The organism is Enterococcus sp. C63 (assembly GCF_040887215.1).
In the GTDB taxonomy this organism is placed as follows: domain Bacteria; phylum Bacillota; class Bacilli; order Lactobacillales; family Enterococcaceae; genus Enterococcus_B; species Enterococcus_B hirae.
Genome location: NZ_JBFOFI010000007.1, coordinates 57,672 through 173,014 on the forward strand (window position 1 = coordinate 57,672; position 115,343 = coordinate 173,014).

General features: G+C 37.1%; 104 protein-coding genes, 4 pseudogenes and 1 CRISPR repeat array (2 of these 109 cut by a window edge). Of the genes and pseudogenes, 20 read left to right on the plus strand and 88 right to left on the minus strand.

Features of this window, described 5'->3' with window-relative positions; all coding sequences use genetic code 11:
• Nucleotides 1–57, minus strand: the 5' end (the start) of a protein-coding gene (locus AB3H90_RS10845; RefSeq protein WP_071854805.1) for a replication initiation factor domain-containing protein. 777 nt of this gene lie to the left of the window's left edge; the window shows 57 of its 834 coding nt (coding positions 1–57); its start codon is at nt 55–57; its stop codon lies beyond the left edge, outside the window.
• 137 nt (nt 58–194) lie between these two features.
• Here AB3H90_RS10845 and AB3H90_RS10850 point away from each other — a divergent pair, with 137 nt between their 5' ends.
• Nucleotides 195–1,394, plus strand: a complete 1,200-nt coding sequence (locus AB3H90_RS10850) for a hypothetical protein (protein ID WP_025479669.1) — start codon at nt 195–197, stop codon at nt 1,392–1,394.
• Nucleotides 1,395–1,728: 334 nt separating this feature from the next.
• Here AB3H90_RS10850 and AB3H90_RS10855 read toward each other — a convergent pair whose 3' ends face one another.
• From AB3H90_RS10855 to AB3H90_RS10880, 6 genes are all read right to left on the minus strand, one after another.
• Nucleotides 1,729–2,727: a DUF4767 domain-containing protein gene (locus tag AB3H90_RS10855; protein ID WP_128427699.1), complete on the minus strand. Its 999-nt coding sequence runs from the start codon at nt 2,725–2,727 to the stop codon at nt 1,729–1,731.
• 74 nt (nt 2,728–2,801) lie between these two features.
• Complete coding sequence (locus AB3H90_RS10860) at nt 2,802–3,098, minus strand: hypothetical protein (protein WP_125179289.1); 297 nt, start codon at nt 3,096–3,098, stop codon at nt 2,802–2,804.
• The gene (locus AB3H90_RS10865; RefSeq protein ID WP_002296258.1) at nt 3,091–3,384 is read right to left on the minus strand and encodes a Mor transcription activator family protein; all 294 of its coding nucleotides are present in this window, start codon (nt 3,382–3,384) and stop codon (nt 3,091–3,093) included. The genes AB3H90_RS10860 and AB3H90_RS10865 overlap by 8 nt, the downstream gene beginning before the upstream one ends.
• A gap of 145 nt (nt 3,385–3,529) precedes the next feature.
• Nucleotides 3,530–4,081, minus strand: coding sequence for a DUF1643 domain-containing protein (locus tag AB3H90_RS10870; RefSeq protein WP_002312616.1), 552 nt, complete (start codon nt 4,079–4,081; stop codon nt 3,530–3,532).
• 173 nt (nt 4,082–4,254) lie between these two features.
• Nucleotides 4,255–4,554 (minus strand): 4'-phosphopantetheinyl transferase, encoded by a 300-nt coding sequence (locus tag AB3H90_RS10875; protein WP_002389983.1) that lies wholly within the window; start codon nt 4,552–4,554, stop codon nt 4,255–4,257.
• A 26-nt stretch (nt 4,555–4,580) separates the two neighbouring features.
• Entirely contained in the window at nt 4,581–4,889 is a 309-nt protein-coding gene (locus AB3H90_RS10880; protein ID WP_128427701.1) for a DUF960 domain-containing protein, read from the minus strand.
• A 231-nt stretch (nt 4,890–5,120) separates the two neighbouring features.
• On the opposite strand from AB3H90_RS10880, the pseudogene AB3H90_RS10885 reads away from it, so the two are divergent.
• Nucleotides 5,121–6,282: pseudogene (locus tag AB3H90_RS10885) on the plus strand (IS3 family transposase).
• Here the strand turns inward: AB3H90_RS10885 and AB3H90_RS10890 are convergent.
• The gene (locus AB3H90_RS10890) at nt 6,266–6,859 is read right to left on the minus strand and encodes a ParB/RepB/Spo0J family partition protein (RefSeq protein WP_002287856.1); all 594 of its coding nucleotides are present in this window, start codon (nt 6,857–6,859) and stop codon (nt 6,266–6,268) included. The pseudogene AB3H90_RS10885 and the gene AB3H90_RS10890 overlap by 17 nt on opposite strands.
• A 392-nt stretch (nt 6,860–7,251) precedes the next feature.
• On the opposite strand from AB3H90_RS10890, the gene AB3H90_RS10895 reads away from it, so the two are divergent.
• Entirely contained in the window at nt 7,252–8,688 is a 1,437-nt protein-coding gene (locus tag AB3H90_RS10895; protein ID WP_081125809.1) for a DNA-binding protein, read from the plus strand.
• Between the two features lie 164 nt (nt 8,689–8,852).
• On the opposite strand, the gene AB3H90_RS10900 is transcribed toward AB3H90_RS10895, so the two are convergent.
• Both AB3H90_RS10900 and gadC read right to left on the minus strand, forming a co-directional pair.
• Nucleotides 8,853–10,253, minus strand: coding sequence for a glutamate decarboxylase (locus tag AB3H90_RS10900; protein WP_002287852.1), 1,401 nt, complete (start codon nt 10,251–10,253; stop codon nt 8,853–8,855).
• Nucleotides 10,254–10,265: 12 nt separating this feature from the next.
• Nucleotides 10,266–11,777: a glutamate:gamma-aminobutyrate antiporter gene (gadC, locus tag AB3H90_RS10905; RefSeq protein ID WP_002287851.1), complete on the minus strand. Its 1,512-nt coding sequence runs from the start codon at nt 11,775–11,777 to the stop codon at nt 10,266–10,268.
• A 456-nt stretch (nt 11,778–12,233) separates the two neighbouring features.
• Here gadC and AB3H90_RS10910 point away from each other — a divergent pair.
• Together AB3H90_RS10910 and AB3H90_RS10915 are read left to right on the plus strand one after the other, a co-directional pair.
• Nucleotides 12,234–12,760, plus strand: a pseudogene (locus AB3H90_RS10910) (transposase); the annotation flags it as partial.
• A 154-nt stretch (nt 12,761–12,914) separates the two neighbouring features.
• Complete coding sequence (locus AB3H90_RS10915; protein ID WP_002287847.1) at nt 12,915–13,490, plus strand: thymidine kinase; 576 nt, start codon at nt 12,915–12,917, stop codon at nt 13,488–13,490.
• Nucleotides 13,491–13,532: 42 nt separating this feature from the next.
• On the opposite strand, the gene AB3H90_RS10920 is transcribed toward AB3H90_RS10915, so the two are convergent.
• Nucleotides 13,533–13,700, minus strand: a complete 168-nt coding sequence (locus AB3H90_RS10920) for a hypothetical protein (RefSeq protein WP_154067201.1) — start codon at nt 13,698–13,700, stop codon at nt 13,533–13,535.
• On the opposite strand from AB3H90_RS10920, the pseudogene AB3H90_RS10925 reads away from it, so the two are divergent.
• Nucleotides 13,696–13,899 (plus strand): annotated as a pseudogene (locus tag AB3H90_RS10925) (IS256 family transposase); the annotation flags it as partial. The gene AB3H90_RS10920 and the pseudogene AB3H90_RS10925 sit on opposite strands and share 5 nt — an antisense overlap.
• A gap of 172 nt (nt 13,900–14,071) precedes the next feature.
• Here the strand turns inward: AB3H90_RS10925 and AB3H90_RS10930 are convergent.
• The 5 genes from AB3H90_RS10930 to rlmH form a co-directional block, all read right to left on the minus strand.
• Nucleotides 14,072–14,464: a hypothetical protein gene (locus AB3H90_RS10930; protein WP_002287845.1), complete on the minus strand. Its 393-nt coding sequence runs from the start codon at nt 14,462–14,464 to the stop codon at nt 14,072–14,074.
• 427 nt (nt 14,465–14,891) lie between these two features.
• The gene (locus tag AB3H90_RS10935; protein ID WP_002287844.1) at nt 14,892–15,584 is read right to left on the minus strand and encodes a hypothetical protein; all 693 of its coding nucleotides are present in this window, start codon (nt 15,582–15,584) and stop codon (nt 14,892–14,894) included.
• A 299-nt stretch (nt 15,585–15,883) separates the two neighbouring features.
• On the minus strand, nt 15,884–17,053 hold the full coding sequence (locus AB3H90_RS10940) for an IS256-like element ISEfa13 family transposase (RefSeq protein ID WP_081202196.1): 1,170 nt from the start codon (nt 17,051–17,053) through the stop codon (nt 15,884–15,886).
• Nucleotides 17,054–17,123: 70 nt separating this feature from the next.
• The gene (locus AB3H90_RS10945) at nt 17,124–17,675 is read right to left on the minus strand and encodes a PD-(D/E)XK nuclease family protein (RefSeq protein ID WP_010723382.1); all 552 of its coding nucleotides are present in this window, start codon (nt 17,673–17,675) and stop codon (nt 17,124–17,126) included.
• A gap of 202 nt (nt 17,676–17,877) precedes the next feature.
• Nucleotides 17,878–18,357, minus strand: coding sequence for a 23S rRNA (pseudouridine(1915)-N(3))-methyltransferase RlmH (gene rlmH, locus AB3H90_RS10950; RefSeq protein ID WP_002317110.1), 480 nt, complete (start codon nt 18,355–18,357; stop codon nt 17,878–17,880).
• Nucleotides 18,358–18,809: 452 nt separating this feature from the next.
• Here rlmH and AB3H90_RS10955 point away from each other — a divergent pair, with 452 nt between their 5' ends.
• A complete protein-coding gene (locus AB3H90_RS10955) occupies nt 18,810–20,096 on the plus strand; it encodes a S1C family serine protease (protein ID WP_010737045.1) in 1,287 nt (428 codons plus the stop codon).
• Between the two features lie 57 nt (nt 20,097–20,153).
• On the opposite strand, the gene ytpR is transcribed toward AB3H90_RS10955, so the two are convergent.
• The 11 genes from ytpR to pepA form a co-directional block, all read right to left on the minus strand.
• On the minus strand, nt 20,154–20,759 hold the full coding sequence (gene ytpR, locus AB3H90_RS10960; RefSeq protein WP_010737044.1) for a YtpR family tRNA-binding protein: 606 nt from the start codon (nt 20,757–20,759) through the stop codon (nt 20,154–20,156).
• A 474-nt stretch (nt 20,760–21,233) separates the two neighbouring features.
• Nucleotides 21,234–22,013, minus strand: a complete 780-nt coding sequence (locus tag AB3H90_RS10965) for a glucose-6-phosphate isomerase family protein (protein WP_368016711.1) — start codon at nt 22,011–22,013, stop codon at nt 21,234–21,236.
• A gap of 10 nt (nt 22,014–22,023) precedes the next feature.
• Nucleotides 22,024–23,757: a class I mannose-6-phosphate isomerase gene (locus tag AB3H90_RS10970; protein WP_063627580.1), complete on the minus strand. Its 1,734-nt coding sequence runs from the start codon at nt 23,755–23,757 to the stop codon at nt 22,024–22,026.
• Nucleotides 23,758–23,795: 38 nt separating this feature from the next.
• Nucleotides 23,796–24,215, minus strand: coding sequence for a PTS sugar transporter subunit IIA (locus AB3H90_RS10975; protein ID WP_368016712.1), 420 nt, complete (start codon nt 24,213–24,215; stop codon nt 23,796–23,798).
• Between the two features lie 22 nt (nt 24,216–24,237).
• Nucleotides 24,238–25,065 (minus strand): PTS system mannose/fructose/sorbose family transporter subunit IID, encoded by an 828-nt coding sequence (locus tag AB3H90_RS10980; RefSeq protein ID WP_053766230.1) that lies wholly within the window; start codon nt 25,063–25,065, stop codon nt 24,238–24,240.
• The gene (locus tag AB3H90_RS10985; protein WP_053766229.1) at nt 25,066–25,869 is read right to left on the minus strand and encodes a PTS sugar transporter subunit IIC; all 804 of its coding nucleotides are present in this window, start codon (nt 25,867–25,869) and stop codon (nt 25,066–25,068) included.
• Between the two features lie 135 nt (nt 25,870–26,004).
• Entirely contained in the window at nt 26,005–26,394 is a 390-nt protein-coding gene (locus AB3H90_RS10990) for a PTS system mannose/fructose/N-acetylgalactosamine-transporter subunit IIB (protein ID WP_368016713.1), read from the minus strand.
• Nucleotides 26,395–26,557: 163 nt separating this feature from the next.
• Complete coding sequence (locus AB3H90_RS10995; protein ID WP_053766227.1) at nt 26,558–27,298, minus strand: GntR family transcriptional regulator; 741 nt, start codon at nt 27,296–27,298, stop codon at nt 26,558–26,560.
• A 532-nt stretch (nt 27,299–27,830) separates the two neighbouring features.
• A complete protein-coding gene (locus AB3H90_RS11000) occupies nt 27,831–28,298 on the minus strand; it encodes a universal stress protein (RefSeq protein WP_053766226.1) in 468 nt (155 codons plus the stop codon).
• Between the two features lie 29 nt (nt 28,299–28,327).
• On the minus strand, nt 28,328–28,648 hold the full coding sequence (locus tag AB3H90_RS11005) for a thioredoxin family protein (RefSeq protein WP_002317106.1): 321 nt from the start codon (nt 28,646–28,648) through the stop codon (nt 28,328–28,330).
• Nucleotides 28,649–28,940: 292 nt separating this feature from the next.
• The gene (gene pepA, locus AB3H90_RS11010) at nt 28,941–30,020 is read right to left on the minus strand and encodes a glutamyl aminopeptidase (RefSeq protein ID WP_368016714.1); all 1,080 of its coding nucleotides are present in this window, start codon (nt 30,018–30,020) and stop codon (nt 28,941–28,943) included.
• A 198-nt stretch (nt 30,021–30,218) separates the two neighbouring features.
• Between pepA and AB3H90_RS11015 the strand changes: the two genes are divergently transcribed.
• Nucleotides 30,219–30,572, plus strand: coding sequence for a PepSY domain-containing protein (locus tag AB3H90_RS11015; protein WP_002317104.1), 354 nt, complete (start codon nt 30,219–30,221; stop codon nt 30,570–30,572).
• Between the two features lie 171 nt (nt 30,573–30,743).
• The gene (locus tag AB3H90_RS11020; RefSeq protein ID WP_368016715.1) at nt 30,744–31,700 is read left to right on the plus strand and encodes a glycosyltransferase family 2 protein; all 957 of its coding nucleotides are present in this window, start codon (nt 30,744–30,746) and stop codon (nt 31,698–31,700) included.
• Between the two features lie 75 nt (nt 31,701–31,775).
• Here the strand turns inward: AB3H90_RS11020 and AB3H90_RS11025 are convergent, their stop codons facing one another.
• Complete coding sequence (locus tag AB3H90_RS11025) at nt 31,776–33,233, minus strand: NAD-dependent succinate-semialdehyde dehydrogenase (protein WP_368016716.1); 1,458 nt, start codon at nt 33,231–33,233, stop codon at nt 31,776–31,778.
• Between the two features lie 283 nt (nt 33,234–33,516).
• On the opposite strand from AB3H90_RS11025, the gene AB3H90_RS11030 reads away from it, so the two are divergent.
• Nucleotides 33,517–34,395 (plus strand): cation diffusion facilitator family transporter, encoded by an 879-nt coding sequence (locus tag AB3H90_RS11030; protein WP_368016717.1) that lies wholly within the window; start codon nt 33,517–33,519, stop codon nt 34,393–34,395.
• A 234-nt stretch (nt 34,396–34,629) separates the two neighbouring features.
• Here AB3H90_RS11030 and AB3H90_RS11035 read toward each other — a convergent pair whose 3' ends face one another.
• The 6 genes and pseudogenes from AB3H90_RS11035 to AB3H90_RS11060 form a co-directional block, all read right to left on the minus strand.
• Complete coding sequence (locus AB3H90_RS11035; protein WP_034700444.1) at nt 34,630–36,501, minus strand: glycosyltransferase; 1,872 nt, start codon at nt 36,499–36,501, stop codon at nt 34,630–34,632.
• A 193-nt stretch (nt 36,502–36,694) separates the two neighbouring features.
• Nucleotides 36,695–37,999: pseudogene (locus tag AB3H90_RS11040) on the minus strand (glycosyltransferase).
• A complete protein-coding gene (locus AB3H90_RS11045; RefSeq protein WP_368016718.1) occupies nt 37,999–38,508 on the minus strand; it encodes a hypothetical protein in 510 nt (169 codons plus the stop codon). Before AB3H90_RS11045 ends, AB3H90_RS11040 begins: the two are co-directional and overlap by 1 nt.
• 293 nt (nt 38,509–38,801) lie before the next feature.
• Nucleotides 38,802–40,937 (minus strand): UvrD-helicase domain-containing protein, encoded by a 2,136-nt coding sequence (locus AB3H90_RS11050; RefSeq protein ID WP_368016719.1) that lies wholly within the window; start codon nt 40,935–40,937, stop codon nt 38,802–38,804.
• Nucleotides 40,938–41,012: 75 nt separating this feature from the next.
• Nucleotides 41,013–42,668, minus strand: a complete 1,656-nt coding sequence (locus AB3H90_RS11055) for an FAD-dependent oxidoreductase (protein ID WP_368016720.1) — start codon at nt 42,666–42,668, stop codon at nt 41,013–41,015.
• A complete protein-coding gene (locus tag AB3H90_RS11060) occupies nt 42,669–42,980 on the minus strand; it encodes a rhodanese-like domain-containing protein (RefSeq protein ID WP_010720955.1) in 312 nt (103 codons plus the stop codon).
• Nucleotides 42,981–43,151: 171 nt separating this feature from the next.
• On the opposite strand from AB3H90_RS11060, the gene AB3H90_RS11065 reads away from it, so the two are divergent.
• Entirely contained in the window at nt 43,152–43,412 is a 261-nt protein-coding gene (locus AB3H90_RS11065; protein WP_010737033.1) for a metal-sensitive transcriptional regulator, read from the plus strand.
• Between the two features lie 12 nt (nt 43,413–43,424).
• Nucleotides 43,425–43,736, plus strand: a complete 312-nt coding sequence (locus AB3H90_RS11070; RefSeq protein ID WP_010720957.1) for a DsrE family protein — start codon at nt 43,425–43,427, stop codon at nt 43,734–43,736.
• A 141-nt stretch (nt 43,737–43,877) separates the two neighbouring features.
• Here the strand turns inward: AB3H90_RS11070 and AB3H90_RS11075 are convergent, their stop codons facing one another.
• The 23 genes from AB3H90_RS11075 to AB3H90_RS11185 form a co-directional block, all read right to left on the minus strand.
• On the minus strand, nt 43,878–44,426 hold the full coding sequence (locus AB3H90_RS11075; RefSeq protein ID WP_368016721.1) for a CDP-alcohol phosphatidyltransferase family protein: 549 nt from the start codon (nt 44,424–44,426) through the stop codon (nt 43,878–43,880).
• 203 nt (nt 44,427–44,629) lie between these two features.
• Complete coding sequence (locus AB3H90_RS11080) at nt 44,630–46,528, minus strand: endonuclease MutS2 (RefSeq protein WP_368016722.1); 1,899 nt, start codon at nt 46,526–46,528, stop codon at nt 44,630–44,632.
• Nucleotides 46,529–47,039: 511 nt separating this feature from the next.
• Complete coding sequence (locus AB3H90_RS11085) at nt 47,040–47,756, minus strand: MIP/aquaporin family protein (protein ID WP_010720960.1); 717 nt, start codon at nt 47,754–47,756, stop codon at nt 47,040–47,042.
• Nucleotides 47,757–49,580 carry a type 1 glycerol-3-phosphate oxidase gene (glpO, locus tag AB3H90_RS11090; RefSeq protein ID WP_368016723.1) on the minus strand — a complete coding sequence of 608 codons (1,824 nt, stop codon included), beginning with the start codon at nt 49,578–49,580 and terminating at the stop codon, nt 47,757–47,759.
• A gap of 14 nt (nt 49,581–49,594) precedes the next feature.
• A complete protein-coding gene (gene glpK, locus AB3H90_RS11095) occupies nt 49,595–51,091 on the minus strand; it encodes a glycerol kinase GlpK (protein ID WP_368016724.1) in 1,497 nt (498 codons plus the stop codon).
• A 112-nt stretch (nt 51,092–51,203) separates the two neighbouring features.
• Complete coding sequence (locus AB3H90_RS11100; protein WP_053766217.1) at nt 51,204–52,664, minus strand: helix-turn-helix domain-containing protein; 1,461 nt, start codon at nt 52,662–52,664, stop codon at nt 51,204–51,206.
• Nucleotides 52,654–53,949 (minus strand): FAD-dependent oxidoreductase, encoded by a 1,296-nt coding sequence (locus AB3H90_RS11105; protein WP_368016725.1) that lies wholly within the window; start codon nt 53,947–53,949, stop codon nt 52,654–52,656. Before AB3H90_RS11105 ends, AB3H90_RS11100 begins: the two co-directional genes overlap by 11 nt.
• A 223-nt stretch (nt 53,950–54,172) precedes the next feature.
• Entirely contained in the window at nt 54,173–54,742 is a 570-nt protein-coding gene (locus AB3H90_RS11110) for a hypothetical protein (protein WP_368016726.1), read from the minus strand.
• A 345-nt stretch (nt 54,743–55,087) separates the two neighbouring features.
• The gene (locus AB3H90_RS11115; protein ID WP_368016727.1) at nt 55,088–55,909 is read right to left on the minus strand and encodes a hypothetical protein; all 822 of its coding nucleotides are present in this window, start codon (nt 55,907–55,909) and stop codon (nt 55,088–55,090) included.
• Between the two features lie 345 nt (nt 55,910–56,254).
• On the minus strand, nt 56,255–56,932 hold the full coding sequence (locus AB3H90_RS11120; RefSeq protein WP_368016728.1) for a type 1 glutamine amidotransferase domain-containing protein: 678 nt from the start codon (nt 56,930–56,932) through the stop codon (nt 56,255–56,257).
• A 35-nt stretch (nt 56,933–56,967) separates the two neighbouring features.
• The gene (locus AB3H90_RS11125) at nt 56,968–58,074 is read right to left on the minus strand and encodes an NADH-dependent flavin oxidoreductase (RefSeq protein ID WP_010737022.1); all 1,107 of its coding nucleotides are present in this window, start codon (nt 58,072–58,074) and stop codon (nt 56,968–56,970) included.
• Nucleotides 58,075–58,153: 79 nt separating this feature from the next.
• Entirely contained in the window at nt 58,154–58,588 is a 435-nt protein-coding gene (locus AB3H90_RS11130; RefSeq protein ID WP_010720971.1) for a MarR family winged helix-turn-helix transcriptional regulator, read from the minus strand.
• Nucleotides 58,589–58,991: 403 nt separating this feature from the next.
• The gene (locus AB3H90_RS11135) at nt 58,992–59,429 is read right to left on the minus strand and encodes a hypothetical protein (protein WP_034700460.1); all 438 of its coding nucleotides are present in this window, start codon (nt 59,427–59,429) and stop codon (nt 58,992–58,994) included.
• A gap of 3 nt (nt 59,430–59,432) precedes the next feature.
• Nucleotides 59,433–59,849, minus strand: coding sequence for a DUF3021 family protein (locus tag AB3H90_RS11140; protein ID WP_368016729.1), 417 nt, complete (start codon nt 59,847–59,849; stop codon nt 59,433–59,435).
• A 98-nt stretch (nt 59,850–59,947) separates the two neighbouring features.
• Complete coding sequence (locus AB3H90_RS11145) at nt 59,948–60,409, minus strand: LytTR family DNA-binding domain-containing protein (protein WP_010737019.1); 462 nt, start codon at nt 60,407–60,409, stop codon at nt 59,948–59,950.
• Nucleotides 60,410–60,475: 66 nt separating this feature from the next.
• Nucleotides 60,476–62,101, minus strand: coding sequence for an alpha-glucosidase (locus AB3H90_RS11150; RefSeq protein WP_368016730.1), 1,626 nt, complete (start codon nt 62,099–62,101; stop codon nt 60,476–60,478).
• Nucleotides 62,102–62,367: 266 nt separating this feature from the next.
• Entirely contained in the window at nt 62,368–63,681 is a 1,314-nt protein-coding gene (locus AB3H90_RS11155; RefSeq protein WP_010737017.1) for an NCS2 family permease, read from the minus strand.
• A 229-nt stretch (nt 63,682–63,910) separates the two neighbouring features.
• Nucleotides 63,911–64,171 carry a hypothetical protein gene (locus tag AB3H90_RS11160; RefSeq protein WP_010737016.1) on the minus strand — a complete coding sequence of 87 codons (261 nt, stop codon included), beginning with the start codon at nt 64,169–64,171 and terminating at the stop codon, nt 63,911–63,913.
• Between the two features lie 102 nt (nt 64,172–64,273).
• Nucleotides 64,274–64,630 (minus strand): VOC family protein, encoded by a 357-nt coding sequence (locus AB3H90_RS11165; RefSeq protein ID WP_034700463.1) that lies wholly within the window; start codon nt 64,628–64,630, stop codon nt 64,274–64,276.
• A gap of 288 nt (nt 64,631–64,918) precedes the next feature.
• Nucleotides 64,919–65,629 (minus strand): B3/4 domain-containing protein, encoded by a 711-nt coding sequence (locus AB3H90_RS11170; RefSeq protein WP_368016731.1) that lies wholly within the window; start codon nt 65,627–65,629, stop codon nt 64,919–64,921.
• Nucleotides 65,630–65,642: 13 nt separating this feature from the next.
• Entirely contained in the window at nt 65,643–66,167 is a 525-nt protein-coding gene (locus AB3H90_RS11175; protein ID WP_010737014.1) for a GNAT family N-acetyltransferase, read from the minus strand.
• A gap of 13 nt (nt 66,168–66,180) precedes the next feature.
• A complete protein-coding gene (locus AB3H90_RS11180; RefSeq protein WP_010720981.1) occupies nt 66,181–66,633 on the minus strand; it encodes a MarR family winged helix-turn-helix transcriptional regulator in 453 nt (150 codons plus the stop codon).
• Nucleotides 66,634–66,728: 95 nt separating this feature from the next.
• On the minus strand, nt 66,729–67,328 hold the full coding sequence (locus AB3H90_RS11185; RefSeq protein ID WP_010720982.1) for an NUDIX hydrolase N-terminal domain-containing protein: 600 nt from the start codon (nt 67,326–67,328) through the stop codon (nt 66,729–66,731).
• A gap of 256 nt (nt 67,329–67,584) precedes the next feature.
• On the opposite strand from AB3H90_RS11185, the gene AB3H90_RS11190 reads away from it, so the two are divergent.
• Nucleotides 67,585–69,039, plus strand: a complete 1,455-nt coding sequence (locus tag AB3H90_RS11190) for a helix-turn-helix domain-containing protein (RefSeq protein WP_010720983.1) — start codon at nt 67,585–67,587, stop codon at nt 69,037–69,039.
• 137 nt (nt 69,040–69,176) lie between these two features.
• Here AB3H90_RS11190 and AB3H90_RS11195 read toward each other — a convergent pair whose 3' ends face one another.
• From AB3H90_RS11195 to tdc, 4 genes are all read right to left on the minus strand, one after another.
• A complete protein-coding gene (locus AB3H90_RS11195) occupies nt 69,177–71,720 on the minus strand; it encodes an HAD-IC family P-type ATPase (RefSeq protein WP_368016732.1) in 2,544 nt (847 codons plus the stop codon).
• A 109-nt stretch (nt 71,721–71,829) separates the two neighbouring features.
• Nucleotides 71,830–73,149, minus strand: coding sequence for an amino acid permease (locus AB3H90_RS11200; RefSeq protein WP_368016733.1), 1,320 nt, complete (start codon nt 73,147–73,149; stop codon nt 71,830–71,832).
• A gap of 16 nt (nt 73,150–73,165) precedes the next feature.
• The gene (locus AB3H90_RS11205; RefSeq protein ID WP_010720986.1) at nt 73,166–74,596 is read right to left on the minus strand and encodes an amino acid permease; all 1,431 of its coding nucleotides are present in this window, start codon (nt 74,594–74,596) and stop codon (nt 73,166–73,168) included.
• A gap of 315 nt (nt 74,597–74,911) precedes the next feature.
• Nucleotides 74,912–76,744, minus strand: a complete 1,833-nt coding sequence (gene tdc, locus AB3H90_RS11210; RefSeq protein ID WP_368016734.1) for a tyrosine decarboxylase — start codon at nt 76,742–76,744, stop codon at nt 74,912–74,914.
• Between the two features lie 495 nt (nt 76,745–77,239).
• Between tdc and AB3H90_RS11215 the strand changes: the two genes are divergently transcribed.
• Nucleotides 77,240–78,670: a helix-turn-helix domain-containing protein gene (locus AB3H90_RS11215; protein WP_368016735.1), complete on the plus strand. Its 1,431-nt coding sequence runs from the start codon at nt 77,240–77,242 to the stop codon at nt 78,668–78,670.
• Between the two features lie 234 nt (nt 78,671–78,904).
• Here the strand turns inward: AB3H90_RS11215 and AB3H90_RS11220 are convergent, their stop codons facing one another.
• The 6 genes from AB3H90_RS11220 to cas9 all read right to left on the minus strand — a co-directional run bounded on the left by AB3H90_RS11220 (nt 78,905) and on the right by cas9 (nt 86,294).
• Nucleotides 78,905–79,264 (minus strand): DUF1622 domain-containing protein, encoded by a 360-nt coding sequence (locus tag AB3H90_RS11220; RefSeq protein ID WP_010720989.1) that lies wholly within the window; start codon nt 79,262–79,264, stop codon nt 78,905–78,907.
• Nucleotides 79,254–79,625 (minus strand): DUF1622 domain-containing protein, encoded by a 372-nt coding sequence (locus tag AB3H90_RS11225; protein ID WP_010720990.1) that lies wholly within the window; start codon nt 79,623–79,625, stop codon nt 79,254–79,256. The genes AB3H90_RS11220 and AB3H90_RS11225 overlap by 11 nt, the downstream gene beginning before the upstream one ends.
• A 401-nt stretch (nt 79,626–80,026) precedes the next feature.
• Nucleotides 80,027–80,326: direct repeats of the CRISPR family, unit length 36 nt; unit sequence GTTTTGGAAGCATTCAAAACAACATAGCTCTAAAAC.
• Between the two features lie 119 nt (nt 80,327–80,445).
• Nucleotides 80,446–81,105 (minus strand): type II-A CRISPR-associated protein Csn2, encoded by a 660-nt coding sequence (csn2, locus tag AB3H90_RS11230; RefSeq protein WP_126342973.1) that lies wholly within the window; start codon nt 81,103–81,105, stop codon nt 80,446–80,448.
• Entirely contained in the window at nt 81,095–81,439 is a 345-nt protein-coding gene (gene cas2 / locus AB3H90_RS11235) for a CRISPR-associated endonuclease Cas2 (RefSeq protein ID WP_010720992.1), read from the minus strand. The genes csn2 and cas2 overlap by 11 nt, the downstream gene beginning before the upstream one ends.
• The gene (cas1, locus tag AB3H90_RS11240; protein ID WP_368016736.1) at nt 81,436–82,302 is read right to left on the minus strand and encodes a type II CRISPR-associated endonuclease Cas1; all 867 of its coding nucleotides are present in this window, start codon (nt 82,300–82,302) and stop codon (nt 81,436–81,438) included. The genes cas2 and cas1 overlap by 4 nt, the downstream gene beginning before the upstream one ends.
• Nucleotides 82,284–86,294 carry a type II CRISPR RNA-guided endonuclease Cas9 gene (gene cas9, locus AB3H90_RS11245; RefSeq protein ID WP_368016737.1) on the minus strand — a complete coding sequence of 1,337 codons (4,011 nt, stop codon included), beginning with the start codon at nt 86,292–86,294 and terminating at the stop codon, nt 82,284–82,286. Before cas9 ends, cas1 begins: the two co-directional genes overlap by 19 nt.
• Before the next feature lie 674 nt (nt 86,295–86,968).
• On the opposite strand from cas9, the gene AB3H90_RS11250 reads away from it, so the two are divergent.
• Both AB3H90_RS11250 and AB3H90_RS11255 read left to right on the plus strand, forming a co-directional pair.
• Nucleotides 86,969–87,097, plus strand: a complete 129-nt coding sequence (locus tag AB3H90_RS11250; protein WP_010720995.1) for a hypothetical protein — start codon at nt 86,969–86,971, stop codon at nt 87,095–87,097.
• Nucleotides 87,098–87,150: 53 nt separating this feature from the next.
• A complete protein-coding gene (locus AB3H90_RS11255; protein WP_010720996.1) occupies nt 87,151–88,845 on the plus strand; it encodes an oleate hydratase in 1,695 nt (564 codons plus the stop codon).
• A 127-nt stretch (nt 88,846–88,972) separates the two neighbouring features.
• Here the strand turns inward: AB3H90_RS11255 and AB3H90_RS11260 are convergent, their stop codons facing one another.
• On the minus strand, nt 88,973–89,857 hold the full coding sequence (locus AB3H90_RS11260; protein WP_368016738.1) for a hypothetical protein: 885 nt from the start codon (nt 89,855–89,857) through the stop codon (nt 88,973–88,975).
• Between the two features lie 250 nt (nt 89,858–90,107).
• On the opposite strand from AB3H90_RS11260, the gene AB3H90_RS11265 reads away from it, so the two are divergent.
• Both AB3H90_RS11265 and AB3H90_RS11270 read left to right on the plus strand, forming a co-directional pair.
• Nucleotides 90,108–91,241: an alcohol dehydrogenase catalytic domain-containing protein gene (locus AB3H90_RS11265; RefSeq protein ID WP_010737002.1), complete on the plus strand. Its 1,134-nt coding sequence runs from the start codon at nt 90,108–90,110 to the stop codon at nt 91,239–91,241.
• A 27-nt stretch (nt 91,242–91,268) separates the two neighbouring features.
• Nucleotides 91,269–91,586 (plus strand): YrhK family protein, encoded by a 318-nt coding sequence (locus AB3H90_RS11270; protein ID WP_010720999.1) that lies wholly within the window; start codon nt 91,269–91,271, stop codon nt 91,584–91,586.
• Nucleotides 91,587–91,879: 293 nt separating this feature from the next.
• Here the strand turns inward: AB3H90_RS11270 and AB3H90_RS11275 are convergent, their stop codons facing one another.
• The 18 genes from AB3H90_RS11275 to AB3H90_RS11360 form a co-directional block, all read right to left on the minus strand.
• Complete coding sequence (locus AB3H90_RS11275) at nt 91,880–92,347, minus strand: GNAT family N-acetyltransferase (RefSeq protein ID WP_010721000.1); 468 nt, start codon at nt 92,345–92,347, stop codon at nt 91,880–91,882.
• Nucleotides 92,348–92,618: 271 nt separating this feature from the next.
• Entirely contained in the window at nt 92,619–93,872 is a 1,254-nt protein-coding gene (locus tag AB3H90_RS11280; RefSeq protein WP_010721001.1) for a PTS sugar transporter subunit IIC, read from the minus strand.
• Nucleotides 93,873–93,906: 34 nt separating this feature from the next.
• Nucleotides 93,907–94,224, minus strand: coding sequence for a PTS lactose/cellobiose transporter subunit IIA (locus AB3H90_RS11285; RefSeq protein ID WP_010721002.1), 318 nt, complete (start codon nt 94,222–94,224; stop codon nt 93,907–93,909).
• 15 nt (nt 94,225–94,239) lie between these two features.
• Nucleotides 94,240–94,560 carry a PTS sugar transporter subunit IIB gene (locus AB3H90_RS11290; protein ID WP_010721003.1) on the minus strand — a complete coding sequence of 107 codons (321 nt, stop codon included), beginning with the start codon at nt 94,558–94,560 and terminating at the stop codon, nt 94,240–94,242.
• Nucleotides 94,561–94,840: 280 nt separating this feature from the next.
• Nucleotides 94,841–95,515 (minus strand): DUF1003 domain-containing protein, encoded by a 675-nt coding sequence (locus AB3H90_RS11295; protein WP_081128849.1) that lies wholly within the window; start codon nt 95,513–95,515, stop codon nt 94,841–94,843.
• A 53-nt stretch (nt 95,516–95,568) separates the two neighbouring features.
• Nucleotides 95,569–96,561 carry an aldo/keto reductase gene (locus AB3H90_RS11300; protein WP_010721005.1) on the minus strand — a complete coding sequence of 331 codons (993 nt, stop codon included), beginning with the start codon at nt 96,559–96,561 and terminating at the stop codon, nt 95,569–95,571.
• A 176-nt stretch (nt 96,562–96,737) separates the two neighbouring features.
• Nucleotides 96,738–97,577: a GH25 family lysozyme gene (locus AB3H90_RS11305; RefSeq protein ID WP_368016739.1), complete on the minus strand. Its 840-nt coding sequence runs from the start codon at nt 97,575–97,577 to the stop codon at nt 96,738–96,740.
• A 168-nt stretch (nt 97,578–97,745) separates the two neighbouring features.
• Entirely contained in the window at nt 97,746–98,555 is an 810-nt protein-coding gene (msrA, locus tag AB3H90_RS11310; RefSeq protein ID WP_368016740.1) for a peptide-methionine (S)-S-oxide reductase MsrA, read from the minus strand.
• 195 nt (nt 98,556–98,750) lie between these two features.
• On the minus strand, nt 98,751–99,491 hold the full coding sequence (truA, locus tag AB3H90_RS11315) for a tRNA pseudouridine(38-40) synthase TruA (protein WP_368016754.1): 741 nt from the start codon (nt 99,489–99,491) through the stop codon (nt 98,751–98,753).
• Nucleotides 99,492–99,623: 132 nt separating this feature from the next.
• Nucleotides 99,624–100,259, minus strand: coding sequence for a DUF998 domain-containing protein (locus tag AB3H90_RS11320; RefSeq protein WP_081128857.1), 636 nt, complete (start codon nt 100,257–100,259; stop codon nt 99,624–99,626).
• Between the two features lie 186 nt (nt 100,260–100,445).
• Complete coding sequence (locus AB3H90_RS11325) at nt 100,446–101,894, minus strand: response regulator transcription factor (protein WP_063627613.1); 1,449 nt, start codon at nt 101,892–101,894, stop codon at nt 100,446–100,448.
• 4 nt (nt 101,895–101,898) lie between these two features.
• Nucleotides 101,899–103,626: a sensor histidine kinase gene (locus AB3H90_RS11330; RefSeq protein WP_034700488.1), complete on the minus strand. Its 1,728-nt coding sequence runs from the start codon at nt 103,624–103,626 to the stop codon at nt 101,899–101,901.
• A complete protein-coding gene (locus AB3H90_RS11335) occupies nt 103,619–104,233 on the minus strand; it encodes a YesL family protein (protein ID WP_010721012.1) in 615 nt (204 codons plus the stop codon). The genes AB3H90_RS11330 and AB3H90_RS11335 overlap by 8 nt, the downstream gene beginning before the upstream one ends.
• A 223-nt stretch (nt 104,234–104,456) precedes the next feature.
• Nucleotides 104,457–105,911: an ABC transporter substrate-binding protein gene (locus AB3H90_RS11340; RefSeq protein WP_010721013.1), complete on the minus strand. Its 1,455-nt coding sequence runs from the start codon at nt 105,909–105,911 to the stop codon at nt 104,457–104,459.
• A gap of 37 nt (nt 105,912–105,948) precedes the next feature.
• Nucleotides 105,949–106,869 (minus strand): carbohydrate ABC transporter permease, encoded by a 921-nt coding sequence (locus AB3H90_RS11345; RefSeq protein ID WP_010721014.1) that lies wholly within the window; start codon nt 106,867–106,869, stop codon nt 105,949–105,951.
• 13 nt (nt 106,870–106,882) lie between these two features.
• A complete protein-coding gene (locus AB3H90_RS11350) occupies nt 106,883–107,830 on the minus strand; it encodes a sugar ABC transporter permease (RefSeq protein WP_010721015.1) in 948 nt (315 codons plus the stop codon).
• A 625-nt stretch (nt 107,831–108,455) separates the two neighbouring features.
• Nucleotides 108,456–109,181 (minus strand): pseudouridine synthase, encoded by a 726-nt coding sequence (locus AB3H90_RS11355; protein ID WP_010721016.1) that lies wholly within the window; start codon nt 109,179–109,181, stop codon nt 108,456–108,458.
• 83 nt (nt 109,182–109,264) lie between these two features.
• A complete protein-coding gene (locus tag AB3H90_RS11360) occupies nt 109,265–110,911 on the minus strand; it encodes a polysaccharide biosynthesis protein (RefSeq protein ID WP_010721017.1) in 1,647 nt (548 codons plus the stop codon).
• A 241-nt stretch (nt 110,912–111,152) separates the two neighbouring features.
• Here AB3H90_RS11360 and AB3H90_RS11365 point away from each other — a divergent pair, with 241 nt between their 5' ends.
• Both AB3H90_RS11365 and AB3H90_RS11370 read left to right on the plus strand, forming a co-directional pair.
• Entirely contained in the window at nt 111,153–111,746 is a 594-nt protein-coding gene (locus tag AB3H90_RS11365; protein ID WP_368016741.1) for a YitT family protein, read from the plus strand.
• A 278-nt stretch (nt 111,747–112,024) separates the two neighbouring features.
• On the plus strand, nt 112,025–113,527 hold the full coding sequence (locus AB3H90_RS11370; protein ID WP_088774979.1) for a UDP-N-acetylmuramoyl-L-alanyl-D-glutamate--L-lysine ligase: 1,503 nt from the start codon (nt 112,025–112,027) through the stop codon (nt 113,525–113,527).
• Nucleotides 113,528–113,824: 297 nt separating this feature from the next.
• Here the strand turns inward: AB3H90_RS11370 and celB are convergent, their stop codons facing one another.
• The gene (gene celB / locus AB3H90_RS11375; protein WP_010721020.1) at nt 113,825–115,168 is read right to left on the minus strand and encodes a PTS cellobiose transporter subunit IIC; all 1,344 of its coding nucleotides are present in this window, start codon (nt 115,166–115,168) and stop codon (nt 113,825–113,827) included.
• Nucleotides 115,168–115,343, minus strand: partial view of a hypothetical protein gene (locus AB3H90_RS11380; protein ID WP_368016742.1) — the 3' end only. It continues 343 nt past the right edge of the window; 176 of the gene's 519 nt are visible here — the last part of the coding sequence; the start codon falls outside the window, past its right edge — the gene reads right to left on this strand; the stop codon is at nt 115,168–115,170. Before AB3H90_RS11380 ends, celB begins: the two co-directional genes overlap by 1 nt.

The following is a 115,343-nucleotide window of genomic DNA, read 5'->3' on the forward strand; positions in this document are numbered from 1 at the left end:
CATTACATAATCAATCACAAGCGTTGGATATTTTGTACTCCTAGCTTGTTCTTTCATAAAATAAATCTCCTTTCTTTACCGAGTATTCAAATATGAAAAAGTATCTGTTAAAATAACAATATACCTTATATTTTGAACAATTTAATTTAATCACAGTCATCGTATTGAATCATCAGGCAGATGGTGGGCAATTGGTGGGCAATATATATTTTGAAAGGATGTTTATTATGTTTCATGTACTTTATGAATTTCAATTCGTTGAAATCGTTAAAGAATTTTTTGAATTACCTTATAAAAGTGACAATAGCTTAAGTTTTGATTCGGCTTTTCAAAACTGCGCGAAACCAGAATGGAATAAAATAAAAAATAGAAAACGAAATTTTACTAGCGTGGCGAAGCAAGAATTTGATTTCTTCAGGATTACAAATTCTCCAGAGTATGTACCAGCAAACAATAAAATTTTTTCCGAGGTAGGTTATATTGAACTTCTTAATAAATTTATGAAATACGCCATAACCTTTGATGACGTCACTATCAAGAAATTTTTTCAATATGAAGAATTCTCTAAGGACTTAATTTCAGAGTTAGTTAATTTCATGATGACACAATCTAAGCCTTATAAATTAACTAACGATGCACAATTTGTATTAGAGAAAATAGAATCGATTACTGATGATAATGGGATCTTTAAGCTTGGACAAATTGGTTGGTCACCACAGAAGTATTTAATTCCTCTTCTAAAAAAAGAGACAGAAACTCTCTCACTAATGAATATTTCCTCTATTTTAGCCGAATTATGGAGTACTAAAAAAATTGTTCCTTGTCCACTAGATCCCACTAAAATAAAAGAGAAAGAGAAGGAAAAAGAGAAAGTGGAAAAACAAGAAGAGGAAAACAATCATTCCAATCTGTATATAGAAGTAAATTTAGATTATCCGGAAGATGTTCCTTTTCCTAATGGAAATTATTACACACTCTATATAAAAAATAAGCGTAACTCTCTATATTATGGTGAATGGGATGGGCTAAAACATGTTGCTAAGGAAAAAAAAGGGATATTTAAAAAAGTAACAGGGGATTTATATCAAGAAATAGAAAAGATTAGAAAGAGTCAAGAAATTTCCGAAAAAAGTAAAACGTATATCATTGTTAATAAGAAAAATATGAGCATCATTCATTCGAATATCGAATTCTGGAGCTCCTTTAAAAATAAAATTCATACTGTTAAATCAAAATTATCAATGACCTTATCTCCAAATGAAATCATTCACTACCGTGTCTCAAAAACAAAAAATCTCAATACTTTAATTTTGCCTTCAAATTTGTGGGAATGGCAGCTCTTATCGCCAGAAATAGACTTAGATAGGCATCTATTTGAAACCGAAACTGAGTAATAATTAATTGACTATCTTAGCTGATACTTTACTGATATACCTAGTATTACATTAAGGTATCAGGGTACTTATAATGCATTTGCTTAGCTACTTTAATGTTACAAATAAACTTAATAGAGCCCCTACTAAGTTTTATTTAGCAGGGGCTCTTAATTATCACTCTTAATTACTTTTTCTAAGGATAAATGTGATTATACCCATGCATACCAATACATTGATACACGCTTCAATCCCTGTAAGTACGAAATTATTTTCTATACTAGTAACTTCATCAGAAATGTTTCTAATATTTCAGTACATATTTCTTTAAAACTACTATTCTCAGTCTATAATATTATTTAATCATTTGAAAATTGTTAGTCATTCCAACACGTTGAGAAATTCTTCCATCTGTATAAACACGGAATTGTTTTCCTCCATTCATTACCGTATTTCCAATATCATCAGTAGAAATATCAACTGGATAAAATTCTCCATTTTCATCTTGCATTAAATCTTTTCTATATTGGGTGGATTCAATAATATTAGTATTTGCTTCATTTTTATCTGGAGACTCATAAATCCATAACGCTTTATTATTTAGTACAGTTTCTTTAGCAGCTTCCCAACTTGAAATTCCTGAACTACTTGTAGCTTGTGTCGTTGTAGTTGTTGCTTGTTGAGTAGACTCTTCTACTACTGGAGTTTGGGGAGTTTGTCCATTAACGATATCTGTAAATCCTTGTTTTAGCTGTTGATTTTGAGTTTCGTTAAAGTACAAATAATTATTTTCATTACCTTGATTTTGTTGAGTGAGATAAACTTTAGGTTGTCCATTTTCAAAACCAAAGAAATATACGTGTTGTCCTAGGTATTCCCCAGTTTCTACATCAGAATAAACTGCTACTAAATTGAAATCTGCATGACCAGTTCCATCTTCTGACCATTGTACGGTAACTGGTGCTTCATTGATTGCCATTTTCCAATCGCCATTAATCACGGCTTGTGGTAAAGGAGTGCCATACAGACTTACATTATTCTGAAGATTGTAGCTTTTATATTCTTGACCTAATGTCTTTCCCCATTGTGTGACAAAAGTTTCTAATTTGGAAGCTTTATTCGTATCCCACAAAGTATTCTTAACCTCTTCAGAAGAAGATTCAGTGATTGAACTTGCACTTGTTTCCACAGATTGCTTCATTTCTGTTGTAGTTTGTTCAGTTGATTGCGTTTTACTTTTTTTTGTCTCAATTGTTGTATCAGTTTCTATAGTCGCTTTAGTCCTCGTATTCTCAGATGTACAACCAGTGAATAAAATTCCCATTCCTATTAGTAATAACAGCCATTTTTTCATTATATTTCCCCCTTTCAATTTCTCCCTCACGTACTTATTCTATCAGACAATTAATTGATCTAAATGGTAATCTTTTAATCGATTCTTTCCCAATAATGTCGATAGCCCGTATGGCAGCGGTCTCTTCCTTGAGGACTCTCAGATGGATTAAAACTAGTAGAAATTTCCCTTCCACATCCTCTACAGCGATAAGTTCTCATTATTTTTGGGCTATTAGTATTATTTTTCTTAGTTAGAGCTATGAGTCCAACTATGATTACCCCAACTGTCTTAATTACTTTTCCTTTATCTATATTCGGATGTGCAAGAATATACTTATATAACCAATATCCACCGTAAATTAAACCACCTAATACAATCAGCTTAGCCATGTACTCGTCTCCTTTCTTTTTGTTTAATTACTTTTTGAATCCATCTTGCAGAGAAACCATAAACTTCTGTCAATTGACGGATATCTACAGTTTTTTCCTGTTCTATCATGTTTTCGATTCTTTTTCTAACTAACTCACGATCGTACATTTTCATTGGAAAAGAAATCTGTTGCCCTCGAAAAGCAAGATAAAATTGATAGAGCAATTCTGAATCCAGTTCCATTTCCTCAAAAAAGTCATTCATACTTTTATAAGAGTTACTCAAACAAGTTTCATCAATCTCCATCTACACACCCCCTGTTATTTTTTACATAATGAAAATAGCATATTACTGGGTACATTGATAATTCATATAACATGTATCATCACATGTATTTTTAAAGTCAAAAAGCATGTAAAACTACTTATAAGTAACATGAGAAAATAAAATGTTATTTTTCTTGAAATAATAATTGACTATCTGCCAATTGCCATTCATTACGAACATGAATACTTAGTGGGTGGGATAACTTACCTTCTGCATTTATCAATACTTTGGTCATCTTCTTTTGTTTCGCACTCAATTGATCGTAAATAGTCTTTGCTTGTTCATAAGCCACTTGACTCGTCGCTGTAATCGAACCACAAGCAAAAATAATGGTATTGATTTTCTTTTCTGTAAAAACAGTTGTTAATATTTCCAAAGATTGTTCATCATTTCCACGAGGAAATACCCGAGGACTTTTCGCTTTTGTATACGAAAAAAGATTCACAGCAATAAAACCAGTAAATCCTAATTGTCGGATATTCTTTTCGATTAATAACATACTCAAATCATTCGTAAATGGTTCTGTATCTGTTGGACGAATAGTAATGACTACTGCTAATTTATCTTCCGCTTCTTTTCCTTTGATCGCCCATTGTCGTTTGAAAACATAGCGATGGGTATGATGAGGATCTCGCCAAACTTCTGTTTGTGTGGTCACTAATTCTTTTTCAATCATCTCTTTTTCTCCTATGCTAATTTTTGTTCAAGCACTTCAATTACCATTGCTGTTATAAGTGTCAATACTAGTTGAAAATATTTCATATTCTTTCTCCTTTTTTCTTCAGAATTTGATGAATCGCTGTAAGGATATCTTCTAAACATTTCGCAATCATTCTCAAATAATCGATCTTATTCATTGGTTCCTCCAATCTGACTCCAAACCAAACGTCCTTCTACCAGTAACCCGCGAACAAATTCTCGCTGGCTGGTAATATCTGTAATGAAATAAACTACATAGTCTTTTCCATCTTCTGGTGCGCAATAAATATAAAGATGTGTCATTACTAAACGTGGTAGAGTAACATCTTCAGGAAGCATACCCATTTCAATTTCCTCTTTTTCCATCGTAACGGATTCATAGCCCCACTCTTCAGGAGTAGTGACTAGCTGTGCACACTTTTCCAGTACTTCGATAGACGTTTCTAACAAGTCATTTCTCTCCTTTCTTTTAGATATTAGTATTCTTCTGGTAATAACATCGTTTGATACTCACCCGAATCAATGACCCATATTTTTTGAGACACTGATTTCAAACGAAGCTTAGGTGAAATCAGATACTCTTTTCTTTCTTCCGGTTCTTCTTGACGATGAACCAACTTTTGATTTCCTTTTTCCGTAGAAAATTCAAAAATTTGAAGATAGTCTAAAGGAAATTGCTTTTGAACGTTTTGATCGATTAGATTCCAACATAAAGCTTGTAATTCCACCGGCAAACTGTCCATTACTCCCTTTGTGATATAACGTTGTCCTTTATTTTGAAACATTTCTTTTCCCTCCTTTGCCATAAAAATAGCCCAATCTTCTATTAAAGAAGATTGGGCTTCATGGATATAATATATATTTGAATTTATCTCTATTTCATTGCTATATTATTTGTTTCAATTAACTGAATAGACATCACAACTAAACATAAGAAATGCTGGATAGGCTACAATTAACTAGACATAAAAATTAAGGTGTGTAGACTAGAAGAAAACATACCAGGAGGAATTTTTATGTCTAAGAGAACACGAAGAACTTTTTCACAAGAATTCAAGCAACAAATCGTCAATCTTTACTTAGCTGGAAAGCCACGTGTAGAAATCATTTGAGAATATGAACTAACGGCTTCAGCATTTGACAAATGGGTAAAGCAATCTAAAACGAGTGGTTCATTCAAAGAAAAAGATAATCTTACGCCTGAACAAAAAGAATTGTTAGAACTACGTAAAAGAAACCAGCAATTAGAAATGGAAAATGATATTTTAAAGCAAGCAGCGCTGATATTCGGACGAAGAGACAAGTAATCGATGCGAATAAGCATCTTTACCCTATATCAGCGATGTGCAGAATATTAGGTCTATCACGTCAGTCCTATTATTATCAATCAAAACCAAAGAAAGACGAATCAGAACTTGAAGAAGTAGTCGCTGAAGAATTTATCCGCAGCCGAAAGGCCTACGGCTCAAGAAAAATAAAAAAAGCCTTATCAAAACGAGGCATTCAGATCAGCCGACGAAAAATTAGTAGAATCATGAAAAATAGAGGATTAAAATCGAGCTATACTGTTGCTTATTTTAAAGTACATCATTCTACTTGCAATGAAGCCAAAACGACAAACGTATTGAATCGTAAATTCTTAAGAGACAACCCATTAGAAGCGATCGTAACAGACTTGACTTATGTACGAGTCAGGAAAAAATGGAATTATGTCTGTTTCATTTTGGATCTGTTCAATCGAGAAATTCTCGGCTATTCTTGTGGAGAACATAAAGATGCCGTTCTAGTAAAAAAGCATTTAGCCGTATCAAACAACCTCTGACAGAGGTTGAGATTTTTCATACTGATCGTGGAAAAGAGTTTGATAACCAAGCTATTGATGAATTATTAACAACTTTTGACATCAATCGATCATTGAGTCATAAAGGCTGTCCTTTTGATAATGCCGTAGCTGAATCAACTTATAAGTCGTTGAAAGTAGAATTTGTCTATCAATACACATTTGAAACCTTACAACAATTGGATTTGGAGTTATTTGACTATGTCAATTGGTGGAACCACCTTCGGTTGCACGGTACACTTGGCTACGAGACACCGGTTGGTTACCGTAACCAGAGATTGGCGCAGCGAATCCTTGATAATGAGCTCGGATGTGCTAACGCTAGCGAGGCAGTCTAACTTTAACTGTTAGCTCCTGCCGAAGATCGTCACATCCGAGGAGGCTCATTGTCAAGGACAATCGGAATAGCATACGGAAAGAAGTTCTGCACCTTATAAAATTTGTCAAAAAAACTGTTGCCATTCCACCAGACACTTGCTTAAAGCGAAAAATTTCTTCAATGTCCATGCCTAATTCTTTGGATATTCTCTTGTCTGACCATCCATTTTTTACTAATCTTTGGATGACAATTTCCATTCCTCTTATTTCATGGGTCCCTCTTGCACGATTGTGTCGAATTGTTGAAGCCATACGTTCTTCTATGGGTTTATCAATAACTGTTACCGGTACAACTTTTAAGTTGAGTCTTTCCTTAGCAACACGATACCTATGAAGCACATCAACCAAGATATACTTCTCTTCTTTTTCCTTGTAATAACAAACTAATGGTTGAGTAAAGCCATCTTCAATGATAGAAAGCTCCAATAAGTTCATTTCCGGAGACGCTACTCGATTGGGATTATAATCGTTCGCCTGTATTTTGGTAATTGGAACAAGCCGAACGTCCATCACAGGGAAAGTTATGTCTTTATTCATACGCTTGTATACCCTACTTTCTTAAAAAGTAGGGTATACTCAAGAATCCGATTAATTATCTTCTCAATTTGGATAATATATCTCATCAGTCTTCTTGTCACTTTATCAACATGATTTTGCTGCAAAATGGGATACCGACAGTACTGGACTGGTAATCAGGATAAAAGCAAAAATAATTAATTTGTATCCTAAAAAATCCATAAAAATTCTCTCACATTTTCGGGTATTAATTCGAGAATCACACCTATAAATTTATTACTATATAAGGGATACTTAAACCAAATACCCCATCTAATTATTTTATAATTTATATTTTTGATTCAATATATTACAGGACTATTCCGATTGGTAGAGTTATAATAGTTATGTATAAAATGACTAGGAGGAGTACTATGTTGGAAACCTATCTGGAGAAAAGTATTTTTCGTCAAGTTTACATTTGTGAGCAATTACACGAAAAAGGGACCATTCAGATTCGCGAAATAGCAGATCAATTGAACGTTTGCCCACTCACTGTCACTAACGACTTGGAATGCATTACCGACATACTCCATCAGCAAATTATTTCAGTGGAGAAATCTAGAAGTAGCTTTACAGTCGCATTCGACTCTTCGTTTTCGAGGTTGGCACTCACTCAACTCATCTATCAGCGCTCTGACTTTTTCAATGTACTAGGACATTATTTATCAGGGGAACACAATTGGAGTAATATAGCTGATACTACCTTCATTTCGTTAAGCAAAGTTTACAACTTACGAAATGAGTTGATTAATTTTTTTAAACAAATGCAGTACTTAAATGCTGATGGCCATTTTGAAATTCCTGAAAAGGATTATCGAAGTTTGTTACTAACGATAATCTATGAGACAAATCGGACAGAGTTGATCCAGCTAAATAAATCAATTATTCAAAGCGGTCAACAATTGATTGATTATGTAGAAAAACATTTTTTTTCAAGAAGTTACCCTACAGTTGAAAAACAATTTATTTTATTAGGTATCGCTATCGGTTTGCAGAGATCTAAGACTAACCCAATATATTTTAGTCAGGAAGAAAAAAGAGTTGCCCGACATACTCCCTTGTTTCAGCTAATACAGAAAGGATTAGAGCAACTTTCTTTCTCTTTATGTCATGACGAAGATGAATGCCTTTATATCTACTTTCTATTCAACTCTAGAAATTATCTATGCGATAACTTTGAATTGTTACAAAAAGACTTGAACGTTGTTTATCAAAACCATGTAGCAGATAACCCTTTGGTGATTGAGCTCAGTCAAAAACTTATCTTATCTCTGAATATATCTGAAGAAAATCAGATACTTTTTGATAAAGCACTTCTCCCGTTTATCCGCTCACTTTGGGCTGATATTCAGATATTTCAACCTGATAAGACTTACTTGTTAAATGAAGAGCAACGCGCTTTGTACTTAGAAGTTCATGAAATTCTTGAACAATGGCGAAAACAAAACAATTTATTTCTGCGTTGGAATGAGAATTCTATTCGTAAACTAACCATTAGTTTAAGTCTTTTAAATGAGCATAAACGGAAATCTCCAATTGAAGTGTTCATAGTAGCTCCGTCAGACTTTAGGTATTTATACTATCGACAACAGTTAGAAGACATTTTGGGAAAACACTTTTCTATTAGTAATATCATTTGTAAACAACTTAGAGAAATAGTAGACGACACTTTCTTTTGTACTCAGCGGATTATACTTTGCGATAGTTCTTTATACCAAGAAGGCTTAGGTAGTGAGAAAACAATTATATATCCGATTACTTTTCAAACAATTCATACTGTTATCGATCAATTGAACAAGCAAATTTGACTGAACTACTTACAATAAGAGTAATGATGAATAGAACAACAGCTAAGATTGAGAGTGTAACAAATGAATATCATATATTTATTCAAATAGATTTAAGGAGCTGTGTGGTAATCACAACTCCTTTTATTAGTTAATTAACTTCTTTTATATTTCTCTGAAGAATTTTAGTGAGTAAAGCCGTACGTTTTCACATCCTGTTTTTTATGATAAACAATATGAGCTTTATTCAACTCTTCAATTGCTTGGTTCATATCTTGTACATAATCACCAGCCATGTTCATTCCAAAGTCTGCTCGAACAACTAAGCGTTGAATAATTAATTGATCCAAGTCTTTAGGTAATGGGTAGGCTGGGACTTGCCATCCCTTCATTAACAGACGATCAGATAAATCATATAGTGTCCATTCGCGATTGGGATCTTCTTTCAGCTTATAGCACACAACTGGCAATTCTGATCCATCATTAATGATTTCAAAAATACCAGTTTTTTCGATCTCTTTGGCTAAATAAACAGCAACATCATGAGTTCTTTGGTGAATATCACGATAACCATCAAAGCCATAGCGTACAAAGTTGTAGTATTGCCCAATTAGTTGTGCTGCACTATGAGAGAAGTTGATAGCCATAGTTGGCATTTCTCCACCTAAGTAACTAACTTTAAATACTAATTCTTCTGGTAAGTATTGTTGGTCACGCCATAAGACCCAACCCACACCTGGATATACCAAACCATATTTGTGACCTGAAGAATTAATTGAGATAACATTTTTCAATTGAAAATCCCAAACTAGATCAGGTTCAGTAAATGGTGCATAAAAGCCACCCGATGCAGCGTCAACATGAATGTATACTTTATAGTCAGTTTGTTTATTGTGAGCTTCAACTAAATCATTCAGACCCTTGATATCATCATAACGACCAGTGTAAGTAATACCCATAATACCTACAATACCAATTGTGTACTCATCCACATAATCCATGACAGTATCTAGATTAATTGACATATGTTTTTCATCCATTGGGACTTCTCTCAGTTCCACATCCCAATATACACAGAATTTTTCCCAACAAACTTGGTAACCAGAAGAGATCACCAGGTTAGGTTTTTTTGCTTGAATATCAAGACCTAATTTTTCAGCACGTTTACGCCAAGCAAATTTCATGGCCATACCACCCAGCATGCAGGCTTCTGAAGAGCCGATCGTTGAAGTTCCCATGAATTTTTCATTATTTGGAGCATGCCATAAATCAGCAATCATATTTACACAGCGGTTTTCAATTTCCGTTGTTCGTGGGTATTCTGATTTATCAATTGCATTTTTTTCTAACGTTTGGGTCATCAATTTCACTGCTTCAGGTTCCATATACGTTTGACAAAAAGTAGCTAAGTTTAATCGCGCATTTCCTTCATCCAACATCTCGTCTTGTACTAATTGATAAGCAATTCGTGGTTCAATGGATTCTTTGTTTAACTTATATTTAGGCAAGTCAACATCCTCACTTGCAGAGCCAAAAATTGGTTCCAAATAGTTTTTTTCTTCTTGATTATCTTTTCCGTATAACATAATGAATTCCTCCTAATGTTTTAAAATATGTTCATCATTTTTTGTAACGTGGTGCTCTCCTCTAGCAGCTGGATAAACAGCGGGATTAACGTCTTCAGCTTTCACGTGAGTAGGTTCCTCAATAGTTGTGTGAGCACTTTTATCATGTACTTCATAAATGATAAAAGGTAAAAGAACAGTCACTACAAAGCTAATAAGTAGTATGATTTGGTATGTTCGGTGCTCACTAGCTGCAATTGAAGCTGGTGGTACAAAAGAGATAAGCAATGCGAACACTGATAAAATAAAACCAATTCCACCGATAATCGTTTTGCCAACAGTTTTTCCTGGTACATTGTAAGTTCGTTTTAAGTCTTTTTTCTTAAAAACTAATACAAAGTAACCTAGGAAAAATAGTAAATATCCTACGAGATAAATGACAACAGTTAAGGAGATTGCTACTAAGAATGATAAATTGTTGCCTCCTCCACCAAAAGTTAAGACTGCTGCCCAAATAGTAACGATAATTCCTTGTATCATAATCAACGGAACTGGAACGTCTTGTTTATTAGTTTTCCGGAAGAAAACTGGTAACAGACCTCGCTGAGCAGCTGCGAACATCCCTCGTGATGGACCAACTACCCAAGAACTAACTTCACCCATAACGCCACAGGCAATCATGAGAGCAATCACTTTTACCAACCAATGTAAATGACTGTTAAAATGTAAAATAAGCGTTTCAAATGTTTGGATTACACCAGCACTGAGAGACAAGTCATGTTGTGGAATAACCGCTGCTACTGAGAAACCGCCGATTGCATCTAAGGCGATGGCCAAAATCACTAGTAAAAACATTGCCAATGGGTAGTTTCTTTGGGGATTTTCCAGCTCATTAATATGTGATGCTGAAGCTTCTACGCCCATATAAGCCAATATAAAAGATACAAATACTACTAAAGTTGAAAGCTGAGAAAAGTCAGGAATAAAAGCTTTCGCATTAATAGCCATTTGAATCGGATTACCGCCGATAAAGTAGGCTGCTGCTAAACCAAAGAGAATGATCGAAGGAATAACAATTCCAATGACAAATCCTGCTTTAGCAATTTTAGCGGTACGATTGGTCCCGCCCAACTGTGAAAAAGTCAGTACCCAGAAAATGACTAATACACCAATAAACTTGATAAATGGATCTGTATTAAGCTCTGGAAAATTAATTACATACGACAGCGCTCCTAGTATGAAGTAGATCATTGTAATAAAACCTACTGTAATTTGAAACCATTGGAAAAAAATAGCTGCAAAACCAAAACGTTCTCCTAAAGTTTGACTAACCCAACTGAAAATCCCACCATCTTTCCATCCTTCAACTGTTGCCATTTCTGCAGCACATAAAGCAACTGGTAGAAACCATAAAATACCTCCCAAAAGAAGAAAGAAAACCAAATGTAATTGTGATGTTGCAAAGGTCGGATACTCATAAACAGTCAAAACCATGGAAGCTGTCAGGGCAAAAAAACCGAATAGAGATAACTTTTTTTTATTCATATTATTACTTCCCTTTCCTATTTAATTTGTCATTCCTACCAAGGTTATGGAAAATCGCTTATTTGAGCTTGCATTATTTTGTCCACCTCTTTTCTACAAGACAAAGTATAGCAAGCAAAATTCTTCTCCACTTCCAGAATTTTTTATTTTCATTTTTAGAAAAGTGAAAAAACTGACAACAAAAGCTTGTTTCTTTCACTCTATTAATATCTTTAGTGAAAAAGCTCGTTTTATATCGTATTCTTCCAGCGAATGTACTTCTCATAAGTCCAAAAAAAGCTGCGAAAAAGAAAGTACCTCGGTACCTACTTTTTCGTAGCTGCACATAACTTGAGCAAGTATTAATCGAAGATACTTTTGTTGAGAGTGTAAAATATTTTGTGTAAATAGAAAAAAGGAAGTCCCTTCTGTAGAATAGAGTTACCACAACACATTCACAGAAAAGAGGACTTCCATATGAACGATTTTACTACAGAAATCCTAAAGACTCTAGCGAACAAAGGCGATTTGAATGGATTATTCCGTGTCCATTTGGAAAAAGCTGTCAATACGCTTCTCAAAACGGAGTTAACGGCTTTCCTCGATTACGAAAAGTACGATCGCATTGGTTTTAACACGGGTAATTCTCGTAACGGCTCCTATGACCGTACGGTCAAGACCGAGTATGGGGAACTTCATCTCCAGATTCCGCGCGACCGCAATGGCGAGTTCAAGCAACAGACTGTTCCTGCTTATAGACGGACGAATGACACATTAGAGGAGACCGTCATTCACCTCTTCCGAAAAGGTATTACCATGTCGGAAATCGCAGACTTGATTGAGAAAATGTATGGGCATCACTACACGCCCCAAACCATGTCCAACATGACTAAAGTGCTGACTGAAGAAGTAAATGCATTTAAAGTTAGAACTCTAAATGATAAGTATGTCGCTATTTTCATGATTCCTTCAGTTTTTCAGATGATATACCACTCAAAAAACAATATGAGAGATGTTCAGGAATACCATCTCTAATGGCTTATAAATTGGTTTTAGGGATAGTAGATGTTATAGACATATCAAGGAATAAACGAGCAGCTGCATAAAAGCAGATGGAATTAAGGAATAATTGAATTGTAAAAGAAGGGAATAAATTTAATGGCACAATTATTTTACAGATATGGAACAATGAATAGTGGAAAGAGTATTGAGCTACTGAAAGTGGCTCATAATTATGAAGAACAAGGGAAGAGAGTTATCATAATGACAAGCGCAATAGATACTCGATCAGGATTTGGAAAAGTTGAGAGTCGTATAGGTGTTTCGAAACCAGCTATTGCAATTACTTCTGAAATGGATGTGTACGGAGAATTAGTGGAGATTATTGATCAGTACGGAAAAGTTGATTGTATTTTGGTCGATGAGTCTCAATTTTTAAGTAGAGAGAATATTATTGATCTATCACTTATCGTAATGAATGAGGAAGTACCAGTAATTTGCTATGGATTGAAGAATGATTTTCAAAATAATCTCTTCAAGGGATCCGAAGCATTATTGACATTTGCTGATAAAATTGAGGAAATTAAAACTATTTGCCATTTTTGCAATAAAAAGGCTGTAATGAATGCTCGTATTGTTGATGGTATTCCAGTTTATTCAGGTGAACAGATTGTAGTAGGAGGTAATGAAGATTACCTTTCGGTATGTCGCAACCACTACTACAACGAAGATTGAAATAAAAAACGTGTAATCAAATAATTGATTACACGTTTTTTATTATTCTGTTAAAGGTTGAGGATCAGAAATTTTTAGGTATCTATAATCCTCACCTAAAAATCCGTTAAAACGAAGTAAAACATCATGACCATTTAAATCAGTTGGAACTAAAATTGGAATTAATTTATCAACAGTAGTTTTGTTGTAAAGTTCAAAAGTGTTCTCCATTCCTTCTGGTTCTACAATCGAATCTTTCAATAAACAAATCAAGAAATACAGCCGCAGAAAAGAGCAGTTTCAAAATGAAGAATCACTAGAGCGTTTCCTAGTATCCATCTTTGATACATACAATCAAAAATTCTTAAATAGAAGCCATAAAGGCTTCCAACAAGTGACGGATACATTAGCTTCAATGTTTACTGAGTAACCCATTATTTTGCAGAAGGACGAGTTATTTACACAAAATTATTGACGCTCCCTGTTTGGAGTGGTAAAAAGATTGAGAAATTGTTTCATTAGCTATTACGATTATTATTGTAATATATTTTTATTGAAAATCAAAATTAAAATAATTCACTGTAAAAACAGGATTATTTTTTCTATTTTGGTAAGTCAACAGGAACATAGTTTTCAATTGATTCAATTGACTCATTTTCAATAATCTGATCCATAAATCCAGGGCAAATATTACCAGACAAATTATAAAACCTGCTTTCTTCTTCAGTCACTAAATTTTTAAATTCTTTTTCAGTTATAATAGCTCCAGTTTTCAAATTTTTATAGTATTTTGGTTTTTTTTTCAGATTTATTTTACTTTCTTCATATAGTTCGTAGCTGACAAAATAACCATGAGACAACTTTCGCTTAATAACTTCATTGCAATTTGGACAACGTATAGGCATTTCTTTTTTTCTATGTTTTACAATATTTCTAACTTCCTCATAGTAAAATAATGTACCACAATTAGAACACGTCAATCTATCATCTAACATAATAATCCCTCCAAATAAACATTATTAGTTAAAGTAAAATGAAAAATAATTGATTTACGTGTCTTTATTATAAATATGAAGTCAAAAAAAATCACCTATATTTTTTACTTAAAAGAAAAAATATAGAATTACAAGTCGTTCAAAAGTTTAATCACCTGTTATTATTACTAACTAGTTTCCATATGTTATCATCATAATTACTTCTTGATAATAATTCATATTACAAAATTATTCGGTACCTTTTGTCAAATCGAAATTTTCATATCAATAATAAGCGAGAATAATAAAAAGACTACTCTTTCGAGTAGCTATATACTGATGTCATCAAAAATAGAAAAGGAAACGGTGTTTAGATTGTATAATATTATGACATTTATATTCTATCTCATTATCTCCAAACATACCATTTGTTAAATTAAAACTATATCTATTGGATTGTATGTTCATTTACAATTTGTTGTGCTTTATTTGCGGTATCCTCTACATCATTTTTAGCTTTTTGAAGCTTTTCAATGTAATTATTCAAACTACTATTTTTTGACTTTTCTTCTTCTAGCTTTTGCTGAGTAGCTTGCAGTTGATTTTGAATGTTATTTTTTTCACTCAACATTTGATTAATTTGCTGGTTTAAACTATTAATAGTAGATTGTTCTTCATTAAATTTGTTCTTTTCATTTTGTAAACGATTATTCCAATCGCTATTTAATCGATTTATTTCAGCTACTTTTTGGTTAATTTCGTCTATTTTCGCATTAATTTCATTTTGTTTTCCTTGCAATTCAGAGTCTTTTGCTGACAATTGATTTTCTAAATTAGTTTTCTCTGATACTAATTGATTCTTGTCGTTTTCTAAAGATGCCACTTTTTGTTTGGAAACTTCAATATTAGTTCTTAGTTGTTCAAGAGTTTGGTTGTTTGAAGACAATTGTGAATTTAAAATACTAATTTTTTGCTCTTTATTTTCTAGAGCTGTGTCTAATATAGTTAAATTGTTGTTGATCTTTTCAATATTATCTTCCCCTCCCCATAATAAAATATTATCAGCATATTGCTTTCCGGAGAAAATTACTAACATCAATCCTATAATTACTCCAGCATTAATAATAATCTTTTTTCTCACTTTTATCTTCTCCTTCAAAAAATTTCCTTAAATAAGTTATTAAAAATTATTTTCTTCGTCAAGCTTTCTTTAGACACTTTCTGTTTTTTGTCTAAAAAATTATTTAAAAAGGATAGAGAAATTCAATTCTAAAACTATTTACTACAACTAATTTATTTATGTATCAATATTTTTTTACATTTTTTTATAAAAAATAACCACCCGAAGGTGGCTGAAGAATAAGCTTTTATTTGTAAGTTTACAGAATAGGTTGTGTCAATAATTATGTGTAAATGGAAAAGCCCATTCTGTTGATCAAGTTAAAACATTGATTCTAATGTATCATGTATTTCTTTAAAACCTTTATGAACTCGGCATAGAAACTTTTGATTATAGTTGTTGAATTGAGATACTAGAAATCTCTCCAGAGATTCTTCATTAGGAAATTGCTCTTTTCTTTTGGTATATTTCTTTAATTGTTTGTTAAAACCTTCAATCAAATTAGTTGAATAAATAGTTCTTCTGATTGACGGAGGGAAATTATAAAAGGTTAATATAGCAGGATTCATGAGCAATTTAACCACTCGTGGATACTGCTTTTTCCATTTATCTATCATAAACCTTATTTGATTATTTGCTTCTTCTTTTGAACTTGCTTGGTAAACTAATTTGAAATCGCTACAGATTTCTTGTCGATCACTAACACGAACCTTATGAGCGATATTTCTAGATATATGGACACAACATTGTTGAAATTGAGCATTTGGATAAACACTATGAATACTATCGTCAATACCACTTAAACCATCTGTTACGACTAACAAAACCTCTTCTAAACCACGGTCTTTTAGATCTTGAAGAATCTCTTTCCAAACATAAGCAGATTCAGTTGGAGCTATAGTAAATCCTAGAACCTCTTTAGTTCCATCCAACCTGATACCAATTACTATATAGACAGCTTCTTTTGATACGGTTTGTCTTTTTAAGGGAATATGAGTAGCATCCATAAAAATGACTGAGTATTTAGCTTCTAAAGTTCTTTCTTTAAATGCCGAAACATCTTCAGACACAATTTTACTCATATTTGAAATAGTTTGTGGTGTGTAATAATGACCATACATTTTTTCGATTAGATCAGAGATTTCGGACATAGTAATTCCTTTTTGAACTAGCTGAATAATAGTGGTTTCTAAAGAGTCATTGGTTCTTTTATAAGCAGGTAAAGTTTGTTGAGAAAAGTCTCCATTCCTATCTCTAGGTATTACTAAATTCAATTCACCGTACTCTGTTTTAAAAGAGCGCGAATAATTCCCATTACGGGAATTACCTGAATTAAATCCAGCTCTATCATACTTTTCATAGTCAAGAAATACCGTTAATTCAGCTTGTAATAAAGCGTTAATAGCCAATTCTAGGTGACGACGAAACAAATCATCCAAATCACCTTTATTGATTAGTATTTCCATAATTTCTGTAGTAAAATCGTTCATATGGAAGTCCTCTTTTCTGTGAATGTGTTGTGGTAACTCTATTCTACAGAAGGGACTTCCTTTTTTCTATTTACACAAAATATTTTACACTCTCTTCAACGATATTCTTGTAAGTAATTATGCCCCAACTAGGATTTGTGGGTTCATTTCCATCTGGAGTTAAAAAAACAAAAATTTTTTTATAGTTAGAATAATTGCGTTCTATATATATTTGGTATTTATTAAGTTGCCCTCCAGACTCCGAAGACAGAATTTTATTTTCGATGCACACCACTATTTTATTTTTTTCCGATACCAATAAAATATCAATATTCTTATTTTCTCTGTAAACAATTAAATCTTCATAGCTATTAAGTAAAGCATCAAAATAATTGATAGCAGCTTTGGTATCATCATTAGAATCTATATACCTTTTCAAAAACATTTTAAAAAACTCATCAGATAAATTGTGGATTTCATTTGGAGCAAACAAAAAAGCTAAAAAATTACTATGTCTTATTTCATTTTTAGATAGCTTAAGTATCTGAAATATATTTGCTTTCCCAGTCCATTTAGATAGCCTTTCTTCAATATCATCCATATCCTCCAATAGATTTTTTAAACACTTTTTTTCATCTATCATATTTTTTCTCCTTGCCATTATTCTAACTAAAATTTTACGTATTTGTTTCTATGTCTACATTATCTTTTTAACAGTATCTATTTTTCTTTTGCAACTTACTTGGCTACCAAAGCAAATAAAAAAGTTATTTATAAATTTCTCCCTACCACTACCTATTGCTATTATTTAAAATAGGGATAATTTTTTCTCTTAAAAAATATCATTATTTGTGGTATGGAGCACCCGCATTGATTCGAAAAGCACGGTAGATTTGTTCGACGAGGATCAAGCGCATGAGTTGGTGGGGGTAGGTCATTTTTCCAAATGAGATTTGGGCGTTGCTGCGTTTCATGACGGCTTCGCTTAAGCCGAGTGAGCCACCGATGACAAAGGTGATCTGGCTTTTCCCTTGGATTCCTAGTTGGTCGATTTCTTTGGCGAAAGCTTCACTGGTTGGATTTTTCCCTTCGATTGCTAGTGCGTAGACGTATTCTTGTTCTTTGATTTTGCTCAAGATCCGCTCGCCTTCTTTTTCTTTGACTTGGCGCATTTGAGCTTCACTCAAGTTCTCAGGTGCTTTTTCATCGGGGACTTCGATTCGTTCGATTTTAGCGTATGCTTGCAGCCTTTTGACGTATTCATTGATTCCTTGGATCAAGTATTTCTCTTTTAGTTTACCGACTGAAATGATTTTGATATTCAATTGCTTTACTCCTTCATTTTTCCTCTTCATTGTTCGTTGTTCGTATTTCCTTCTTTTCTATTATAACGAAATGTTTGCTAAAAGAAAAAGCGAGTTATTTTTTATTTATTTAAAGATTCCCACATAGTTATGCACATCATCCACAGGTTTATCCACAGAAAAGGCGATGATTCTGGCTTATTTTATAAGTATTTCTTAAGCAAACGTATGTTTTGCACCGATTTATCCACGTTGTCCACATCTTGTGGATAAAAAAGGGTATTGTTTTTCTGCGAGTTTTCCGCTGATTTCTACACAGGATTTGTGGAAAACTTTTTTCTTATTTTTTCATCTGAACGCAATGATTTTTCCTAAAGTTTTTCATAAAAAGTTCATAGTCTCCAAGTAGACTAATCTTAACAAATAAGTCTATACTTAGAGATAGAAGAAAATGATAAATGGAGGCAGATCACATGGAGAGAAAAGATGTGACACCAAAAATGAAAAAGAATAATGGAATCTGGCGTAAGCTGGGTCTAGGCTTAGTCGGTGGAATTATTGGGGGCTTGGTAACGGCTGGTATTTTTTATGCTGTCATGGGTTCTGGAAACGCAGCGTCAAATTCGGGTGGTCATCAAAATTCAGCGGGCGAAACTGTCGTTGAGAATGTCAAAGTCAATGTCGATTCAGATATTACGAATGCGGTCGATAAAGTCCAAGATGCGGTGGTATCTGTTATCAATCTTCAAAGCCAAAATCAAGGGACCAACGGCTTCGGTCAATTATTTGGCCAACAACAACAAGAAAGTTCTGATGATAGCAATCTAGAGGCTTCTAGTGAAGGTAGTGGTGTCATCTACAAAAAAAGTGGCAATTCCGCTTATATCGTAACGAATAATCACGTAGTAGAAGGACAACAAGGACTAGAAGTTTTATTAAAAGATGGAACAAAAGTCAAAGCTGAATTAGTCGGGACGGATGCTTATTCTGACTTAGCTGTTTTGAAAATCAGTGCAGATAAAGTGAACAAAGTTGCTTCATTTGGTGACTCTAATTCATTGAAAGTAGGTGAACCGGCGATCGCAATTGGTTCTCCTCTAGGTTCTGAATATGCCAACTCTGTGACTTCGGGGATCATCTCTTCATTGAATCGCCAAGTAACCAGCACGAACGAGTCAAATCAAACGGTCAATATCAATGCGATCCAAACAGATGCTGCGATTAACCCTGGTAATTCTGGTGGTCCATTAGTTAATATTGAAGGTCAAGTGATCGGGATCAATTCAAGTAAAATTGCAAGTACTTCTGCTTCTTCATCAGGTGTAAGCGTGGAAGGAATGGGCTTTGCGATCCCAAGTAACGATGTAGTAAATATTATCAACCAACTTGAAAAAGATGGAAAAGTAACCCGTCCTGCTCTAGGGATCACAATGGTTGACCTTTCAGCCGTTTCAACCCAACAACAAGAACAAATCTTGAAAATTCCTGAATCTGTGACAAATGGTGTGATTGTTACCAGCGTTCAACCGGCGACACCTGCAGAAAAAGCTGGCTTGAAACAATATGATGTCATTACAAAAATCGATGATACTGATGTTTCTTCTGGTGTAGAATTACAATCTGTCTTGTATCAGAAAAAAGTCGGCGATTCAGTGAAGGTCACTTACTATCGCGGAAAAGAAAAGAAAACAACAACGATTCAATTAACAATTGATCAATCCGCATTAAAACAAAGTCAATCAGAGAACTCTGGTAACTAATAACTAATTTCCTATACAAAAACAGCACGGTTGCTCGGCAACTGTGCTGTTTTTTGCTTATTTTGGAAATGCTTCGCCAATCACTGCATCTTCTGGTAAAACAAGGATCCCTTTTTCTTTCGGTGCATCTGGTAATTGTAATTCTTTTGCCGAACAAATCATTCCGTGACTTTCAACCCCACGTAATGTTCCTGGCCAAATCATCATTCCATCAGGCATCATAGCTCCTGGTTTGGCAACAACGACTTTTTGTCCTGCTTCAATGTTCGGAGCGCCACAAACGATTTGTAAGACTTCCTCTTTACCTACTTGTGTTTCAGTGATCGATAAGTGATCAGAATCAGGATGTGGTACGCAAGTTTTGACGTAGCCAACAACGATTTTTGGTTCATTTTCTTCTGTTAACGTTTCTTCAAAACCAGCTTCTTTGATCAAGCGGTTCAACTGTGCAATTTGTTCTTCTGTTAGTTTGACTTGTCCGTTACCTTCGATCGTAAGATGGTCGGAGATATGGAAAAAATTCCAGCCAACGATTTGTCCTGTTTCATCTTTGATTTGAGCAACATTCCATTTACGGATGACCGTATTTTCGGTTCCATTGTCATTTGAGACGATGACCATCAAGGTATCTCCCACGTGCGCTTTATTATAAGCAAAAATCATGTTTTTTCCTCCATTATCCTTTGCTGACATTTATCTTAACAAAAAAATGGTTTTTATGCATGAGTTTTTTTTCATTCATCAACCTATATGTAGATTGGGGACTATAGATAAAGTCATCAGTAAGGTTTCTTTTTTTGACTTCCTATTTTAAAAATGATCGAGAGAGAAGATTCCTATTTTCTTTAATAGGACTTTTTCATTAAATAGATGGACTCAGTATAAAACAATGGATTACTTACGGTTCCAGCTCTTATGTATAAACTTTTATCGTCCTTCGACAAAAAACTCTTTTCAATCTACTATGTAGTTGGTCACCACGTAGCAATTTATCGAAAAGAGTTTTACTCAAGCTATTTTATTTGGAGTCGCATCCATTTTTGTTACTTTGCACATTTTATGAATGAATCAGTCTACAATCGCTAACCCTATAAATGCCTATATATAGTTTTCACCAAAAAGTAACGGATATTTAGCTCATGGAATAAAGTCTTCCCACTGTTGTTTGTAGTTTTCTGGATGGCTAACAAAGTTGAAAAGATCTGGATTCTGTTCATATTGATAATAGATGGGTATCCTTTTTTTAAGACCAAATTCGTGATATTCTCTGGGCTTTTTGATGAGCCATTCCGCAGAAGTGTAATGATCATTTTTCTTCCAAACCAGGTTGTTTCTATGGTCAAAAATAGGCACAAAAGCGAATCCTTGTTGCTTTTTTAGAACTGTATAATCGAAGGCATAATCTCGGACACACCAAGCACCGAAACACATAGTTAGTTCTGTCGAAGCATTGATCGTACAGTGTCCCCATCCTGGTGGAACAATGACGATGTCCCCTTTTCTTGCTTCAACGGCGTAACATTTTCCAGCGTTTTTTTCGAGGTTTTCTTGCATATAGATCAGAGCCTGTCCCTCTAAGATCTCGAATACTTCTGGGGTGGACATGTGACTTATTTTCGAAATTGCATGTCGGTGTCCCTGACTTTTGATCGGTTCATTTCCAAGTTTACCAGCAGCATATTCGACTATGCCATATAACAAACCTTTTTGTTGAAGGGCATGTTGATCTTTCTTTTTTCCTATATCCATTGCGATCGTATAAACGATTTCTGGTCCGGAAACATGATCATTCAATAAACTATGACGAATATCTGCTAAATATCTGTGTTCTACTCCCACTGGTCCAAACATGTCCTCGCTGTAAACAAAACGTTTCTTTTTTTGATCAAAAAAGACATTCAACTCATGTTTTTCCATAAAACACCTCTTATAATCCTCGGATAAATGCTTGGATCACAGCCACTTTTTTAGTAGGGTCTCCTTGATTGACCAGTTTGTATTCTTTTAGTTGTTCTGGAACAATAAATGTTTCTCCATAATTGACATTGAAAGGTTCAAAGGCTCCCGTCAGACTTTCAACGGTAATTTTTTCTCCCTCCACTAAGTTCAGCATATTAACACTTTCCTTGGTTTTAACTTCTACCATATCTGAAAACCAATATCTTCGCGTCTCAATCAATTCCAGCTCGTTCAACCCAGTCTTTTCGATTATGCTATTGTCGGTTTCTTCGATCACTTCGATTTGATTGATCAAGTTTTCTTTTACCCAATTAGTGTCATAATCAATTTGGACATTTTTTTCCCCGTGTTTTAAATGGACAGGACGTGGTATCCCATCTAGTCCGACACGTTCCCAATCCCATAATTTAAAGGTAAAGATATAGGGTGTTTGGCTAATTTCTAATACAACTGTCTCTGGTCCGCCACAATGAATCGTCCCAGAAGGAATCGAATAATGGTCATGTTTTTTTACTGGGAAACAATTGATATATTTTTCATCTGGAAAGCGAAAATCACCTGTTGCTGCTTTTTTAAGATCTGCAAATAATTCATTTTTACTGATCCCTTCTTTGACACCTAAATAAATCGTTGATCGTTCATTGGCATCAAGTATATAATAGCTTTCATTTTGAGTATAATGCATTCCAAATTTTTCTTGGATGTACTCGACCATTGGATGAACTTGCAGACTGAGATTTCCTCCACCCACAGTATCTAGATAGTCAAAGCGGATTGGAAATTCTTTTCCAAAACGGGCCCGCACCTTTTTCCCAAGCAATTCGTCTGGAAATTGGTGAACTGCATTGATCGCAGGTATCTCGATTACCGTAGCCCCAAAACGCAAAAGTAAACTGTTTTCTTCTGGAACGCCGTCAAACGCCCATCCATAATTCTCAGCGGAAGGATCCAGATTAAACTGCTCTTTCATCCACTGGCCACCCCAAACGCTCGCATCAAAATAAGGAACTAACCGAAATGGCTGGGAGACTACCTCAGATAAGGCTTGACGATAATCTTTTCCTGAAACCATTTTTGGTTCATTTTTTTTATTGGTATCTAAAAGAAAATCAATATCATTGTATAATTTTTGTTTCAACCGATCTGCCATTCTCCATTCAAAAAAATAACCCCGTTTGAATTTTCTCAATGCATCCTCTTCTTCATTGGCTCCTCGCCAGTTGGGCATCCCTTTTCTGAAACGCAGTTGGATCTCCCATCTAGTTAAATCTGCATAAACTAAAGTTGTTGGTTCTTCTACTAAAAGAGAAGCTCCTGTTCCATATACAATCACAGGTTGTTTTGTGTTTGCTATCTTTTTTTGTAATTTTTCCCGTTCATAGCTCGGGAAAAACTCGGTCAATTCTGCATGGGACATCACGCCAAAAACGCGATCCTCAGTTAATGTCTTTTGAATCATTTCCGTCACTGTTTCTGCATCATAAGCATAGTCATCTGATCGGATCAGCAAATAATCATGACATTCTTTTCTAAGAGCGTCTTCTATTTCATCAAGATCAACTCCTGGATAGCACTCGATAACTATCCGTTGCTCTGTATTGTCTGTACTGTTTTTTCGCAATTGTTTAAAAATTGACTCATAGCCTTCCCAAGTGTCTGAATAATTTTTAATCGTTGTTTCTGGTTTCAAATTATAAGCCATGTTGTCTCTCCTTTTTGTCATATTGTCATAACATTAAATCAGAAAAACTCTTCCTCATTCTCTTCCTCGTCCAACATATCGACAATACTTTCTTGCCCCGTTTTGATCGCATCCTGAGCGAGTTCTTCGCTGGTTTTATTTTCCCTAGACAAAATTGTATCTAGAACCATTGCTAAATTCATCCCAGAGTACATCTTGAACAATAAATTTTCAGACACGGCAATGTCTAATGCATTTGCTCCAGGCGATCCAGAAGGTATATCACTAATGATGATCCATTCTGTTGTTTTCTTTGCTTGATGGATTGTCTTCTTGATTAATTTACGGTAATTCTCGATCCCATCTGCATTTAATTCCACAGCATAAAAGTTTGCTTGTTCACCCGCAATAAATTCGGTTGCTTTTTTCATTCCTTCCGCAAGTCCAGAATGGCTAACTAATAAAACATTGATTTTCATTTCATCATCCCTTTACCAAGTATTAAAAGAATTGTGCGATGCCTACGCCGATAAAAGAAACTAAAAAGTATAAGCCAATCAGTTTCAGTGGCGATACTCCTTTTTTAGCCATCAAAAACCAAGAAAGAATAACTAGTAATAATGGAAGCAGACTTGGGAAGATCCCATCAATCAAACTTTGAATGTCAATAGACGCTTCACTCATTTTGATGACGATCGGCAACTCTAATTTCACATAACTAGCCGCAACACCACCGATCACGATTACGCCAAGAACAGAAAATGCTTGAGTGATCTGTTGGGCTTTTTTCCCTACGAATACATCGACAGATTCGGCCCCTAATTCATAGCCTTTAAAAAATAAAAAGCGTGTTCCTGCGATAATAATTGCATTGAAAGAAACAATGTAGAAAATCGGACCAAGGATATTTCCGCCAGCACCTAGCCCCATTCCTATTGATAATAAAATGGGAATCAGCATTCCTGGAATCATGGAATCTCCAATACCTGCGACTGGTCCCATCAAACCGACTTTCAAGCCGTTAATAAATCCATCATCGATTTCTTCTGCTCCCAACGCTCGTTGTTCCTCTAATCCACACACCACACCATTGATCAATGCGCCTACTTGTGGTTCTGTATTATAAAAAGCAGAGTGTCTTTTAAGTAATGCTTTCTTTTCTTCAGGATGATTTTTGTATAGTTTTTCTGCAATAGGCTCCATCGAATAAGCAAACCCGAAAGCTGCCAGAAATTCGAAACTCATTGCGACCAGATTGTACATCATCCATCTTACATAGGCTTTGTTTAGTGTTTTTTTATCTAATAATTGATAGGTCTGCTTTTCCATTTAAAATTCCTCCTCTTCATATCCGCCATCCGCTGCCATGGCTTCACTGCCATTATTGTTTGAAATTGCTTGATAATAGATATACGCTACGACACCCGCAACCACTGCCAAAGCAATCATATTCAATTTCAAAAACACAACACAGATGAAACCGAATACAAAGAAGAGTAATAAGATGTTTTCTTTTACAACAGCTGTCAAAAGCATTACGATCCCAATCGCTGGTAGCGCTCCGCCTAGAACACTCATCACATCGATCAAATATTGTGGCATACTTGCCAACAGTTGGGAAGCAAAGGAAGAACCAAAGTAAACCACTAAGAAACATGGGATTGCTCGCAATGCAAAGTTGAGAATTTGTGGTCCGACAACCGTATTGACAAAAAAGCCCCGATTATCTTTTTCTTCTATCGCTTTTTCCGCTCTGTGGTTCCAAAAAGAGTTTGCTACTTGATAAAAATTGAAAACGATCGTTCCAATTACACCAATTGTGGTTGCCATTGTCACTGCTACTTCTGTCGAAGAACGTGATAAAATCGCTAACGCAATGGCTGGATAAGCCACGAAATTTAAATCAGCTGGCATTTGCCCACCTGGTGTAACCAATGCGATATAAACAGCTTGAACAGCAATACCAATAATAATTCCTTGTTTAACATCTCCTAAAATCATTCCAACTAAGAAACCTGAAACCAATGGTCGTGTCAACGTATACCAACCACCGGTAACACCGAACAGCCAAGGTGTACTCAAAGCGCCCAAATAACATAGGATCGCAATCATTGATGCTTGAAAAAATAACATATTTCTCCCCCCTGTTTACAAAATTTATTAGTTTATTTCTTTACTTACTTCTTTCCATGATGTTCCTTTTGAATCTGGGACTAGCTTAAATTCAATTTCCATACCTAAAGAATCTAATTTCTCAAAGGCAGCAATTTATTCTGGCGTCACTGCTGCATTGGGACCAATTTTTTGCGCATTTTCTCGGGCACTCATTGGACCAACATTCAACTGTGGACAAAGAGAAATAAAATCTGAACCGTTTTCATAAAGTTTTACAAGTGTTTCTGGTGTTTTGACGATCAGGAAATAGTTTTTCTTGCTTTTTGCGATCTCTTCCCATTTCTGTCCTGTTTTATCAACAGTCATGACAAATCCTTTTAACGGTTTTGGGACTGCTGCTTTCAGTACTTTAGATAAAACTGGATTATTTGCTGAAGGATCATCGACCGCGATGACACCGTCACATTTTCTTTCACTCATCCATCTTGTTACCACTTGTCCATGAATAATTCGATCGTCTACTCTAATAAATGATATTGCCATTTTCTCCAACTCCTCTATTGTTATTATGTTATGACATTACAAACTATTTTTTATTTCTAAAAAATAATCATGCTTGCTATTTGTTAATTTCCGGTATACTTTTCTGGTAAAACTGATGAAATGTAAGGCTTATTACCAGAAAAGTTTCCCGTTTTTTGCTTATTCAATTCAGTTCGACATAGTAACGGTATTTATCACCAATGTAGTAACAATCACTGATTTCTTTAAAATGGCCGTCTCTTTCCGCAGTCATTCTAACACGTTTCAAGATAGGCGTTCCTTTTTCAATATCAAGAACGGCCTGTAGTTCAGGCGTTGCAGCAATCGCTTCGACGTATTCTCGACTGTCATTAATAAGGATGCCGAATGTTTTCAAATAATTATAGAATGAGTCATAATAATCGTCGCTATCCAACGAAAAATCATAGATATACGGGATATGTGTGACGAAATAGGCGAAAGCTTCCCCTTCTGAGGTACCGCGAATCCTTCGAAGTTGCAAGACTTTTGATCCTTTTTCGATAGATAGTTGTTTTGCCATCTTATCCGTGGCTGAAATCAAGTCCACTTTTGCATAAAGTGTTTTTGCTTGCTTTCCTAACTCTTCCATCTCTTTAGTAAAGCTTCGAACCATCGTATAATGTTGTTTTTCATCCGAGTGGTCATTTGTTAATACAAATGTTCCTTTCGCTCGTTCACGGTATAGATAACCGGCACGTACTAGTTCATCGATCGCTTTTCTAATCGTGATTCGGCTAACATTATAAATCTCGCACAGTTCAAGCTCAGCAGGTATTTTTTCTCCTTCTGCCCATTCTCCCGATGAGATCTTAAACCGCAGATCTTCCGAGATTTGGCTATATAGTGGTGAACTCCCACTGTCTTTGAAAAGCTGTTTCTTCATTTTTTCACCTCCATCATTGTTCTATTGTTATAACAATAATACAAGAAAGCGTTTTAAAAAGCAATAAGAAAAAAGAAAATTTGGAAAAAAATCCTTTTGACTAGTTTTCTCACCCCATAAAAGGCGTTGTCGTTTCAAGAAATCCGCCAGTTAGCTCTTTATCCAGATCTGGTCTTGCTATCACCAAAACACAAAACTTTTTGAGGAAGCGTGTTTCACAATTTGGCAATGACTGATCTTTTTCGTTATGATTCCGTTATATTCCAACACCCCTATTAGGCCTGATTGTGTCAATGCTACCATTACTTACTATCATTTCTTATAGACTCTGCCATTGTACCAAAAAAACTTGAAACTCAGGGTTAATTGGCATGGCATACGATACTTATTTTCCCCTTAACTAATCATGGAATTTTAAAAATGAGACTAGGACAAGCTGTGAGCCCACCTAAAACTTGCAAAACTTGTCGTCTTCACGTACAACTTTTGGAGCACACATCAGCCAGTTGTCCTACTCTCACTTGATTCATGACTAATTATTTTCTGTTTTTTCCACTTCATCAGAGACAATCAAGACATCACATGGTGCTCGGCGGATGACATAGCTGGAAACACTACCTGTCATAAATCGTTCAACCGCATTTAATCCTGATTGACCGACCATGATCAAATCGATCGCATATTTTTTTGGTAAGTTGACTGCCATTGATTCTCTAACAGAACCATAAGCAACGATTCCTTCGATTTTTTGATAGTCAACTGTTTTTCCATAAGCTTTACAGTCTTCGATCATTTGTTTCGCTGCTTCTGTTTGTTGGTCAACTAGCGTTTGATCTATTGGGACATAGCCCATGAAATTATAAAATTGTTGGTCGATCACATTTGCTACATAGACGGTTCCGTCGTTTCTTCGAGCAACCTCAACTGCTTTTTTAAAGGCAGAAAGTGCTTGCTCACTTCCATCGATCCCGACCAAAATATTTTTATATTCTTGTTCCATCCTGATCCCTCCTAACAAATATCCAGATGTTAGCCGTTCGTCACACGATTTAAAAAATCCTCGATTTCTTGTTTTGTTTTCCGATCTTTATTCACTAGACGACCTAATTCTTTACCGTCTTTGATCACTACAAAACTTGGGATTCCAAAAATGTTCCACTCAGCGGCTACATCTATGTATTTGTCACGATCGACTTCAATAAAACGCCATGCGGCAAAATCATTTTCTATTTCTGGCATTTGAGGCTTGATAAAGCGACAATCGCCACACCAATCTGCGGTAAAGAAAAAGACACTGTTCCCTTTTTCAACGTAACCTGCTAATTCTTCTAAGTTTTCTGGAATAATCATTGCTGTCCCTCTTTTCTTCTTATATTTAAATTATACACCTTTCTTTAAAAGTCACCAACTCCTAACCAGTCCTCACTTTTGTATTCAAAAAATTCAGGTGCTTCAACCAAAAAAACGATTCACCGATTTCCCCCGTATTTACTGACTGACGACAAAACAAGAAGACCTAAAAAGGAAGCCCAATAATAGGACTTCCTCTATTTCTGAACTTATTAACTATTTATACTATCCTTCGCTTATCTCTGTTCCACGATCCATGGTTCTCGTTTCACTTCGTTTAAAGGATGTATTCTTATTTTCCGTAAACGATCGTATTGACAGTCGATTTGTCTAATCCTTTTAATGTTTGGATCAACATCTCTCTTGCTGCTTCAAAGTCACGAATGCTAAACATTGTTTGATGTGTATGAATGTAGCGTCCTACGACTCCGATCACCGTACTTGGGATTCCTTCGTTTTGCGTATGTGCCGCACCTGCATCTGTGCCGCCTTTTGAGACAAAGTATTGATATGGAATGTTGTTTGTTTCAGCCACGTCTAATAAGTATTCACGCAAGCGTGGTAACATGATCAATCCTGGGTCTTGGATACGCATCAACGTTCCTTCACCTAGATGTCCGAATGTCCCTTTTTTCGTTACCGTATCGTCTGCTGCTGAGCAATCGACTGCAAAGAATAGATCAGGTTTGAATTTGTTGACAGAAGCTTTTGACCCACGTAAACCAACTTCTTCTTGCACGTTTGCTCCTGCGATCAATGTATGACCTAGTTTTTCATTTTGCAGCGCTTCTAACGCTTCTAACACCATTGTACAACCATAGCGGTTATCCCATGATTTGCTGATGATATTTTTGCCATTAGCTGTTTTGATGGTTTCAGCGAATGGTACGATCGTATCGCCTGGCAATACGCCAAAGCTCATTGCTTCTTCACGTGATTCAAAACCAGCATCAAATAAGATATCTGTCACTTCCACTGATTTTTGGCCGCTTGTTCCACGTAATAAATGTGGTGGAACAGAAGAAGAAATACATGGGTAATTTTTGCCAGAAGAAGTCTTCAATGTGTAACGTTGAGCAGAAACCACATACGGATTCCAGCCACCTAAAGGTACAACTTTGAATAAACCGTTGTCCTGGATTTGGGTTAGCATAAATCCTACTTCATCCATATGAGCCGCAACCATCACACGTGGGACATCTGCCTCTTCATGTTGGCGTAAGCCAAAGATTCCACCTAAACCATCTAGTTGTAATTCGTCCACTAAGGGTTCCATGTGCGCTTCCATATACGCACGAATGTCTTGTTCAAAACCACTTGTTCCTTGAAGTTCTGTTAACTCTTTGATTCGTTGAAATGTTTTTTCATCCATAATAAAGTTCGCCTAAGATTCAGACTATGCTCCTCTCAAATTTATAGTTGACTGACTAATTTGTATTACTCTTAGTCAATCACTCACATTTATTATAGCTTATTTTAATTGATAGCGGTTATTTATTTCTAAGAAAAACACAGAGTATGGTAGAATAAATGAAGATAATCTTTTTGGACAAAGAAGGAGGTAAGACGTATGTATTCTGAAGAATGTGAGTCAAATAATTTTAAAAACGGTCTTGCTATAGGTATCGGACTTGGTTTAATCAGTGGCATCACTTCAATGGTTTTGTATCAACGTAAGAAAACGTTATCAGCCGATCAAGTCTTAGAACAAGTCAAAGAATCATTCTTAAAAGAAGGCTCCATCGAGGGGTCTTGGATCTCATTTGAAAAAGAACCGACTAGAAAATTTGCGATCCATTCCAAAGCTTATCGTGGAGGGATTTCCCGCCTGGAAGATGGTGAAATCATTTGCTACGAATTTTTAGCGGATGCGTATACCGGCACCGTGTTAGAGATTTCAAGAAAAAAGAATGAATTGATTTAATAAAGCGAAGCCTCAGCTATCACCATTAACATAAAAATAGTGGTTTTATACGGGGCTTTTTACAATAGAAACAAAAAGAAGTGAAAATTCTCTCTAGGTACTAGCATTTAAGAATTTGATACAGTATTCTTAATAGAGATTTTGTTTTCTATGATTTAAGGAGAGTGAAAAATGGAACAACAAGAGAAAATTGCTGTTCTGATTCCTTGTTATAATGAAGAAGCGACGATTTCAACAGTCATTGCAGACTTTAGACGAGAATTACCGGAAGCAGAGATTTACGTATATGACAACAATTCGACTGATACCACCTATGAACTTGCCGTGGCGTGTGGGGCAATCGTCAAAAAAGAACCAAGACAAGGGAAAGGAAATGTCATTCGGCAAATGTTTTTTGATATTGATGCAGATTACTATCTCATGGTGGATGGTGATGATACCTATCCTGCCGAAGCGGTGCATGGATTACTGGATAAACTTCGCTCAGGTGAAGCGGATATGGTAATTGGAGACCGACTTTCAAATGGGACTTACTTTGACGAAAACAAACGTCCGTTTCATGATTTTGGGAACAATTTAGTGAAAAACACAATCACACGATTATATAAAACAAAAATACGAGACGTCATGACAGGCTATCGAGGATTTAATCGTATTTTTGTCAAAAGTTTCCCGATTATGAGTTCCGGATTCCAAATCGAAACTGAGCTGACGATCCATGCCTTAGACAAAAAATTCAAATTGGTCGAATTGCCAATCGATTACCGAGACCGTCCAGAAGGCAGTGAATCGAAACTGAATACATTTTCTGATGGATTTAAAGTGATCATTATGATCGTTAAAATGTGGAAAGACTACAAACCATTGATGTTTTTTGGCATCTGGACCTTTTTCTTTTTTGTATTCGGCTTATTTGCCGGTGTTCCAGTGATCCGAGAGTATATGCTGACTCACTTTATCACACGGGTACCTTCTGCTATTTTAAGTACCGGATTGATGATCCTTGCCTTACTTTCATTAGTTACTGGGTTGATTTTAGATACTGTTGTAACGAATGCCAAAAAAGAATATGAACTAAATCTCTATCATGTCTATCATGAATGTCGAAAGCAAGAACAACAGAAATAACGTAGAAATAACCAAAGAAACTAGCTGGGAAGAATCTAGCTTCTTTGGTTATTTTTTTGCTTTTTGATACGCTAGTTATTTAGCTGTCCGAATCGTCACAAACTTCGCTACTACATATTCTTCCACACCGTAAGTTCCATTTTCCCGACCAAAGCCTGAATGCTTGACCCCTCCAAATGGCGTAGCTGAATTTGAAATAGCTGTATCATTGACACCGACCATCCCATATTGGAGTTTCTGGCTAACATTCGCGATCGTGTGGATATTCGTTGAGAAGAAGTAAGAAGCTAACCCAAAGATGGTATCATTGGCATCTTTGATCACTTCCTCTTCTTCCTTAAAAGCAATCAACGGAATCACTGGTCCAAAGGTTTCTTGATAAAAGATGTCCATTTCCTTCGTGACACCATCCAAAACAGTGGGTTCAAAGAAATAGCCATGCGCATACTCGCCTTCTGTCAGTCGTTGCCCACCTGCTAAAATCTTGGCTCCTTTATCTACGGCATCTTTGATTTGTTCTTCTACCTTTTCCACACCTTCTTGATTAATCAAAGGACCTGTCGTTGGATCATCTAAGCCATTACCAACGGATACTTGTTTGATTTTTTCGACGATCAATTTCGTAGCTTCTTCTTTGATTGATTCATGAAGAAAAATTCGATTAGGCGACGTACATACTTGTCCGTTATTGATGAATTTTGTTTTGATCAATTGATCCGTTGCTAATTCTAAATCTGCATCTGGAAAAATAATCAACGGCGCATGTCCGCCTAGTTCCATGGAAACTTTTTTCAACGTTGATGCTGCTTGTTTATTTAAGATTTGTCCTACTTCTGTCGAACCAGTGAAAGTGATTTTTTGCACGTTTTCTGATTCGGTTAGAATTTTACCGATCGTTGAGGAGTCTCCAGTCACGATATTGACGACTCCTGGAGGAAAGCCAGCTTGATCAAAAAGCTCCATTAACGCCAATGCAGAAAGCGGTGTCGCTTTTGCTGGTTTTAAGATAACCGTGCAGCCAGCCGCGATTGCTGGAGATATCTTACGGATAATCATATTGGATGGAAAGTTCCAAGGAGTGATTGCACCTACTACTCCAACTGGTTCTTTACGTACTTGCCATTCATTGGTTGCCGGAGAAGGAATGATCTCGCCTAAGATTCTTTGCCCTTCGGCAGCATTCCACCGCAAATTTTCAACATTCGTGTTGATTTCTGAAGCAGCTTGTTTGAGTGGCTTTCCTTGTTCCATCGTCATGATCGTAGCTAAACGTTCACTGTCTTCTTCCACTAGATCTGCCATCTTGTTCATTAATTTTGCCCGTTGAGCAGGAGAAGTTTTTGACCACTCTTCAAATGCTTTCTTAGCGGCTTTGATTGCTTCGTGGGTTTCACTTTCTCCACCTTTTTGAACATTCGCTAAGGTTTCACCTGTTGCAGGGTTGATCACCTCGAAGGTACCTTCTGTTCCTGTCTGCCATTTGCCATTGATATAAAGACGAGTTTCGACTTTTGGTAAATCTCTTTTTGCCATGTGTCTCTTTCCTCCTTCTTATTCGGTACAAATCTACCCTAACACGGTTAAATTTAAAGCTCAAAGCATACGCATCAGATGACTTTCCTGCAGCTGTTTTCTGAATCTACTGCAGGTGCAATCATAGCTGATCCCTTTTGATTCGCTGCTCCTATCGATTCAGTTAAGTTCGGGATAGTTCCAAATTTCGCCTATCCAAAACCATTATATTTTCCACACTTTTAGTGTTTTTATTCGAAAATATTATAAGATAATAAAATACTTTATGTTGGAGTGAAAATGTGTGAACAAAGACAGATATAAAGAATTGAAACAAGCAGAATTAGGTGCAATCATCAGTATTGTCGCTTATATCGTAGTCTCGATACTGAAGTTGACTATCGGGAATCTCGCAAATTCTGAAGCGTTAAGAGCCGATGGCTTAAACAATTTTACGGATATCCTAGCTTCGGTTGCTGTATTGATCGGTTTGAGAATCTCACGCAAACCTGCAGACACTGAACATCGCTATGGTCACTGGAAAGCCGAAAATATTGCGAGTTTAATCACTTCGTTTATTATGTTATTGGTTGGTCTGGAAGTCTTGTACTCTTCGATTCTCTCGATTACTGACAAAAAAATGGAATCACCCGATATGACCGCAGCCATTGTTGGGATTGTCTCAGCGCTGATCATGTACGGGGTTTATCTCTTTAATAAAAAACTAGCCACAAAAGTCAACAGTCCTGGTTTACTAGCTGCTGCGAAAGACAATCTTAGTGACGCGTGGACAAGTATCGGTACAGCCGTGGCAGTGTTTGCGGCCTCCTTCAATTTGGGTTGGTTGGATAGTGCCGCTGCAATCGTCGTGGGTTTATTGATTTTAAAAACAGCGTTTGATATCTTTAAAGAAAGCTCCTTTTCTTTATCTGATGGCTTTGACCAACAAAAATTAGAGCGCTACAAACAAGCAGTCAATAACATCCCGAAAGTCCAAAGCGTGAAGAGTATCAAAGGGCGTACTTATGGTTCAAATACCTATGTAGATATCACTGTTACCATGGACCCTAATTTGACTGTCAAAGAAAGTCATGATATTTCTGATTTGATCGAACACACTTTATTTGAACAATTCCAAGTCCACGAAACGGATGTTCATGTCGAGCCTGTGGAGAAGTCTTGAATAGCTGATAAAAAATGAAAAAAGAGGTTGAGACAAAAGTGTTCAGCATCAAGAAATAAGAAGGAATTTCCGAAAATTGCTTCTCAAATTTTTGGTAAATTTCGGCTTATTTCCGAAGATGCTACTTTTGTCTCACCGTTTATTCGTTTTTAGAGATACTAGAAGAGACTGGCTCTATAATTTATGGGACTGATGAATCAAAAATTGATTCTTCAGTCCCATTTTCTTCTTTTTTTAGCTTTCTACTAAATCATCTTCCATATCAAACTCTAATTGTTTGGCAGCATTCAGCTGGTCACTATAATAACTCGCTAGTTCTTCCGCTGATTGTGGGGTCAAATCTTCAAATGAGAAAGTGGTGTAAGCTTCCTGTGTTTCTCGACACACTGAAGTAATCTGCAACCCTTGTTGTTGATCAACAAACATATAGTTTTCTCCCGGAATGAATGATTCCCCACCCGTTCTAATCCGAAAGCCATTAAAACTCATTTGATACATCTCAAAGATTTTCGAATCATAGGATAACTGACGATTGACTGTGATACTTAATGCTTCACTGTCACTTTCGATATCTCGGTTTTTACCGATCGTGATGGCATAAAACAAGCCATAAAGATTATAGACTGACCATACTAACGTAACAATATAACCAAATTCATATCCTTCCCCACGAATCAATCGGTAAAGAGCAATGATACAAGCAAAAAGAATCCAGCAAAAAAGAACGATATGCGGAAACACCGTACGCCAATCAAATGCGTTACTCCCGACAATTTCTTTTTTCGTTACGTTGAATTTCTTTTGTGGTTTGAAAAATTCTTTTAATAATGCTCCTGTGTGGATCGGTGCCACAAAGCAGTCATAAATGTGAGAACTCGTTAGATTTCTTATTTTAGGCACGTATAACCTAAAGGATAAGGTGATCATAACAAACGGCGGTAAAAAGAATAGTAACAATTGATGGTTGTTACTTCTTACAATAAAAATATCAAAAACCATAAACAGCGTAGGAGCTAATAAAAAAATAATTTTTTGGAAAGAAGTAAACCAATACAAATAAGAGTTGTAATAACATAATTTTTGCATCAATGACAACCCTTTTAACTTTCGTGGCTTGAAGTGGTCAAAAATCTGCTTCGTACCTTGTGCCCAACGCGAGCGTTGGGAAGCTAGTTCTTTCGCTGTATAAGGGGTAATTCCCAATGCATAAGCCTTGTTGATAAAGAGGGTCTCGTAGCCGGCATTTTGTAACAACATCCCTGTCGCCATGTCTTCTGTAATACTATTCGTTGGAACCCCACCGATTTCTTCTAAAGCACTTCTTCTAATAATTGCATTTGTCCCGATATGGATCAGGGCATTTTCTCGAGAAAGAGCTGGCTCCAAAAAGCGCATAAATAATTCTTGCTCATTATAAAAGGAATTTCTTAAAAGCTGAAATGGATCTTTATTATAGAAGGTTTGAGGATATTGAACGAGTGCCATTTTAGGATTTTTGAAATAATTAACGGCTTCAAAAATGATATTTTTTTTGACAATAAAATCTGCATCCAATAGTAGTACGAGGTCACTAGTCGTTTGTGAGAGTGCATAGTTGATGTTGCCAGCTTTCGCATGCTCATTGCCCTCTCGTGATAAATAACCGATGGAAAAACGTTCCGCCATCTCTTTTAATTCCTCACGATGACCGTCATCGCAAATATATATTTTTTTATTGGGATATCGTAATGCTTTGACAGCCAAAGCCGTGGCAATCACTAATTTACTATTTTCGTTATACGTACAAATAAACGCCGCAACACTTGGTTGAAAACTCTCGTCATAGGCCTCATAGAGATGTTCATTTGACAATTTATTCGAAAATAGGTAAATAAAAAAACCGTAGACAAATAACCCGATAAATTCTGCAATGTAAAGAATGATCCCAAATATTAAAGAAACAGAACTATCTATTGGTATGGTATAAAACAAACGCCATATCAAATAAACAACTAAAAAAGTAATCGTGATCTTTGAAAAAAGTTGTTTGACAAAATCATATTTTTTTGCCAACAAATACAACAATATAATTATTAAAAACAACCCCGTCAGATAGTACAATTCCACATTATCTCCTCCTTTATGTTTATATTAAACATTATAATGGTTATTATAAAAAACAGTTAGTAAACGGTTTCCAGGGATCGTTTAGCTGTTTTTTTAAGATCATTTAGTTAGTTATGTAACCAAAAAGACTGTAGTAAAAGACGGCTTTCGTCTTCTGCTACAGTCCCTTGTTTGCTAGTCTTTTTCAGTTGCATCATTCACTTTTTCGTTCTGGACTTTTCCATGTGCCGCTTCCGTATCCTAGAATCGTTTTGATTGCTGGGATAAAGGTTGTCATGATGGTGATCGCATTGACCATCCAGAATAACAACATATACAATGGGGCAAATAACATATATTTCAATTTTCTTCCTTGATCGTCTACCACCAAAGATGCAATCAGTTGAATGATGCCTGAGATCATTTCGAAGCAAACAAACAGAAAACTAATCGTCAATGTCCGATAGATTTGTTCAAAATTTCCTTGATAAAGATAAACGCCCATTAAAATAATAAAAACGAAAAATGAAATACAAAAGAACAACGACCAAATAATACTAAAAGTTTGATCAATAAACATGAACGTCCTGCCGATATTTTCAAAAGGATGGAAGAGGACTTTTTTAAAATTCGTCAACCAGACTTCCGTCCCCCCTTTTGCCCAACGTTTTCTCTGACGATAAAGCATGGGCAAACTTACTGGAACTTCCATAAAAAATATGATGGTTGGCGCAAACACCGAGATCCAGCCATTCAACTGATGATCCCACGCAATACTGATATCTTCTGTCGCCCGATCTTGACGAAAGCCGCCAACATCGATCAATGCGTCTTTTCGATACATGGTATTTGCCCCACTGTACGCATAAAGACCGCCAAGTACACCTGCTTGTGTTCGCTTGATGATCCCTACGATGCTCGAAAATTCAACAGTCTAGGATTTTCCAAGTAAAGACGTACGATTTTTCACGTCCATATTGGCAGTAACAGCAGAGATATTTCTACCACCAGGGCGAATAAAGTAATTCACATAATTTGACAAAGCATCTGGTTCAGGTACCGTATCCGCATCATTGCTTAAGATCAACCGACCTTTGGCAAAAGCCATCCCAATATCAAATGCGTGAGCTTTCCCCTTATTTTTATCAATGCGGATCACTCGTAATTTGGGGTATTTTTTTTGTAAACGAGCTAATATTGCTGGGGTTTCGTCAGTTGAACCATCATCTGTCACTAACACTTCATAATTCCCATAATTGATTTTTGTCATTAAATAATCGATTGTGTCTTCAATCACCACTTCTTCATTGTGGGCCGGTACCATGATCGTGATAAACGGTTCGACCTCTGTCGGAATCTCCGCCCAATCAATGTGCTTATATTTAAATAAAAACGAATAGCATAATACCCCAATAAACCATGCAAAACTGCCAAGGATTGGATAAGAAACAAGGATAAAATAAATGATCGTAGCTACAAAATCCAGTAGTTCATTACCTGTATGAATGACTCTGACCATTAGAGTTCGACCCCCTCGTTTTTGTAAAGGTTTTCGATCAAATCTTTTTCAAGATTTTGCTCTTCTGATACTACGTAATAGCAAACCGCTTCACGCTTTTCCTTAGGTCCAAAGCGCATGCTGAATTCCGTTTCTAAAATATCTCGACGCTTTTCTAATTTTTCTTCATCATACATTTTTTCACTTCTTAGCATCGTTTGGTAACGACGATTATTCCAACGAGTCATGAATAAGAATAAAAGAACAAAGCCTAAAAAAGCAACCGCTAAAAATAGCAACAAAAAAGAAAACGTTTTTCGTTCTTCCGGAAACGAATGCCATTGTAATCCTCTCCCTTTCATTGAAGCCCGAAACGAAATAGTTACCCAAATAAATGGAAAAATCACGCCACACCATCCTAGAATCGCAACAATCCATTGCTTGATTTTTAACCGTCGATTTCCTTTGGCAAAAAACTTATCCTTAATCAAAAGAGTTGCTACTTCTTCACGTTTTATTCGAGTATTCATTTTTCTCCCACCTTTAAAAAATAAATTTAGTCCCCTTTTATAAAAACCTTTACATTTTTTGATGATGACAGCTAGACGAACAATTCATCAAAATGACCAACTAGACCTTACTTATACTTTACTTTTATTGTATTTATTTAAATTTGTTTATTTAATAGTAGCTTGTTTCTTGAAATATGTATGAGATTTGATCTTGACGTTAAGGTTTTCTTAATAAATTAAAATAACTAAAATAATAAAAATATAAAACAAGTTATCTTAGCGAGTCTCACTAAAGATAACTTGTTTTTTCTCTATTGATCTGTTACCAAAGAAATAACGACAGTTTTCATTGCTCGAGATATAGCCGTGTACATTTGCCTTCTTTCACGTGGTGTGTTCGGTTCAGCTGTTAGATAAATCAGTACGTGATCAAATTCGAGTCCTTTAGAAAGACTCAACGGGCGTACTTGGATGTTCAGCTGGTTGTTCCGCTCTACTTTTTGTTGTATCATTGCGGCTTGCTGTTCTTCCAATGTAATGACTGTTAATTGTTCACCCGTGTGCTGTTGTCGTTCATTGACCTGACTGAGCCACTGATTGAAAGTCGCTGCATTCACAAATTCCGGCTCTTCCCCATAAGGACGAACGGGAACAATAGCGATCTTTTCTTTTTCCCCTGAATATTGGGTAAAGAGAGTCGTGATTGCCCCGCTTGAACGATAACTATTCAATAAATCATATCTCGTCACAGATCGTCCAGCCGTTGAAAAATAGCTTTCAATTGCTTCAAAAGAAGTCGTGGAATTAAAAATCCCCTGATTTTCATCTCCTACGAGTGTAAAGCGAGCGTTGGGGAAGATGTTTAACAAGAGCAAAAGTTGCGCACTTGTATAGTCTTGCACCTCATCGATCAACACGAACTTTTTGACTTGGGTGATTTTTTCGATCAGCAGATGGCGCACATGCAAACGTGCGACGGCTTCATCTAATGTACAAGGAGTTGTTCGCTGATACTTATTCCCAGTGTAACTTTGATAAATCTCCTCAAATAAAAATTGTTCATCGACCCACGCCATCTGTTTGATTTGTTTCGTTACTGTTCGATATTTTCTTTGAAGCAATTGTTTGCCATAACTGACTAATTTCTCTGGCGATTCATCGGTGATCAACTGTTGGAAATACTTTTGTTGCATCTCTTCTGGTAAGGATAATAATTGATCTTTAATGGCGTCACTACCTGCTTGTTTCAGCAATTGCTTTTCCCAGTAGCGCAACAATCGGTCTTTAGTCGCTTGAAGTTTTTCTCTTAGATTCGGGTAATCGGGCGTGCTATCATAGATTTTTTTGATCACTTCTTTTGAGATCACGATTTTTTCCTTCTTTTTGATGGCTAAAAAGCAATCAGCCTGTTCAGTAAACAAGGAGGTCGCTTGCTCGATCTGCTTCATAAATGCCTGACTTCTGAGAACTGCTGTCTGGTCATCCACATCCGTCTGCGTAATCCGTTGAAAATAAGCTTTTTCTGACTCAACATTCCCTAAAAAAAGTTGATCCACCAACTGAAGCATCGTGACATTCAACGGATTTTTTTCACCTAACGAAGGTAATACCTTACCGATATAATCAATAAATTGATGGTTTGGTGACAAAATCAGCAAATCATCCGCAGAAAGTTGGTTTCGGTATTGATAAAGCAAATAAGCAATTCGTTGCATGATCGTTGAGGTTTTCCCACTGCCTGCAACGCCATTGACTAAGATATTTTGGCTTGTAGTGTCTCGGATGATCGTATTTTGTTCGGATTGGATCGTAGCCGTGATTGCCTTCATCTCTGACGTCTCACTTTGTTCTAAAGCATCAAGTAAGACATCGTCTTGGATTGCTACCGAGGTGTCAAAAAAGTGGAGCAATTGATCTTTTTTGATGATAAATTGACGTCGCTCATGGATCATTACCTCAATTTGGTTTTGATTCACTAAATAAGAAGACTGACCTAAATCATTGTTATAGAAAAGAGAAGCAATCGGCGAACGCCAATCATAAACCAAGGTTTCATCCTCATCATTAGTAAAGTTAGCCGTCCCAATATAAAAAGCTTCGTGACTGTTTTTTCCCTGTGCTTCTTCCTCTAAAAAATCAATTTCGATCTTCCCAAAATAGGGACTCATCAATAGCCGTTCGATTTTTTTCAAAGTCTCATTAGCTGATTGGATTTTGAGATTCAATTGATCGATTTCGCGATTTTTCATCTCAATCAGTGAATACGTATCAAGATTGTCTAAATAACTATCAAAATTGATCCGAATATCTTCGGACATCGTTTGTAACGAATCCCGTCCGTACGCACTGGTTTCTTGTAATAGTTGCTGATACTCTTCCTGCTTTTCTAGTAATTGCCGATAAACTGACGCTAGATAGGCTTCTTCTAAATTTCGTGTGTTGACCATACACATTCTCCTTTGATTCGAAGTAGTAGAACTAACCAGTCTAGCGCCATTTTACTAAGAATGCAAGGCAAAGCTCTATTTTTCTGGATAAATCAAGTCTTCTGGACGAACAGCGTGATACAAAGCAAAGGCGCCATCGAGATTTTGGACATGAAAGCCTGCTTGTTTCAAGATACGTTCTGCTAAGTAACTACGCAGTCCACTATGACAGCTGACAATGTATTCTTTCTCATGGTCTAATTCCGTCAATCGACAGCGTAAATCATTTAAAGGAATATTCAGCGCATCTTTAAAAGCACCGTTTTGCAACTCGCCTTCATTACGAACATCGAGTAAGATTTTTCCTTGTGCAAGTGCTTCTGGCAATTCATGCCATTGGATCGTATCACTTAGCCCTTCTGCGACATTCATGGCCACATATCCCAACATATTCACTGGATCTTTCGCAGAACCAAAAGGTGGCGCATAGGTAAATTCTAATTCCGGTAAATCAAAAATCGTTAGTTGTCCTTTGATGGCTGTGGCTAAACTATCGATTCGTTTATCAACACCTTTGGCACCGACTCCTTGTGCGCCATAGATTTCACCTGTCTTAGGATGAAAGATCAGTTTTAACAAAATATCTGTAGCTTCAGGATAGTAACTAGCATGGTCTTTCCCAGAAACATGGACTACTGAGAAAGGTAAGTTGGCTTGTTGGGCCATTCTTTCTGTTAATCCAGTAGAAGCGGCAGCAAGGTCAAAAACCCGCACAATTGACGTACCAAGACTTCCTCGATTGTTACGGACGATTCCCGCTATATTATCTGCTGCTTGTCGCCCTTGACGGTTAGCAGGAGAAGCAAGAGAAATCAATGCATCGGCACCTGTAATTTGTTGTTTGACAACGATGGCATCTCCCACCGCATAGATGGAAGGATCACTTGTTTGGTAGTGTTCATTGACTACGATCCCCCCACGCAGCCCTGTTTCAAGTCCAGCCATTTTTGCCAATGTACTGTCTGGCTGAACGCCTACTGAGAGGATCGTTAAATCAGAATCGATCGTTGTGCCATCATCTAATCGTAACTGCTTGCCACCATGTTCAAAAGCAGTGACAGAACGTTTTGTTTGGACATGGACGCCTTGTTTAATGAGTTCATTTTGGATATGCACCGCCATTTCTTCATCTAAAGAAGGCAAAACATGTGGTGCCAGTTCTACAATTGAAACTGCCAGTCCACGTTTTTTTAAATTCTCTGCCATTTCCAATCCGATAAAGCCTGCCCCTACTACAACAGCTTTTTTGGGTTGTTCTTCAAGAGCATTCATTACCATATCAATATCCGGTACATTTCTAACAGTATAAACATTTTTGGCTTCTGCTAATCCTGAAATAGCTGGTCTGACTGGTTTTGCCCCTGGGGAAAGAAGCAATACATCATAACTCTCCTGCCATTTTTTCCCGTCAGATAAAACTTCAACTTTCTTTTCATCTGGATAAACGGCTGTGACTTCATGATTGGGACGCACATCTAATTGAAAACGAGCAGCCAATGATTCTGGTGTTTGTACCAAAAGATTCTCTCTCTCACTGATCTCACCAGAGAGATAATAAGGTAACCCGCAATTGGCAAATGAGACATACGGTCCTTTTTCAAACACGACGATTTCAGCATCTTCTTTTAAACGACGTAATCTAGTAGCAGCAGACATCCCCCCTGCTACCCCGCCGACAATAACAATTTTCATTTATTTCCCTCCTACTGTTGGTTCAAACCATTGATTCATTCCACCACGTACATTGATAACATCATACCCCATTTTCTTCAACTCTTTCGTAGCTTGTTTGCTCCGCATTCCCGATTGACAGATGACATAGACAGGCGCTTCTTGTTTTCCTTTGAAACTTAGAATACGTTGAAGTGGAATATTTTTCGCTTGTCTGATATGCCCCCCTTGGTATTCTGCTGGTGTTCTTACATCGATCAACTGAATAGAACCATTCAATTTTTCTTTTAATTCCGCTGTTGAGATTGATTTGACTGTTTGAAATAGTGACATCTTTATTTCCACCTTTTTTATTTTTTGTAAATACCTTACGGGGTATATTCAACACAAAAAAGAGAGAATTGTCAACTATTCAAATTCTAGCTTTTTTAAATCGACATAATTATTTACAAAATATACCTACATAGGGTATCATCTCACTAGAAGCATAAAGGAGGTTTTCAAATGGAAATCAATGACAAGAACATCATCAATCGATTAAAACGAACAGAAGGACAAATTCGCGGCATCCAAAAGATGATTGAAGAAGAGAAAGACTGTATGGCAATTATCACACAATTAAGTGCCGTTCGTTCTAGCATTGATCGTGTCATGGGAATGATCGTGGCAGAAAACTTAAAAGACTGTTTGGAGCATCCAGAAAACAGCGCAGAAGAGCAAGCCAAAAAAATGGAACAAGCAATCAACTTGATCATCAAAAAATAAGGAGAGACGCAAATGAAAGTTGTTTTTCATATCGATGAAACGAGAAAGTGGCATGAAACGATGAATAACGTCAAGAACCTATTGAAAATCGCTCCTGAAACGACGATTGTGGTTAGTGTCAACGGTGAAGGCATCACCGGCTACCTTGATCCAGCAAATGAAGAATTTCTTGCTTTAGGGGTTACCTTCCACGCTTGTGCTAATGCGCTACGTGGCAATCACATCAGTACAGAATCCTTGCCTGAAAAAGTCATCGTGGTACCAGCTGGTATTTTAGACCTCATTGAATTACAAGAAAAAGGCTATGCTTATATCAAACCTTAAGACTACTAGCTTCGAGAGTTAAGCAAGGTTCTCCTATGGAAAATAAAACAATGAGCGGAAATCCATCCCCTCATCAAGTAAAAGAACTCAAACCACTTCCTTGGTTTGAGTTCTTTTATTTGTATTTGAGACATTACTCTCTTAATTCAATAGTTTATGATATTCACGGATATACAAAACGAAGGATTGAAGCAAGCTATAAGTGATCAATCCAAAGATCCAATTGACCCAGATCGCAGGAAGTTCGGGAAACAACAGTAAAAGCACCATGCCTGCGTAAATGACCGCAGTTGCTAATTTCCCATACCATTTTGCCCCATCTAATTTCACATTTTTTCTCAATCCAATGATACCAGCAAAAAACATGAACCCTTCTTTAATCAGAAATAAACCGAATATCCACCAAATCATCGGTCGATACCAAGCTATGGAAAGGATCAAGACCAGTTGCGTCAACTTGTCTGCCACTGGATCTAATAATTTCCCCAATTCCGTGATTTGGTTGAACTTACGAGCAATAAATCCATCTAAAAAGTCAGTGATTCCTGATAGAGCAATCAAGATACCGGCAAGCATAAACGATTGCTCTAAAACAAAGTAAAAATAAAACGGCAAAAGGACCACACGAAAAATTGATAAGAGATTAGGGATCGTTCCTATTTCTTTTCGCCAATTCGAAGTCAGTTTCATCCATGACATCTCCCTAAATAAACTTTGTTCCATTTTAACCTAAATCGGTACAAGTGCCAATTTTTTCCCGTTGTCTAAAGTCATGAATAACTCTCCAATTTAGCTATTCACATACTTAGATCGTAAAAATTACTGGAACGACTGTCGAAAAAAGACGAGAGCTATTGGCTATTCCTCTTTAAAACAATGTCTTCATTTAACCCCTAGTCTCTTTTTTCTCGTCGTTCTTTAGCTTCTTTGGCTAATTTTTTATGCGCTTTTTTCGATCCTCGCGCTAGATCTTTTTGCCATTTTCTAGTTTGAAAGTCTGTAAACAAATGGTCTAATTCATAACCGACTGGATATAACTTTTCTGCTGACATCTTTAACGTGAGACGTTTTCGTGGGACATTGATTAACTCTTTATCCAAGAAAATCGTAACCGTTTCTTCTGCTGTATCTTCATAAACTAAGACTTCTTGTTGGTGGACCGCAGAATATACCCGATCCCCTTTCGAAAATTGCTGCACTTGTGTCTTCGTCCTAGGCACATTTACTTTCGTTGTCTGAAACACTTTTTTGGTTGTCCGATAAGCTTTATGCTGGATATAATATTGGGCTTGTTCGATCAAGGTTTGCGACATGTTCATTTTTTGAGCGATCCATAGCGCTTGGCTTTCTCCTGTTTCCCCCACTTGAAGAAGGTATTTAGGTTTCAATGCTTCTTTATCAAATGCCATTGCGGCTGGAATAAAATCTTCATGATCATTCGCAAATTTTTTGATTTCGCCATAATGAGTAGTTGCAACGATCAATGCCCCTTGTTCATACATGGCTTCCATGATAGCAACTGCTAGCGCTGCTCCTTCATTAGGTTCTGTGCCACTGCCGATCTCGTCAAGTAATACAAGGGTATTTCTGCTCACCTTGCGTAACATCTCGGCAATATTTTGCATATGACCAGAAAACGTACTTAACGCATTCTCGATCGTTTGCTGATCCCCAATATCCACAAAAATCTCATCGAAAACAGCTAGCTCTGTTCCTTCGGTCGCCGGAACTTGTAAACCAAACATCGCCATCAATGTTAATAATCCGACTGTTTTTAATACGACGGTCTTACCACCTGCGTTTGCTCCTGTGATCACTAATCCTCGATAGTCTTTACCAAGTTCAAAATCTAACGGAACAGCCTTCCCTTGGATCAGCGGATGCCTTCCTTGTTTGATCTTGATGTATTCTGATTGATTGATCCGTGGTGTCACACCATGGATTTCTCGACTATACTTCCCTCTGGCGAAAATGATATCTAATCTAGTAATCGTTTCGATAATCAAATCGATTGCTTGTTCTTGTTCTGCTAAAGCACCAGTCAAATAAGCTAAAACTTGATATTCTTCTGCTATTTCTTCTGCTTTTAACAATTGATAATTCATACTTGCTTTTTCCACAGCCGTTGGTTCAATAAAGACGGTCGTTCCTTTATTTGACTGTTCAATAATCGTGCCTGGCACTTTGTTTTTATAACTAGCTTTGATTGGGATCGTATAGTGATCGCCTTTTTGAACAATCATTGCTTCTTGGATCATTTCTTTGTTATGCGGATGTCTTAGAAACTTTAAAAGACGATCTTGGATTTCTTTTTCTGTTAATTGTAATTGTTTTCGTACTTTCCGTAAATTTCGTGAGGCTTCATCACTTACTTTTTGGTTCTTGATTTGTTGATAAATCAATTCTTCGACCATCGACAAATCAGGCATATTCTTACTATACACATGCAACAAGGGTGTTTGATATTGATTTTTTTCAAAAAAACGACGGATCATTCGACTACTTCTTAAAAAGTCTGCATACTCGATCAATTCAGTTGGTGTCAGTAAAAAGCCTTTTTTCACTTGGGAAGTCAACGCATCAATCCGTGTCAATCCCATAAAGGGAACGTGTTGCTGACTTTCTAAGATTTGTCGCGCTTCTTTTGTTTCTTCTTGGCGATTTTTGACTGTCTGTAGATTAGTTTGCGGGGTCATTTCTTCGATACGATTTTTGCTATATTGTCCAATAGCTCGTTTTTTCACTTCTTCTTTGATTTGATTAAATTGTAATTTATCGATTGTTTGTTTCATATTCTCTCCTTTTTTGAAGAGATACCTGTCCTAAAATAAATAAGACCTAGGAAAAATAAAAAGATGAGGAACATCTCAAATAAGACGCGCCCCATCCCTCATTAATAGAATTGTTGGTTATGAAATGACAGGTATCATCTATAAGCATGCCAAATAAGCTTACGGCTCTATTGGCTATTCAACTTACTACGTTAGATACCTTCTACACTCATCAAAATACCTCATTCATCTAGGTTTTATTTATTTTCAAGTTCACTATAGCAAGTTTAGCTGTCACTGTCAATCAATAACGAAAGCCCTTTATTTCACTCTGGTTAGTTCAATCAAGACCCATGAACAAATCTAAAAAAATTTTCTGGTTGTCAGCAAAGCACCCCGTTGATTTTGCGATCTTCAATAACCCATTTTTAAAATGCTGTCCTTTGTAAAGTGCTAAAAAACGATAAAATAGAAGAACTATTTTACCGTTTTTTAGATTATTTATTAATGAATAACACACTTTACCGCCTTTTTATACCATCAACATATACATGCCCACAGCCACGACAGCTCCGACCATTGGCGCTACTACTGGTATCCATGAATAGCCCCAGTCTGAATTTCCTTTGTTTGCAATTGGTAGAATCGCATGGGTCAGACGTGGACCTAGGTCACGAGCTGGGTTGATCGCATAGCCAGTTGGTCCACCTAGGGAAAGACCGATTGCTAAGATCAAACCTCCGACAGCAAAGACATTCGTACCATCGGCAAATGAGTTTTGTCCAAACGCTAATAGTCCTAGTACTAAAACGAAAGTACCGATCAACTCGGTGATAAAGTTCGCTGGATAATTTCGAATGGCAGGACCTGTCGCAAATGTACCTAAAATTGCGCCTTGGTCTTTTGTCACACTCCAATGTGGTAAATACGTCAACCAAACTAAAACAGCACCGACGATCGCACCTAACATTTGCGCAATAATAAACGGAATCACTAGGTTCCAGCCAATTGCACCGGTCATCGCCATCGCTAAAGATACGGCTGGATTCAAATGAGCAGGTCCCATAAATCCGGAAATATAGACAGCCATTGTAACGGCTAGTCCCCAACCAAAAGCAATCACGATCCAACCAGAAGCTTGGGCTTTACTCTTGTTCAAGTTAACCGCAGCACATACCCCATCACCAAGTAAAACTAAAATCATCGTACCAATAAATTCTCCCATAATCTGCGTCATTTCTGCACTCATCTATTTTTCCCCCTTCAATTCACGTAGATCCGACTCTGCGATCAATTCTTCTAAATGAGCTTCTTGACGCTTCTTCTCTTCTGCTGACCAAGCGAAGTAAGACGCAATGGCATCAATGATCGGTTGTTTGATTGCATCAAGTTGATCACGTTCAAACAACAAGTGATTCGTGCGGCGAATCAAGTAGTCGCCTGGTGCTAATACCATTTCTTCTTCTAACCCATAACGTAAACGAGCAGATTCAGCTAAACTTAGTCCTTCATACGGTGTCATTTCTTTTGCCAAAGCAAAAATCTTTTTCGCATTGGTTCCATAAAAATCTGCAATGTATTTTGCATCAGCTTCTGCTAAACCAGATTCAACTCCGATTTTTGTCAATTCTTCCACAGTTTCTTCCAGTTTCGTTGGATCAAAATCTCCACCGGAAACGGGATAATGTTTCGAATCGATTTCTTTTACTGACATCCGGTAGTCATCTTTCAATAACTGGCGGATTAATTTTAGTGCACCCTCTGCCATCTTACGGTAGTCTGTAATCTTCCCGCCTGATAGTGTCACCAAACCATCCGATTCACGTTCTAACGAGCTGCCTCGAGAAATCGAAGAAGGGGCTTTTTCATCACGGCTGTTTTCTAAATGATTCAATACGTCCTCTACTTCTAATCGAGAAGCCTTGTTTTCTTTATATTCAGTAACCGTATCAACGACTTTACTAAAACTTTTATCTGAAATAGAGCCGTTGTCGCCACCGTTATAGTCAGAACCAGAATTACCAATCAATAATGGTCGTAACCCTGCCCAACTTGATTCGATGTCTGCGAGGGTGATGTTTGCATCTGGGTAACGATGATTGATGACATCTAATAAATAGTCCACATCTTCTTGCGTTACTTTTGGATCCGTATAGTCCCCTTGATAGTCCGTATCTGTCGTTCCAAAATACGTTTTATTTTCTCGTGGAATAGCAAAAACCATTCGGCCATCTTGTTTGCCCGTGTCAAAATATGTTGGTTGTGGAACAGGCAGTTTTTTAGCATCTACGACTAGATGAACACCTTTGGTTGGTCGCATCTTAGGTGATACCGCACGTTTGAAATTCAAGTTACGGATTTTATCGACCCATGGGCCACTTGTGTTGATCACTATTTTTGCGTGGATCTCCACGACTTGATCCGTTAGCAGATCACGTGCTTTGACACCCACGATTTGATCTCCTTCATATAAAAAGCCAATCGCTTTCATTTTACTTACTAGGTAAGCGCCATCTTCTGCTGCTTTTTTGATGTTATCGATCACTAAACGTGAATCATTGTTCCGAAAATCTAGATAAACACCAGCGCCCTTTAACCCTTCTTTTTTCAAAAATGGTTCTCGTTCTAACACTTCTTCTGGTGTCAGCGTATAGTTTTCATATTTTGTTCCAGTCACATTTGCCAATTTATCGTAGAGATCCATTGCCACTTTGACTGAAAACATATTAAACGTCGTTGCACCCTCATCTTCATAGATCGGTAGTAACATTGGATCAGGTTTTGGAATGTGTGGCGCAATCCCTTGGACCACCGCTCGTTCGCCTACAGTATCTGCTACAACTTCGACGTCAAAAGTTTTAAGATAACGAATCCCTCCGTGTACTAATTTTGTGGAGCGTGAAGAAGTACCTTCTGCAAAGTCTTGCATTTCGATTAGCCCCGTTTTGATTCCTGATGCTGCGGCTTGAAGCACCACACCAGCCCCTGTGATACCGCCACCAATAATCAGCAGATCCAACTTTTCGTGTTGCATTTTTTCAATACTTTCTTGTCTTGTTCCTCTTGAAAACATGACATTCCCTCCCTTTACTCAAATGCTTGTGTTGCTACTACCGCTTTTTTCCAACCGCCATATAATTTTTCTCTACGCTCTTCAGGCATCTCTACTTCAAACATCTTGCCCGCTTCATAAAATTCTCTGATTTCATCTGTATCTTTCCAAAAACCAACCGCTAAACCAGCTAAAAATGCCGCACCTAATGCCGTAGTTTCCAGATTTTCTGCTCGTTGGATCGGAATATTTAAAATATCTGTCTGAAATTGCATCAAATATTCATTATTCGCTGCGCCACCATCGACCTTCAAGACTGGTATTTTGATCCCTGTGTCTTCTTGCATCGTATCAATGATATCTCTTACTTGGTATGCAATCGATTGTAAGGTTGCTTTGATAATGTCTTCTTTGGTCGTCCCACGTGTCAACCCAAACATCGAACCTCTCGCAGCTTGATCCCAATAAGGTGCCCCTAACCCAACAAATGCTGGCACGACATAGACTTCATCCTCACTTGTGGAACGTTTTGCTGCCTCTTCGGAATCACTTGCTTTTTGTAACATTTGCAACCCATCTCGCAACCATTGGATGGAAGAACCGGCTACGAAAATGCTCCCTTCCAGTGCATAGTAAACCTTGCCATTGATTCCATAACCAATCGTCGTTAATAGATTGTTCTTGGATAGTTGGGGTTCTTCCCCAGTATTCATGACGATAAATGATCCTGTACCATACGTATTTTTGACCATTCCAGGTTCAAAAGCCATTTGTCCAAACAAAGCAGCTTGCTGGTCACCAGCCATCCCAGAAATCGGCACTTCACTTCCATAGAAATGATACCCTTGTGTATAACCATAAATTTCCGAATTAGAAGTCGGTTTTGGCAGCATTGCTCGAGGAATGTTCAAGAGATCAAGGATTTCCTGATCCCAATCAAGATCGTGAATATTAAACAACATCGTCCGACTTGCATTGGAATAATCCGTCACATGTGCTTGACCGTCTGTTAATTTCCATACCAGCCATGAATCGATCGTACCAAAAAGCAATTCGCCTTTTTCAGCACGTTCTTGCGCTCCCTCTACATGGTCAAGAATCCAACGTATTTTTGTAGCAGAAAAATAGGCATCAATCACTAAACCTGTTTTTTTATGGAAAAAGTCTTGGTAGCCTTCCTTTTTTAAATTATCAGCAATTGATGCGGATTGACGAGATTGCCAGACCACAGCATGATAAATCGGACGTCCAGTATCTTTTTCCCAGATCACCGTCGTTTCACGTTGGTTAGTGATCCCGATGCCTGCAATTTGATTCGGTTTGATCCCAGATTCAATGAATGCCCCTGCAATGACCGACTGTACGGAGTTCCAGATTTCATTCGCATCATGTTCCACCCAGCTCTCTTTAGGAAAATGTTGCGTGAATTCTTTTTGTGAACTACCGATATGTCTACCTTTTTTGTCATAAATAATTGCTCGTGAACTTGTCGTTCCTTGGTCAATCGCCATGATGTATGTTGATTCTGTCATTCTGATCTCCTCCATTATCTGCAAACGCTTTCTAAATTTATCTTTATCTTACACCGATTCATTTTTTAGAAACTGCCAAAAAAACATTTATTTTCTGTTTTTTTGACAGTTTTTAATTTTTTGCTTTTTTTTCTTCTTCAATTTTTTGCTTTAACCTTGCGATATCATAGCTTGAAGCAAACTCTGATAAATAATAATAATTTTGATGAGGATCTTCTTGATTAAATGTGATCACTAAATCATACTTTTTCCCTGGTCGTCGATTTTCAATCTCAATCCCACTGATTCCTTTTAGCTCTCTTAACAAAAATTGTTGAAATGCCACTCGATAAATCGGTAATGTTTCAATATCGATTCCGATAGTGACCGATTTCGCAATATAAAAATCGATCATCATAAGAATATTGGCATACTGAATCATGAGATAACTTAAAGCAGCTTCTTCACCTTGTTTAGCAGGTAGTTGTGTCAGCGTTGTTTCTTTCAATCGTTCGAGTAATTGACTAAGGGAGCGGCCTAACATCTTTTTCTGTTGTTGCAAGAGATGTTCTGGCTCATAGATCATCATGACTCCTCGAAAAAAATAAAACTCATTATCGATTTGAGCTAATTGATAACCGACTGCTTTTTCTTCCTTGATCTTCAACTTTCGTGGACGATAGTGCCACAACATCGTTTCTCTAATGTACGTATCTAATACAGCTGTTGGTAATTTTTTGCTTCGGGTTAAATCATATTGATAAAAATGTTCTTCTGATAACACAGCAAACGAGACAAAAAAACTGTAAAACATCAAAGGCTCATAGCCACTGATCTCAGCAGCTGTCCGACTTAAATAAAGTGAAATGACCGGATCAAGTGCTTGATACAAACGATCCTTTTGGTAAAGTATTTTCTTTTCTTTCAATGTAGCAAACGTCGTTTTTTCACTCAATAGCCGTTTACGAGTGATCCCTAGCCAGCAGGCGATTTTACTAGCTGACTCTTGAGAGAATGTCGTTTCTAAGGCTCGCTCCAATCCTAAAATAAGTGGCGCTTTATCAGGCGTCTGTTGTAAAAAAAGCGGACGTTGTGATTCAGAGATAAATTGGAATAACACATAGTAGAAATAACGAACTTGCAATTCCTCGCCATAGAGTTGGCCATTTTTGATTTGTAGAGAAAATTCTTGCAGTAACTGATTCAATTCTTTGATCTTACGAAAGACAGAAGATTCGCTGATATTAAAAGCTGTCGCTAGACGAACGATCGATGCTTGGTGATGTTCTAATAAATAAACAAGCAGATTGAATTTCAAGCTTTGTTGAACTAAGAATAGAATGATTTTTTCTAAGCTGACATCTTCAGCCAACTCTAATGTGACTTGAAATTCATTTCTTTTGATTGCTACTTTCTTCCCCATCATCCTACCGATCATTGGGATTTCTGCTATATATTGATCAAATGATGTTTTAGAAAGATTGACTTGTTCCCTTAATTGATTCGTTCCTACAGTTCCACCATGCAACACCATTTCCCTAAGAATCAACACTTGCAACTGCTCTTTTTTCTCTAATAATTGTTCAATCTTCATCGAGCGTATCAACCACCTTTATCAATTGAAGCGGCAACCGATATTCTGGCTGGAAGAATAACTCCCGTTCGAATAATTTCTCTAACGTCCAGCCTTCCTCGATAGCGAGAGTGAATCGATCCAATAAATCGAATATCTCCTCTCGACTTCGCAACTGCGCACCAAGTAATTGTCCCTTTTCATTGCACATCACTTTGATTTTCGCCGTTTCACTATTGGTCGCAGCTAAGCGGGCAAGCAAATATGTTTTACGGACCGCCTGCGGATAAAAAATACTTTCTTCTTCCGTTAGTCCGACACTTCCCAGAAAATAACCAAACCAATGATTTCCAATTGCTCGGTAGGTTCCCGGATCTTTCGTACGTTTGCCACTAATCGTTTGACTGACCACTTGTGCCGTACGTAGTGCATTATTGACCAAAGAGACATACATTTTTTCTTGAGTCGGTTGGAACGTCACTTGGATCGCATCACCGATTGCATAAATATCCTTCGCTGACGTTTGCAAATACTCATCGACCCAAATCGTACCATCTTCATTTAGCTTCAACTGATCTTGCCAGAGATGATGGTCTGGACGCGTGTGATTCGCTAGCAGAACTAAATCATAGCTTTCTGTTTTTTGATCCGTCACTACGACCACTTGCTCGTTTTCTTCGAGCGTTTGCACTTGTTCATTCAAAAACAATTGGATATGCCGTTGCAATAACTCATGCGTTAACGGTTCAACCATTTCGGGATCGAAATAACGGAACAACAATGTTGGTCGACTTTCATAGAGATGGATTTCTTTTTGCTGATGATATAACCCTTCTGCTATTTCTAGTCCTACTTGTCCCGCACCAATCACAGCAATCTTTTGTGCCTTCGCAAGACTTTGTTCCAAAGATTCTTTTAAGTGGATATCTTTAACAGAACGGATCTGCGTACTTTTGTTTCCATTTTTGAATTGCTGACTCGAACCCGTTGCAATCACTAACGTATCAAAAGTAAGCTGACGCCCATTTTGGATAAACACTGTCTTCGTGGCTATTTCAAGTGAAACGACTTCCGTGCGTACTTGCACATCAATTGCGTATAGCGCTTGCAATTCTTCCTTAGTCAACCAATAAAGTTGCTCTTTACTTGTGAGTTGCTTTTTTAACAGTAAATTGAGTCCACTCGGTATAAATCCAATCTTGTCCTGTTTTTCCAAAAGTATGATTTCACTGTCAGGACAACTTTTTCGCAAAGAAATTGCTGCATAGATCCCCGCAAAAGAACCACCAATGATCACGATCCTCATCCATTTCCCTCTTTTCCAATAGCCTATTTGAAGAGTATCATGTAACCGTTAATGTTTCAAAAAATGTACTCAAAAACGAAGCAAATCTTCAATCACAAGAACAGCCGTGGTGTTAGATCAAGTAGGCAACTTTTGCAGAATAAAAAAATAAGTTCGATTTTGACAATAAAAATCAAAATCGAACTTATCTTCTTTTTGAGAAAGAACTATCGTCCCAGTCTCATTAATCTATTATTAACGAAGCATCAATTACAATAAACTTTTTGTACTCCACATCATAGATTGTCCATAAATATGCTCCAAGTCCTTCTCGCCCCCCATTATAATATTGGGTAAATTCATTATTCCAAAGATAGATTTCCAACCTTTTTTTTTCTGGAAAAAGTTGCTGGTTTATTTCAATAAAATCTTCCTTTTTCCCATATAAATTTTGAGGATTATCCATAAACGCATGTTCATATGTTCCTTTTTCTTCAAAAAATTCTTCGACAGATATTTTTTTGCTATTCATTAACTCTGGATTTACTTGGATAGGATAACCTTTGACTTCATCAAATGAACGCAAATTAGTGTAAATAATCTTTTCCTCTCTTGTTTCCTGATACTTCTTTTCATATTCCCTACTAGTAAACTTTCCATCTTTTGTTTTAATCGCCCAAATTCTAAGCGCCCACAGTCTATTTTTGTAATTAAGAAAAGCTAATGCAGCTTCTTGATGACTTATTATCTTTTGATAATTCTCTTCATAAAAAAAGCATAATTCATAGCAAAACTTTTTTTTCTGAAATTCCATGTTTCTTCTTCTAATAATTCCATTTCATCACTCTCCTATACTTCCCTATACTATTTTCCTTTAATTCCATCATAAAACCTTTTTAATTATAAAATTATTTAAAACTACTTTTTCACAAAAAAAGGAAGAACGAACTTCAAAAAAATCATAAGCATTACATTGTCACTTCTTTTCCGGATCTAAAAAGATATAAAGAAGAAACAAATACTTTGATCTATGAATAATAGTGTCGTATGGAAGAATCGAACTACAAACAAACACCTGATTTCGTTGATTTTCCCTTAAAGAAAAGAGAGCCAAGGAAGTTCTACCCTTGACTCTCCTTTTTTAATCATTTTGTATCATCTACGGGATAAACAGTTCAATATCAATGACCGTAAATCGTTTTTGTTTCTTATCATAGATCGACCATAGATACGCTCCATCATCTCTTCTACCTTCATTATAATAATTGGTAAAATCAGTATGCCATTGATAAATGACTAACTCACTTCGATCAGGAAACAGAAGTTGATTGACTCGTCGGAAATCTTCGATTGTTCGATGGGTCTGGAGATAACTACAAAAAGCGATTTGGTATTCCCCACCCTTGGCAAAAAAAGTGGTGGAACTGATTTCATCAGCTTTCATCATTTGGGGATTGACCCTTATAGGAAAGCCGTCATAAGTATCAAACGAGGTTTCTTTCATATAAGTAAGCGTTACTTCTTCAGTTCGTTCGTAGAGTTGTGGAAACCTGGTCAATAATGCTTCACGCTCTTTTCTAAGCTCTTTTATCATTTGGTAACGCTCTTGTTTGCGTTCTTCATACTCCACTTGTAGCTTTTTGAGGTCTACTTTGCGGCCGATTACTTGAAGATGTCTGATCGTTGCTTGCATATCTGCTTTTATTTGGGCATCTACACCAGCTTCTATTCTTGCCTCGACTTCTGGGGTTAGCGTGATCTCAACTTTGGGCACTTCGGCAAATTTTTGAGTTAATCCAGGCACAAATTTTGGTGTCCAGATACACCATGCCCGATTAGCATATGTAAGAAATGCCAGTACTGCTTCACGATGACTTTCATATCCTCGATACTTTTCCTCAGTAAAAAAAGCACAATTGACCGGCTCAATTAGATATTCATTACATTCATAATAGAACGTTTCTTTTTCTAGCAACTCCATTTCATCATTCCTTTCTTCCTTAGTTACTTTCTATGTATCCGCTTTTATTTTACCATGTTTTTTTACCTCTCATACTCCATAAAAAAATCAATTTTTAGACTTACGTCGTACATTCTTTTTATTTTTTTATAGAAATAGAGGGCAAAATCTGAAGCGACTCCAAACAGTTAGACTAAAAAATCTAAATTTTGGAGGACGTTTCAGATTCCACCCTCTACTTTATAAAGTTTTCTTCTATTGTTAAATTGGATTGTTTTTTGGCAGACTTACTATAATGCTGTAATAAGAAGGCCTACATCGGAACTGTTTATTTTCGTTTTTTGCTGAACTTTTTCCCTTAACAACTTATTTCTTCAAAGATTCAACGACTTTGATTCCTAATTGATGCGCAGATTGAGGATTCTGCCCGGTCAACAACTGTCCATCTACATGTACGACCGCTGTAAAAGCTGGTCCTGCTTGATAGTTTGCTCCTTTTTCTTTCAAGGCATCTTCTGTTAGAAAAGGTACTTTGTCCGTTGTTCCATTCGCTGTTTCTTCTTCGTTACTAAAACCAGTGACCGTTTTCCCCGCTAAAATTGGTTGACCAGAAACGTCAACTACAGGAAGTAACCCGACTACACCATGACAAACAGCTGAAACGATTCCGTCATTTTGGTAGATCGATGAAGCAATTTTTCCTAGATCCGTTGCTTCAGGAAAGTCCCACATGGTTCCGTGTCCACCGGTATAATAAATCGCACGATACTCGTTTGGGTCGACTTCAGCTGGACTCAAGGTGCTTCCTAACGCTCGGTTACGGAAACCTTCGTCCTGATAATACGTCCAATCGATTTCATCCATCGCTTCCAGACTCTTCGGCTCCAAAGGAACATACCCACCTTTAGGACTGACAAAATCAGCTGAGATATTATTTTTGACTAAAGCATCATAAAAATGAGTCAGTTCACTCAGCCACAGCCCTGTTGGACGGTCGGTTCCTTTATATCTTTCCACATTCGTTAAGACGATCAATACTTTCATTGTTCTCTCTTCTTTCTTTACTAATAAATCTTCACTTATCTATTAGTATTTGATTGATAACGGATCTGTAAAAAATTATACAATGGATTAGGTAAATAGAGTTCTTGATATGCTTTTGCAAATGGTTTGGTCACAAGTTCTGTATCGCGATTCTCCATTAATTTGACCGCCCATTCGGGGTCAACTAATAGTTGCTGACCGACTGCAACAAGTTCTGCATCAGATAAAACGGCTTCAACATCTTGGCGATTACGGACATTCCCTACACCCACTAATGGTATTTTTCCTTGCACTGTTTCATGGAGATAGTGAAGCATCGATTGCTCATTGTATTTCTCAGAACGAGCAACACGATCATACGTACTTAATGAAACATGAAGGTAATCCAATTTTGTTTCACGTAATTTTTCCATTAACCATATGGTATCTTCAAAACGGATACCAGGCGTTTCAAATTCTTCTGGTGAAAAGCGATAACCTACGATAAAAGGCTTTGTTGCGTATGTTTCGACAGCTTGAAACACACTTTTCACTACTTCATCAATAAAGCGATAGCGATTTTCTAAGCTTCCGCCCCATTGATCTTCACGACGATTAGAATGTGGCGAAAAGAATTGTTGGATCAAATACGTATTAGCACCGTGTAATTCTACACCATCAAATCCAGCTTCGATCGCTCTTCTAGTTGCTTCACCAAAAGCCTTGATTGTTTCTAAGATTTCGTCTTCTGACAAGGCACGTGGTGTTTCCGCATTAGGTCGTTCTGCAGGGATTGCGCTAGCCGAAACAGTTTGTTCGCCTGATAACGTTGCTCGACTCGTCATACGTCCGCCATGGAAGATTTGTACGATCGCTTTTGCCCCATTTTCTTTGATTGCCTTTGCCAAGTCACTGAGCCTAGGTATCATTTCATCATGCGCTATGCTAAGTTCACCGGGCCAGCCTTTTCCTATATCTTGCACATTCGCAGCCCCTGTAATAACAGCGCCTAGTCCCTTCGAACGTTCTTGGTAATACGTGATCTCATCTTCCGTAATCACACCATTATAAAAACTTAACTGGGTGGTCATAGGTGCCATCATCAAACGGTTAGGTAATGTCACACCAGAAGGAAAAGTGATTGTTTCGTTAAAATTTGCCATGGTGATTCCTCCATTCAGTTCTCTTCGTTTATTAAAACACATAATTAGTTGCGCATACAACTAACGAGATTAAAAAAATTTATTTTTTTTGTAGTTTTTCAGTGGCTGAATTGATTGCTTTAGATAAACATTCACTTTCTACAGATCCTAGAATCTCTTGATATGCATGATGTAGTTCTTCCCAACTACTATCGATTTCTTTTACAAATTCCCGTCCTTGATCCGTCAGATAAACTAATGACAAGCGTCCATCACTGACTGTTTTGATATAGCCTTTGTATTCCAATTTTTCGACAAAACGAGCAATCGTTGAAGGTGCAGAACAAAGTAATTGGGCGATATCCTTTTGTGGTAACCCATCTTTTTCTTTTAAAATCAATAAAATAAACCCATATGTCGGTGTCAAACCCGTTTTCTTAAATGCTTCATCTGCCATTTTATTCAACAGGCGATCTAATTTTTTCACACTAAAAAACAGACAATCATTTAACGCTTGTTCAATCGGTTTTCCCATGTTTTCTCCCCCTAATATCCGCGTAACATATCATAGTATGATTTTTGTTATTTGTCAAAAAAGGCTGTAGTAACAAGGGAAAACAAGAGCATGTAAAATTCCTAGAAAGAATAATATAACCTGTTTTAGGGGATATAAAAACGCAGAAACAAGATTCAAGCACCTTCAAACAATGGGCTGCACCAAAAATTTGAAATAAGATAAGTAGAGAACAGATACGGCAAAAAATTGTCTTGGTATTTCTTATCATTTTTGAAGTCTTCTTACTTTCTTGATGTTTCATACTGTTATCTTTTCACATGCTCTCCTTGTTGAAGAGAGGTCTTATTCCATTCATAAAAGAATGATTCAAAAAAATTGTCACTAGGTACCGCCGAATAAGAAAAAAATGCGACTGATTGGTTTATACTTTTTTCAGATAAACTACTTTGGCACCTAATAATGAGACACCGATATGCAAAGTTTCAGCAACTGCAGGTACGCTTTCACCAAAAGGCAATACGCTGACACGATTGATAATGATCCCTATGATAAATACAAGGACGGTCAGCCAAGTTCCCTTTTTTACCCATTGCTGGTCACTTTGTCTTTGATAGATTTTTACAGTTTGGGCACGTAACCCGCCAAAGATGAACCCCAGCAAAACAGACAAAACAATAAGAATAAGTGTATGGTTAGTCTTAATGATTTCTTGCCAGTTGCTTATGATTAAATAAAGTCCAACTAATACAATGATGATTTCACTTTTCATCGTGTCTTTGATTGCTCTTTCTTTAAGTAATCTCTGTAAAAAAAAGAGAATCAATACTAACACAATGAGATAATTTTGTAGATGTTCCACGTTTTATTCTTCTTTCTTTCCTGAAATTCCTGAATGCCGTGTATTGATTATTTGGATTCGTTTATTTAACAATCGGGCTCGTAAAAAGTTCCTGATGATCAAACAAAGCCACACAATGAAATAGATACTCACAAAGGTTAGCGTGTACCTCTCAAGATGAACAGAAACTCTTCCATTTAACAGCACCAACAAGAAATAACTAAAGGCATACGTACTAATAAAATGCAGCAGTATAATCTGAAGATAATTAAGCTTCTCAATTCGCTCGATCAGCGATACTAGGCCAATAAAAGCCGAGAGAAAGAAGACAAAAAGAATCTCATTTCTCGTGATCTCATGGGTTTGTGAAACTAATTTGAACAGCAAGAAAGCAAAGCTTCCAATACCAATACTTCTCATCATACGTTGTATCAATTTCATCGGGCTCTCCTTTTCATCTTACCAGCTATCAGGTACATTTATTCTACAAGGTTTCCTTCTTGAAGCTAGTTTGATTGTCATTTCTTGCATTTTTCTTGTCACTTGTTGCGAAAAGTCTGATCAATTTTTTCTTTTAATGCTTTGGAAAAATAACGGCTAACGAGTAACTCTTCTGTATTTTGTAATGTGACATAGAGATTTCCATTTAAAAGCGACGAATTGATTTCTTTAACCATATAGATATTTAAAATAGTCGTTTTCGATATTTGGATAAATGGTTCTGGGAGTTCTTTCATTAACTGAGCTAGTGTCAATCTTCGCTCATACACTTCATTTTCCGTATAAAAAAAACATTTGCGATCAAGATATTCGATATAAAAAATCGAGAATAAATCTAAATAGACATCTCTTTCTTTTTTATAGTCTCTCACTAAAATAGTTTCCACTTTGTATTTCTCTAAAATATCAGCAATCGAAGTTAAAAATGGTACCTTTTCATGAACTTGAAAAAGTACCATCTCCTCTTGTTTTTTTGGAATCAAATCAAACAATACTTTCATCATGGTCCTCACACTTGTCTAAATTTCTTTTATCATACTCTTTTTTGAGGTGTTCGGACAAGTCATTTATTTGCTCGTCTTCAAAACAAAAGCTTCATAAGGACGTAAATTCAGTTTGCCTGTTGGTATCTGTTTTTGTGGATAGTTTGAAATGACCAGTGTCATCGCTTGATCAGCCAATGTGTATGGCTGATTTTTTTCAGACATATTGCAAACGACTAACCATTGTTCATTATTCAACGTCCGATAATAGGCAAATACGTCATCGGGCGTATCTGTTACCAATTGGTAATCTCCCCAGACGATGAGTTCATTGTTTTTCCGTAACTCGATCAATTGCTTATACGTATAAAAAATAGAATCTTTCTTTGCTAAGGCTGTTTTCACATTGATCGTTTGGTAGTTTGGATTGACGTGTAGCCAAGGAGTTCCTGTGGTAAATCCAGCATGTTCACTATTATCCCATTGCATCGGTGTACGCGCATTGTCACGCCCTTTTGCATTGATCGAACACAAGATTTCTTCCGGAGTAAATCCTAAAGTTAACCGTTCATGATACATGTTGATCGTTTCAATATCTTGCGCTTCAGAAATATCCTTGATCGGGTAGTTTGTCATCCCGATTTCTTCTCCTTGATAAATATAAGGTGTCCCTTTCATCATATGAAGCAAAATCGCAAACATTTTGCCACTTTCTTCTCGATAATCTTGATCATTCCCCCAACGTGAGATGATCCTTGGCAAATCATGGTTATTCAAAAATAGACTGTTCCATCCTTCATTCCCTAAAGAAGTTTGCCATTTTGATAATACATGTTTCAACTCAGGAATACTTAATGGTTTTAAATCCCATTTGTCTTTTCCTGCCTGTTGATCCAAACCGACATGTTCAAATTGAAAGATCATCGATAGTTCATTTCTCTTTGGATCAGAATAAAGCTTGGCAATGTCCGTGGTTGCTCCCCAAGTTTCGCCCACTGTCATCAGATCTTTGTTTCCAAAAGTAGCTTGATTCATCTCTTGTAAATAGTCATGAAGTTTGGGACCATTACTTGTTATTTCTTGATCAGGTAACTTCCCAATCGTATCGATCACGTCCATTCGGAAACCACCGATTCCCTTGTCGATCCAAAAGTTCATCATCTGATAGATTTCTTGACGTAAATGGGGATTTTCCCAGTTTAAATCTGGTTGCTTTTTACTATAAAGATGTAAATAATACTGACTAGTTGTTTCATCAAACTGCCAAGCAGAGCCACTGAATATCGACCGTAATTGATTAGGCTCATTTCCATTGATTGGGTCACGCCAAATGTAATAATCCCGATACGGATTTTCTTTACTTTGACGAGCTTCGATAAACCAAGCATGTTCATCTGATGTGTGGTTGACGACGAGATCCATAATGATTTTTATTTCACGTTTCTTTGCTTCTGCAATCAGTTCCTCCATATCAGCCATCGTGCCAAATTCGGCCATGATTGCTTGATAATCACTGATATCGTAACCGTTATCGTCGTTAGGAGATTCATATACGGGAGATAACCATATCGTATCGATCCCTAAATAATGCAGATAATCTAATCGAGCGATCACTCCTTGTAAATCCCCGACTCCATCCCCATTCGTATCTTGAAAACTACGAGGATATACTTGATAAACAACTGATTGATGCCACCATTTTTTCTCCATACTTTCCTCCATTGGTTAAAGATTATTGATCCCTCGCAAAAATTGTAACGCTTTCAAAAACGAGAGTAAATAGCCATTATTCTCCTTATTTCTTTCACCACGCCTAAACCTTGATGCTATCGTCTTTTACTTTCAGTTGTTACCGATAACAATTTTTTCCAAAAAAGAACCCTGGCATTTGTTTTCTCGCTAACAATAGCGAGATCTCCATTTGCCAAGGTTTTTTTACTTGTCACACATCATAAAAATTAATCAACTAAATCAAGTTAACTAATGTTCAGTATCCACATGAAGCCAATAAAGACAAAGAATAACAGATACATGATCGGTGATACTTCTTTTCCGCGTTTTGCTGCGATCATAGTAATTGGATAGAAGATAAATCCTAATGCGATCCCATCAGAAATACTGTAAGTTAACGGCATACCGATCAAGATCAAGAAAGCTGGAATGGCGATCTCTAACTTGCCCCATTCGATTTGACGCAACGATTGTGCCATCAATACACCGACAATGATCAGTGCTGGTGCTGTTACTTGTGAAGTCACTACTGATAGCAACGGTGAAAAGAATAAACCGAATAGGAATAAGATCCCGGTCGTTACTGCAGTGATCCCAGAACGGCCACCAACAGCAATTCCGGCAGAAGATTCAACGAAAGCCCCAACTGGTGAAGTTCCTAATAAAGAACCTGCAAGCATAGCTGTTGAATCAGAAGCCAACGCTTTCCCAACACGAGGCATTTTGTTATCTTTCATAAAACCAGCTTGATTAGCTAAACCGACTAACGTGCCTGCTGTATCAAAGAATGTAACTAATAAAAAGGTTAATACGACTACCCACATTTGTAGTGAGTTGATGTCTCCGATATGTTTCAATGCAACTAAGAATGTTGGCTTTAAACTTGGTGCAGCTGAAACTAATTGAGAAGGCATAGGAATAAGTCCAGTCACTAATCCAAGAATTGTGCTAGCTACCATCCCAATAAAAATACCTCCTGGAACACGTCTTATCAATAAGATTGCTGTCACAACTAACCCAAAAATCGTCAACCATGTTGAACCTACGCTTAGTGATCCTAACCCCACTAATGTGGATTCATTTGAAACGATGACTCCTCCTTCATTCAAGCCAAGGAAAGCAATAAATAAGCCAATCCCACCTGAGATCGCATATTTTAAATCAGCTGGAATTGCATCAATGATCATTTCACGTAATTTGAAAATCGTGATTAAAATAAAAATCAAAGAAGCAACGAACACGCCTGCTAAAGCTGTTTCCCAAGGAATCCCCATTCCCAAACAAACGGAATAAGCAAAAAAGGCATTAATCCCTAATGCTGGCGCAGTACCAATCGGGTAACGTGCTAAGACCCCCATTAAAATACAGCCGATCGCACTTGCTAATGCTGTAGCCGTAAACACCGCACCTTCGTCCATTCCTGATGCGCCTAAAACTGTTGGATTGACAAATAAGATATATGCCATTGAGATAAATGTTGTAAAGCCTGCAAGTATTTCTCTTCTGACGGTGGTACCTAATTTTTCAATCTCGAAGTAGGAAAGTAGTTTTTCCTTCATCTTTCATCCCCCTAAAACCGAACATTTATAAAAAAGTCCCTCAAAATTTTGAATTATTTAAAAACAACGTGTTTAATCATATACTAAATCAGAACATAAGTAAACAAAAAAGTCGGATTTTAAGCAAAATCCGAACTTTAAGTTTTTTTGATCGTTATGAACTGATTTAACAGTTTTTTTAATAGAAAAGGAGCATTTCAAACAAAATAGCGTACCAAATCGGTTTGCTTTAGCTATTTTTTAGCTGCTCTTTTCCGATGCGTTTTTGTTCTTCAGCAATGAATCCCTTGATGTCACTTTCTGCCGAAAAATATTTACTAATTTCACTAGAATTAGTCAACGAATTCAAGCCGCCATATCCTGTATCTACCATTTTCCCCCAACCTTTTGTTGGCTTTTTCCCTGTCTTCAAGTTTTTCATACGGATTTTTTCACTTTTTTCTTCTCGTCGTCTCTGTGAATATTCTTCCATTTTTGCGATTAGATTCATGACAGTCTCTCCTTTCCTTCAAAAATTTGTTATTCATTTATTTAAATTCCTTGTCCTGTGCATCTCCTTTTCAAACACCAGGACCTCTTCTGATTTCAAACATTACAACTTACCGATCACAAAATAGTTTCCTTCTGGATCAGAAAAGTTGAACGTCTCTACGCCATTGCTCTCCATGATTTCACCAGCATTCTCTATTTTTTGATAGATCTCCTCAAATTGATCCGTAAAGAAAATGATCGAAGGAGTCGTACCTAACACTTCTGGCGAAAATCGTTGGACAAAAACTTTTGGAAAAATCCCTAATTCAAATTCTGGTGAAAGTTGCACGATCGTACTTTGAAATTCTTCTGGTAACTCAATCGTTTCACTAACTGTTGCGCCTAGAGTTTCGACAAAAAATTGACTAAGCACTTCAACATTTTCTGCATAAAGCATGACTCTGGTTTTACCGATCATCTCTGATCCTCCTTTGATGGTGTTGATCCTTTTCATTAAGTATATCATGAAAGCGGATAATCAAAGAATTCTCGGTTTAAGAATCGAAAAATCCGACAAGATTTGACAGACTGTGACGATTCTTTGTCAGTTTGTCTTGTTTTGATAAGATTTGATGGCACAACAGTGAAACGAAACCATTCAAAACTACACTCGTTAGAGAAAACAAGATCACATAGAAAAATCCCTCGTTTTTCTATGTGATCTTATTGGTTGAGCTACTTTTTCTTCCTACGTTTCGCTCCTACTTCAAATGTTCATTTCTGGATGTTCCTTCGTTAGCGTAAATGTTTTCCCTTCTACGCCAAATGTTTGTTCCACGCGTTTTTTCAATTCTGTCATTGCTTTTGCGCCACGTGATGCTTGCTCTTTTGTGACTGATTCAATAACCAAAATGGCTTTAGTCGTGTCTTCCGTCAACATTGTCCGTTGCGCTTCTCGCCAGTTGAAACTGCGACAGATTGCTCCTTCGTTATCGTAATAAATGATTTCTTCTGGTAAAGCTGGTGCATCAGCTTCAGCTCCTAGAGGTAAGAAACTTTCACCACCATGAGCTTTTCCTAGATGAAGATCCCCTTTGATTTTTTCTTGATCTTCTCCTCCACATGGCACACCAAATGTTAGAGAAATACTGTTATAGATATCGACTAATGGGTTGATAGGGAAAAATTCACGTTCTTGGCTAGCTCTTTTTAATAACGCTTCAATCGATGAACGGGCTCCTTTTTTGGTTTTAAAACGTGAAAAAGCTTGACGCCATTGGGCAATGACTTCATTTTGACTGAATGTTTCTTCTGTCAAATATCCTCTTGCTTCTTTCGCTGCATCATTCAATAGTTGATGGAATTGTTCTTCTTTGGCTTTATCTACATGATTATCGATACCTTCGACTACCAAAACTTCAATTGTTGCTTCTGGAAAGACTTCCCAAAAATTTTGTTCCGCGATGATTTTTTTCATGTTTCTACTCCTTTTATTTCTGTAAATTTTTGACATATAGATAATCTGTCTGAGCATCATCTCCCATATAAAAAATATGTTGGCTATGATGTTGGAATCCATGTTTTCTATAAAAAGCTAAGGCAGGATAGTTATGTTCCCATACCCCTAACCAAATCGCCTCTTTTTGTTTTTCTTGCGCTTTTTGCACAGCAAATTCGATCAATCTAGATCCAATCCCTTTAGATTTAAATGGCGATCGGACATAAATACGTTCGATCTCTAAAAATCCTTCTCCCATTGCTTCTGTTTGTGCTTGCCCTATATTTAATTTTAGATAGCCAGCAATCCGGTCATCTAGTACTGCCCAATAAAATTCTGACTGTTCCTCTTGTAGTTCTCGCCTCAATTTATCGAGCGCATAAGCTTCATCCAAATAGGTCGTCATCAATTCTTCACTGTTGTGTTCACCAAAGGTAGCTTGATAGGTCTCGATACTAATTGCCTGTAATTTTTCTACTTCCGTTTCTTTGATCCCTACGATTTCGATTGTTTTCACCGCTCCAGTCCTTTCAATAAATTCTTTTGTTTCCTTTTTTTATATAATGCCAATCTTCACTCACATTTTTCCGAACTTTTTGCAAAAGTGTGTGTAATTGCAAAACTTCTTGCGGGGATAACCCTTTGACAGCTACTTGATTGGAATAATGATGCTCTCGAAGGATAAACGGATAGACTTTTTTTCCACGATCCGTTGGGTAAAGTTTTTTTATCTTTTTATTGTTTTTATCTGGCATGCTTTTTATCAGGTCTTTTGCTATCAATTTTTTCACCGCACGTGCCGTCGTTGTTCGGTCAACGTTGATCATCTCAGCTAACTTTTCTTGAATAATGCCAGGATGTTCACAGATTCGTACTAAATACAGGTATTGTCCTCTTGTCAAATCAACTTCTTGAAACTCAATGTTACTAATCGAGTCCAAGGCACGGGCAATTGCTCCAATCTCTCGAATGATTTCGTCCATTTTAACCCTCCCTTACCTAGCTTTAGTATGATTTTACTCTTTTTTATTGCATTTGCAACAAAAAATCACTAAAAATAAAAAACTACCTTCCCTGATCAATCACAATAAGGCAAGGTAGCTTTTTCTAAAATCAATAGTTGCTCTTTGGTCGTACGTTTCAGCGAGAGTTTTGGTAAATCATTTAAGTGGAAGAATTTCATATTAGAAGTTTCATGGTTTGCCACAAACGTACCTGACAAGATAGCACAAGAAAAAACAATTTTATAGTACTGAAAGGCTTGAGGGATGTCTGTGCGCAGATTCGTATCAAATATCGCTAATAATTGACCTACTTCTACCTCTAACCCAGTTTCTTCTTTGACTTCTTTACGTATATTTTCTTTAGGAGACAAACCAACTTCTGCAAATCCTCCTGGTAATGACCATTCTTGTGTTTTTGTATCTTCGATCAATAGAATCTTCTCGTCTTGTTTGATCCATGCACGTACGTCAACTTTTGGTGTTGGATATCCTTCATGAGCTTCTATTAGGCTTGTCCATTCTTCCTTTGTTTCCAATCCCACTTCACTCAGCAGCTTCAACGAGATTTCTTGCAGCTCTTCATATCGTTCTTTGTCAAACACGTCTTTCCCATAAAGCAATCCAGCTTGAGCAATCGCTAGTAAGCGGCGATAATCGTTTAGTCTAGTTTCCATTCTACTCACTCCTCTCACATGACTATCTTTTTACTTATTTTAGTATAAGTCAAATTTTTTAGCTAACTTCTACTTTAAATAAACGAAGGCTGATTGAAGTAAAAAAATCCAAAAAACTCATCCTTTATTTGATATTGTGCCTTTTTTCATTATACTAATGGTAAGCGCTATCTAAAATAATCAAGTTTCATTATGAAGATACGGCGAAACGAGTGTCTTCCTCACTTGTCATACTTAACAAAGAAAGGTTGATCCGATGTATTCTTTAATGAAAAAAATCATTACTGAAAAAGATATCAAACGCCAAGTCTCTTTAGTGGAACTATTACTGAATCACTCGCAAATAACTGTGAACGAGTTAGCCGAAGCTGTCAATACCACAGAGCGTACGATTTTTTCTGATCTTCAAACAATCAAAACCCAATTACCTAAAGGCTGGCTAATCAATAGTGACCAATCAGGGATTCAACTAAAAAACGAACAGAATCTCCTGACAAATGAACTGTGGGAAATTTTTCTGACACAGTCGATCAGTGTCCAATTATTGAAAGAATTATTAACGATTAAAGAAGTCGCTACCCCCACCTTTTTAGCACGTAACGGCTTGTCTTATGAAACATTGAATCGTCATGTCAAAAAATTGAATCAACAATTAGTCGTCTACGAATTACAGATCGAACAAAACCGCCACCGTTTGTCGTTTTCAGGTGAAGAAGAAACCATTCGGCTATTTTATCATCGATTACTTATGCCGTTTACCCATAACAACTATTTCTTCGAGGATTACTCGATCCATGAATCTCACTACTTCCGGTTCCTCAAACGTTTACGACAAGCTGAGTTAGCTGTTGACACCGAAGAGGTATTCGGGATTTGTTGGTTTTTTATCAACACGATTCGGATCAAAGCTGGTTGTCGAATCCCGACTTCATTGTTTTCTACCCAGGATCAATTATTTTTACTCTATGCTCCTGAATTAGAAAAACTGTACCGAACTGAAGGGGTCTATCTTAAAGATAAAGAAGCAGCGTTTGCTTTTTCCTGTTTTCTTGACAGCTGGAACTATAACAACTCTTACCCGCCTATGATCTTGGATATTTTACACCGTCACCCTGCAGAAACAAACATTCGTGAATTTGTAAATCGTCTATCAGAAAGCTTAGCTATCAAAGAGTTAGAACAAACAAACTTACCGGAAAATTTGATTTTACTACTCCTGAAATACTATGAATCACCGTTATTGATCGAACAAACAACCAAGCAATATCACTATTATTTAAAAGAATATGAACAAGAATACCCAGAGTTATATCCTCATAAATTCGCTTTGTTGCAACAAGTTAAAGAATCGACGAGCATGGTCAAAAAGGTCACCAATGAGACTTATTTCTTTTATTTACTTTCTTTATTGATCCAACAGACACTTTTAGCCGTGCAGCCGTATCAAGCAACGATTTATTTTATTTTTCAAGGGGAACCTTCATGGAAAGCTTTTTTGCAACAAGAATTAAATGCTTATTTAGGAAAGCGAGTGATCTTGGAGCCAATTGAATTGAGTCAATTGTCAGATATCACTATCAAGAAAAATGATTTATTGGTTTCAAATATTCCGATCGATACACCGCCAATGCCTGTCATTTATCTTTCAACGATCCCGACAAAAAATGAATTGGATCGTTTAAGTGACTTATCGTTGCGATCGTATTTGTAACTCACACTTAGTTTTTTTATGCTCTGTCTTAACATCGATCAATGATCAAGTAACTAACAAAAGCTTATAAATGTCTATTTGGTAATGGCCAAAGAGTACGTTTATAAGCTTTTATTTCCTGTTTGTGGTGGTACTTTTTACGTGGGTAACTCAGCATTTCGTTTTTTGGCGATCATCTTACTGATCCGCTTTTCGATCTCAACGATTACAAAAAGTAATAGAATATTTAGTAAGATCGGTAGTTGCTCTGTCAGGGAAAGACTTGTTGTCCCAATTAGCTGTTGTGCGATCGGTAAGTAAATCACTCCTGCTTGTAAGAGGATCAACATCCCGAGTGACAAGAACAACGCTTTGTTTTCAAATAAACTTCGATTCAATGAAGGATCAAGTAACTCGCGGCAATTGATCATATACACAGCTTGAGCAGCTACGATATTTTGTAAGAGCATGGTTTGTTGGAGCGCTTGTCCTTCAAAGCTCATTGCTAGTAAATAAGCAGGAATCATGATCAGCAATGACACATAAAAGATTCGAAACACACTGTAGCGGGTGAGAATCCCTTGCTTTGGATCTCTCGGTGAGCGACTCATCGTGTCCTTACCAGCTTTTTCAAATCCTAAAGCATAGGATAACGTGATCGTAGTAACCATGTTCACCCATAAAATTTGGACAGGTGTCAGTGGTAACGGCTGGTTAACGAGTAGTGCCCAAATAATGACCAGTCCTTGGGCTAAAGCTGTTGGTAAGAAAAAATTGATTGTTTTTTGAAGATTGTCGAGAATCCTCCGCCCTTCTTTGACCGCTTTAGCGATCGTATGGAAATTATCATCACCCAGTACCATGTCCGCTGCCTGCTTGCTCACTTCACTCCCTTTGATTCCCATAGCGATTCCTACATCAGCACGCTTCAAAGCTGGCGCATCATTCACACCGTCACCCGTCATTCCAACGATTTCTTCATTTTTTTGAAGAGCATCCACGATCCGTAACTTGTGTTCCGGTGTAGTTCGGGCAAATACATCTACTGATTTCACTTGTTTCGCTAGTTCTTCATCTGATAAGCGATCAATGTCAATTCCTTCTAACACGTTTTTTGTGTGTTTGAGACCGATTTGGTCAGCAATTGCCTGCGCAGTGTCTTTATGGTCTCCTGTGATCATTTTCACCGAGATCCCTGCATTTTGACATTCTTTGACTGCTCGGATCGCACTCTCTTTTGGTGGATCGATAATTCCTGCAATCCCTACAAAGGTCAGTTCATTCAATTGATCATGTCCTAATTCTTGATCAGGAGCAAGTGTCTTATAAGCAAAGCCTAAGACTCGTTGTCCTTTTTGGGCGAGTTTCATCGCTTCCTCTTGCCATTTTCCGACTTGTTTCGGTGTCAAGTTCGCTTTTGCTAGTAATACTTCTGGTGCCCCTTTGACATAAACAATCGCATGTTCCTGTTTGTCATGCATTGTTGCCATGTATTTATAGCTTGAACTAAATGGGATTTTTCCTTTGACTGGCTCCAAAGGTAGTGATGCTTTTACCGTGTAACGTAGTAAAGCAAGTTCGGTCGGGTTTCCTGTTAATTCGGCCACGTTTTGATTTGCTTTGGTTTGGATCTCTTGGCAGTTTTTCATGATTGCCAACATGGTTTCTTCTTGATCCGTCACTGTTTCGACAACACTCATTTCGTTTTTTGTCAGGGTTCCTGTTTTATCCGAACAAATCACGGTCATAGAGCCAAGAGTTTCTACAGAAGGCAAACCTTCAATAATCGCTTGCTCTTTAGCCATTTCGTTCACACCTAAAGAAAGGATCATCGTAAGTACTGCTGGTAAACCTTCCGGGATCATCGAAACGATCAAAGCAATAATCGTTGAAAATAAGAAGTTCATTTCCAAGCCATATCTAAATGTCGTGAAAAAGAGTAAGAACAAGCTAAGGAAAAGAATCCCACGAAAGATCTGCTTGTTTAGTTGGTTGATTTTTTTAACGAGTGGTGTAGTTTGTTGTTGGACTGATTGTAGTGCCTGATTGATTTTCCCGATTTCAGTGGTATCTCCCGTTTCGATAACCACACCAATCGCAGTCCCTGTTTGAACTAAGGTACCAGAAAATGCCAGATTCTTCTGATCACCGGTTGAGACGGTTGTCGTCAATCGTTCGCTAGTCTTTTCAACTGCTTCCGACTCCCCCGTCAATGCGGCTTCTTCTACCATGAAGTCATGGACCTCAATCAAGCGAACGTCTGCAGGTACAACATCGCCTGCTTTCAACGCTAACAAATCACCTGGTACTAATTCTTTAGCTGGAACCAATTCTTTGATCCCTTCTGTGAAAATCACCGCGTTCTGTCCTAAAAGTTTTTCCAAGCCGTTTAACGCTTCCTCAGCCTTTCGCTCTTGCCAATAACCAACAAAACTATTGACGAGAACGACTGCCAGAATAATACTTCCTTCAATCACTTCTCCTGTAAAAAATTTTAACAAAGAAGCAACCAATAAGATAATCATCAATAATTCTGTCAAATGCTTCAAAAACTTTCGTAATGGACTAACTTTCTTTTTTACTTCTATATGATTATAGCCGTTTTCTTTTAAACGACTGATACGCTCATCTTGGTTTAGCCCATCTGGAGTCGTTTTGAGTGTCTTCATCACTTCTTGGGCTGTTTCTTTATACCAGACCATCGCAATCCCTCCTCTTTCGGTTGTGATACTTTTATTATAGGTAGGAGAGACTTGATTTAACGTCAATTATTTCAGAGGACCCTGAAAAAAATAGGGGGAAAATATCGAATCATTTTGGAGCGGTCTGACGAATCCGTTGATAGATCAAGTTCAAGACACCAAACCAAACAACGGAAACTACGGGAATCACACGAGTAGTTGGTTCAAAAAACAAACTGATTCCTACCAAACCAAAAAAACATAGAATGAGTCGATCTTTCCATTTTTTCAACTGACTTTTCGTTAATTTTAGATGGGCAAATAAAATAGCTGACCAGACAAATAAGAACGAAATCGTGGTCATGCCTGCAAGTAATTGAAATAAAATCCGACTATCTGATACAAAAAAATGTAAACAAAGACCTAATAAAAACATGCCTCCAGTAAATAAGATACCGTGCAAGGGCACACCCTGCGAAGATAATGTTAGAAACCATTTTGAAAGATTTTTTTCTTTTGCCGTATTATATAAGATACGACTCGTACTATAAATGGCACTATTCGTGGAAGAAAGGGAAGCAACCAAGATGATCAAGTTGATGACTCCTGCCCCTTTGCTACAATGAATGAACTGTAACATCGTGACCAACGGACTTTCTTTTAAATCTAAAGATTGCCAAGGAACGACTAACAAAATCGCCACGATCGTTCCAATATAGAAAAAGAGGATACGTGCGGGTAAACATTGGATCGCTTTTTTAAGGTTTTTCTGTGGATCTGCTGTTTCGCCCACCGTTAAACCGATCATTTCAACTCCGGCAAAACTAAATAAAACCATTGGAAAAGCAGCAACTAAGCCGGTTAGTCCAAATGGAAAAATGGTTTGAAGCTGATCAAAATTTTCTCTGACACCAATTCTTGGTGACTTGAAGTACAAAAAGCAAACGCCAATCCCTAAAAGAATAAATAATAAAATCCCAAAAATCTTGATAGTTGAAAACAAGGATTCCAACTCACCAAACCAACGAACCGCAACTACGTTAATGATCACTAAGGCAATAAGTGCGAAGATCCCACTGATTAAGGGAGAGAGTGCTGGTAACCAAAAGCGGATATATAAACCAATCGCTGTCAATTCGGTCAATCCAGCACCCATCCAACATAACCAATACGTCCAGTTGACTAAAAATGCCCATCGTTCACCTAAATAGTATTGGATGAAATCGCCGATCGATTGAAACTCATTATTGGATAAAAAGAGCTCACCCATCGCATACATCAACCCATAAATAGCGAGACCACAAACAAAATAAGTAAGCAAGACAGCAGGTCCCGCCAACTTGATTGCTTTGGCAGAACCTAAGAATAGTCCAGTCCCGATCGCACCTCCTAGCGCAATCATCTGGATATTCCGATTCGTCAAAGTTTTCTTCATTGTGGTTCTTTCCATCTTACTCACCTTTTCTTTATTCTTGATTCAATTTTTGTTGGACTTCTTGTTCCCATGATGGTTTTCTGATTTTATCAATACATAATGGGGCAATGAATAAGATCAAACTAATCACCGTTACTGCGATAAAGTTGATCAACGTTCCAGCTTGCATTGTCAAGCCTACCGAACAGCCAATTGCTGCAAAAAGAACAAGTACAACGATCCATGCACCTAAATCACCCTTGCCACCTTTTTTACCGATTCTAAATGGTCGGGCAAGTTCAGGTTTGGCTTTTCTTAATTTCAAAATAGCAATCCCCATAATGACATATACAATACAATAAATCACTGTCGTGGAGTTCACTAACATCAGAAATGCCTGATTGACACCTGGTATCAACAAATAAAACAAAGCAAAGATCGAAATAATCGTTGATTGTGTTAAGATTACTGATTTTGACACATCAAATTGGTTCGTTTTCCAAAAATTGAATTTTGGTGGATATGCTCCTTTTCTCGCACTTGCAGTGACTGTTTTGGCTGGTCCTGAAGCCCATGCAGATAATTGGACAGCTACACCTACAAAGACTAATAGACTGAAAATATTAACGATGATATGTGGTAATCCTAGAATCTGACAATAGATTGAAATGGATTGCGCAATATTATTCAACTCCATTTGGCCTTTAGGTACCACATTTGCTACGACTAACGCATTCAACGTATTCACAAAGAAGAGAAAAATCAATGCAGCAAAGATCCCTTTAGTATAAGTTTTTACAGGATTTTTCAAACGGGTGATGTAGACAGATGACATCTCGATCCCCGTAAAGATAAACATGATTGGTGCAAAGTAAACGAATGATTTCGCTGTTTCTGCATCAGGGATCAATTTAGCCCAAGAAAAATGACCTAATGTTGCATGTGGTTGGATACCGACTTTGATCCATGAAAAAATACCTAAAAGAAGCATAATTGCTAATGGAATATATAGACCTAACCAAACACCGATCTTCCCACCAATTTTAGCCATATCAAATTTCAAATTTAATAATGTAATGATCCAATACACGACTAGAATAACGATCAAAGTAAATTTACTGTTCAACCCTAAAGGAACGTTATCAATCATATTACCCAATAAAGGTGCTAGCGCTGAAGCGACCATTACCATCCCTGGAAACATTTGGACCCATAAAAGCCATGAGACAACAAAGCCCCATTTTCGTCCTAAAGAATTTGAGACCCAGAGTTCTGGTCCACCTTTTTGGGGAAACATCCCAGCAAATTCACCTGAGATCAACGAAATAGGAAAAGCATAAAATAATACCGCTACAAGCATATAGAAAAGCATCGTCCAACCCGTGGCTGCAACATCAGGAATGTTCCGAACACTAGCAACTAAGGCACAAGTCATACCGATGAATGTCAGTGTAGTGATTTGTGAAGTTTTCGAATCTGTCATTGTTATTTTCCTTCTTTCCATCAACACAGAATAAACTATCTAATTTGAACGTTACAGGGGGGAAAAGCTATGAACGAAAAAAATTAATGGCAGTATTTCATTTTGAAAAAGAACTGCTTGCGTTTACCCGATTACTCACTAGTCTTTAACTATCTGAGTTTGACATAATCTTGATATCTTGAATCGGAAAAGCGTTTGAACATCCACTCTTTCTACTCTGAATACAACAATTCAACGTGCATCATCTATCTTCTTTGATCATAGCTTCCTGTAACACCGTTCTTCACTAGACAGTTTATCGGTTAATTTTTATTGTTATAAGATTTCATTGAGTGTTTTTTCCATGGCTTTGGTAATGCCTTGCGTATAGAACTCGAAAATCTTGTCATCATTAAGATAGGGTGTCATAATTGCCGCTCTTAGCAATGTCACTTTTTGTTCTTTTTGCCATTCTTCTTTCGAAAGACCTATCCGTTCAATGAAAGGAAGTGGGGAATCTCCATATTCTTCTTTCATAAAGGTCGTATGTGAAGTAATGAAATGTTCACTATAAACATCCCCTTCCATATAAGAAGAACGATTGAACATTTTTTCATTCAATTCATTGATCGTTTTTAAATCCGTGCATCCTTTGACTTTAAATACCCAATTGACCATATTAAAATCTGGATGATTCAAAGGATAAACTTCAATTGTTTTCCCTTTGATGGTAAAGCTCAATTGTTCTAAAAATGCTCGGAATCGTTGAGCTGCTTCAATCGAGGCACCAATCAATTGACCATAACCAGTAATGTTCAATGGCAATACACGATGGGCAGTCCAAACAGCAGCAGCCGTTGCCCCGGCTTTTGATCCTTCTAAAATATAGGCGCCTAACATGTCCGGTGCTTTTACTGATTTTTCAAAAACATAAGGAGAAAAATAGGAAATAATGTTACGCATTTCTTTGTGTTTGATTACGATACCTCCAGCAGCATAAGGAACATAGCCCATTTTATGCGGATCGATCGTGACCGAATCTGCCTCAGAGATTGCTTTGAACCCATCGTAAACACTTTGATCAATGGAAACATCATAATTAAATACATGATGTTCTTCAAAAAAGTCTGGCAGAGATTCATAAGGTACAAACTCGCCTGCTTCATTTAAGAACAATGCACGTGCATACCCGCCATAAGCTGCGTCAACGTGAAGATAGAAATAAATTCCTTCTTTATATAATTTTTCTCGCAATTCGACGATTTTATCTACACTATCCACTTGGCCTTCTTCCGTAGTCCCAACGACCGCTACCACACCTAGGACTGGAATCTTTTGTGCGGCTAACTCACGGATCGTTTTTTCTAAAATAGCAACATCCATACGATAATCTTCTTGAACTGGGATAGCGATCATTTGATCTAACCCAATCCCGCAAATGTCTAAAGCTTTCATCCATGAATAATGCTTCGTTTGTGGCACTAACCATTTGCCAAGTTCTTGGAGGTGTTTCCCACTACGAGATGAAGCTGCTTTGACAGCATCTAATTCTTCATCACTGAAGGTTCCAACCATTTCTAAGATTTCTTCGACAGAAAGATTCAATAGTTCCCAATCTGTTTTATCTTTGACTTTTTCAGGATAAACTTCCTTCACTGCAAGGGGAATAGATTTGATACAACGTGCATACCAAAGACCTTCAAGGTTTGCGATCGAGCCATCTGCTGTAATATGGCCCCAGCCACCGGTCATATTGAATAGATCAGCAAAATCTTGCCCTACTTCTGCCTCCATTTGTGAAGTTGCCATAGAAGATTCCAATGCCACATTATTCGGATTCCAAAGCATAGCAAAGTTATAAGCAAGCAAGGCAGGCATCAATGTCTCAGCGTTCATTTGACCCCAATAACGCCCAGCAGAATGCCAAGGGATTGATCCTGCACGCATCCGTTGACTGACTTCATCCAAGACTTCCACCATATGCTCACGAGTGGCGATATATCGAGGTGCTTGTTTGTCGGCTTCACTAATGGCTGCAACGTCACCAGGAAGATAATTCTCTCTCCAACCTAAATGTTCATCGACCATCTTGTTCAATTGCATTTTGTAAAATGCGCCATTTTCTGATTTGTCGCCAATAAAGACGGCTTTGATATCCATATCTTTCATGTCTATTACCTCCATATTGTTCTCGTTGGCCAACGATTTTGTAACTGCAGATGAAACCATCCATCTGTATCACACTACTGACTATAGAACAAAAAATGAGATAATTTTTTTTATAACATTGTAAAATAACCCCTTTTTTTAGAAAAAAATAAAGAAAGTCTGATTTTTCAGAATTTTCTACTCATAATAACGAATATTTTATAAAAACATGAGATAAAAAACTGTTGTTTCTTAAGTGTGTTTAAAAATAAATACGTATATTAAAAAAATAATTATTTTATTTATCCGTTTACTCATCCATTTTTTACTTTTATTGTATTTTTTTCACAAGAATTTTTTCTCTTTATATTTTTATAAAACATCGTTTTATAACAAAAAAGCTTGTCAAAACAAGCTTTTTCATTCATATGAAAAAAAATAAAGGTGTTTTAAACTTTAAATCATGGCATAATGAATGGTACATTGTTCAACCATCTACAAAGCGGAGGAGTTTTAATGTTTGAAGACTATTTGGAAAAAAATATTTTACGCCAGTTATTTCTTTGCGGTCAATTCTATCACAAAAAAGAAATCGATTTAGACGAACTGTCACATTTATTACAAGTCTGCAAAACAACGTTACTCAATGACATCAAAGCGATTCGAACTGAACTCAAGGATGAGATCATCTATAGCCAACGAGAAAAAGATACTTGTTCCTTGTATTTTGATCCTACGATCCCTCGTTTTCGCCTGATACAAAAATTAGCACGCCCTTCTTTATTTCTTAAAACTTGTCAGTTATATCTTGAAAATGAACCTAATTATCTCCAACTGACTGAAATCGAGTATATTTCTGTTAGCAAAGCGTATTCATTAAAAAAACAAGTACTTGCTTATTTTGAAGATTGTGACATTCAAATCCAACACCACTCTCCACGATTTACGGAGATCGAACGTCGTTTATTATTATTGAATGTAACTTATCGAACGGGCACCTTGAAGATCCCAACACTTCCAGCAGACTACTTCCTGGCAATAGATGAATTTATCGAAACGGTAACCTTTAATAGTAGGCGTATCTACGATAAAGACAACCGTGAGATCTTACGTATTGGATTGTTGATCAGCTATTTGTCTCAAAAAAGGCATCCCTTATCGATTGAACAAGATTTTATAGCCGAACTTCAAAAACGCCCCATTTATCAATATGTGATGGATGCATGGCATACAACTAAACTAAAACATTATTATCAAGAAAATGAAGTATACTTTGCTTTGATCTTATTTAATCTCAGTGATTATGGCTTCAATTCTTACCAAGCAATCGAAGAAGACTTCTGTCACCTCCATCAAGTTTTCATTGAAGATAGCCAATCAATCAAGCAACTGATTACCCAGTTTGAAAGCTATTTCAATCGAAAATTCATCGGTAACCGAGCATTCGAACGCGCTTTAATTCGTTTGATGCGCACCGCATGGGATAATTATCAACTCTTTGTACCTGAAAAATTTTATCTTTTGTCCCCAGAACAGCAATCCTTATTAGCCGAAATACAGCCTTTATTCAACCAATGGTTAGCCCAATTACCTTATAGACTACGACTTAAAATCAATTGTTTGGACGCTTTCGTTATTGAATTAAGTGGCATTTTACGCATTAATAAAACAAAACTCCACGTCCGTATCGTTACCAACTCAGACGTAAAATATCTGATTTACCGAGAAGCCTTAGAGTCCGTCACTACTTTCGATATGGAAGTCGATCCCGTTGTTTATCAGCACTTAGACGAAGCAATAAAAAGTGCTGCACAACAAGAAAACACTCGAATTTTATGTGAAAAAACTCTCTATACGCCAGAAGCAGAACAGTTTCCGACAATTGTTCCCGTTTCCGTAGACACAATTGAAAAATCGATTGTCTGGGCAGTTCAAGCAGTTCGATAAGCCGTGCTAGGAAAAACCGGCGTATGCTTCACTGAAAGCCAGCTTCCAGTGAAAAAAACAAGTTGTTAGCACAACCGTTTAATAACGTTCGTTCTATAAACTGGCCGATGTTAGGCAATTAAAAAGCAAAACAAAAAATCTCAAAACATGGAAAGTCGTTTTGAGATTTTTTCTATATTGCAAATGTTTCTACGTTGGCACATCGTAATAAACGAATTGCGTGATATTTATAACTTATTGTCGTGCATCCGAGCCGATTTCTTTATTTAAAAAGAACGAAATGATCGTTCGGATCACAACCAAAGCAGCTAACTGGAAGACATCTTCCAAGGTTGGTTTGATAATGGACTCAATGATACCAGCTGAGATCAGGACTTCTAAACTCAACAAGATATAGCCACCTAACATTTTTTTGATTGCATTGTTTTGGTTAATCCGCTCTGCTTTGATTCTTCGTTCCGTAAAAGAAAAGTAGAGAAAATCTTTGATAGCTAACCAGGCACCCCAGAGAATGATTAAAATAGCAAAAACGTCTAATACGATGACTAATAGTTCCAAATAAGGGGCAAGTTTCTCGATCAAATTAATTTCCATTATGTGTTCCTACCTTTACTTGCTTTTTATCTTGTGTTTCTAAATTCAAGAAATAGGAAATAATCGTTCGAATAATGATGATCACTGCTAATTTTAAAATATCTGTCCAAGTTGGTTTGATAACTGATTCAATGATATCTGCTACCACTAGCACCTCTAGACTCAGCAAAATATAACTAGCCAATAATTTGCGTACTTCCGCATTTCGGAAATTACGCTGTTCGTAGTCTTTTTTCAGTGGGTGCCAGTCAAAAAGATTTTTTAAGACTAAAAAAATCCCTACCAGCAAAATAATGATTGAAGCAATATTCAAAATTGCGATCAACCAGTCCAAATAAGTTATCAAATTTGTATCAAACATCTCACTGTCCCCTCTCACATTCATTTTAGTTCACGAACAAATGCCTACTGTTTGATGATAGAGAAAAAGCACGAAATTAGCAACTCATCTTTTCTTTGAGAAAATGAATTCGTTTCAATGTTGAAAAGACTGAACAATTGTGTCCTGTTCCGTAAACATACCCATTCATTTTTAAAAGGCACGATTCCCCCTTTCAATGATCAAAACTTAGCAGATTCAACAACTGAAGACACTTTCCTATATATAAGTAAAAAAAGTGCCTACTTTTCATGATAAAGTAGGCATCTTCATTCATTCAAAACAACATAACTCTAAAGCTACCTCTTATCATAGTTGATGAGGTCAGCACTCAAAATAACACAAAACTAAAACAGCGATCGAGTAAAGCACAACGCTTCTACATTTTGGAAACATTCAAAACAACATAGCTCTAAAACCGTTCAAAATTCGTTTTCATGCTATTTCTCGTTTTGGAAGCATTCAAAACAACATAGCTCTAAAACCTTCTCGAACTCTTCTTTTCTAGCGTTCATGTTTTGGAAGCATTCAAAACAACATAGCTCTAAAACTACCACATTGCCTAAATCATCCTGGTCGCTGTTTTGGAAGCATTCAAAACAACATAGCTCTAAAACGATTTTGTTTATAACTCTTTAATGGGTTTAGTTTTGGAAGCATTCAAAACAACATAGCTCTAAAACCTCGCAGAAAAAATTTTTTTCTCACAAGATCTCGTAATCGCGCTACTCGTCCATAGCAAAACTTTCGTCTTGAATGCTCATTCATGTTGTTTTTTTTTGTTATTTTGATTGTTCTTATTTTACCACATTTCTTCACACAAAAAATAGTCTTGATCTAAAACAGTTTGCTTCAATCCTTTTATTTTTCGTGGTTCGATAAAAAGGACAGGCATATGACACAAAGAAATATATTCCTGTAGTTCAGCCATTTCTGTGGTTGTTAAGTACGCTCCAACATTGATAAAAACCAAACATTTCTTTTTCACTAGATACTTATAAATCTGTAAAATCTCCATTATTTTTTGAAAGATTGATTCTGGTTGCGTCGTAATTCTTATTTTTAATGCTTTGAATAGCTCAACCATACTCATTTCTTCACAGACTAAATCTAATTCATGTTCTAAGAGTTCCTCACTAATCCATTCCTGAACCTTGGTGGTTAATTGATCAATCCTTGATTTTAGTTCGATGTTTTCATTTAATTGTTGCTCTAAGTCAGCATAGATCAGCTTCAATGTAGTCGGAGCTTGGCTATCAAAACTTAAGATATCCGTCACAACCATCAATTCTGATGGTTTGAGTAGCTGTAATTTATCATTGAAAAACTTTAACATGCTATTTTCACCATACTGGTAAACTCCATGAACGACTTTTGAAAAAACTTCCACATCTTCAATTACAAAAATCAGCGCTTTTTCAAAGCTTATCGGTTGTTCTAATAAAGAAAAGTTAAGGTTCATCCTCCACATCCTCTCCTAAAAAAATGACTCGTTCGTCTGAATTAGCTGGACTCAGGTCTTTTTCCCCACACAAATAAACCATTCGTGAAAATTGTTTTTCAGTGACCGTTAGTAAGGTAACTAAGCCCTTTTTAGGATGATGGGCTTTTAATCGACCGAGCATCGCTTGATTAGCAGTACCGTTCAACAACAACTTACTATATACTGAAAATTGATGCATGATAAAGCCTTCACTCAGTAAAAACTTTCTGAACCTTCGATAAACTTTTCGATCATCGCTCGTCTCTGTCGGCAGATCAAACATTAATAACATTCTCATGTAACGATAACTCATATTCCGAAATAAGGAACTCCTTTCCCTTCATTATTCAATGTTTTAATCGTTTTATTGGTGTAATCCGTCACGATATTCGTTAAGAACATTTCTTTTTTCCCATATAAATACTTTTGTGAAAACAAATCAAACAGCCTTCTTTTAATAATCGGGAAAGGTTGATCACAATATGTATAAACAATTTGATCAACTAGCGGACGAAATGGTTCCATCAAGTCACTTGCTAGATTAAAATCATTAAATTGGTTCGCATGTTTTAAACCGAATTGTGTCATACAACCATTTTTAACGATTTCTCTTGCAAACAAACTCATTAGCAGCGTATAACCGTAATCTAACCCCGCATTGATTTCATTCGACTCCTCCCGCGTGAATTGATTACCAAACAACGTTTGAAAGTAGATTCTTGCCGCATGCCCTTCACGATTCGTCGGATCAAATGTTTCCAATTCTTCTGATAACTTGGAAAGCGCAGATGCCTTTTCAACAAAATCATTTTCTTGTAAAAAAAGACATTGATTATGGATCTTTTGGGCAATGATCGTTGTCCAAACTACGCCCTTCAAGTCCGATTCCCACTGAATTTGTTTGGATAACTGCAAACTACTATCATGTCGCCCATAATAGGAGAATAATTGCGATGACGGCAATCGCTTGTCATCGCAAAATATCACTAAGATTTTTTCATCTGTTAAGCGCTTCAACAACATTGTCGTGATCGTGATATCGGTTGTTTCTAAAATAAGGATATCGATCTCAGACAAATGGATTTTTTCCGTTTGTTGCGCATTTTTAAACACCAGATGATTATTTGCATAAGTCAGTTTAGAATGGGTATTGATTACTACTGTTCGCCAGCCCATAAGTCACCCATCCTTATCCTCGTTTCGTATAAACCAGTGACCGACTGGTAAATGATCGTAGCATCCCAAATCTCTGTTAAGCTGGTATAACGTTTTCGAGGGATCGTTACTCCGAAAAATTTAAAGTCTGCTGGAGCACCTATCGCATTGAACTGTAACAACTGCAAAAAGGATTGTGCGATCATCGAAATCTCTCCATATTTGTTTTCTTCATAGAGTTCTTGAATTCGCTCTATATTTTTATCCGCAAGTGTATACTTTTCTGCAAAAGCGAGAACTTCGGTTAAGATGGCTGAGAAATCAGAAAGATGAGTATTGACGTAATCAAAACTTTCTTGATAGGTGATTTTGTCATAATGCTGTGCATGGTATAACAAGGTTACTAATTGGTCCGATAAGATGAAAGGATTCCCTTTTTGCGACTCCTTGTGACTTGCCAGGAATCTTCTGCGCCCATTATCAAACTCAAACAAGGTATATTTTGGCAATTTGATAAACTCTGTCACATGGGGAAAGCCTTTGTCTTTTAAAAATGTAGTCGGATCTTTTTCAAAAGCCGCTTGTTCCATGATGGTAATTCCTTCAATTGCCCTGGTTTTCTTTTGTGTCTTCCCTTTGGCATAAACAAACGCAATGGCATAGGCAATGACTGGACTTCCAAAACCACCGTACTTCGTCACATCCCAATTATTTTTCCGTTCGATCAGTTTATCAGGTTTTTCTTTTGAATTGACCGTTTCCTTATAGAAACCACCTTTTTGTTGTTCGACTTTTTTCACTACATTCACTTGATGGGAGCTAAGAACTTTTTTGATCCGTGGGAGATGATGGCTTTTTTCCCAATAAATTTCCCCATTTTCATCGCAAAACGGTTCGTCTGATTCAAGGAACTTTAAAATATTGGAATAAAATTCTTTTTTAGCGGTAGCTTTATTTTCTCTTGCTAAACTATATTTGACATACTTTCCATAGACAAATTCAGGTGCTAATTTAGGGTACCGTTTTAACAAAACATTCGCAATGAAACCATTTAAATACGCATCATGCGCATGATGATGTGGATTGATCTCACGTACTTTATAAAGCCCAAAAGTTTGTCTGAATTGGCTCGTCAATGTTGCTTTTAGCGTAATAATCTGTACCCCATCACAATCTGTTCCTTCCTCTTCCTGATTAAACGATTGATGTAAAATATTCGCAACATGTTTCGTGATTTGTCTCGTTTCGACTAATTGCCGCTGAATAAAACGGGCTTTATCTTCTGGTGTCAGTTCAATTTTGGTTAAATACGCATATTTTTTTGGACTAATCAATTTGGCTTCTTTCAGTTGATTCCAAAAGATCCTTTGCTCGTTGACTATTTGTTTATTCGGCACATCGTCGCGCTTCTTTTGATTTTGTTTACTAGCAACTAACACCTTGTTATCAATAGAATTATCCACAATAAAACTTCTCGGTATGATATGATCCACTTCGTATTGGTGAAGATTCTCGATTTCTAGCGGTTCTCCCGTATACATATCTCTGCCATTTTGCAAATAGTACAGGTACAACCGTTCTTTTTGGAGCGCTTTGTTATCTGTTGGCTGTTCTTTTAATAACGTGCTTCCTATCTGTTTCAACCCATTTTCTAAAGCTTTAAGACGTGGTTTCGTCCGATGCGTTTTTTGGTTTTCTCTTGCCATTTCGATCACGATATTCTTTGGTTTGTATCCAATGATCGCAATCAGTTCTTCCACGATTTTAAGACTTTGCCAAATTCCTTTTTTGATCGCCGGACTTCCTGGTAAGTCTTGTATGACGTCAACTAATGATTTATGTTTAGAAAACACCGTTGCTTTTGCAATTTCTTCTTTAAAAGATAGATGCTCATCATTGATCAGCTGCATCAAATTACGGTTACGGTTAGCCGGGACGTCATCATCGTTGATTAGATAATCAAGGATCGTTTTATTCGTTTTTCGATCTCTGATGCCATGGATCAATTTAGCTGAGAATCTTCCCCAGCCAGTGTAATGTTTTCTTGCAAATTCTTTGAGCAACTTTTCACCGAAGACTTCTTGATACTTACTTAATTGATGTTTAATCATTTGACGGTCTTCAAAAATGGTGAGTATTTTTACGATATCCTCAAAAATCGGTTCCATTTCGGGCTGTTCCAACCACTCTTGCATGGCTTTTTGGTTTGTTTTTGCTAATTTCATAAAATCATGATACGTGCTATACGAAGCATTAAATGCTTTTTCAATACCAAAAATCTGGGCATTTTCAATATGGTAATGCGTATACAAAAAGTTTTGTAATTTTTTGACAGTGATTTTCCCTCGCTCTTTTTGAAACAACTGTTTAAAAATCTGCTGTTTCTCATCACCAGAAAAATACTGTTTCACACCTCGTTCATCTTTATAGCTCACTTTGGTTAGTTCATTGAAAATCATATATTTTTGATAAAGTAAGCTATTTTTAGGAAGTACTTTTTCTGTCGGTAAATACGTATCTTGCTTTGTCATTCTTTGAATAAAACGCATCGCTGATTTTTCGATATCTACGACTTCTGAAAAATTCCACGGATTGATTTTTTCAGCTGTTTTCCGCTCGATCCAAGCAAAAGAACTAGCCTCTTGTTCTTTTGCCAAAGGACCGACATAATAAGGGATTCGAAATTTGAATAATGCAATGATTTTTGGTCCTGCTTCTTCTAGAAATGGATAATGTTGTTTTTGTTGATCAATGATCGCTTTCAATTCTGTTAAATGTACTTGATGAGGAATAACCCCATTGGTATAAGTACGTTGTTTCAATAAAAAGGTTTCTTGATCGATTTTTTCTAGAAAAGGTTCACTTCCTACTATCCCACTTAGCTCTTTTTTGACGAATTTATAAAATTCTTCTTGGGTTGTTTTTCCTTTGATATAACCAGCATAACCATTTTTGGTGGTATCTTTGAAAAAAGCTGTTGATTTTTGTGGTACGTTTTCTTTCACGAATTGTTTGAATTTTGCCAGATCAGCTTTATGCCGTTCATACCGTTCGACCATCCCTGAAGACAGTTTTGCTTGCGTATGTTTGACAGTTGAAGAAATAATCTCTGATAATAAGATCGCATCATGGACTTTCTTCGCTTGCAAAAAGATATCTAGGTACTCATCACCGATTTTTTCTAACAAAGACTCCAGATCTTCTTCATAGGTTTCCTTTGAAAATTGGAGTTTTACTTCTGCTTCCAAATCAAATATACGTTTAAAGTTCGCTTGATTCCCAACGATCAATTTTAAACATTGAGCAAAAAAGCTGTTGATTTTTTCTGTAGGATAATATTTGAGGATTTCTTCCACTTTTTTCGTCTTCGATAATTTATCTGTCAAAATAGTTAAAACGGGTTGGTGAACGATTAGTGGTTGATCTGATTGTTTGCCATACTGTTCTAAAAAAACACGAAAACTTTCTTCAATAGAGGTATTCTCCGTATCCAAGTCTCCTTCAAACAAAAAATGACCACGATATTTCAATAGATGAGCCAATGCCAGATAAACCAATCGGAGATCTTCTTTTTCCGTTGAATCGACTAACTTTTGGCGCAAATGATAGATTGTCGGATATTTTTGATAATATTCTTTTTCTTCCTCTAACGTGGGGAAAATCGATGCTGGTTTGTATTGTTTTTCTTCTGGAACTAAGAAGCTTTCTTCCAAACGTACAAAAAAGCAATCATCTTGTTTGCAGAGTTCTTCAGCAAAAAGATCTTGTAATTTGCTGAGTCGATATTTTCTGCGAGCCAATCTTCGGCGATTCGTTCGCTTAGTTCTTCTAAACTCCGCTGTTTGACCTTCATCAAATAATCGTGCGCCCCAAAAATTTTTTTTGATTTTCTTTTTTTCAGTATTTCCGTGAACGCTCATTTTCCTTTTCATTAATTGATAATCATCTGTTAGTACCGCCCAGCCCACAGAATTGGTTCCTATATCTAAACCAATCGTATAGTCCTTTGTCATTCACTATCCATCCCTTCTTTTAACATTTACACAACTTAGCAAGTTGTCTTCTTTACAATTGCCAACCATCATGAATAGTTAGACAAAGTGATTTTCTTTTTCTACTTGTAACTCTTTGGTATTATGCTATAATCAATTTGTTGGTAGCATTCAAATCAACATAGCGAGTTAAAATAAGGCATTGTCCGTTATCAGCTTTTAAAGCAAGCACTGTCTCGGTGCTTTTTTATTTTGCCTTTTTTTGTTATATATAGAATTTTTAACAGTTTTACTATAACACAAAATTTTTATTCGATTTTTATTTTTGAAAGCATTTTATTTAGAATTTTGATTTTAAAATCAAATCTAATGAATCTTTTTTTGAAAAATAATTCTAATTACCTAATGATTTATCAGATATAAAATAACACAAATCTCTTACATATCCTTTCATTGCTATCTGGCAAACCATTCTTTCCAGATTTTCTGCCAATCTTGATTTCCTTCCCAAGCTTTCCATTTTTTCAGCTGACCAACTTTTCGATTCCATTGACTTACTTTTGCTCAAAATTAGACACTCTGTTCAATCTGTCCAAAGTTTGGATATTTGGTTACCCTATCATTTGGCAATTAGAATGAAAGGTTCTATCCTTTTACATAGAAGGACGAGAGAAAAAACAAAGGAGGAACATCTTATGAGTAAAAAATGGATCAAACTAGGTATTGGACTAGGCATATTAACATTGGGTGCTGTTTATCTTGGTAAAAAGACAGGCTTGTTAGAAGATGATCGTCATTTGTATGATGAATTTGAATCGATCTAGTCAAAAAAACGAATCGTCAGACTGTTCACTTGTAAAATACTGGAGGAATCACAATGAGAAAAAGTAAAGCAATAATGATTGGCGCTGGAATCGCCAATATGGCAGCTGCTGTTTATTTGATTCAAGAAGGAAACTGGCGTGGTGATCAGATTACGTTTTATTCTTTAGATGACCATGGCTCCAATGATGGTGCCCCAACGGATACCGTTGTCGATGAATATTGGAATAAAAATCATCCCTTAGAAAACAAAAAGGGCTATATCGCCCGTGGTGGACGTATGCTCAATTATCGAACATACGTGGATTTGATGGATCTCTTAAGCAGAATCCCCTCTGTCACCGAACCAGGAATGACTGCGGCTGAAGATACTAGAGATTTTGATGCAAAACACCGAACATTTGATAAAGCACGTTTGATGGAAGGCGGCAAAGGAATTATTGACGGAGGCAAACTAGGATTTAACAATAAAGATCGTTTGTTATTGACTAAGCTGATCGCCATGCCTGATTCAGAAGAAGAAAAATTAGATAATGTCACAATTGAAGAATACTTTAAAGATGATCCTCACTTCTTTGAGACAAACTTTTGGTTTATGTGGGAAACAACTTTTGCTTTTCGTACTCGTAGTTCTGCCCAAGAACTTCGTCGCTATATGCATCAAATGATTTATGAATTTACACAAATCGAACATTTAGTAGGAGTAAACCGAACTCGCTATAATCAGTATGAAAGTATCATGTTGCCATTGATCAATTATTTAAAAGACCAAGGATGTCAAATCATTTTGAACCGCCGCGTAGTCGATTGGGAATTCAAAGAAACTCCGATGCAAGATGAAATTACAGTGACTGGCTTAAAAATGATCAACACGTTAACCAATGAGGAAGAACACGTTGTGGTTGATGGTGATACGGGTGTGCTTTTCACTAACGGATCAATTACTGATTCGGCTACACTAGGTGACTACGATACACCAGCTGTTGAAAATATGGATTATGGTGCTGCTTCTAGCTTGTGGAAGAAAGCCAGTGAACGTTTCTATAATTTAGGTAACCCTGACAAATTTTTTGCCGATCGTGATGCCAGTGAATGGGTCAGTTTCACTCTAACAACTAAGGACCATTTGCTTTTAAATGAAATTACTCGGATCACGACACAAGTCCCTGGTAATGCATTGAATTCATTTATCTCCACTACACCAATCACGCCACTCGGACAAAAAGATGTCAATATGTCGATCGTCGTTCATCACCAACCACATTTTACTTCACAAAAACCAAACGAAACCGTCATTTGGGGATATTTCTTATACCCTCGACGTCGTGGAGAATTTGTGGATAAGCAATATATCAAGATGACTGGGAAAGAAATGTTAGAAGAACTGATCGGACAACTTTCGAAAGTCGATCCTGGTCCTGAAAATATTCGAACGAAGGAAACCGAGATTTTTGATAGCGTTGTGAATAATATTCCTGTGTATATGCCTTATGCTTCTGCATTATTTAATAATCGAGCAAAAAGCGACCGACCAAAAGTGATTCCTCAACACTCAACGAACTTGGCATTTACTGGAGAGTTTGTCGAACAACCTTATCAAATGATCTTTACGGAACAAAGTGCCGTACGCTCTGGCGAGATCGCTGCTTTCCATTTTGCTGGTATTCCAATGTCACGTCTTGTTAAAACACCAAGATATGACAAAGATATTCCTACATTGATGCGTGCTGCTAAGAAAATGTTTGAATGATCGATGCAACAAGCTATCAACAAGGAACAACCGCAACAAAAAACGACTGTCACTTCCTGGTAACGGGAGTGACAGTCGTTTTTTAGTATTTCATCATTCAACGAATGATTTTTATTTAGCTATTATCTTAGGCTTTTTTTAAGGCACTGCTTCCAGTTTTCAGCCACTTTTTATTTTGTCGTTTCTGCAGAAGCTTACTTCCCCCACCGAATAATACAGCACAAGACAAAAGAATGCCCCCAATAATCGCTGGATACATCAGTAGATCTTGCACGTAATGTGTCATTAATTGTAAAGTCGCTTGTGACTGAAAAGCTATATTATGTAAAACGTCTTGTATATAAAGCAATCCTGCTAAAACACAAAACATACTTCCAGTCGTTCCCAAAATAAACATACCGTAACGCAGGAAAGAAAAGGGTGTTTTGTTAATTACCCGATATAAATAGACTAGCCAAAACGCCAATAGACCCAGACAGATGTAAAAAAGAGGTACCACTATTTTTCGAGCAGACACGATGTTTTCGATAAAAATAGTCAAGTATCGATCACCTAATGCACTTTGGAAGTGATACATGTAAATAAAGATCATTGTCTCGATTTTATTTTTCTCCTCTTTATCGATAGTCAGTTGTTTTTTTGTTGCAATTGTAGCCACCGCTTGAGCAATTTTCTCACTCACCTCATTGCTGTCTCTTAGCTCATAATTTGTTTCTTCATATGTATGTTGGATAAATGGTCGAAGGGCTTCTTCGACAAAACTTGGTGAAAGTGCCGTTGCAACGACCTCTGAAAATTCACTTTCTTCTGTGTTTTCTTTCCGAAAATTCTGAGCAGCTTCTGCGAGGATCAATTCGCTATACTTTGTTTTTTCGATTTGACCGAGTAAATACGCCTGATCAAAAAACGTCACTTGAATGATTCCTACGGAAATAATCACAAACAAAGTCACTGAACAAGCAAATGTGACCATCAGTTTTCTGATTTGTTCTCCCTTTTTTTCTTTTATCACAAATAACCTCCCTTTTGATCTATTTTTTAATCTGTTATTTACTTAACCTAAGAAATCAACATAATTTAATTATACTTCTAACTATAAAGCTTCTCAATGTAAACCAAATAATACACTAGTTATTTTAAAGTGATTTTCCCTTTACTAAAAGCGTTTCACTACTCAAAAGCCAGCTCCTCCTTTAGAATGAAATTAGCTGTTCGTTCAAAAAATGACATGTTATAGGGTTTGAAGAAAGGAGTTTTATTTCATGAAAGCTGTTACCTGGCAAGGAAACCAAAAAATGGAAATCAGAAACGTAGATGATCCAAAAATCGTGGAACCGACAGATGCTATTATTCGAATTACCGCTACTGCGATTTGCGGATCGGATCTTCACCTCTATCATCATGGGGAGGCTGTTTTAGAAAAAGGATATGTCGTTGGTCATGAACCAATGGGGATTGTTGAAGAAGTAGGTCCTGCAGTAAAAAAACTAAAAAAGGGACAGCGGGTCGTTATTCCTTTTAATATTAGTTGTGGGCATTGTCATTTCTGTACCCATGAGATGGAAAGTCAATGTGATCGCTCAAATCCAGATCAACTTTATGGTGGTTTATTTGGCTTTGGCCGTTTAAATGGGAATCATTGGGGTGGTCAAGCTGAGTATCTTCGGGTACCGTTTGCTGATAGCACTTCATTTATCGTACCTGACAATGATCTTGCAGACGAAAAAGTCCTTTTCTTATCTGATATCCTTCCAACTGCTTATTGGAGCGTTCAAAATGCCAACGTAAAAAAAGGCGACACTGTAGTGGTCTTAGGGTCAGGACCAGTTGGGTTGTTTGCACAAAAATTTGCCGCTATGGCAGGAGCAGAGCGAGTGATTGCTGTCGATCCGGTCCAACATCGTATTGATAAAGCCGCTCGTTACAATCATGTAGAAACTTATTTGTTAGAAGATACTCAGTCTGCTGGGAAAGAACTTTACGAATTAGCAAAAGGTGGCGCTGATGTCATCATTGATTGTGTAGGGATGGATGGCTTGGAACCAGTGAAAGAAAAAGCTAAGAATCTCGTTAGTTTGCAAAGCGGGACGATTTCACCGATCCAAATGGCTGCGCAAGCTGTCAAAAAATTTGGAACCGTACAAATCACTGGTGTTTATATGACCCCAGCTTCTTCGTACCCACTACAAGAATTTTTCATGAGAGATATCACAGTGAAGCATGGTCAGGCACCGATTGTTCATTTGATGCCTAAAATTTACGAGATGATTGCTGCGGGTCTGTTCGATCCAACCCAAATCATCACACATGCGATGCCTTTAGCTGATGCTGCCCGAGCATACGAGATTTTTGACAAAAAAGAAGATAAAAATATCAAAGTTGTTTTGAAACCTTAGCTTTGTTCACAGATAGGTGAGTGAGAGATGCCAGAAATAAAACGAAAAAGCCATGAAATAGATATTGGGAAAGAAGAAGATATCGAAATTGCTGGACAACGTTTTCGTCTTTATTTCCAGAACCGCTATACATTATTGTCTCTTGCAGTTGATTTATTAACAGGGATTTTTTATATTTTTGGAAGCGTAGCGTTGTTAACAGATATTCCAGACCGTTATAGTACCTATTGTTATCTAGTAGGAGCGATCTTTTTGACTGCACGTCCTATTTTGAAAATAGTACGTAATGTCTTCATCTATGACGAGAAAAAAAAACAAAAAAAGAGCGAAAAAAAGAATGAATAAGAAAGCTTCCTAATTTTTCGGTAAAAAGACGGAACGCCTATTTAGGACAGCGAGCTCATTCATGCTTTTCCAACAAATCAACCATTCTAAATTCCAGGACTGATAGAACTTTCTATTGCTCCTGGAATTTTTTTGAAGCTAAAAAATAGTACCGTCCACTAAATAATACTCGAATAACCAATATACCAACAAAAATAGCATCAAGAAACAATTTCCGATTTTTCTTGGCATTGCTCACCAGAAACAAAAGATTACTGCTCAGACAAAGAACCCTTTTGAGTAATCAACTCCGGTCACGTTGTAAAAATCGCTAGTTGATATAAATAAACCGGGATCCCTTCATTATCTTGTACCGTCGTCAGATATTCCCACTCATATCTTTCATAAAAACCTGTATGGTCAGTCGCTACATAGAGCTGCGAAATCCCAAGCGCTCCCATATCCTCTCGAATAAATGATAAAATCTCTTTGGCAATTCCTTGATTACGATACTCTTTTTCAACAAACAATGCACAAACATTCGGAGTCAAATCTGGACGATCATGAAAATCATTCGCGATGACCCCTGCTCCAGCGATAATTTTTTGTTCTGACGTCACGACTATATACCATTGAGGAACAGCGTTAGATGATTGAAGAGAATCTTCCATGCTCTCTTGATAAAAGGAAAGCGGAAGATGCCATTTTGACGTAAACCATTGCGCTGCCTGTTCCAACCATTCAGGTCTTTCTCTGATCTTAACCAACTCATAACCTTTCATTTCGTCCTTTCACTCCCCTATACATTTGCACTATTATAGCACGCTTGTTATCGAAATGGTTTTTTTAAACTCCAAAAAAACCTCCTTTTATCCTTCTTTTTCACTAAGAAAAAAGAAAGCAATCCTTGAGCCATTTATCCAAAAAAAAACAGTTGTCATGACCTCTGTCAGACAACTGTTTTTTTTGATCGCTCATTAAACGAAACAAGATCTTTTCACTAAAGAATAGCTACTTTTGATTGTATGTGCTGTTTCTTTCTTTTATGTGCTTTTAGCCGTTTAATGCTTCTTTTCTTTTTTCTTGAACTGTCGCTACTTTCACAAATGGTAGGTAAATCAAGACAGATAAGATTAAGTTGATAGCAGCTAAGACACCGCCAGCGATACTTTTTGTTGCTAATACCCCACCGATTACTGGTGGTGTTACCCATGGTGGCATCACCGTTGCAGCTGGAACTAGTCCGGTAGCAGTAGCAAAATAAGCAACAGATACTAAAACCATTGGGGTTAAAATAAACGGAATAAACATAATTGGGTTCAATACGATTGGTAAACCAAACATTGTTGGTTCATTGATATTGAAAACACCTGGTGCGATCGACAAGTTCGTAACAACCATATAAGGTTTATTTCTACGTCCCACTAAATAAATCGCTAGTAACAGACCTAATGTTGCCCCTGTACCACCTAAGTTGACAAAGCTATCAAAGAAAGGTTTGTTTACAATGTATGGTGCGCTATGACCAGCAGCAATCGCATTAACATTCGCTTCGATTGCTGGTGCATTGATTGTTTGCATCAAAGGGTCTACCATATTTGCTCCGTGTAATCCAAAGAACCATAAGAATGGTGTAATGAATGCTAACAACAAAGCTGAAGGATAAGAATTGGCTAGTCCCATGAATGGTTCTTGAACAATTGTATAAAACGCGCCTACGATATCATCTACACCAAATGCAGCAAAGATCGCAGCAATCAAAGCAAAGAATGAGATCGTGATCATTGCAGGTAATAATGAAGCAAAGGCTTTAGCTACAGCTGGTGGCACGCCATCAGGCATTTTGATGATTAATTTTTCATTTCCACTTAAACGAACAAAGATTTCTGTTGAAATAATCCCAACAATAATTGCAATAAATAAACCATTTGAGCTCATGCCCAACGCTCCGCCTAATGCGAAGAATGAACCTAAAGAAATTACTCCAGCAGAAACGCCGTCTTTACGATAACCATTTGCTAAATGATAAGCAAGTAGAAAGGCGATCAAAACTGAAAGAATCGCAAATGTACCATTCCAAGCAGCTGCGCCAAATCCTTTCCAAGCTTCGCCACCAAAAATTTTATTCATTAATTCTTGGAAACCAGGAATAGGCAAGTTATTGATCATTACTGCTAACGCACCTAAAATCATCAAAGGCATACTGACCATAAATGAATCACGAATCGCTACTAAATGACGTTGAGCACCAATTTTTGATGCCACAGGTATAAAATGTTTCTCCATAAATGCAACAAATTTATCCATGTTTCTTTCCTCTTTTCTATTTCACCAGTTTACTTTAAGCATCTAAACGTCGATATAAATCAATGATTTCTTTTGCTAAATCTGTAAATGCAATCGAAGTCATCAGATGGTCTTGGCTGTGAACCGTTAATAAAGTCACTTCCATATGATTACCTTGTGCTTCTTGTGTTAACATTTCTGTTTGAGAGTGATGAGCTTGCACTAAAGATTCTTCCGCATCTTTGATTTTTGCATCAGCTAACTCAAAATCTCCTTTTTTCGCTGCAGCAATCGCTTCCATTGCATCGCTTTTTGCATTTCCGCCAAACATGATCAAACCCATGATTGCTTCAAGATTTTTTTGCTCTTGCATTGTTGGTTTCCTCCATTATTTATTGATTAATGATTCTGCTTGTTCTAATACTTTGGCACCGTTCATCATTCCGTAATCTTGCATATTGATTACATCTAAAGGAATTCCTTTTGGTGCTAATTTTTCAGCAAATTGATTTTGCATAAAACGTACTTGTGGACCTAAAAGTAAAACGTCTACATTTTTTGATTCTAATTGATTGTCTGCATCTGAAGCAGATACTGCAAAGATATCAGCCTCGATTCCTTTTTCTTCTGCCGCTTTTTGCATTTTTGTTACTAATAAACTAGTACTCATTCCAGCTGAGCATACAAGCATGATTGTTTTCTTTTCCATTTTCTACACTTCCCTTTCTTGTATCTTACACTTTTATATAAAGCAATTACCGTGCCAACTTTTAAAGCGCTTTAATCCCTTGTCGTGCTAACGCTTTCAAGAGGACACTGTATAGATGCACACTTCTTTTTTCTTTGCACACTAAAATTAGTGTGCAAACGTTGATCATTTCTCTGATAAATTTGTGTAGCTCATTCATGGTATCAAAAAAAATAAGCCGTAGTTTCGCAAAAATGACTCCTTTGTGCGAATTCCAGCTTATTTTCAACTGCTTGTCCTACTATTCACTTTTTGTCGTTTCTTGGAATTTTTCATTTAATTGGGTTAATAACTCAATTTGTAATTGTTGTAATTCCAGCATTTGTTGCCATTGCTGTGACATCAAATAATCGATTTTTTCATGCAACAAACTAATTTCTAACTCAGCTTTTAGGTTTGTTTGATAATCATGGTCGGCTGCTATCCGATCTCTAGCTGCTTGTCTGTTTTGACTCATCATAATGATCGGTGCTTGGATAGCAGCTAAACAAGAAAGCACTAAGTTCAAAAGAATGAACGGATATCGATCAAATGATAGGCCAAAAAAATGTAACGTATTCAACAAGATCCAACTACCTAAAATCACTACAAAGAGAAAGATAAACGGCCAACTACCACCAAACTTGGCAATTGCATCTGCTGATTTTTGACCAAAAGTCGCTTTTTGATTGATCGTTGTATTTAAATTTTGACTAATGATTTGCTTATTTTTCAACTGCTCTAGCATTTCTTGATTAATTTTTTTTGTTTCATTCTGGTCTTGAATGATTTTTTCTTTTATATACTCAAAATGATAATTCATAAAAGTAATAAAAGGGATTTGGGACTCTATGGTCAGTTTCTTATTTTTTTGTAAAATAAATGAACGAATATCTGTATCAATTGTTTTCAGATGAACGTAATCTTGATGAGCCATGGCAACTCCTCCTTTACGTTATTTTTCTGAGAAAAAGGAAAAAACAGCTTTCATTAGTGTCCTAAGATTTGTTCAATTTTCTGTTCTTCTTCAGGTGAGAAGGAAAGATTATCCATCATCCGAACACTTTCTTCTAATTGACTAAGTCGACTAGCGCCTACAAGCACACTGGTAACTGACTCTTGTCGTAGATTCCATGCTAAAGCCATTTGTGCTAACGTCTGTCCACGCAAATCAGCTAAATCCTGTAATTGCTTGATCTTACCCAATGTAGGTGTCACTTGATCTTCTGATAGAAAAGGAATTTCTTTACGATGGGCTCGAGAATCTTCTGGAATCCCATGTAAATAGCGTTTAGTTAATAACCCTTGCGCTAAAGGACTAAAAGTAATAGCTCCCAGACCGGTCTCTTCTAAAACAGGTGCTAAATCTTCTTCTAATAACTCTCTTGAAAACATATTGTAACGCATTTGGTGGATAATAAATGGAGCGTTCATTTCACGTAAGATAGCAGACATTTTCTTCGTGTCTTCCCCGTTGTAGTTAGAGATCCCAATATACAGTGTTTTCCCTTGACGAACTAATTGCATAAGCGCTTCTGCCGTTTCTTCCAAAGGTGTATCTGGATCAGGACGATGATGATAGAAGATATCTACGTAATCTAACCCCATCCGTTTGAGGCTTTGATCACAACTAGCAATGATCGATTTACGGGAACCCCATTCCCCATAAGGCCCTTCCCACATGTGATAACCCGCTTTGGTTGAAATAATCATTTCATCACGATACGTTTGAAAATCTTCTTTAAAGATCCGACCGAAGTTTTTCTCTGCTGCTCCTGCTGGACCACCATAGTTATTGGCTAAATCAAAATGTGTGATCCCCATATCAAAGGCGCCACGTAAAATTTCCCGTTGATTACTTATAGGATCATAATCACCAAAGTTTTGCCATAATCCTAAAGACAGCAAAGGCAATCTCAACCCAGATTTTCCAGTTTTTCGATACGTCATTTTTTCATATCGCTGCTGATTTGCTACATACATATATTCTTCTCCTCCTAAACAAGTATACGCTTTCAAAAAATGCGACTCGTCACTTCTTTTTCCTAGTATGCGTACGTGTATTTCGTTTTTGATAACTATCGTTCTATGTGCATTATACGCTTATCGTTGGCGAATTACTAACAAAAATCCTCTTTAGCCTCAATCATCACCATGGATCATTTGGTAAATATCCCTAGGTAATCGGCGTTGATATCGAATTGTTTTTCGGTAAATTCTGGAAAGTATAAATCACTTGCCCATTGCCAAGCAGCTTTTTCTGTATGTAAAAGTTCGTTTTCTGAAGGATTCTGAGGCCATTGTGCTACCCAGCAGTTCTCTTTTCCTAAGACATCCAAGTCTAAAGTTCCATTCGTAAACCATGAAAGATTGGAATAATGAACCACCTGGGAAAAACCAGCTGCTTGAATGGCCTGACTAAACACTTGCGCATTTTCAGTTGCTCTTGCTAGATTCATTTGAGGATTTTCACTATCGTTCACAACTACAGTAGAATAAGGTAAATTTAATTCTTTTAGATAGGCTAATAAATAGTGGGCTTCTTTTTCGGTGTCTTCTGCATAATTAAACCAAGCATAATGATAGACACTCACTTTCAACCCCGCCTGGATAGCATTCGCAACTTGTTCAGGGGCCAGCGGGTTCCTATAAGAATCCCCTTCTGTTAACTTAACTACTACACCTGTGATCCCATAGTTTTTCATTGTTTCATATGCTTCGACAGATAAATAACCATTATGTGAGGAAACATCAATAAAATCTTTTGGCGGTCTACTATTTTCAGAAGCAGAAATGCCTGACCCCGAATCCAACAAACTTACTCGATTGTTACGTTGTTTTGCCACCACATTGTCTAGTAAATGCTGTTTGCTTTCAGTGATAATTGTTTGGGTGCTTTCTGATTTTTCATAAGTATGGACCACAAAAAATGTTGAAAATATTGAAAATACTGAAAATAAAAAAAGAACACTAAAAACCAATAAACGCCTTTTCTTCATCATAGGTACCTTCTTTCTTTTATTTGAGAGAGGTTTCTCAAATAAGTGTACCACTTAATCAACAGCGCTTACTTAAAAGTATTATTAGATTTTAATCGTTATTAAATCATCTAGCAATTTTAAGGGAATGACTGATTTTTACAGAACATCTTCCACTTACACGATTACTTATTCGTCTTCCCCAGACCATTTTTTCTTTGCCCGCTTAAAAAATAAAAATTGTTGATGAGACTTCTTGATCTTCTTATAACGTTTTTGTTGTTTTTTGTAAAATTGTTGATGATAATTTTCAGCAGGCCAAAAGGTTGTTGCTGGCTTGATCTGTGTGACGATTGGTTCCGCAAACTGATGCGAAGCGATCACTTGTTGCTTGGATTTTTCTGCTAGTATTTTTTGTTCTTCATTTTCTACAAAAATGATGGAGCGGTATTGATTCCCACGATCCTGAAACTGTCCAAAGGCATCTGTTGGATCGGTGACTTGCCAAAAAATCGCTAATAGTTCTTCATAGTTTATCATTTGCCGATCAAAAATAATCTCCACTGCTTCCACATGCCCAGTCGTGCCACTGCTAACTTGGTCATAGTTAGGATGTTCGACCTCCCCGCCAGTATATCCGGACAACACGGAAATAATCCCTTGCCGTGTTTCAAACGGTTCGACTAAGCACCAGAAACAGCCCCCGGCAAAGACGGCTTTTTCTTGATAGCGTTCATCGGTGATCTGGTGTTTCGCAAAGTCGTAAGACACTTGTCCCATCGGATCATGGGTGATCTTCAAATAAAAGTCCATGACGTCAGGCGTCAAATTCCCCCGAAGTGCTAGTGGTCGTAAAGAGACTTCAATCATTTCAAGGATTTCTTTTCTTTGTTTTCTTTCCCCTACTTGGTTTTTCGCTTGGATCAACAATGTCCGTTCCCATTCACGGGTATTAGGGTTTAAAATGAGATTGTATAATTCTGCTAGCTCTTGCTCCACCACTTTTCCCCTCACTTCTTGGTCAAATATGTAAATTCGTCCTGAATGTATCACGAAACTAGCGAAATTGCGAATAGACCGCTTAGAGGAGTCGTGGGAGGGATTAGGCTACTCAAAAAAACTGAGACAGCCATTCTTTTGCCTGCTACAGGCAATCAAACGACTCTCTCAGTTTGTTCTATTTGATATGAATGTTTATTGGTAATACACTTCGTCTAAAAATAACCCATGTGCCGGCACGGTTTCTCCTGCCTGTTGTCTTACTTTATTCTCAAAAATATCATCAATCGCCGAAACAGGTAATTTTCCTGTACCGATTTCCAAGAGTGTACCCATCAAGATCCGAACCATCTTATACAAAAAGCCATTGCCCACAAAGGTAAAGTGCAACATGCCGCCTTCTTGTTCGATTGAGAGTTCATGAATCGTACGAACTGTTGATTTTTTTGATTTTTTCAAGGCAGAAAAACCGATAAAATCATGACTTCCCATTAATTTTTGACAAGCTTCATTCATTTTTTCCAGGTCTAGTTCTTGCGGAAAATAGAAACTATGATTTCGTTCAAAAACAGTTGGAACGGGATTATTCCACACATAATAGCTATATTTTTTCCCTGTCGCATTGTATCGAGCATGAAAGCGTTCAGGCATTTCTTCCACTTTTTTGATCACGATATCTCTTGGTAGATAGCGGTTGAGAAAAGTTAGCATTTCATTACGACTCATTTGAGAAGTCGTTTTAAAGTTTGCCACTTGTCCTCTGGCATGTGTCCCAGAATCCGTGCGCCCCGATCCAATGATCTCCATTTTTTCTCCAGTCATCTGTGAGATGATTGCTTCGATTTTGCCTTGGATCGTTTTATCGTCATCTCCCAGACGTTGCCAGCCTGAGTAACGTTTCCCATCATATTCGATCGTTAATTTGATATTTCTCATATCTTTCATTAGACTCCCCTACGATATACATTTGCACATCACGATGTGCGGTCAAGGTTTAGTCTGACACATTTATCCTGTGGTTTCAATCAGTTTTACTAATTTCCAGCATTTAGTTAGGGCTACAGTCCGCTATGCCCTAATGTGTAAGATACTTAACCACACAATTGGTAAATAATTAAAGAAAAAACTGATCCGTTGACAAAAACCTAACTGATTCAAAACCGGCAATTGATTTAATCCGGGAATACGTGCTGCGCCATAAATTCCTGCAAAAATCAAACTGGCAACTAGTAAAATAAAAAACGATTGAGTTAATTGCGCATCGCCCATTTTGCGATACAATAAGAAAACAAATAAAGGGAACAAAATAAATCCACCATACCCAATCCCTGAACCAAGATTGTGGATCCAAGTCGAAAAATTCCAAGAAGTTTCGTTCGTGTCCACACTAAATAACCCGGTAAAAATACAATCTGTAACACCATATAGACCGATGGCAGCTGTCACTAATAGAGCAAGTGGTTTTGAAGTAGTAACAAAAGCTTGATATAACGCTGGCATTGCCAAAACATACAAGCAGCCAGATATGACCGACCAAATCAAAAATGCTTTTCGTACGGGACTACCAACATCCCCAAAAAGACTGATCACAGCAGTCATTTGATTAAGTTTGGGATAAAAAATCCCTAAAACATACGGCGTCAGAAAATCACTTACTACTCCTGACAATAAAAAATAAAATCCATATTTACGTAAAAAATCCATCCTGCATCCTCTTTTCACCAACCAGAAAAAAGAAAGTTTCATGCTCGCTTTCTTTCAAAATTCTAGACATCATCTAGAAAAATTGTACCGAATTATACTAATTTAAACAAGCTTCAAGACATGCGGCACCTTGGATTTACTTGATGAGGGTAATGAGCACTTTCCTCTGAACCACAGTAGCTGATTTTATACGATCATTCCATTCTTTTCACGATATTCTTTTGGTGACTTGCCGACGATTTTTTTGAACAACTTTGAAAAATAGGTGGTGTTGTTGTAGCCGATCTCACTAGAAATTTCATTGATATTTTGATTGCTATGCAGCAGCAACCATTTCGCTTGTTCCATTCTGAGATGATTTAAATAAGTTGAAAAACTTTTTTTCGTTTCTTTTTTGAATAATTGCCCCAAATACATCACATTCAAATGCAGGCTTTCTGAAACTTCTTTCAGGGTTAAAGGTTCTCGGTAGTGTTCGTGTAAGATCGTCATCACTCGTTCGACATTCTCGCTATATCGGACTTGTTTTTGCTGTTCCTTGATCAAAGATAGTAAGAGTTGATGCAGTTCTTGGACTGTTTTTGCTTGATTGATCTGTTGAATCCCTTTTAAATATTCATCGTCTTCTAGCCGAATCAATTCCCGGTGGATATCCATAAACAACAAAAAACTAAAATGACGGATATCCTCCGGTGTCATCACAGCAGTTTGGAATTGGTCAAAAAATTGAGTAATCATTTGTTGGGCACTAGCCAATTGCCCGCTTTTCAACACACGATTAAACGAAGAAAAATCAATTGCCTGTTCTTTTGCTGCTTCTTGTTCGGCAAAAAAGATATGTTGGTCTTTTTCACCGTAGAATTGATGCAGTTGTAAATTATCTTTGGCATGTTGATAACTCTCAGGGATCTTATCAGGATCTGCTGTTTCATCTCCAATACTGATCAACCAGTTTTCTTCCATACTCTTCTCTTGAATGAAGCGGCAAAATGCAGAAACTGACGCTTCTTCCAGCAACAAAGTAAAGCGTTCCATGTCTCCAAAGTTTCGTTGATAATAAAAAAGTTCTTGGTGGTTTTTCAGCCACTGATTCACTGATTTCCCGACGGATCTAGACACTTGAGCGAGTAAAACTCTTCGTTGTTTCCCTCCGATTTTGTCTAAAATCTCTTCTTCACTCACTTCATCTAATTCTTCATTGAGCCACTGACTAAAAAGGACTTCTTGATAGATTTCTTGCTGGTTTTTCTGTTCAATTTGATGATCTAATTGCTGCTTCACTTTGGTTAAACTAGCAATCAGTTCGGTTTTATTAACTGGCTTCATCAAGTAATTGATGGCCCCTAATTGCATCCCACTTTTTAAATAATCAAATTCCTGATAACCAGAAAGAATCATAAATTCAAACGCATGATGTTCCTTTTGAGCCGCCTCGATAAATTCTAAACCATTCATTTCGGGCATCGTGACATCTGTTATAACTAAATCAATGGATTGATTTTCTAAAACAGACAATCCTTGCATCGCGTTTTCTGCCGTTGCGACTACCTGAAATCCCAAACTTGCCCAATCAACAATTTTTTGCAACCCTGCCAAGATCATATATTCATCGTCGACTAATAACACTCGGTACATGTTCCTACCCCTTTTCTTTAAATGTAATAGTGACAGACAATCCTCCTTCTTGATTGGTACTTAGCTTCATCTGATAACTATGTCCAAAACTAGCACGCAAACGTTCATTCACATTTTGCAATCCAATCGATTGGTACAATTCGACTTTAGGATGCGCCAATCTTGATTCGATCTCTGCCAAGCGCTCCGGTGTGATCCCTTTGCCGTTATCCTTCACAATAATCTGGACTCGCTGCCCTTCACGAAACACTTTCACGCTTAAGGCATTATCAAAACGTGTAAAATCGACCCCATGTTTAAAATAATTTTCGATCAATGGTTGAATCACAAACTTCGGTACTTCGATACTTGCTAATGATGGATCAATGGAAAAATGATAGGCGATCCGGTTGGGGTAACGCATCTGATATAAATAGACATATTTTTCGCAAAAGTCCAGTTCTTCCTTTAAACTGATCGTCTTTTCTTGATTAGTATTGTTTCGCAACAAGGCCGAAAAAGCATACACCACATCTGCCAATTCTTCGCTGCCTTCACTTAACGCATACATCCGAATATACTCTAACGTGTTATAGAGAAAATGAGGGTTGATTTGTGCTTGTAATGCACGCATGTGGGCATCTTGCTGTTTGATTTCCAATTTATAGATATCTTCAACATATTGGTTGATGCTATCCAACATCTCATTGATCCCTATAGAAAGGTCTTTTAATTCATATTCCGTTTGGGTCGTATCGATCCGCGTCTCCAAATTCCCTTTAGCCGTTTCATTCATTGCATCCATCACGAGATCTACTTGTTGCGAATAGCGCTTGAAGGTTTGGTATAAAAAGAATAACAGACTGACATCTAATAGAAATACACCGAAAATCAATGGTGCTAAATCTTGGATAACCGCTCGTCTAACCATCGAACGATCTAAAGTAGCCAATATCCGGTAATCATCGGGTAATTGTTGGTACTGGATGAAATTATTTTTTTCAAGGTTTATCAGTGGCAAAGTGGAATTTTCTTGAAGGCTGGTTGTAATCAATTGTTCTTGGGTTGCTAGTTTATCCTTTGTCATTCCTTGATCATGGAATGTGTATAAACGGTTGGTGGTACCAGAGATCATATACAATGATAAGCCGCTAAAGGTATTCAAACTCTTTAATGCCGCATCCAATTCCGCTTTTTCAAAACCGACGAACATGCTCCCGACTTCGCTTCCACCTTGCGTGATCGACATTTTGATATAAAACGCATCTGTCAATTTAGGCGTACCACTTTTAATCACCCCACCTTTATTTGCTCTAGAAGATTCCAGATACTCAGGCAATTGACTGAAAACAACATAGACGGAGCTGACTTCCTCATAGCTGACATAAATATCTCTCATTAGATAAGGAAAAGAGACAAAATCGGTCGTTTTTTGTTGTTGATCATAAGCGTACATCAAATATTCATTGATCGGTTTTGTCAGATAAGTAGTCGCATTCTCGATTTTATCAGAGTTCCCCAACAATTGGTCTTTAATGATTTTACTTAGTGTCGTTTTATCGTTCAGTGTACGACTGGTACTTTGTAACGCCTCACTTGTCGTTCGCTTGGCTTGCTCTTGCGTTTGTACCCACGTATGAACACTGATGATAGCAGTCGCCACCGTTGTTAATAAAATCAGGACGAGCGCATATTTTCGGAAAAGACGATTCAGAAGTGTTCCTTGTGAAAATAAAATACGCCATTTATTCATAGCTTTCTAACTGCATATCCAGTTTTTCCCGCCATTGTTTGGTTACCAGCCCATTCCAAACAGTCAATAAGCCAATCACACCAAAGAGAATCAGTCCTTTATAATTCCAAGTTAGCCAAAAAATAATGCCTCCGCCAATCAACAATTTCAAAAAGGTCGAAAAACTGGAAAAGCCTGAAACAAAACTTAACTTAAGTAGGTTAGGAATCGAAATTTCGTATTCACTATCTAAAATCAAGCTATACTGATAAGTGGAGTAAATATAAAGTAAACTAAAAATCAGGATAAAATCAGTAATCAAAAAAAGGATTCCTTGAATTTGAACAGATAAGTATAAATTATAGCCAAGCAAAAATGTCCCCGCTAAAAATAAACCAAACAACACATTTCCACGGACAAATGTTTGTTTAAATGTTTCCCACCCTCGCTTAAACGTAATCTCTTTATATTCAAAACCATAAAGATAAAACAATTCGTTGACTGTTTTATAAGCAGGTCCAATCCCTAATACGATGGCTCCCATCAGTGTATAGATCCAAAAATAAAAAGTTAATTTCATGACCACCCACACTCTGATAAATAATGTTTCTAGTGCTTTACCTAACATGCGATTCCCTCCATAAAAAACATTGTATTCCCTTTCATTATACAAGAGTAGTAAAAAAGTAAAAGAACCAGTTTGATAAAAAGCCTAATGAACTTTTAGCTACTTGGTTGCTTTTCTTTCATTTCTTCGGACACTAATCAAAAAGCAGAACTCTCCAAAAATTCGACATGCAAATTTCGGAAAAAGTTCTGCTTCTTTCTAGAAACTGATTCAGTTTCTTGAATTATTTACTTTCCTTACGAAATGCATCATATTGTTTTTGCATTTCTGTTAATACTTTGTCATAACCTGCTCTGTTCAAAGCATCTTTTAGTTTTGGTAATGTTTCATCAGGATCAACTGTCCCAGTATTTAATCCATCTAGGTATTGATTCATGACATTTGAGATATTACTTAGTTCTGTTTTTACGCTATCTGTATTGAAACTAAAGCCTAAGATTGGAGAAGTTTTTGCTTCTTCAATTGATTTATCTCTTTCAGCGATCATTTCATCTGTGATCGTATCTTGTGTGTATAAGATTTCATTGTTACCGGTATTCCAAGCAGACATATGCATGTTTGGTTGGTACCCATCTAATAATTTGATCTTGTCATCGCCATCTTTTTTCCATGCTTCGCCTTCGATACCCCAAACTAAACCATTCAATAATTCTGGATCGCTATTTAATAAACCTAAAAATTCAACTGATTTTTCTTTGTTTTTAGAGGTATTTGATACGACAAAGTTGGCCATTTGTGCTTGTCCAGTTGACTTCAATGGAACAGTGATTGCTTTTGAAACCAATTCTTGTTTCGCTGCATTAGTCAAGATCGTATCGCCATAATCGTATGGTCCTTGCGTTTCGCCACGCATTAACCAAGTATTTCCTTCAAGTGGGTAATCTTTATTACTAGTAGCAGCATCGCTAGGAATCAATCCTTGTTTATACCAGCTGTGCATCGTACGTAATAATTCGATAAACGTTTTGTTGTCGTATTGATTGATGATCTTAGTGTCATCGCCGTTCAAATCAACTGCAAATGGTAATGTATTCCCTAATGGATAATCGAAATCTCCTTGGACTTTAAATCCTTGTCCAATCGCAAAAGCAGCTGTATTTGGGTCTTTTTTATGGAATTCTTGTAACACTTTTTCCGCATCTTGATAAGATTCGATCCCATCAATCGATAAATTGTATTTGTCTAATAACGGCTTGTTGAAAGTCAACACTTGTTGGGCAAACACATTGCCATTTACTGGAAAGGCATACAATTTTCCGTTAACTAAATTTCCTTTGATATACGCTTCATCTAAAGAATCATACGCTTCTTTCGCATATTTTGGTGCTAATTCTGTCAAATCAGTAAATGCACCCTTTTGCGCATTTGATACATAGTTGTTGGCAAAGGCAATATCGTAGTTTTCACCAGAAGAGATAATGACATTCATTTTCTTCTCGTAATCGCCCCAACCGATGTAGTTGATGTTGACTTTAACTCCGATTTTATCTTCGATCCGTTTATTTGCAATGTCCATCAACTGATCGAAATTCTCTGGTTTATCACCGATTTGATACATTTGAAGGGTTGTTGAATCACTTGCTTCAGCTTTTTCTTTTGTCCCCGATCCGCAGGCTGCCAATGTTCCAACCATCATTGCAGAAACGCCAGTAAAGGCTAATTTCTTCCATAACTTCATTTTTCTTCCTCCTAAATTGTTTTATATTTTTATTGCATTACTCTTTTACTCCACCAATCGTTAATCCTTTAACAAAATGTTTCTGGAAGAATGGATAGCTGATCGCAATCGGTAAAGTAGAAATCACGACGATCGCCATTCGAGCTGATTCTCCCGGAACAGAAGCAAGTCCGCCTGTCAATTGACTGCCCGCTCCTGAATTTTGTGTCAAATATTGAATATTGCTTTGGATCTTCATCAATAAATATTGCAAAGGAACCAGTTTATCATCTTGAATATAAAGCAACGCATTAAACCAATCATTCCAATACCCTAAGGCAGCAAACAAACTGATCGTTGCAATCCCTGGAATTGCTAGTGGTAAAACAATTTGCACAAAGATTCGCAGCTCACTAGCTCCATCAATTCTTGCAGATTCAATGATCGAATCTGAAACCGAGCGTTTGAAGAACGTTCGCATCACGATGATATTGAACGGACTGACTGCCATTGGCAAAATCAATGCCCAGATCGTATCTTTTAACTGCAAGAGATTTGTCATTACTAAATAGTTCGCAACCATCCCTGGTGAGAACAACATCGTGATCAAACAAAATACGGTAAAGAAGCGTCGAAATGGGAAGTTTGATCGTGAAATCGCATAAGCGTATAAAGAAGTCGCCGTACTATTGATCAAAGTCCCTAGAACAGTGACAAGGATCGTCACAAATAAAGCTTGGAAAATCTTGTCTTGCATTTGACCGAATAAGTAAGTATACCCAAATGTACTAAATTCTTTTGGCCAAAAACTGTAGCCATATTGTGTCAAAGCGGATTCTTTCGTAAAAGAAATCGCAATCACGAATAGAAACGGTAAGATGCAAGAAAGAGCAAACAATGCGATCAACAAGTTAGAGAAAAAATTGGTTGTTTTGTTAAATGAACGAATCTGTACTCGTTCGACTTTCTTTTTTTTCATTTCTTTCTCCTCCCTAGAACAATGCTGATTCGCTGTCGAAACGACGAGCAATCGTATTTGTGATCATCAATAGAACAAACCCGACAACGGATTGATACAATCCCGCTGCAGCTGTCATTCCAAAGTCACCAGTAGAGGTCAAGCCATTATAAATGTAAGTATCCAATACTTGTGTGACATCATAAAGTGCCCCGGAATTTCTCGGGATATTGTAGAATAAACCAAAGTCTGCTCGGAAAATATTCCCGACAGCTAGAATCGTTAAGATCGTCATCAACGGAATCAATTGTGGAATCGTCACATGTTTGATTTGTTGCCATTTGCTGGCACCATCCACCATCGCTGCTTCATAATAAGTAGGATCGATCCCCATAACAGAAGCAAAATAAATGATACTGTTATAGCCAATCCCTTTCCACGTACCGATAAAGACAAGAATAAACGGCCAATACTTCGGTTCGTTATACCAGTTGATCGCTTCTCCACCATGCCCAGTGATCCACTGATTAAAGATTCCTTTGTCAGGACTCAAGAAGGCATAAACAAAATACCCAATGATGACCCATGATAGAAAGTAAGGAAGTAACGACATTGTTTGGTAAACTTTTACCAGTCGTTTATTCCGTAATTCACTCATAATGATGGCAAAAACAACGGAAATCAATAAATTCAAAAGAATAAAAGTAACATTATATAAAATGGTGTTTTTAGTGATCAAGAAAGCTTGATCAGAAGTAAATAAGAAGCGGAAATTTTCCCAACCAACCCAAGGGCTTTCTCTTAAACTAGCTAAAAACCCGTCAGCAGAAATATGGAAGTTTTTAAATGCTACTACGTTTGCTAATACTGGGATATAAAAGAAAAAAATCATCCATAGCATCCCCGGCACAGCCATCAGTACTAAAGCTTTGTAGCGCCATAGATTAGCAAAAAAATGATTTAACCCCTTTCTTTTTTTCATCGTAAAACTCCTTTCGTGTCATTCACAACCCAATTATAGCGCTTACAACAAAAGGAATAAATAAACAAATTATAGATAAAATGATACAAAATATAGATAACAAAATTAGGCAGAGGTTCAATTTTAGCGATCAATTTTTTCAAAAAATCGTTGGCTAATGGCAGTAATTTCTAAATAAACACGAATGAAATGAGCCTAAAAAAGGGTGTTAGGTATAGATAAAGAAGTCGAACATGCAGAAAAATCAGCCGCTCATTAGAATGAAAATCACTGATATTCTAGTAGGTACTTAAGTTGCTACTGTACAAGTTATATTCGTTTTGAGATAGACAATACTCACGATTAGTTGAACAGGAGTTTTAAACAGACGATCAATCCTATACTGCTTCTATTCACTCTTTTGTTAACAGCAACTATATTGCTTTATATAAACTAAAGCGATGTGGCTGTAATAAGAAAAGACACCCTGAACTCCTTTAGAATGAATTGGGCGAACCAATTCATCGAAGGATTCAAGATGTCTTTTACTTAGCTTATCAAAGATACCCTAACTATCATTTTATCATTTGACAATGAGCCTAAAAACAGGCTAGCTGGCTTTTGTTTCTTCTTGTATTTTGTTTGATTACATTTCCTTTCCCTCTAACTGCTTGACTTCTTCAGCTGTCATTGGTCGATACTCGCCGAGTGCTAAGTCTTCTGGGAGCAGGAAGTTCCCCATTCGGATTCTTTTAAGATAAGTGACTTCTTTTCCTACGGCTTTGACCATCCGTTTGACTTGATGGAATTTTCCTTCATGCAGGATCAAGCGAATCACCGATGTTTCATCTTCCGAATTGACTGAAACAATCGATAACTGAGCAGGTCTGGTTTCTTCGCCACCATCAATCGTCAATCCTTGACTAAATGCCTGTACATCGGCTTCGGTCATGATACCGTTAACTTCAGCGAAGTACTCTTTTTCGACGTGTTTCTTTGGGGATAGTAAACGGTGCGCCAAGCCGCCATCATTTGTCACAACCAATAACCCTTCTGTATCTTTATCTAAACGCCCGACTGGAAAAAGGTCTTCTCGATAAGAAGTATCGTCGAATAGATCAAGCACTGTTTGATCGTAGTTGTCTTGAGTGGCTGAAATTACTCCAGCTGGTTTATTGAGGATATAATAAAAATCTTTTTGGTAAATGAACTGTTCGCCTTCATAAGTCACTTGATCCTTCCATTCATCTACTTGGAATTTGTCACTTTTAATGGTTTGATCGTTCACTTTGATGTGCCCTTTTTTGATCAGTGCCTTGACTTCTTTGCGACTGCCTAATCCGACATCCGCTAAAAATTTGTCTAATCGCATGCTTTTCCTCCATTTGATTGAAAAAAGAAGTTAAGGGATAATAGGGAACATTATTCCTAACTTCTTTTTTCAAATTTTATTTACTACTTGATCCTTAATCGATGGCGTAATCGAACCATACTTGGCCCTAAAAGACGTTCTGCTAATCGAATTTTTAACGCTAAGTATGCGTACACCGTACCGCCAACACCAGCTACAAATAAAATCAAGAACAATGACTGAATTTTACTATCTTGATTGAGGAATAAACCGAAAACAGACTTCGTGACCCCAGCTGCTATCAGCATGATCAGTGTCAAAATAAAAATCAATAGTGTTCTCCGCCAAACAAAACTTGGTTTGAAACGTGCCACTTGACGCATCTTTTTTAAAATCAGCGTGCAAGAAACAGCAAAACCGATCATCGTCGCAAATAGTGGACCATAGACTTCAAACAGACGGATCGCTGGGTATTGCAAGATCACCTTCACGACAAAACCGATTGCAAGATAACGGATCGCTGCGGCATTTTCAAACATCCCTTGAAGCATATTGGAAACTAACATATATAGACCTAGGAACAGTCCCACAAAACTGGCTTGGATCAACACGTGACTTCCTAGTTTATCAGGTGCATAAAACAACGTATTTAAAGGATAGGCTAGCAAGATCACGCCAAAGGTAGCAGGAAACATAAAGAACGAAAACAATTGTAAATTGCCACTTGTCAGTTTCGCTAAACCACGATGATCTTTGATCGTCACCGCTTCGGTGATCAACGGCAATCCAGTAGAAGCGATGGAAGTAGCAAGCGCAATCACGACCATCGTCAATTTATCTGGGTTTGCACTGAAAATTGAAAAGAGATCCAATAACTGATCTTTGGAATATTCAGTCGTTGCTGACATGATTTTAATAAAGGTGAACTGATCCACCAATTTAAAGATCGTCACTCCTGACCCAACAATAATAAACGGAATCGCTTCTTTGATCGTATCTAGTAACAATTCTTTTGTCGCTACGTTGACTTGGTTATGACTATACTGGACACGTGCCGCTGAATACGCCTGTTGTTTTTTCAAAAAATACAACAAAACCAAAATACTTGCTAACATTCCGATAAATGCAGCAAAAGTCGACTGAGTAACTGCTGTGACATAATCGCCTTTCATGACTTTCATAATAATAAAGGTCGCAAGCAACATGTAAAAGATCCGTGCGACTTGTTCCACGATTTGGGAAAGTGCATACGGCATCATTTCTTGGTTTCCTTGGAAATACCCTCGTATAACACTCATACAAGGAAAAACAAGTACCGCGATACTGAGTGATCGCATCGTTGGAATCAATTCTGCTCCGCCACCAGAAGCATGTGCGAGCCAAGGCGAAGCCACATACATAAATAATGAAAATAAGAGTCCTAGTACACCCATCATCTGTAAGGCTCGAATAAATAAACGCCGAGAAGTCCCATATTCATTTAATGAATTGTAGCGAGCGGTTTGCTTGGCGATCGCCGCCGGAATCCCAGCTGTCGAAATCAGTAGGAACAAAGCATAAATATTGTAGCCCATATTGAATAATCCATTAGCAGCTTTCGCATTCTCCCCCATCCATGCGTACCAAGGGATAATGTAGATAGCCCCGAGTAACCGGGATATGATATTACTAGCTGTCATCCAAGCAGAGCCACGAGCCATTTTTTCTTGAGGTGTTAAATTTTCCATTGCTGGTTTTCGTTGATTAGTCATCGATCAGATTCCAACTTTCTTCAAAACATTACTAACAGTTTAATAGTAAAAAGGAAAACTGGCAATCTTTTTTGTGTGATTTTTCTGTAAATTCAACATTTTTAAGATAACGTTTTCTTTCTAGCTATCATAAAGTTTCTCCTCAATAATGTTCGTTATTATTTAACATTTATAATTACTAACGAGTTGTTTTTTTCTTATGCTATACTAGTTCTATAATTAGCGAACGGAGGATGCGCTTATGCTGAAAGAATTGAAAAAAACACCGATCATTTTACTAGGTGTCGTTTTTATTGCCATTGGTTTGAATTGGTTTTTACTGCCACATGACATTGCTTCAGCAGGAGTCGGAGCGATCGGACATTTAGTTGAGACCGCCCTTTTGATTCCACGATCCATCACGGTTTGGTCAGTGAATGTCATCATGCTGCTATTAGCTATACTCTTATTAGGAAAAATGATCTTCATTAAAGCAGTATTTGGTAGTTTGCTCTTTCCACTTGTGTTAGATGTGATTCCTAAAACACCGATTTTTTATTCTCATCTTCTTTCGTTGATCATGGGAAGTCTACTTTTTAGTACGGGTGTCTATACGCTTTATACAGTTGGTGCATCAAACGGTGGCGTGACAATCCCTCCAATCATCCTCCAAAAGTTCTTCCGTATCCCGGTTTCTAAAGGATTACTCTTAACGAATCTAATCATTGTTTGGTTGAATTATCTTGTGTTTGGATTGAGGGAAACCCTCTATGTCTTATTTTCTATCGTTTTAAGTTCACTATTCTTAAAGCTATTGGGACGGATCTATCCGATCACAAATGATCTAGAGGCGTGATGCTCTCACTGTTGATTCAAGAATTACGTGCAAAAAAATCAAGAACTGTTCTGTTGGAACAATGTGTTATGGATTCGTTTCGGATAGGTCAGTAATGCTAGGCAAGTAACAAGCAATTTTTATATAAAAAAGAGAAAAAGCTCAACACGTTCGGTCGTTTTGAGTTTTTTTCTCTTTCCTATTCTCTTTTTAGATAGCTGATTCCCTTTTTAGCAACTCTTTTGAAGTATGCTATAATAAATCAGAACCCAATGAATAATAAAGTGAGGGATGATTCAATGAGCTTCTCTTTAGAAGATATCCGTAAATTATTGATCAAAGAAAATTTATTAAAAGAATTTGTTTCTGTTCAAGGTTGGCATTTAGATGCTCCTGAGCAATTTGTATTCAAAAAGTTAAGTTATGACTCACGCCAAGTAGATCATGAGACGCTGTTTTTTTGTAAAGGTCTGAATTTCAAAGAAGAGTATTTAACAAGTGCGATCTCGAATGGTTTGAGCTACTACGTTGCTGAACAGCCTTACGAAAATACAGCAACTGGTATCATCGTGACTGATATTCGCAAAGCGATGGCGATCCTTTCCATGGCTTTTTATCAGTATCCCCAAAATCAATTGCAAGTGATCGGCTACACTGGAACTAAGGGAAAAACAACAGCAGCCTATTTTACCAAAGCCATTTTAGATCATGCGACAAACAATAAAACAGCGTTGCTTTCAACGATGAACACGACTTTAGATGGACAAACTTTTTTTAAATCCCATTTAACAACGCCTGAATCATTAGACTTGTATCGCATGATGGCGGAAGCGGTAAAAAATGGCATGACACATTTAGTGATGGAAGTTTCTTCACAGGCTTACAAAACACAACGGGTATATGGTTTAACGCTAGATGTAGGAATCTTCCTGAACATCTCTCCTGATCATATCAGCCCAATTGAACATCCAACCTTTGATGATTATTTCTATTGCAAACGTCAATTGATTTTAAATTCTAAAACTGTGATTTTAGATCATGAAAGTGACCATTTCGATCTTTTACAGGAAACGGCTGAGTTAGCAAACGTCCCTTACATCACTTATGGACGTTCTGCCGAATCTGATTATGAAGTAAAAAGTTTAACTTCAGGGAACCATGCCTTTCACTTGATCAAACACAACGGAAAACTTGATATCGAAGCAGACTATGAGATCCAATTAGCCGGTGATTTCAACCAAGAAAATGCAGCAAGTGCTATCATTGCGGCTGCGTTGACTGGCGCCTCCATTGAGGATGCCCAAAAAGGACTCAAAGCAGCACGTGTGCCTGGACGGATGGATCAGTTGATCCAAAAAAATGGCAGTCATGTTTATGTCGATTATGCACATAATTATCTCAGTTTAAAAACATTATTAGAATTTGCCAAAAAAGAACATCCGAAGGGTCGGGTCATCGTTGTTCTAGGTAGCCCCGGCAACAAAGCAGTTTCTCGCCGTCAGGATTTCGGAAAAGTATTATCAGAAACAGCTGACGTCGTCTTTTTAACAGCGGATGATCCAGCGTTTGAAGATCCGCAAAAAATCGCTGAAGAAATCAATGCAGCTATCACTAATGCTGAGCTTGAGGTTCATTATGAAATGGATCGTCCAGAAGCGATCAGACAAGCATTAGCGATCAGCAATCCCGAAGATTCCGTTGTAGTCGCTGGAAAAGGAGTCGATCCTTATCAAAAAATCAATGGGATAGATGTTCCTTATAAAGGCGATTATGAAGTCGTCAAAGAATTGATTGAAGACTGAATATTTCAATGAATACCACTTGTTTACAATAAAAAATACGAGATGCGAAACGTATTGAAGCGAGGTTGAGACAAAAGTGTTCAGCATCAAGAAATAAGAAGGAATTTCCGAAAATTGCTTCTCAAATTTTTGGTAAATTTCGGCTTATTTCCGAAGATGCTACTTTTGTATCACCGTTTATTCGTTTTTAGAGATACTAGAAGAGACTGAGATAACTTTTGTCTCAGTCCCGCTTCATATTTATCGTAGTTTTCTATCTTTGTTTTTATTGAGTTAATTGAAGCAAATCACATGGCTTTATTCCGCAGCTAATTCGGCTGCTTTTTCTCTTTCTTCAGTCAATAGTTTATTGTCATAGTATTTGATGAATGGTAACCAAATGAAGAACGCTAAAATTGCACATAATACTGCTAAAACAGCCGCCTTCCAGTCTCCCCCACTACCGACAAATGCGCCCACACCAACTGGCGAAGGCCAAGGCATTTGTGCCAGCATTGGCTTAACGATCTCGAAGCGAATGGCAAAATAAGCTAGTGAAGCCGATGCCATCGGTGCTAGGAAAAATGGAACAGCCAGATACGGATTATAAACAATTGGCATCCCAAAAATAATTGGCTCATTGATATTAAAGATACCTGGAACTAGTGAAGCTTTCCCTAGTACTTTTAATTGATCGGATTTAGCCAAAAAGGCAATGAAGAAGATCAATCCTAATGTGGCCCCTGATCCTCCTACTGTTACATAGGAATTATTAAATTCGCCAGCAAGCGGGAAATTCGCTCCCTGTGCATTTGCTGCCATGTTCGCTAATACGATTGGGGTCAAGAAAGAAGTAATGATATTGGCACCGTGGATACCCACGATCCATAGTGCATGGATCAAGAAATAGATCACCATGATCCCTAACCATGTGTTCGTTAATTGAGTAACAAACCCGAATGGGATCGCAATCATTTTGAAGATATCTGTTCCTAATACAACCAATAGACCATTAACAAGCATCACAACGAACCCAATCACAAATGTAGGGATCAAAGCTGTAAAGGAACGAGAAACACCTGGAGGTACTACATCAGGCATCTTGATGACCCAATTCCGTTTGACACAGATGCAATATAATTCAACAGCTATATATGACATGATGATTGCTGTAAAGATACCGGAAGTGCCTAGCCGCTCGACAAATGAGCCCATCCGAATCCCGTTCACGACAGTTTCCGTATCTGAGATACTAGCGATCAAACTTACTTTCCCATCGGATAACACTAATTCCGGAATACACATGAAGAAAGCAAATACCGCAAGCAGCGAACCAGTTAAAGGATTGACATTCAACCCTTGTTCATCTCGTTCGATTGAAGTCAGTTCATAAGCAAAAACAATAGCAAAATAAATGGATAAAATCCCCATGGTCATCGTGTTGATGATCATGTACAAATCACTGACTTTAAAAAATGTAGCGTTGAAAAACCCTTCAAGAAATGGAAATGGTAAAGGTAAGATATTCAAAACCAAAAACATCGACCCGACAATCGTAAATGGAATCGAAGCCATCCCTGCTGCCATTACCGCCCGAACGATTTTCATTTGTGCAATTTTTCCCATCGGTCCCATCAAATACTTTTCCAAAAATTTAAACATTAGTTACTCCCCTTCCCTAATTGTGAACTCTTTTCATATTGTTTAACACGTTGATATTGACGGTCTTGATTACGTTCAATTTTTTCTAAGCGGAACCAGCAAAAGCCACAAATAAAGATACCGCTTACAAATAATGCGAGTAAAAATAGCTTGGTGCTATGATCATTAGCCATAA

Excerpts from the sequence above, each read along its gene's own strand:
- AB3H90_RS10855 (WP_128427699.1), bottom strand. The coding sequence starts at position 2,727 with ATGAAAAAATGGCTGTTATTACTAATAGGAATGGGAATTTTATTCACT.
- AB3H90_RS10860 (WP_125179289.1), bottom strand. The coding sequence starts at position 3,098 with ATGGCTAAGCTGATTGTATTAGGTGGTTTAATTTACGGTGGATATTGG.
- AB3H90_RS10865 (WP_002296258.1), bottom strand. The coding sequence starts at position 3,384 with ATGGAGATTGATGAAACTTGTTTGAGTAACTCTTATAAAAGTATGAAT.
- AB3H90_RS10870 (WP_002312616.1), bottom strand. The coding sequence starts at position 4,081 with ATGATTGAAAAAGAATTAGTGACCACACAAACAGAAGTTTGGCGAGAT.
- AB3H90_RS10880 (WP_128427701.1), bottom strand. The coding sequence starts at position 4,889 with ATGTTTCAAAATAAAGGACAACGTTATATCACAAAGGGAGTAATGGAC.
- AB3H90_RS10890 (WP_002287856.1), bottom strand. The coding sequence starts at position 6,859 with ATGAATAAAGACATAACTTTCCCTGTGATGGACGTTCGGCTTGTTCCA.
- AB3H90_RS10895 (WP_081125809.1), top strand. The coding sequence starts at position 7,252 with ATGTTGGAAACCTATCTGGAGAAAAGTATTTTTCGTCAAGTTTACATT.
- AB3H90_RS10900 (WP_002287852.1), bottom strand. The coding sequence starts at position 10,253 with ATGTTATACGGAAAAGATAATCAAGAAGAAAAAAACTATTTGGAACCA.
- gadC (WP_002287851.1), bottom strand. The coding sequence starts at position 11,777 with ATGAATAAAAAAAAGTTATCTCTATTCGGTTTTTTTGCCCTGACAGCT.
- AB3H90_RS10915 (WP_002287847.1), top strand. The coding sequence starts at position 12,915 with ATGGCACAATTATTTTACAGATATGGAACAATGAATAGTGGAAAGAGT.
- AB3H90_RS10920 (WP_154067201.1), bottom strand. The coding sequence starts at position 13,700 with ATGGAGAACACTTTTGAACTTTACAACAAAACTACTGTTGATAAATTA.
- AB3H90_RS10930 (WP_002287845.1), bottom strand. The coding sequence starts at position 14,464 with ATGTTAGATGATAGATTGACGTGTTCTAATTGTGGTACATTATTTTAC.
- AB3H90_RS10940 (WP_081202196.1), bottom strand. The coding sequence starts at position 17,053 with ATGAACGATTTTACTACAGAAATTATGGAAATACTAATCAATAAAGGT.
- AB3H90_RS10945 (WP_010723382.1), bottom strand. The coding sequence starts at position 17,675 with ATGATAGATGAAAAAAAGTGTTTAAAAAATCTATTGGAGGATATGGAT.
- AB3H90_RS10955 (WP_010737045.1), top strand. The coding sequence starts at position 18,810 with ATGGAGAGAAAAGATGTGACACCAAAAATGAAAAAGAATAATGGAATC.
- ytpR (WP_010737044.1), bottom strand. The coding sequence starts at position 20,759 with ATGATTTTTGCTTATAATAAAGCGCACGTGGGAGATACCTTGATGGTC.
- AB3H90_RS10965 (WP_368016711.1), bottom strand. The coding sequence starts at position 22,013 with ATGGAAAAACATGAGTTGAATGTCTTTTTTGATCAAAAAAAGAAACGT.
- AB3H90_RS10970 (WP_063627580.1), bottom strand. The coding sequence starts at position 23,757 with ATGGCTTATAATTTGAAACCAGAAACAACGATTAAAAATTATTCAGAC.
- AB3H90_RS10975 (WP_368016712.1), bottom strand. The coding sequence starts at position 24,215 with ATGAAAATCAATGTTTTATTAGTTAGCCATTCTGGACTTGCGGAAGGA.
- AB3H90_RS10980 (WP_053766230.1), bottom strand. The coding sequence starts at position 25,065 with ATGGAAAAGCAGACCTATCAATTATTAGATAAAAAAACACTAAACAAA.
- AB3H90_RS10985 (WP_053766229.1), bottom strand. The coding sequence starts at position 25,869 with ATGTTATTTTTTCAAGCATCAATGATTGCGATCCTATGTTATTTGGGC.
- AB3H90_RS10990 (WP_368016713.1), bottom strand. The coding sequence starts at position 26,394 with ATGGCAATATCATTTATTAGAGTAGACGATCGAATTATTCATGGACAA.
- AB3H90_RS10995 (WP_053766227.1), bottom strand. The coding sequence starts at position 27,298 with ATGAAGAAACAGCTTTTCAAAGACAGTGGGAGTTCACCACTATATAGC.
- AB3H90_RS11000 (WP_053766226.1), bottom strand. The coding sequence starts at position 28,298 with ATGGAACAAGAATATAAAAATATTTTGGTCGGGATCGATGGAAGTGAG.
- AB3H90_RS11005 (WP_002317106.1), bottom strand. The coding sequence starts at position 28,648 with ATGATTATTCCAGAAAACTTAGAAGAATTAGCAGGTTACGTTGAAAAA.
- pepA (WP_368016714.1), bottom strand. The coding sequence starts at position 30,020 with ATGGATGAAAAAACATTTCAACGAATCAAAGAGTTAACAGAACTTCAA.
- AB3H90_RS11015 (WP_002317104.1), top strand. The coding sequence starts at position 30,219 with ATGTATTCTGAAGAATGTGAGTCAAATAATTTTAAAAACGGTCTTGCT.
- AB3H90_RS11020 (WP_368016715.1), top strand. The coding sequence starts at position 30,744 with ATGGAACAACAAGAGAAAATTGCTGTTCTGATTCCTTGTTATAATGAA.
- AB3H90_RS11025 (WP_368016716.1), bottom strand. The coding sequence starts at position 33,233 with ATGGCAAAAAGAGATTTACCAAAAGTCGAAACTCGTCTTTATATCAAT.
- AB3H90_RS11045 (WP_368016718.1), bottom strand. The coding sequence starts at position 38,508 with ATGAATACTCGAATAAAACGTGAAGAAGTAGCAACTCTTTTGATTAAG.
- AB3H90_RS11050 (WP_368016719.1), bottom strand. The coding sequence starts at position 40,937 with ATGGTCAACACACGAAATTTAGAAGAAGCCTATCTAGCGTCAGTTTAT.
- AB3H90_RS11055 (WP_368016720.1), bottom strand. The coding sequence starts at position 42,668 with ATGAAAATTGTTATTGTCGGCGGGGTAGCAGGGGGGATGTCTGCTGCT.
- AB3H90_RS11060 (WP_010720955.1), bottom strand. The coding sequence starts at position 42,980 with ATGTCACTATTTCAAACAGTCAAATCAATCTCAACAGCGGAATTAAAA.
- AB3H90_RS11065 (WP_010737033.1), top strand. The coding sequence starts at position 43,152 with ATGGAAATCAATGACAAGAACATCATCAATCGATTAAAACGAACAGAA.
- AB3H90_RS11070 (WP_010720957.1), top strand. The coding sequence starts at position 43,425 with ATGAAAGTTGTTTTTCATATCGATGAAACGAGAAAGTGGCATGAAACG.
- AB3H90_RS11075 (WP_368016721.1), bottom strand. The coding sequence starts at position 44,426 with ATGAAACTGACTTCGAATTGGCGAAAAGAAATAGGAACGATCCCTAAT.
- AB3H90_RS11080 (WP_368016722.1), bottom strand. The coding sequence starts at position 46,528 with ATGAAACAAACAATCGATAAATTACAATTTAATCAAATCAAAGAAGAA.
- AB3H90_RS11085 (WP_010720960.1), bottom strand. The coding sequence starts at position 47,756 with ATGAGTGCAGAAATGACGCAGATTATGGGAGAATTTATTGGTACGATG.
- glpO (WP_368016723.1), bottom strand. The coding sequence starts at position 49,580 with ATGTTTTCAAGAGGAACAAGACAAGAAAGTATTGAAAAAATGCAACAC.
- glpK (WP_368016724.1), bottom strand. The coding sequence starts at position 51,091 with ATGACAGAATCAACATACATCATGGCGATTGACCAAGGAACGACAAGT.
- AB3H90_RS11100 (WP_053766217.1), bottom strand. The coding sequence starts at position 52,664 with ATGAAGATTGAACAATTATTAGAGAAAAAAGAGCAGTTGCAAGTGTTG.
- AB3H90_RS11105 (WP_368016725.1), bottom strand. The coding sequence starts at position 53,949 with ATGAGGATCGTGATCATTGGTGGTTCTTTTGCGGGGATCTATGCAGCA.
- AB3H90_RS11110 (WP_368016726.1), bottom strand. The coding sequence starts at position 54,742 with ATGGAATTTCAGAAAAAAAAGTTTTGCTATGAATTATGCTTTTTTTAT.
- AB3H90_RS11115 (WP_368016727.1), bottom strand. The coding sequence starts at position 55,909 with ATGGAGTTGCTAGAAAAAGAAACGTTCTATTATGAATGTAATGAATAT.
- AB3H90_RS11120 (WP_368016728.1), bottom strand. The coding sequence starts at position 56,932 with ATGAAAGTATTGATCGTCTTAACGAATGTGGAAAGATATAAAGGAACC.
- AB3H90_RS11125 (WP_010737022.1), bottom strand. The coding sequence starts at position 58,074 with ATGGCAAATTTTAACGAAACAATCACTTTTCCTTCTGGTGTGACATTA.
- AB3H90_RS11130 (WP_010720971.1), bottom strand. The coding sequence starts at position 58,588 with ATGGGAAAACCGATTGAACAAGCGTTAAATGATTGTCTGTTTTTTAGT.
- AB3H90_RS11140 (WP_368016729.1), bottom strand. The coding sequence starts at position 59,849 with ATGAAATTGATACAACGTATGATGAGAAGTATTGGTATTGGAAGCTTT.
- AB3H90_RS11145 (WP_010737019.1), bottom strand. The coding sequence starts at position 60,409 with ATGAAAGTATTGTTTGATTTGATTCCAAAAAAACAAGAGGAGATGGTA.
- AB3H90_RS11150 (WP_368016730.1), bottom strand. The coding sequence starts at position 62,101 with ATGGAGAAAAAATGGTGGCATCAATCAGTTGTTTATCAAGTATATCCT.
- AB3H90_RS11155 (WP_010737017.1), bottom strand. The coding sequence starts at position 63,681 with ATGAAGGAAAAACTACTTTCCTACTTCGAGATTGAAAAATTAGGTACC.
- AB3H90_RS11160 (WP_010737016.1), bottom strand. The coding sequence starts at position 64,171 with ATGAATCTAATCGCAAAAATGGAAGAATATTCACAGAGACGACGAGAA.
- AB3H90_RS11165 (WP_034700463.1), bottom strand. The coding sequence starts at position 64,630 with ATGATCGGTAAAACCAGAGTCATGCTTTATGCAGAAAATGTTGAAGTG.
- AB3H90_RS11170 (WP_368016731.1), bottom strand. The coding sequence starts at position 65,629 with ATGAAAAAAATCATCGCGGAACAAAATTTTTGGGAAGTCTTTCCAGAA.
- AB3H90_RS11180 (WP_010720981.1), bottom strand. The coding sequence starts at position 66,633 with ATGGACGAAATCATTCGAGAGATTGGAGCAATTGCCCGTGCCTTGGAC.
- AB3H90_RS11185 (WP_010720982.1), bottom strand. The coding sequence starts at position 67,328 with ATGGAAACTAGACTAAACGATTATCGCCGCTTACTAGCGATTGCTCAA.
- AB3H90_RS11190 (WP_010720983.1), top strand. The coding sequence starts at position 67,585 with ATGTATTCTTTAATGAAAAAAATCATTACTGAAAAAGATATCAAACGC.
- AB3H90_RS11195 (WP_368016732.1), bottom strand. The coding sequence starts at position 71,720 with ATGGTCTGGTATAAAGAAACAGCCCAAGAAGTGATGAAGACACTCAAA.
- AB3H90_RS11200 (WP_368016733.1), bottom strand. The coding sequence starts at position 73,149 with ATGGAAAGAACCACAATGAAGAAAACTTTGACGAATCGGAATATCCAG.
- AB3H90_RS11205 (WP_010720986.1), bottom strand. The coding sequence starts at position 74,596 with ATGACAGATTCGAAAACTTCACAAATCACTACACTGACATTCATCGGT.
- tdc (WP_368016734.1), bottom strand. The coding sequence starts at position 76,744 with ATGAAAGATATGGATATCAAAGCCGTCTTTATTGGCGACAAATCAGAA.
- AB3H90_RS11215 (WP_368016735.1), top strand. The coding sequence starts at position 77,240 with ATGTTTGAAGACTATTTGGAAAAAAATATTTTACGCCAGTTATTTCTT.
- AB3H90_RS11220 (WP_010720989.1), bottom strand. The coding sequence starts at position 79,264 with ATGGAAATTAATTTGATCGAGAAACTTGCCCCTTATTTGGAACTATTA.
- AB3H90_RS11225 (WP_010720990.1), bottom strand. The coding sequence starts at position 79,625 with ATGTTTGATACAAATTTGATAACTTATTTGGACTGGTTGATCGCAATT.
- csn2 (WP_126342973.1), bottom strand. The coding sequence starts at position 81,105 with ATGAACCTTAACTTTTCTTTATTAGAACAACCGATAAGCTTTGAAAAA.
- cas2 (WP_010720992.1), bottom strand. The coding sequence starts at position 81,439 with ATGAGTTATCGTTACATGAGAATGTTATTAATGTTTGATCTGCCGACA.
- cas1 (WP_368016736.1), bottom strand. The coding sequence starts at position 82,302 with ATGGGCTGGCGAACAGTAGTAATCAATACCCATTCTAAACTGACTTAT.
- cas9 (WP_368016737.1), bottom strand. The coding sequence starts at position 86,294 with ATGACAAAGGACTATACGATTGGTTTAGATATAGGAACCAATTCTGTG.
- AB3H90_RS11250 (WP_010720995.1), top strand. The coding sequence starts at position 86,969 with ATGAGTAAAAAATGGATCAAACTAGGTATTGGACTAGGCATATTAACA.
- AB3H90_RS11255 (WP_010720996.1), top strand. The coding sequence starts at position 87,151 with ATGAGAAAAAGTAAAGCAATAATGATTGGCGCTGGAATCGCCAATATG.
- AB3H90_RS11265 (WP_010737002.1), top strand. The coding sequence starts at position 90,108 with ATGAAAGCTGTTACCTGGCAAGGAAACCAAAAAATGGAAATCAGAAAC.
- AB3H90_RS11270 (WP_010720999.1), top strand. The coding sequence starts at position 91,269 with ATGCCAGAAATAAAACGAAAAAGCCATGAAATAGATATTGGGAAAGAA.
- AB3H90_RS11275 (WP_010721000.1), bottom strand. The coding sequence starts at position 92,347 with ATGAAAGGTTATGAGTTGGTTAAGATCAGAGAAAGACCTGAATGGTTG.
- AB3H90_RS11280 (WP_010721001.1), bottom strand. The coding sequence starts at position 93,872 with ATGGATAAATTTGTTGCATTTATGGAGAAACATTTTATACCTGTGGCA.
- AB3H90_RS11285 (WP_010721002.1), bottom strand. The coding sequence starts at position 94,224 with ATGCAAGAGCAAAAAAATCTTGAAGCAATCATGGGTTTGATCATGTTT.
- AB3H90_RS11290 (WP_010721003.1), bottom strand. The coding sequence starts at position 94,560 with ATGGAAAAGAAAACAATCATGCTTGTATGCTCAGCTGGAATGAGTACT.
- AB3H90_RS11295 (WP_081128849.1), bottom strand. The coding sequence starts at position 95,515 with ATGGCTCATCAAGATTACGTTCATCTGAAAACAATTGATACAGATATT.
- AB3H90_RS11300 (WP_010721005.1), bottom strand. The coding sequence starts at position 96,561 with ATGTATGTAGCAAATCAGCAGCGATATGAAAAAATGACGTATCGAAAA.
- AB3H90_RS11305 (WP_368016739.1), bottom strand. The coding sequence starts at position 97,577 with ATGAAGAAAAGGCGTTTATTGGTTTTTAGTGTTCTTTTTTTATTTTCA.
- truA (WP_368016754.1), bottom strand. The coding sequence starts at position 99,491 with ATGAGAAATATCAAATTAACGATCGAATATGATGGGAAACGTTACTCA.
- AB3H90_RS11320 (WP_081128857.1), bottom strand. The coding sequence starts at position 100,259 with ATGGATTTTTTACGTAAATATGGATTTTATTTTTTATTGTCAGGAGTA.
- AB3H90_RS11325 (WP_063627613.1), bottom strand. The coding sequence starts at position 101,894 with ATGTACCGAGTGTTATTAGTCGACGATGAATATATGATCTTGGCAGGG.
- AB3H90_RS11330 (WP_034700488.1), bottom strand. The coding sequence starts at position 103,626 with ATGAATAAATGGCGTATTTTATTTTCACAAGGAACACTTCTGAATCGT.
- AB3H90_RS11335 (WP_010721012.1), bottom strand. The coding sequence starts at position 104,233 with ATGTTAGGTAAAGCACTAGAAACATTATTTATCAGAGTGTGGGTGGTC.
- AB3H90_RS11340 (WP_010721013.1), bottom strand. The coding sequence starts at position 105,911 with ATGAAGTTATGGAAGAAATTAGCCTTTACTGGCGTTTCTGCAATGATG.
- AB3H90_RS11345 (WP_010721014.1), bottom strand. The coding sequence starts at position 106,869 with ATGAAAAAAAAGAAAGTCGAACGAGTACAGATTCGTTCATTTAACAAA.
- AB3H90_RS11350 (WP_010721015.1), bottom strand. The coding sequence starts at position 107,830 with ATGAAAAAAAGAAAGGGGTTAAATCATTTTTTTGCTAATCTATGGCGC.
- AB3H90_RS11355 (WP_010721016.1), bottom strand. The coding sequence starts at position 109,181 with ATGCGATTAGACAAATTTTTAGCGGATGTCGGATTAGGCAGTCGCAAA.
- AB3H90_RS11360 (WP_010721017.1), bottom strand. The coding sequence starts at position 110,911 with ATGACTAATCAACGAAAACCAGCAATGGAAAATTTAACACCTCAAGAA.
- AB3H90_RS11365 (WP_368016741.1), top strand. The coding sequence starts at position 111,153 with ATGCTGAAAGAATTGAAAAAAACACCGATCATTTTACTAGGTGTCGTT.
- AB3H90_RS11370 (WP_088774979.1), top strand. The coding sequence starts at position 112,025 with ATGAGCTTCTCTTTAGAAGATATCCGTAAATTATTGATCAAAGAAAAT.
- celB (WP_010721020.1), bottom strand. The coding sequence starts at position 115,168 with ATGTTTAAATTTTTGGAAAAGTATTTGATGGGACCGATGGGAAAAATT.